The following is a 95,264-nucleotide window of genomic DNA, read 5'->3' as shown; positions in this document are numbered from 1 at the left end:
AAGATGTGGCGTGAGCTCCGCGCTGGCCATGACACCGAGCAGCAGGCCGCCGAGGAGGCGCTGGAAGGCCGCGATCTCAACGCCGACGGCACCATCGCGTCGGGCGTGCCGCGCAAGACCTTTGCCCAGGCCGCCACCCAGATCATCATCGCCGACGTATCCATGTCCCTGGACAACGTGCTTGCAGTTGCCGGGGCGGCTCACGGCCATCCGTCGGTGCTCATCATCGGCCTGGTGCTGTCCATCGCGCTCATGGGCCTGGCTTCCACCTTCATCGCCCGGATCATCCATCGCTTCCGCTGGATCGCCTATCTGGGCCTGCTCGTGATCCTCTATGTCTCGCTCGAGATGATCTACGAGGGCTACCACGAGGTCCGCTACGGCCGCGAGGAGGCGCACGCGGAGGAGGTCGAGGATGCCGCGCCAGCGGCCGGTGCCTTGGTCGAGTAGCGGTCAGTCCGCGATCCGGAAGACCCGGACATGATCGAAGCGGGCCAGGAACCCTGGCCCGCCCATCGACACCAAGCCAATCCGTGCGGCCTCGCCCAAAGCGTGGTTCCAGGTCCCGCCCTCGACCCAGCCCTGTCCCTCAGCACGGGTGTAGGCTGTCACCCTTTCCCCACCACCTTGGCGCCGCACCTCCAGCCGTAGGTCGGTCCAGTCGCCGGGCGGCCCGACGACGGTGCTACCGTATCTGGGGTAGCCATCAGGCACCGGGGACACCTCCCGCGCGAACTCGGTCTGACGCGTTTCCCAGGCCGAGAGGACGACCAGCTTGAGGTAGTTGTCGTCGTCGCCGTAAAGCACGAGTCCCGTCTGCACGAAATTCTGGCAGCAGCCTTCGGGTGGAACATCCAACGAAACGCGAGCCTCGACGGTGAAACCGCCGCCCGGCATCGGCTTGGTCAGGACCGACGCCTCGTTGAACTCCTCGTATAGGTCTAAGTCCTGCGTCCGCAGGCCAAGGACGCCGCCTCCGATCTCCACGTTCCCGTCCTCCGGCTGACGGATCCAGGTCCAACCGTCGCCTAGCGCACCCCCGTCGAACTCGTCCGAGAGCTCGGGAACGGCCTCACCATTCTCGAACACGGCGTCCTGTGACCGTGGCGAGGTCGTGGGTGGCCGTTCCCGCATGGCAGGGACCGCGCGCGGCTCATCCGAGGGACCGCCTTCCACACTGGGCCAGCCATCGATCCAGTCGAGCCGATCCAGAAGCGCCGGCCGCCGTGTGAAGCCCACCTCGCCCTCGAAGTAGGGTGAGCCCTCGTCTATGGCGTGATACAGCATCCACCATTGGCCCGAGGCATCGATGATGGTCGTTCCATGACCGGGCCCGACCCAGCGGTTGCCGTTCTGAACCAGAACGGGTGTTCCGCCGATGCGTCCGTCAAGGAACGATGACCCGTTCCTGTCCAGGAACGGTCCTTGGGGATCCTCGGCGCGGCCTACGAACATGGCATATCCAGTCTGCGGCCCGTTGCAGCAGTTCGAGGCCGAGACGAACAGCCACCAAGCCCCGTCGTGCCATGCGACCTCCGCTCCCTCGTAACGGTTTGGCAGAGCGATGGGCACGGCGGTGGCCGCGTAAGTGGACAAGGAGCCGTCTGACGCCACATGAAGCTCCCGAACCTCGATGCCGCCGACGTAACTGCCGTAGTAGATGAAGCGACGCCCGTCTGGCGTCAGGATCACCTCCGGGTCGTAGGTCCATAGAAAGTCGCACCCTTCCCCATTGCGGCGGGGACCGACAAGAGGACTCTCGGCAGCTTGCCATGGTCCGAGCGGGCTGTTGGATGTCGCGTATCCGATGGCTCCGTCGGTTGAGCAGCCGGGCTCTCCTCCTGCCTCATCGGCCAGGTCCGTAACACCGAAAAACAGGTAATGCTTGCCGCTGATCATTTCGGCCTCGGGGGCCCAGAACAACGCTTCCGGCGCAGCCCAGGAAGGCGGAGCCGCGCTGGCGGTCGCGGCATCACGGTCGAAGGCTGGACCTTCGTAGGTCCAATGAACCAAGTCGTCCGAACTGAACATGGGCAATGACCGGAACACCAGAGCGCCCGAGGAGTCCCTGTCTGCACTCGACAGGGGATCGGTCGTGCAGAACATCGTCCAACCCTGCTGAACGCCGGCTGTCTGGATCACGCTCGGGTCAGCGCAGCTTTCGACGAGCTGGCCACTGGCCGTGACCGGCAGGGGGTTGGAGTAGGTGTCTTCGCCAGACTGGGCATGACTGATACTTGGCACGCTGGCGAGACCGTTCAGGAGTGCGATCCGGATCCACGCAGGCATCGTCCGACCCTCCGATTCCGGGTGTCCGACAACATCCCGTCGCACGGAAGCCTAGCGTTCCCCCGCTCGTCGGCAATCGCGGCGGAGCACTCCGCCGGAACCGAAATGGGGCGATAGGATTGGACAGATCATGACCCAGGACAGACGATCCTCAAGATTATCGCTGAACGAAAGAGCAGCCGCGCTCGTCGATAGAATGATCGCGGATGCTGCACTCCTTCGCGTCGGCGTCAGAATCGGGACTGAGGGGGAGACGCTGGTCGACTGCGGGCACAGGTCGCGTGGCAGCACGGAGGCAGGCCTCCGCCTAGCCCGGATCGCAACAGGCGGGCTTGCCGAGGTCTCCATGGCTGCCTCTCCGGAAGGCTCGATGGGATGGGACGTGCTGGTCCGAACCAGCCAGCCCCTGCTCGCCTGTTTAGGGTGTCAGTATGCGGGATGGCACCTGAAGTCGCCGACAGGAGCGGTGCTGATGGGGTCAGGCCCAGCCCGGCTGCTGGCTAGGCACGAAGCGATCTTGGATGGGATCGCTCACCACGAGGTTGCCGACCGGGCCGTCTTGTTGGTGGAAGGTGATGCCCCTCCCGACTGCGCGATCGCGCAGTCCGTGGCAGAGGCATGCGGTATCGCCCGGGACCGGCTCGTCCTACTCCACAGCCCGACCGGATCGCTGACGGGAATGACACAGGTCGCGGCACGCGTCGTGGAATGCGCGATGCAAAAGCTCCGACTGGCGGAGTTTCCGCCTGACGCCATTATAGAGGCGACCGGCAGCGCTCCGATCCGTCCGCCGCATCCGGACACCCGCATCGCCATGGGGCGCGCGAACGATGCCATCATCTACGGCGGCCAAGTCCACCTCGTCGTAGAGGGCTCGGACGACGAGGCACAACGGCTTGCCACAGCCCTGCCCAGTTCGACCTCATCCGATTGGGGCCGGAGCTTTGCCCAGGTTTATGAAGCAGCCGGAGGCGACTTCAGCGGGATCGACAGCGGTTTGTTCAGTCCAGCCTTGGTGACCGTCACTGCTGTCGAAAGCGGCGAAACATTCAGCGCCGGGCGTAAGCAGCCCGAATGGTTGACCGATCACTGAGAGTCAGGATCTGATCTCACATCCTGCGGCTCCACTCTAAGCTGGCAGACTGCTCGAGCCGCTCAGAACCTGAAGATGATCAAACTGCAGGAAAGTCTGCTGGAAGCTGGCGGCCGGTAAGGAGAAAAGCCGCCGCGTCCCTCCGAAAGGTTACAGTGCCGCTTAGGTATGCGACAGCTCGGTCGCGGTAACTGGCTTCAACATGTGAACGGTGAACACCTCGGAGTTCGAGCCACTGCAACACTGTCCACCAAGGTCCGAAGATGGACTTCGCGCGGCGCCCGATGATCATTAATCGTGTTAGATCGAAGAGGCAGAGGCCCGTCGTGGCGGGTCGGGAAAAATTCCAAAGCCTGAGCAAGGCCCCATGAGAGCCCGTGATCATCCGCTCAGCCGTTTCCGACAAAGCCACCGGCAGCACCCGGCCCGAGGTTTGTTTATGCTTTGCGGGTTATGCGCTCCAGAACCGCCACAACACGATCTGGCGGGGCGACTGGGTGGGCAGTTTCCCCTGGCTCCGGCGCGACGGCGTGTTCGGTCACCTCCCCGGCGGCCCGCTCCTCGACCTGGGCTTCGCCCGCGTCATCCCCCATCAGGTCCTCACCCACCAGCTGTCCTGGGAGTTCCGGGGCCGGGCCCATGCCGGGACGGCCCCGCCGATCGCACCTACGTCACAGACTGGGAGTGCCGTCCTTCCAATCCCATTCCGTCATATGCGGGAGGTATTTGCGCACGCGCCGTCCTTCGAGGACCGGCTCCTCGAAATGATAGGCCGGGAGATCCTCCGACCCGATCTCGCCACGTGCGAGCCGGGCATAAAGATCGGACAACTCTGAGTGCTGCCGATTGAAGTCGCTGGACAGATAGTAGACCCCCTGCGGATCGATCCGCCGATTAGGCTGCCGGCAGAGAGAGCACCAGTCGGTCGAATCCAGATAGGGATACCAGCAGAAGCCATCGAAGGTCCGCCCCCGAGCGGCAAGGTCCGGAACCAAGGCCTCACACTCGGCTACCATGTATTTGAGCCAACTGATGCGGTCCTCGATCCGGCCACGGACGTTGGTCTCGGTCAGCATGAGGGAGAACTGCGGGTAGCGGTCAGCATACTCCAGGGCGACCTTCCTGAAGCCCCAGGGAAGGAAGTCGTCGCTCTGGCCTTCCACGGTCCAGCCCAATTCGCTGTGGGCGTAGTAGTCCAGACCCAGCACGTCCACCCGAGCTGGGAACTCACGGAACCATGCAGCGTCGGCTTCTGTGAGCCCATGCTCCCTGAGGGTGGCCCACAGAGGGTGTCCTTCATCGACGCGCCCCAGAATGAGATCCAGCACCACGAACCTCAGGTCGTTGCCGAAATCCGTATGGTACTGAGACTGCGGATCAAGCGCCACGTGACGCTCGCAGGTGTCCACATGCACGACCCGCAAATCCGGGATCATTCGCTCCAGCATGGGTGTGACCAAGCTGATCGCCTTGGCCTTGCCAAGTATGATCGGAACGATGCCGGCGCGGTCCCGCCAGTGCGGATACCATTCGCCCATGAAACCACTCAGAATCGCGGTCGCCAGTGGCTCGTTTATGATCGTGTAATCGGTGACCCAGGGATAGCGACGCGCGAATGCTCGAATAAAATCCTGATATGCAATCGGGAACTCGGGGTTGGCGAAACCGTGCTCTAACCATTGGGGGAAGCTTGTGTGGTGCAACGGGTCGGCGATGGGCTTCAGGCCGAGCCTGCGGACATGACCAAGGTACCGATCCGTCCACGCCCAGTCATAGACGCCGCGCACCCGTTCGATCTTGTGCCAAGGGATGCAGCAGCGGAACGTGGTGATGCCATCGTTGGCGAGCAGCCTGAGGTCGTCCTTGTACCTCACGCTATGCTCTGTGGTGTCGAGCACATCGGTCCCATGACCGAACATCTGCGTGCCCTCGAAACCGGTCAGGTAGTGGAGCCGCGGGAGTGCCGGCGACACTCCGGCCGAGGCTCCGGCCTGATCCGCCGAGGCCCACGAGCCTGCGGTGTCACTGTGTCGTCGGCTTACCGCAAGAGTTCCGGACAGGGTTCTTTTCATGTTCTTCCCAACGATGGTGGCCGATGATGATGCCGGGTGGCGTTCTCCGCTCGTGAAAGGCTGCGAAGCAGGCTGGCGGACATGAGGGACTGCCGGTCGCGCGGGCTGTACGCCCGTGGCTCCGATGTGCCGCCTCGAACTCCTTCTTTCGCCGCCATCTCCCGGATGAACGTAGGTCACCCACGCGCCAGTTCCCCCGTCCGCTTCATGATTTTCTGGGGATAACCTTATTCGTCCCTTGGGCCACCGCGACGAACTGCGGAAAAACGGCACGTCCGTCGCTGATTTCACCGGACCCGACTGGCTCTTTCGGCGGACGGTCATACTTTGCTCCCTCGGCCAGAGTAGCTGCAGGAGGGACGACCATCGCCAAGGATCTTCCAACCGTCGAGCCGTCCCCGCCCCGGACCGGGGCAAACGTGGCCAAGGGACTGCCATGGGTCCGGGTCGCGCCCGATTCGCCTTACTTCGTGACGGACGATGGAAGGCCCTGGCACCCGATCGGTCAGAACGATGCCATCACCTGGCCCGAGCTCCAGGGCCTCTTTCGGCGCAAGGACCTGGCGGCTGTTGACCGCCATCTCGACTGGCTGGCAAGCCACGGCGTGACATGCCTGCGAGTCATGATGGAGTATGCGCAAGGCGAGAACCGCTACCTCGAGCGCCCGGTCGGGCATTTTCAACCGAACATGGTCCGACTGTGGGACGACTTCATTGCGCTATGCGAGCGGCACGGTCTTCGGCTGCTGCTGACCCCCTTCGACACGTTCTGGATGTGGATCCGCTGGGCCAAGCACCCCTATAACAGGGCGAACGGCGGACCATGCTCAGCCCGGAACCGACTGCTGCTGTGCCGGGGCACACTGGATGCCATCAAAAACCGCCTGACCTTCGCCGTCGAGCGTTGGGGCGGGAGCGGCGCCATCTTCGCCTGGGACCTGTGGAATGAGATGCATCCGGCCCAGATGGGCGACGCGTCCACGTCGTTCGGTCCGGTCGCCAGCGAACTGAGCGACCACGTGCGTTTGCTGGAGATGCGCCTGTATGGCCGCGCTCACCCACAGACCGTCTCGCTGTTCGGTCCTGTCCTGCAATCTCATCCCGATGTGGCCGATACCATCTTCAGGCATCCGACACTCGATTTCGCCAGCACACACCTTTATGCGGACGGTACGATCGACCACCCGCGGAACAGCGTCGACCCGGCTTTGGCAGTAGGCGAACTGGTGAGGGAGGCCCTCGGCCATGCGCCCGCCGACCGCCCTTACTTCGACAGCGAGCATGGCCCGATCCACACATTCAAGGATCGCAAGCGTACCCTTCCCGAAGTGTTCGATGACGAATACTTCCGTCACATTCAGTGGGCGCATCTTGCGTCCGGGGGCGCAGGCGGCGGGATGAGGTGGCCCAACCGGAGTCCTCATATTCTCACACCTGGAATGCGTCGCTCGCAGCAAAGCCTTGCAGCGTTCATGCCGCTCGTCGACTGGGCCGATTTTCGGCGAACAAACCGCAATCACGAGCTTCGGGTTCTCTCGCCTTCGTTTCGAGGTTTTGCCTGTGCCGACGGTCGGCAAGCCGTCCTTTGGTTTCTCCGTGTGGATCGGTTGGTTAACCGAAGCCGGATGGTCGATCCCGATGCCCCTGCCCTTTCCGTGGTCGCTGAGTTGCCGGGAATGGACGAGGGCCGATACTCCGTGACGGCTTGGTCCACTAGGGACGCCCGCATCGAGGCCGAGTGGGAGGCCACGAGCCGCGACGGCCTGCTCAAGCTTGAAACTCCACCCACCGTGACGGATGTCGCCCTCGCCGTGCGGCCAGCGACATAGCGGAAGCGCTCCGAGGCATCAGCAATCCTCGGGACCCTCTATCCTGCGTGGGTCAGGGTCGAAGTCCACCTTGGCTCTGCTGCTATGCGTCCGCGCATCGAAAAGACCTTGCCGTCTGAACGGCCGGTCGGGCGGCCAGCATCGCTCCACTACAAGATGGGTGAACGAAGCCGACCCACTGATGGTGCTCAGTTCATTCAGGGCCTCGACGCCTGTAAGAGCTGCTCGTGCGAGATCGGAACATGGTCCCCCGAACCCCGGCGACGGTTAGGTCACCTCCGAGAAGTACACACAATCGGCAGGCCTTGCACCGGGATGCCGGCAACGCTGGGGATATGCCAACGGACGGCAGGAAGCGAGTAAGTCCCGGCGTGGATCCAGACGGCAACCATGTGTGCGGCGAAACAGGCAGGCACTCGCGAGATGATGCGCGCGGTCCTATCGACAGTTGGGGAAGTGAGTCGATGCAAGGCGAAGGGCCTCGTAGAAGTTCAGGATCGTCGTAACGACAAGGATCATTGAAGTTGCCGTCGAGGAGATTTTCGGCCCACGATACGTGCGATCAGGCGGATCATCACACGCTACCCCCGCTGAACTCCACGTCCTGTTTACGTTTTCCCATGCAGGATGAGTTTAGGGGTCGAGATTCGCCCGGCATGCTTCCACCGATGCTCGGCGTGGTCCGACTGCCGAACTGTCAGCTTCCTCAGTATGGGCGGGCCGCAGTTCCGAACCGTCTGGCTCCAGAAGACGAGCTTGGAAACAGCAAGGTTCCAAAAAGGCGACGGAGACGCGGTTGTCAGAATGCCGGCCAAAAGAAATGTAGGATCTGAACGAAGACCGCGCAGAAGCGGCGGGGATCCTGCAAGCTATCGTGTGGCTAGGAGTCAGTAAAACGTGCCTATTCCAACTCGGGCCAATTATGGCAACCATCTGCTGGCGGCCATGCCCGATCACGATCTCGCCCTAATCGGGCCCGCACTCGTTCCCGTGGATCTGCCCGAAGGCTACGTCATGGAACGGCCTCATCAGGCGATCAGGCATATATACTTCCCTGACACCGGACTTGCCTCTGTCGTGCCTTCCACACACACGGGTCTTCGGATCGAGGTCGGAGTGTTCGGTCGGGACGGAATGTCCGGCACGATGGTGCTGCTGGGAGACTACCAGTCTCCGCACGAGACGTTGATGCAGATCGAGGGGCGTGGGCATCGCATCTCGGTCGATGATCTTCGAAGAGCAGCCTCGGAACATCCAGGCTTGCGTGACCATCTCCTGCGTTACGTGCGCTACTTTGCCATTCAGGTAGCCCACACATCGCTAGCCAATGGACGCGTGAAGTTGGCGGCCCGTCTCGCCCGATGGTTGCTGATGTGTCATGATCGTCTGAACGCCGATGAAATTCACTTGACCCATGAGTTCCTCTCGAACCTGCTGGGTGTCCGGCGGGCTGGCGTCACCGTGGCAACACACGTCCTTGAAGAGAAGAAGCTGATCCGGGCCCGGCGCGGACTGATCCGCATCCTTGACCGCGATGGGCTCGTCCAAGCCAGCCAAGGCACTTACGGGGTTCCCGAAGCCGAGTATCGCCGGCTTCTGGGCCAACTAAGCGGCCCATCCGTTCCAGAAGCCACGCAAACCCACTAAGGCCGATCAGGGCTTAACACGGACGACGGCAGCGTCAGATGGGCAACGAACGTCCGCACAGCCAGCCGGTGCCGATCTCGATCTCCATATGATCATCGGCCGTACCATGGCGGCCGCCAAACAGCGCCCTTCCTCGGTAACCGAGGCGTTCCACGCTGTCCGTGGTCAAGGCCTGTTGTAGCCCGAGCGACGACTCGGACCGGGCCGCCATCCCGTCCGCCGTTCCGGCGTTCGTCCTCCGGCTCGACCGGAGCGTTGCAGTTCTGGAACCGCATCCCTGGACGACGGGAGCCGCGTGATCTTCCGCGGACCCGTGGTCATTCGGGCGGTCTTCGGCCAGACCAGTCGGGTCAACCGCGCGTCCTCCCACCCATTCGAGCCGGAGGACATCATCCGATCTGGCCCAGTCTGCCGGAGCCGACTCAGAATTGGCCGCTCGCGCCCGATCCAGAATACCAACGACTGCGCACAGAGCCTGAAGAGCAGCAACAGAGAGGTGCGACCGCAGGTCGGCCTCGACGGAAGAAACAGCGTCGGAGGCCGCGATAGGCGACATTGGCTGCATAGACTCAGCCATGGTGTCAAAATGCTTGACGCCGTCCTGAGCTTCGCGGACCGGATCCACATGCGGGTCGTCCTGCAGCATCAGATGGCGGCGGCTCGGGGCGTTGCTGGCACACTGCCGTGATGGCCCCCTGAGCCCTACGTCATCCGCGGCTCTCTTTCGGGCCGCAACCTCTTGGGGTTTCCGAGAACCAGAGGGGTCAGCAGGACTGCCTGCCAAAGTCAAACGCCCTGCGGCCTCTCCAACCGAAGGCTCCTTGCAGGGCTTTGAGAGACGAGTCGCAGGGACTCTGCTGGACATGGCACTATCCCCCTGGTGGGCGCTTTTCGCGCTCCTGACCTTCAACGCTCCGCCTTGCGGCGTGCCTGATGCACGGACAGCAGTGTCGGCACAGGCAGGACTGTTACAACACCATCACACTGTCCTGCCAAGTGAAGATGTGGGGAACCTTTTCACAGTTGCGGAATCCTGCGCGTGCCTGAGCAGAATTTAGTTCAATATGGTCGGGAGGTCCGCTCCTTCACCAAAACAGGTCTTGGGCACCGCCCAGCTTGGAGTTGGCAAGCGGCCGAAATTCTTCGACCATCCCGGCCAGCGCTGGGCTATCGAACTTGGACAGGTACGCCTCGGCCCAAGCAAGCTCCCAGCCTTCCAGTTCGTCCTCTCCGTCGAAATAGGTCTGGGTCTCGCCGGCCTTTTCGGCGACCAGATCAGGATCTTCAAAGGCTTGGGGGACAAAGTTCACAATGCGGTGGATCGCGCCGTCGCAGGCGGCGAACAGGTCCGCGCCTGCCTCGGACAGCAGTGCGGCTCCGACGACCAAGGGTGCCGTGGCGTGCAGTTGGTACTGCAGCGCCCTCGGTCCGCGGGCCATCTCCAAAGGCAGGGCGCCGTCTGAGTCGGCTTGGCAGGCGACCAGTTCTACAGTGTCCGCTGCCCAGCCGGTGATGTCGCCATTACTAGTGGCCGTTCCAACCGCTGCGGCAGCGAGCCCGGCCCAGGCCCGAAGGTTGTTCTGACTGGCACGTTCCGGGGCTTCGTTGTCGAAGTATGCCATCGTGGAAAGCATCCGCTCTTGGAGCCAATCCTCGATGACCGTTTGCTGGGCATCATCTGATTGTGCCGCATGAGGTCTGGCCTGCAGGTAGGCCAAGGCGATGCCGCCCAGACGCGACGGGGTGGATATCTCAGCATTCATACTGCCGAGATCGCTCAGGGCATTGGCCTCGGCCCACACTGCGACAGCGTCGACGACGCAATCTGCTGCCAGAACGGCATCTTCGCCGCCCTCTTCGGCCCGGTTGGCGGCATTCGCCAGATCGATGATGAAGTCATCCACCGGTCCCAAGGCCCGGTCCACTTCGGCGTTCGTCTCCGCATCAAGATCCGAGCGGTCCTCGCTCTCGGCCGTGTAGCGGCTGCCGTATTCCAGGGTGACGACAGGATCGGGAACGGCCGGGCATGTAAAGCCTTCGGCCTTTCCCGCGTCCTGAGCAACCGCCGGCAGACCGACAAGAAGCGACAGACCGGTCACAAGGCTCAAGGTGGTGACGGAATTCGGCGTCATTGCGAGATCCCCTGGGTTTCGAGCAGCCTTACGGTGTCGAGAGCCTCCTTGTTCCCGGCCTCTGCGGCCCGGAACAGCCAGTCGCGCGACGTATCGAGCGACGGCTCCACGCCCAGGCCGAACGAGTATGCCGTCGACAGCAAGTACATCGCCTCAGGCTCGCCCTGCTCCGCCGAGGCGGTCAAGAGACGAGCATACTCGGCAAGATCGCTCTGCCCCTGGGCTTCAGCCTGAACGATCTTCGCAAGTTCCAGTTGGCCGACCGGATCACCAGCCTCTGCCGCCTGCACATAAAGGGCCCGGACATCCACCTGTGACTCGACCATGGACCGGACTTCCGGATCGGCGCGGCGGACGCGGCGAAGCACGTTCGGCACATCCGACACGTCGGAAACCCCGATCAGGTCCACGAACAGCGAGGCCAGTTCCTCCTTGGGAGGAGTGAACCTCGGCTGGTCACCGTCTGCCAGTGCCACCAACCGGAGCAGGGCGATCCGGTTACCCTTCTCGCTTTCCTCTTTCAGCAGGCTCACAGACGCGTCCAGCGCCTCGGGACCATCGCTGACCTCGCGCATGGCATCGGCCACTGCCACGATCTGGGACCCGTTCGCGCCAGCCGCGACTCCGGCGATATCGAGCCAGCGATCCGCCTCGTCCTGCCGCCCCAGGGCGTCCATGGCTTTGGCGACGTTCAATGCCGATCCGGTGTTGCATGGCATGGAGGCGCGAATGCGGCCCAGGTAGTCGTTGCGGGCTGCATCGTCGGCCAGGAAGGGCAGCGCAAAGACGAGCGCATCGAAATCGCCGTCCGCCTCGATCACGTCACGATGTTCGGTAAAGATCCGTTCGTTCGCAGCCGCGTCGTCGCCATCGAGCATGGCCAAGGCGCGCATGCCAAGTCCCCTGCCCTCCGCGGCCATTGGCTCTGCCATGGCAGAGACCTCCACAGCTTCATCTTCGGAGATGCCATCGCCGATGAGCGCGTTCAGCAGTTCGGTGGACGCCCGCGCTTCCCCGGCATCGATGGCTTCGCGCAGCTTGTCGAGAGCGGCGGCCCGCGCCTGAGGCGAGGAGGCGTTCCGGAGCTCAAGCCGGGCCATCTCCGTCAGCGGTCCCGTTTCGGAACTACGGGCCATGTCCTCCAGAAGCGCCGGGTCGAGATCGAGCCCGTACGCTTCCTGGAGTTCGAGAAGAGCAGCCAAAGAACTGGACCGTCCCGCAAGGGCCTGGGATTGCAGGCGAGCAAGAGTCATCGCGTCGATGGCGCCACCCTCGGCAGAGGCCGTCGTGGCGTCCGGCTGGGCCAATACGCTGTCGGTATCCTCCCTGACCTGGCGCCAGTAGGCCGATCGTTCCCGGTCGGGGGCTGCGGGGCTGCGGCATGTGAAGGCCGAGACGAGTTGGTCCATCCCGTTCGCACTTCCCGAAGCCAGCACGGCTTCCTGTAGCTCGGCCGTGAGGTCGAGAAACTCCTGCTCGGTCTTGGCGTGACGAAAACCGATCTGCGCCACACGCGACGTCGCCGTGGGGTCGGCAGGATCGGCCTCGTGCGCGCGCCGGAAGTAATCGGCGGCCTCGGACTCGCCGGCCCAACGGCCCTTGGCCTCGATGGCCAGGTCGCCCATCTCGATCAGGGCAAAGGCCGGGGGCGTCGGCTGGGCCGCCAAATCCCTGAGAGCCTGCTGGCGCTCCTCAAGGTCTTCGGGCGTCGGGTTCTCAAGGGCCTTGATGAAGGAGGCCAGGCGGACCAGTCCTTCGTAGTTCCCGATGGAGGCCGCCTGCCGGTAAAGCGAGCGGGCGCGCTCCACATCCTTTTCGGCCAAAGCGCCTACTTCGTAGATGCGACCGAGTTCGACCTGGGCGAAGGGAAGCCCGCCCTCCGCGGCCTGCTCAAGGTGCGCCAAAAGCTCCTCGTTGTTCTTCTCGATGCCTTCCGCCCGAAGGTTGATCTGCGCGACCTGCCAAGCCGAGTTGAAGTCGCCGAGCTCTGCCGCAAGCCGGTACCAGTCGAGCGCGAGGGGGGTGTCCTGCGCCACGACCTCGCCCAAGCGGTAGGACGAGGCGATGCGGTTGATCCTGTCGCAGATCATCTCGTCGACATTCCCGATCAGGCCTCCGAAGGCCAGGGTCACGGCAAGCTCGGGCTCGATGTCCCAACCATCGACCTTGGTCCCGTCCGACGTCAGGCCCGCCATTTCAAGGAGGGCGTCGCTGTGCCCCCCATAGGCCGCCGAGACCAGAAGCTGCTCGGCCCGCGCCTCGTCGCGCGCTACACCGGTCCCGTCGCGCAAGAGCCGAGCCGCGAAATACTGGGCCCCGGGCGACGTATCGATCCCGAGAGCAAAGAGCCTGTCGACCAGCCCCTCCTGCTCCAGAAGCTCGGGTCGGCCGGCCGCGATGGCCAGGTCGATGCGGTCGATGACCTGATCGCGCTCGGTATAATCCGGGTCAGCTTGCCGCAGGAGGTTCTGGGCCGTTTCGATCGTGTCGAACCAACCGGCAGCGTCATTCTCTCGCAGAAGCCGCAGGTCGCGGCGCACCTGCTCCGTGCTCTGGTCGCCCAAGCTCTGGCGGTCCCATTCGGACCAGCGCTGGATCACCTCGTGAATGGGAGGCCGCGGCACGCAGATCCGGCCCAGGTCGACGTCGGGCGGCAGGAACGGCACGGCAAGGGGTTCGGCGGCAAAGGCTGAGCCGGACGACAGGAGACCACAGCTCACCGTCGCAGCCACGCGCAGCCAGGATGTCAGGAACGGGCGGAACGGTGTCATCTGAGCCTCCTTCGGGGTCAGTTGGCGTAGGTGTTGGACTCGACGCGCGCCTCGTAGGCGTCTGGACCGCCTGTAAGGAGAATCGTCGTGCCCGTGGCACGCAGCATCTCGACCTCGGCCAAGGTGGCCTTGGTCTCGTCGCCGACGCGGAACTCGAAGTCGAGCGTCAGCGGTGCCCGCAGCGCGACACCGGCTCCTTGGCCCGGAGCGACTCCGGCCAAGGCAACCGCGTCGGCGCTGGGAACGTAGACATCGACGGCTGGCAAATCACTCAGGTTGTAGAACACCAGATCCGCCTGAGCCGGAGAGTCGGTGATCGCATCCGTCAGCAGATGCCCCTCGGCCGTGTCGGCGACCCACGAATAGTGCTGGTTCGGCCCAGCTTCGATGGTCGAATCCTGTCCGTCCACGGTCACGACGACGTCACCCGGCGCGATCTCCACATAAGGCGTCAGGCCGTTCTCACCCGGCTGCAACGTGGTGCCATCGACGGCCACGGACTGGTCGGCCGGCACATACACGCGCAGGAAAGACGCATCGGGCGCGCTGGCATCGGGGTAAAGTGCGTCGTCCTGCGCGGACGAGGCGCTGGCCAGGGCCGCGATGCCCACGGCGAGGACCAAAGATGTGCGGCGGGTTGCGAAGCGTGCAATCATGAAGCGGTTTCCTTGTTGGTGCACAAAGCAAGGGTCGCATCGTCCTGGACCGGACGATCGAACCTGACCTGGATCCTTGAGATGCCGGGCTCCCAGAACGGCTCGACATACTGATAGAAGCGGCGGCTAGGTCCGATCCGTTGCGTGCGCTCGATGGTTCCGTTCAGCTCCCGCCCGTCCTTCGTGATGAAGCCGATGTGGATGGCCCGGCCGTTGGCCGCTCCTGCATCGGCCCGCACATAGGAATCGGACGAGAGTCCGTCGAGAGGCAGGTCGGCCACCAGTGTGTGATCGTCGGCCCGCACGGTTTCCACCGGAACGCACTGGTCGGCCGCTGCCGCGATCAACTCGCGCAGCGGCAGTTCGCCGAACTCGGCGAGGTTGTTGTAGATCGGGTTTTCCCAGACCAGAAAGGTCGGAGGAGCGTCCTGGAATTCCTGGGACGTCATGTAGGCGATCATCGCCCCGTACTGGTTTCCGCCGGTGACCGCGTAGTTCAGCACGTCGAGATCGGCCGCGTCCGCCAGAAACCCGTCGAAGTTGAAGGACTCGGTCCGGGACATCGAGGTCCCGACAAGGACAACGGGGGGTCCTGCAGCCTCGGCCGCGAAGATGCCTCCGCCACCGCCGAGCGGAGCCTGCGTCACCTCGGTTTCCCAAGCCTCCGTGGCGGAGCGGGGCACCGTGTCGCGGCACATCGCCTGAATCTCCCGACGATAGGGAGAAGGCAGATCCTGGAGGCCAAGCGAGTAGGTCTTGTGCTCGGCGCTTTCCAGTCCCGCATAGGCGGGCAGTTCGTGCATGACCCGCGCAACCTCCTCCGCGACCGCGCGCGCCCCGTTGGACGTCCAATGGTGGTCGGTCGGGATGAAGGCCATGGTCCCATCGGGCAGATCCTGCAACGGCCCGAGCGCATCGACGGCGACGACACCGGCCGCTCGCAGACGAGCCAACACGTCCTCGTATGCGGCCGTTGCGATCGCAGGGTCGAATCCGTAGTCCCCCGCCGACTCCGGCAGGTATCGGGGCATCGCCAGTCCCTTGCCGGGCAGAGGCACGAAAACGAGCGTTGTGCCACGCAGGCCGAGCGCTTCCGACAGCTCGGCCAAAAGGGCGATGCTGCCATCCGACATCGGATGCCGCATCCGGAGGTCGAGGGCCAGCCGGAAGAACACGCCGTGCCGCCCCTCAATATATGGCGTGGGCGCGGCTTCCTCGAGATGGCTGCAGCCGTAGCTGGATGGAGGCTCGGCCCAGGCCGGCGTCGTGGACAGCAGTGCGGTTCCAAGTAGGACGGCCAAGCGGATCATTGCGGGACGGCCTCCTCTGCCGGCCGGGCAAGGGGACGCACGCCCGGCGGCTCGGGTTCCACCGGCGCGGCGCTGGCGGTTTCGAGGCCTCGCATGCGGCGGAGGTTCAACGCGGTCGTCCTCAGTCCCAGGTCATCCGACGCTTCCACGATCCCGAGCAGGCGCTGCACCTGCTCATCGTCCAAGGGAACCTGCGCCCGGCCCGACAGGGCTTCGAGGACAAGGGCCATGGCAGCGTCGGCGTTTCCGGACTGGGCGAGGTCCAGCCGGAACTCGAGGGCCTTTTCGGGCTGACGTCCAAAGGGGTGGCCGGACATGTAGAAGTCGGTGAGCGCCTTGGCCGCTTTCTCGTCGCCGTTCAGGGCCAGCGCGCGGAGGGCATTCTCCAAGTGCTCCAGGCGCCGCGGGGAGATCTCCACGTCCCTGCGCTGCAGAATGCGGACGAGCGGCCCCACCGCATAGTCGCGGTTCGTGTATGCCGAATTGGCGTAGTAAAACGCGGCATCGCCCAGAAGGGTCGGATCGTTCAGCGCAACGATGCGTTCCGCCAGCCGGAACGCGGCCAGCCCGTCGCCCAGGTCCGCCAAGGCGCGCATCTGATCCCAGGAAATCTGTTCACCAGCTATCATCCTGCGTCGGGCCTGCTGGAGTTCGGCGGTGGGCAGGTCGCGCGTCTCGGTGATCCGATTGTCGAAGACGAGAGTCACAGCCGATGCCAGGGCCCGCGGTTCGGTCCAAGCCGGGGTCACGACCGGGGCCGCCATGGCGCCGGACGCAATCAGTCCCAGTGCCAGAGCAACGACCGGCCGTGACCGGACAGTATGGGAACTGGACATCACAGGCTTCCTTGCAGGGCTGCGTCTGCGTCGGCGCGCAGGTCGTCGGGCCAGATGGACGGATCGCCGAGGTAACGGATGGGGAACTCCCACAGCACGAGTTCCGGCGGGTTCTGGGTCAGGCTGGGATCGTCGAGCATGACGCGCATCGGGCGCACGGGACCCCGGCCCTGCTCCGCGAAGTTCAGGACGTCGCGTTCCAGCGCCAACATGAGAGCTGGCGCAAAGCTCCACGACTCGTTCGCGCTGTAGCTTGTCCCCACGAGGTAGGTCCCGACCAGGGGGGCATCCGTGGCGAAGATGCCGCCAGCGGCATCCTCGGACGCCTCGGCCACGAAGGGCAGGATCTTCTCGGGACCGAGGCCGATCCGCGGAGCCATGGCTTCGTCCGTCACAAAGGAGACGAGGTCGCCTGTGATCTCCTGCGGCTCGCCATCGCGCTCGACAAAGCTGGTCTCGCCCGACGGCACGAGTCCTGATTCAGCAACGGCGGCGGCGACCGCCATGGCGCCGTCCGGGGTCCAATGGGTATCGCGCTGCAGGAAGACGGGCGTGCGTGCGGCAGCCTCAATGAGCGCGGTCCGCGTGTCCACGGCATCGATGCTCACCGCAGCCAGCCGTTCGAGGAAGCGGTCATACTGCGCCTCCATGGCTCGGGCCAGTTCCTGGTCGGGAGCGTGGTCGCGGTACACGTCGATCTTGGCCGGCAGCGGCATCAGCACGAGCCGCGATCCCATGGCCTGAAGCCGAGCCTGTGCCGCGACGATCTCGGACACCACCCGGTCCATGTCGGCCTCGGTGGCCAGCACGAGTTCCTCGTCCGTGAAGAGCCAGCCGTCCTGCCCGACCATGACACCGTCGCGGCCTTCGCCGGCGAGAAGGTAACGCGCCGCCCCTAGCCAGGCGACGGCTGGTTCGCGATGAGGCATGGCCCGGGCGTACTGGCTGCCCAGACTTGCCGAGACTTCGCCCTTGATCAGGGAGCCTTCGGCCCGGTCCATGGCCACTCGGTCGCCCGTCAGGATCTCGTAGTTCACGAAGCCGCCGTACCCGAAAAAGGCGATGGGAAGGATTAGCCGGGATAAGGAGAGGAGCCGCTGTGTGTTCATGGTCAGGGTCCTCAGAATTGAAAGTACAGAAAGGGCGAGAAGCTCTGCTCGGCAAGCTTCATGATTGCCAGGGCAGCAAGTCCGGTGACGAGGAGCGTCGGCACCAGTGTGTTGGTGGCTACCAGCGTGCTACCCGGTTGCGGAATCAGCTGTTCACGGGCGATCTGCCCGAGATAAGGCTCGAGCGCTGCTACCCCGACACAGAGCGCCAAGGCAGCGAGGCTTTCTCCCGTCATCGAAAGAGCCGTGACTGCCGGAACTCCGAAACCGTTCAGGCCGAACATGCCGGCGTAGATGTGAAGTGCTTCCTCGACGTTAGCGGCGCGGAACAGAACCCAACCGATGAGCACGAGGAACAGGGTTCGAAGAACGGCCCCGGCCCCATTAGCCTTGGCAAGGCCAGTTGCCCGCTCGAGCACCAGCCACCCGCCGTGCCAGAAGCCCCAAAGCACGAAGGTCCAAGCCGCGCCGTGCCAGAGCCCACCCAGGGCCATAACCATGAACAGGTTCACGTATGTGCGGCCCCGACCAACCCGGTTGCCCCCGAGGGGGATGTAGAGATAGTCGCGTAGCCAGGTGGACAGGCTGATGTGCCACCGATTCCAGAACTCGGTGATCGAGTGGGAATGATAAGGCGTCGCAAAGTTGCGGATCAGTCTGAAGCCGATCATCATGCCCAAGCCGACCGCCATGTCGGAGTAGCCCGAAAAATCGAAGTAGAGTTGCATCATATAGGCAACCGCACCACCCCAGGCGAGCGCGAAGGACGGATCCGGAGTCTGGAACGCAAGGTCCGCCAGAGGAGCCACGGCGTCGGCCAGCAACACCTTTTTGGCAAGACCCACGAAGAACAGCATCAGCCCGCCCAGGAACAGGTCAAGCGAATGAGTTCGATGCTTGAACTGATGGGCCAAGTCCTTGAAACGCAGGATCGGCCCGGCCACGAGTTGCGGGAACAGGACGATGAAGGCCGCGAAGTTGACGAGTCCGACATCCTCTTCGACATCGCCGCGATACATGTCGACCAGGTAGCTGATGCAGTGAAAGACGTAGAACGAGACCCCGATGGGCAGCAGCAAACGCCAGTGAACGCCCAGTTCCTCGGGGGTGGTGCTAAAGAGCGCGGCAAAGCTGTCGATGAAGAAGTTAAGGTACTTGAATACCCCCAGCACAGACAGGCAGCCGACCACGCCGATGGTGATCCACAGCTTCCTCCGTGCCGGGTCCCCCATCATCAGCCGGCCGAAGGCATAGGTCCACAGCGTGGTCAGAATCAGCAGGCCGAGGAAATCGAGCCGCCACCAACCATAAAAACCGTACGAGCCGATCAGGATGACGATGTTCCGCCACCGCATGGGTGTCAGATAGTAGATCGCCAGAAACGCTGGCAGGAACCCGAACAGGAAAACTTCGGACGAGAACACCATCAGGAGCCGGCCTCCGCCCGGCATTCAGTGAACGCCGCCGCGACGGCGTCCGGAGTGAGGGGATCGGCCACGCCCGCCTTGACGTGGTCGAACAACAGGGCGGCGCGATGGCCGCCACGGATCTCGTGCAGGAACAACGGTGTGTGCTGCGACAGGTCGCCAGCCAGATGGCGCGGCAACTGGCGCGCCAGATCATTGTCAGTCAATGTCAGTGAGCCGATCGAAGCCGTCCGCACGCCGCTCCGGTTCCGCTCGAACAGGTTCCCGGCCACGATGAGTTCGGCCTCGGGCCGGCTGCGCGACAAGGAGATGCCAGCGCCGCCGTTGTCCTGAATGATGTTGGCGGTCACGATGACGTCGCCGATGTCGCCGGCGCCCAGGCCGTCGCCTCCGTTTCCACGGATCAGGTTTCCGGCCAGCCGGAGGCAGCGCGTCCCTTCGTCGGCGATGATGGCGCTACCAGCGAAATCGGCGATGACGTTTCCGTAAAGGTCCACGGCCGAAGCGCCCGCCGCGACACGAAGGGCGTCGTGATGACCCCCGACCATGATGTTGTTTGTCGCCTCGACATCTGTCGCAGGACCGTCCACGCGAATGGCAAACCGGCCTTCAGGCTCGACGATGACGTTGTCCCGGATCTCGACCCGGTCGCTGTCGTCCACGGAGATCGCTATGCCTTCGGCGCCGTCGAACCGGTTGCCGACGACCCGGGCTCCGTCGCTGCCAATGATCGACAGGCCATGCGTGTCGATGAAGCGGCTGTCGCGGACCCCCGAACTGCGTGTTGCCGCAAAAAGACTGCCCGACCCCAGCGAGAGTCCGCTCGCAAACGGGGCAACGTCCGAGCCCAGGCCGGCGAACACGCTCCATGACGCGTCCAGCGTGCCCGTCCCCAGGATCGCCACGAAGGGTCGGAAGCTTTCCTCGGTCCAGTAGGGCGCCGGATCGGCCCGCACGGTGGCTCCGGCCATCTCGACATGGCCGAAGGATAGCAGGAACGCCCCGTCGTTCGCTTCCAGTGTCAGCACATCGCCGGGTTCAAGCTGTAGGGTTGCCCCTTGGACCACGACTATGGGCCGGGAAGCCACGAATCGCTGCCCGTCTCGCGTCAGCACCGACTCCAGATCGGTGCCGCGGGTGGCCTCGAAAAGCTCGGTCAGAGTGGCCGCGCCGGCGCGAAGATAGATGGCGCCCGGACCACGGGTCGGTTGGGCGGCGGCGATCTCCGCCTGTCCGGCTGACCCGGCAGCCAGGGCCATCTGCGTCAGGGCAAGGCGCACGTCCGAAGCCGCGACCTGCGGCGCCGAGTCTGCGACCAGTGCCAAGCCCCGGTCGTCCCCGGTCTCTTCCGCCGTCGGTGGTGGCAGGACTGCGCCGAACTGACTGAGGGCACGATTCCGCTCGGCCAGCCAACCTGCCGCATCGTCAGGTGAAGGCTGCGCCATGGCGGCCGTGCCGGCCCAAAGGCAGGCAGGGAGCGCCATCGCGAGCAGAGGCAAGGAGTTACGCAACGAAGCGCCTCCGACCGACTTGCAACGCATCGACAAGCTCGCCCGTGGGCAGCCCGTCCAGAGCGGGCTGCTGCTTTGCCGCCGAGGGCTCGATATCCACTGAAACAAGTATCAGGGACTCGGTCCCGCCGTTCGCGATCGTGGCGGTCTCGCCCGGCCGGACGAAGAAGATCTCCCCCGCCTTGGCACCCACGGGCTCGCCCGCGATCTTGAGCACGGCTGTTCCGGTGGCCACGGTTACAACGGACCCGGCCTGCCCCGTTCCGGTAACAGTGCCAAGGTTGCCTGACTCGATGACGATGCGTGCCACGCCAGTCGTAGCGGGCTGCAGGTCGGTTTGGCTCAGCCCCGTGCGAAGATGCGTCTCGACTTCCCTACGGCCCGTCTTGAGCAACTGGTTGACCGCGTTCTTCACCAACTGGGCGTTGGAGTGATTGGTCACGAGCAGCGCATCCGGCGTGTCGACCACGATGACGTCATCCATGCCCACCACCGCGATCAGCTTGCCGCAGCCGCGCACCAGGGAGTTCCGCGTGTTGATGGCCAGCACCTCGGAGCTGAGCACGTTGCCCGCAGCGTTCTTTTCGCCGATGCTGTGCACCGCCGTCCAGGCGCCGACATCGGACCATGCAACGCTGGCCGGGGCCAAAGACACATGCGGCGAACGCTCGAAAATCGCGCGCTCGGTCGGCTCGTCGAGCGCCGTGGAGAAGGGAAGCTCCGCAAGGAGGATCGCACCCCCGACCTCGCGCCCTTGGTCCAGCGACTGACGCACGGCGGCTAATGTCGCGGGTTCCAGACGCCCGAACTCACTCACGATCAGGTCGGCGCGGACTACGGAGATCCCCGCAGCCCAGTACGAACCACCCTCGGAAAGAAGCCGGGTCGCAACCTCGAGCTCCGGCTTCTCGACAAACGCTTTGACGCGGTGAAGACCGGGCCGCCCTTCGAGTTCCCCTCCATCGGTGATGTAGCCGAACCCTGTCTCGGGATAGCGCGGCACGATCCCGATCAGAACGATGTGACCATCCCGCGCAGCCGCCCCAGCCCGCCCGATGACACCGTTCAGATCGCCGTTCACGACATGGTCCGAAGGCAGGATCAGCATGATCGCCTCGGGGTCGGTCTCCAGCAGACGCAAGGCCGCCGCCAGGACCGCCGGCCCCGTGTTCCGACCGACCGGCTCACCGATGATGCGGGCATGGCACCCGATCTCGAGCATCTGCTCCGAGATGAGCTCCACTTGCGCAGCGTTGGCGACGATGGTCGGCTCGTGGAACATGTCGCCGCGATGGCGCAGCGCCGTAGCCTGAAGAAAGCTCGGACCGTTCGCGCCGTCGATCGGCTGGAACTGCTTCGGCTGCTTCACGCGCGAGAGCGGCCAGAGGCGGGAACCCATGCCTCCGGACAGGATCACGGGATGGATGGACTTCATGTCGCCTGTCTCCTTGCGGGCTTCCAGGGGCGGTCGGGCGGTCAAGGCTGGCGAGCGCCAGCCCAGAGGGAGGTCAGGAAGGCACGGGCATCAGCCCACCCTTCGGCAACCGGGGCGAGAAGGTTGCCCGCGTCGCGACGGATGCGAAGGGCCACGGCCTGGCCTGCCAGATCGGTCGACAGAGGTGCCTCCGGCATGAGACGGACAGGAACCAGATCCTCACCGGGAGCGAGATCGACGGCCGACGTCCGGCTGTCGAGCTGGCCGAATACGGTCCGTCCGTCACTGAGACGGATCTCCGCCCCGCCGGCCTGCTGCAGCGCGAAGAGATCCTGACGCGGCACGTTCGCTTCCACGATGGTGACCGGCTCTCCCTGCGTCAGGCGCAGGACAGGCTCCCCGGCCAGGACCGTGCTTCCTTCGGCGATGCCGACCGTCACGGACCGACAGTCGCAGGGCATCGCGATCGACAGGGTTTCGCCGCTGGTGGAAGCGACGGCATAGGCGACCTCGCCCTGAGGCGCCTCCGGATCGAGATAGGTGATCTGGCCGTCCGCCACTGCTCGCAGGGTTTCGCCAGCGATCGCGATCTGCGCGGGCGCAGGCAGGTCGGTCAGGAGGACTCGGCGGCCGACCAGGGTCGCCGCGACTGTCAGCAGCACGAGCATCAGCACGAGCGCGAGAATGGTCCCGAGAACGGTCTTGAGACCCGCCCAGGGGCTCCGTCGAACCGTCGGCCGCCCCGCCGCCTTGGGCGAAGTGAGCGTCCCCGCTCGGATCACCGTACCCAGCGAGGTGATGTCGCCCGAGATGTAGTCGTTCAGTATATGGCGGAGCTGCGGAAGATGCTCGCCGGTCGGGTCGATGAACCGGAGCACGAGGCTTTGCGGAGAGTCGCGGACGATCCAGACCTCGGGGTGCAGCGATACGGCAAAACCGCCGAAGTCGAACGCGATCCTGACTAGCCGCTTCTGGTTCTCGAGAGCCGGATCGGCCAGCCCCACGACATGCGCCTCGACCAGCGAGATGCCCGCACCGGTGTACTGGCGGCCGTCAACATAGACCGTGAACGGGATGTCGATAAGCGGATGTTCATTGCCGCCGAGGCCGGCGGGAAGAGAGGAGGTCCCGAGGGTGTCTTGGCGAAGGGGTGGATCGGGTCGCATCGTCATGTCTTGGCACCCATGGTCTCAGAGGATTCCGGAAAGGAGGAGGACGCCCAGGCCGAACCAGCCATAGGCAAGCAGTTGCACGTAGTTGGAGGACGCAGCGCGGACCCGCTGACCCAAGGTTCTGGGCGCACGTCCACTGCCCGATCCCTGCCGGGTCCACTTCTGCTGGTCGAGCCGGAACATCACCGAGCTCTTCACCAGTGCTCCTGCCACCTGGCTGAAGTACAGCAGCGGGACATAGATGATGGGGAAGCCGGGACGCCGAAACAGCGACAAGGCCGCACAGAACACGTAACGCGTGAACATGACCCAGGCGATGTAGGCCGGCAGTGCCACAGGATCGACAAGGATGGTGGTCAGGAGCACAGCACACGGGCCGGTCAGCGTCGTCCAGACCGACACGCGCTGGTCAAGCACCGACCACCAGGTGAAAAGCCCGATCCGCTGCGGTCCGAGCGCCACCGCACGGCCATTGGTCCGCATCATGTTCCCGAACCAGCGCTTCATGAGCGCGAATGCACTCTCGAAGAAGCCCGGCAGAGGCTGGGTTTCCATGGAAACCGACTTCACGTCCGGAAGGTAGGTCATGTGGAAGCCGCGGCTGAGAAGCCAGAACCAGGTCGACTTGTCGTCGCCGGTCAGGAAGTTGACGCGGCCGAGCCGCCAGTGATCGATGAAGTCGTGCTGGACGTGGCTGATGAAGCTCGGCTGGGTTGCAAGATCGGCGCGCACGACCGACATGCGCCCAGTCAGCGTGAGCACGCGGCCGCTCAGTGCCATGGAGCACATCATGACCTGCCGCTGCATGAAGCGAAGGTCGAACCAATCCCGAAACAGAGGGGCGTCGAGGATCTCGACCGTCTCGTCTGTCGTGAGGGCGCCCACGCGAGGATCGGTGAAGAAGGGCGCAGACCGGTCCACGATGTCCAAAGGGACGCAGCTGTCGCCGTCCACAAAGATGAGGACGTCCCGAGGGGACGGTGCCTCGCGCGCGATGATCCGCAGGGAACGGGCGATCGCGTCGCGCTTGCCCGTCCCGGGGATCTGGTCGATCACCAGCTTCACATGGGACGCACTGCCCTGCATCCGAGCGAACAGCTCGCGAATGATGCGCAGGTCGGCACCATCCACTACCGACGCGACGATGGTAGCCCCCCCTTTCGAGACTGCGGCTGCCTCGAAGATCGAGCGGTAGACACGCGTCGTGATGCCGGGCTCGATCTTGTAGGTCGTCACCAGGAAGAAGGCATGCGCCGGGATTGGCCGTGCACGGTAGGCGCGCTCGGCCTCGGCCCGCTGTCGCGGGTAGGCCCAGCGCAGATAGATCGCCGCTCGTGCGAAGTTGATCGCGGCCCAGCTGTACCGCCACAGGCCAAGCACCCCCACCACGATGAGGAGGGTGCCCAGTTCGTCCGCAGTCCGCCGCCCGACGGCAGCGGCCAGCGCGATCATGGACAGGAGGTAGGCGGCGTGCCCCAGCATGCGGTTACCAGCAGATCCCTTGGTAGGAGCCGTTCGACCGGACGGTCCGGTCGAGCCGGGTCAGGTCCACGATCGGCCGCGTGCCCACGGCGCTCAAAAGCGGCTCTCGGGCTTCCTCGTAGGAGTTGCCGACGATGAGGATCTCCGTGGACGCGATCAGGTCGTCGATGCTGTCCGCCATCCGCATGTCGAGATCAGGAACCACATCGTTGCCGCGGTTCGCAGCGGCCGGGTTCTGGAACGCCACCGACACGTAAGGGTCATAGACCCTGACATCCTTGCCGTTGTCGATCAGGCGGGCGGCCAGGTCGGCAAGTGGGCTCTCCCGCAGGTCGTCCGTGCCCGGCTTGAAGCTGATGCCGACAAGGCCAACGCTCTTCATGCCCGAAGCTTCAATCATCTGCTCGGCGCGAGAGATCTGCATCTCGTTCGCTTCCAGCACGGCGCCCAGAAGCGGTGCGGGAGTGTCCTTGTCAGCGGCCAAGGCGCGCAAGGCGCGGACGTCCTTAGGAAGACAGGAGCCGCCGAACGCGAACCCGGGGCGAAGGAAAGCGGGCGACATCGCAACCTTGTGGTCGCTGCAGAGCATCCGCATCACGAGTTGCCCATCGAGCCCGCAGGCCTTGGCGATGTTGCCGATCTCGTTCGCGAAGGTGATCTTCACGGCGCGCCAGGAGTTCGACGTGTATTTGACCATCTCGGCTGTCGAGAGGTCCACGAGGTGCGACTCGCAGGGCAGATGATCGTTCAGCGACCTGAGAACCTCGGCGGTACGATCATCCAGGGCGCCGTACACGATCAGGCCCGGATCGTAGTAATCCTCGATCGCAGTGCTCTCGCGGAGGAACTCGGGGAAGTAGCCGACGCCGAAGCCTTCGCCTGCCTTGAGGCCGGATGCTGCTTCGAGGACCGGAATGCAGGTGTTCACCATCGTCCCCGGCACGATCGTCGAGCGGATGATCACCGAATGGTAGCTGCCCTTGGCGGCCACAGCCTTGCCGATGGACTCGCAGACGCCCTTCACGAAGACGAGGCCGACCGAGCCGTCGGGTGCGCTTGGGGTGCCGACGCATACAAAGGACGCGTCCGTCGCAGCGATGGCTTCGGCCGCATCCGTGGTCGCACGCAGCCGCCCCTCGGACACGACGCCCGCGAGCAGTTCGTCCAGTCCTTTCTCCACGATGGGCGAACGCCCCTCGTTGATCGCCCGGACCTTCTCGCGGTCGAGATCGACAGCGACCACCTCGTGACCATCGCGAGCCAGGCATGCGGCCGAGACCACGCCGACATACCCGATCCCGAACACACTAATTCTCGCCATGAAGTTCCCTTTCGCGAAAACACAAGGAGGCCGCAGAATGGCCCCGGAGTTGTCACAGGTTCTAGGCCGACGTTGGCACCTCCATCAGTCGGGGAAGGCGATCAGCCAGAAAGGATCATCCCTACTGCGCTGTCCTCCGACTCCCGCGCTGTGAAGGATTTTGCCCTACATGCCCTGTCAGGTGTCGCAGCCCGTGAGTGCGGCCGATCTACCGAGCGGTCCACATTGGAATGACAAAGGAGGCGCAGCCTCTCGGCCACGCCCCCTTCAGCATCGGTCATCGTGAGTGATGGAGCGAACTACTCGAGCCAGCCCTGCTTCAGCGCATAGCGAACCAGTTCGCCCCTGTCGGCAAGGCCAAGCTTGCGCATGCCCCGTGCACGATAGGTATCCACCGTCTTATGGCTCAGACCCAGTTCGGTCGCGATTTGCTTGTGGCTGAGACCGAGCGAGATGCGCCGGAGGATCGCTTCCTCCCGTTGACTCAGCTGGGTCATCGTCGGCGGCTCGGCCGGAGCCGAGGACGGCAGCAGGCACTCGACGAACTGCCGGTCCACATACATTCCCCCATTGGCCACGACTGTCAGCGCACCGGTCAACTGGGTACTTTCAGCGCTTTTCGGAACGAACGCGCGGAATCCGAGGTTCACGCAGGTCCGGGCCAGATCCACGGACGGCGCCGAGGAATACGCCACCAGTTGGAGGCCGGGCACGCTCGACCTCAGTTCGGAGACCAGATCTTCAAGGCCACTTGGCGACTGGGACGGATCCAAGACAAGGATGGATGGACGAATATGCGCCAGATCGCGCGCCCTGTCCCAAGTCAGGCTGACGACATCATCGCGTCCGAAGTACTTGCTCGAACTGAAATGCTGAACCATCGCCTCGCCCAGGATGGGATTGGCGTCCAGGACCGCTACGGCAACATGCCTCAACTCTTGTTTCTTCATCGCGGTCGTCATCAATCCGCTCCTCCGCCGCCCGTCCCCGTCGCGGCGCCGACCTCCCCGAAAACACCGGGGCGCCCCAAGACTGGGCTATGTTCCGGCCAGCATGAACTCCAGTCGGGGAAATCCGCAGGCTCTGTAGGGCTGGTTCTCACAAACTGTCCGGTGGCTCAGCCAAGCCAGTTATTGCGCAGGGCATACTGGACGATATCGGTCTTGCGCCGCAGCCCCAATTTACCGGCTGCACGTGACCGGTAAGTCTCGATCGTCTTGGGGCTGAGCCCCAGCTTGCCGGCGATCTCCTTATTGCTGAACCCTCGCGCTACATGTTCCATCACGTAGCGTTCACGCTCGCTCAGCCGGCCGGAACCGTCAGGATCACCTTTGACCAGCTCCAGAGCGCGACGTTCAGCAAACCGGGCAAAGCACTGGTCCACGTAGATGCCCCCCAGTTTGGCCGCCTCGAGCGCTTCGATCAGTGCCTCGAGGCCGCGTCCCTGGGAGACGGCGCCGACGAAGCCACCTGCCAGACAGCGCTCGGCCTCGGTTCGATCGCCATCGGCCACATAGCCCAGGATCTCGCAGTTCGGCAGGTCGCGCGTCACCTGGCTCGTCAGTTGCTCAGGGCTCAGGGGAACTCGGGCCGGATCGAGAACGATGATGTTGGGGCGGAAGGTCGAGCACACCCCCGTCAGGTTGGAAACGTCGCCACTGCAGGACTTGGCCGTGAACGGGCCGCAAAGCTCCAGCCCGTTGCAGATCGAGTTCGCGAGGAAGGGGTTCGGGTCATAGACCAGAACCCGCGTCAGAATAGGGCTGAAGGACAAGGCACCACCTCGATCAAATCGCCACGTCAAACGGACGGCACACCACGTCCAACCAAGGTCACGGTGCCTGCCATCCACTTACCCGCCCTGCACGACTGCGCAGCAGCAGGCCTCTCATTCGCCCCATCACGAAACGGCTTGACCGCAAGTCCGTTCCCGGGTTTCCCCATTTTGGCTGCTTTGTACTTTTTAGTACCGAAGTATTAACCCGGAAGGAGATCCTTGACAAAGTGACCGAATTCTTTCTGCACCTGCGAGATGGCCGTCGACGCACCCACGACAGCGGGTTGAATGGCCCAAATGATCGCGAGCCCAGGCAGGTATGGTCACCATCAACCGTTGCGTCTCCCGAGTGGCTGCTTCCGGAAAACTCCTGTCCTGCAAACGGCTTTATCGACGCCCTACATCTTGGCTACGAACTTCCGGGGATCGTGCTGGATGCATGTCGCAGGGCCGTCAACGGACGCCTTCTACGTGTCTTGTTCGATCAGGTCAGACGTTCCGCTCCGACCCTTCACGTCCGTATCGGCCAGGAAAGCGCGCAACTCTGAACGTCTCTGTATTGATTCAAGTTTTTCAACTCAGGTTAAGGTTGAGTTAGGCTAAGTGACCCAGCAGCCAGCAGAACGCAGGACCCGGGGGCCTGAAGAGCTCAAGGACGGGAGTGACCTCGTCCAAGGCTAACCGGGCACCTTTCGGTGACTCAACATGATGCGAGGCGATGGTATCGAGACCAAGGGCGCGAACGAACGTGTCTCAGCCGGGGTGGTCGACGACCTGCACCCGCTTTCCCCGCCCGCTTGCGACAAAGGCAGAAGGATCGCAGGGCCTGCCCAGGGACAAGCTGCCTCCAAGCCATTTCGGGCAGTCAGTTCATTCAGCTTTTGATTGACTGTGTTTCGCCAATATCTCTCCTTAATTGCATCCATGTCCTATGACGTGATGTGCTTACTTCCCCTGAAGTGAGAGCACCCTCCGATGATACCCAGGACCATCAGCCTGCCTGCCCTTCCTGCACTCGTCGCTGGACGCGCGCTCCGGCATGACGCGGCCGCTGCGGCAAGGCGGTCGCTTGAGGAGGCCCAGCGCCTTCTTGTTTCGTATGATGTCACGCTGAGCATGATCGACGGGCTTCCCAACCACGCTCAGGGACTGGTTGCCCAGGCTCTTCAACGGCGGCTCACGGCCGCGAACCGCCTCGCCCAAGCCTGCCAGAACAGGTTGGACGACGCGGCGTGGTTCTGCCGCTCGCTGGACCGGGTCTCGTCGCCCGTGGCGATGGTCGAGGTGTCCAGCGCCTTCTTCGAGATGCTGTCCCCGTATCTCGACGACGCCATGGAGCCCGTGCTGAAGACGATTTCGCGCCGCGTCGGGCCTGGGTGCAGCGCCGATCAGGTCGAGGCCCTCTTTCCCCGGCCCAAGCCGTCCTTGGCAGCTTGAACCTCCCATGCGGTCGGTTCCTCGCAGCGTTCGGCGGCCTGTACCGAGTCATGGCACGCGTGACGGGTAATGGAGTCCGGCTGCAAGGGACCAGCTAGCCAGCTAGCCATTGGTGAACCAAACGGCCTCCTTGATCGTTCCTGACGAAATTCCGAACAGGAAAGGATCTTCGATGCTTACACGCCGTCATCTCCTGACAACCGGCCTCGCGGGCCTGGGCGTCGTGGCCTCAGGGGCGTTGGCCCAGACGGTGTCCGAAGCTGCGCAAGTCCTCCCTCCCGACTTCCAACCACGGGTGGTGCCTATCCAGGCAGGCATTCCGGCTGGACAGATCCACGTCGATCCGAACCGCTTCGCGCTCTACTGGACGCTGCCGGACCAGATGGCCATTCGCTATGCCTGCGGGATTGGCCGTCCTGGTCTCTATGAAGCGGGCGTGTACTTCGTCGGCGCCAAGAAGGAGTGGCCGGATTGGAAGCCCACGCCCGACATGGTCGAGCGGGAGCCGGAACTGTACGAACGTTATGCCGAGGAGGGGATGCCCGGCGGACCGGACAACCCGCTCGGGGCGCGCGCACTCTACCTGTTCACGCCCGATCGGGGGGACACGTTCCTTCGGATCCACGGCACCAATGCTCCACAGACGATCGGGGCGGCCGTCTCGAACGGCTGCGCGCGTCTTATCAATGCCGACATCGTGGATCTTTACGAACGAGTGCCCACCGACACCCAAGTCGTACTTTATCCGAAGGGAGCGACCTCGATCTGAGGCGAGCACGGCGACTAGTCCCCCCAGCAACCTGCCAACCGTGGCTCCCCACAGGAAAGCTCGCCTGCTCGGGGGCAACTTCATGCCAGCTTCGCGCCGTCCAAAGCTGAACGTCGGCCTCTGAGCAGGCAGACCCCCTTGCACCTTGTTGAAGGCCAGAGTCAATCCTGACGGAAATAATCAGGTTGACAGGTCCGTCGATCTGTCCCAGGGACGGGTTCGGTTACCCCGATGACGGGGAGGGATGAGGGACCTCATGAATCGCTTGACCTTAGCTGCTTCGGCTCTTGCTTTGGGCGCGCTGCCCGCCACCGCTCAGGAGGCCCGGGATGTCCTCGACACCTATGCCAACATAGCCGAGGCTGCATATGGGGACAGCCATCACACGGCGCTGGCCCTTAAGGCAGCGATACACGAGCTGGTAACGGATCCCTCTCAGGACAAGCTGGAGGCTGCACGGGCCGCTTGGATCAGCGCGCGGGTGCCTTACCAGCAGACCGAGGTATTCCGCTTTGGGAACCCCATCGTGGATGACTGGGAAGGTCGGGTGAACTCCTGGCCTCTGGACGAAGGACTGATCGACTATGTCGATGCTTCCTATGGCGGTCCGACCGACGAGAATGAGGCGGCGGTCGTCAACGTGATCGGTCATCCGTCCTTCTCCCTGTCGGGGCAAACGGTGGACGCCTCGGAGATCAGCACCGACCTTCTGGCCGATGTCCTGCACGAAGCCGCAGGGGTCGAGGCCAATGTGGCGACGGGTTATCACGCCATCGAGTTTCTGCTCTGGGGTCAGGATCTGAATGGTCACGGCCCTGGCGCTGGCAACCGTCCCTGGACCGACTTTGCCGTGGGTGACTCGTGCACGGGCGGCAACTGCGACCGCCGTGCCGCCTACCTGCTGGCGGCAACCGGGCTGCTGGTGGACGACCTGGAATGGATGGCGGCTCAGTGGGCCGAAGGTGGCGCGGCGCGCGAGGCAGTGTTGGCCGACGAAACAGCCGGCCTGACGGCGATCCTGACCGGCATGGGCAGCCTGTCTTACGGAGAGCAGGCCGGAGAGCGCATGCGCCTTGGCTTGATGCTGAACGATCCCGAGGAGGAGCATGATTGCTTTTCGGACAACACGCATAACAGCCACTACTATGACGGCATGGGCGTGAGGAACGTCTATCTGGGAGAGTACGTCCGGACGGACGGCACGCTGGTGTCCGGGCCTTCGCTGTCCGACCTCGTGTCGGCCAAGGATCCGGCCCTCGATGCCGAGATGCAGGCCAAGCTTGACACGACCATGGCGGCGCTGGGCGCAATTCGGACGGCGGCGGAGCAAGGCTTCGCGTATGACATGATGCTCGAGCGCGGCAACGCCCAAGGCGAGGATCTGGTCATGGCCGGGGTCGATGGCCTGATCGATCAGACCCGCAGCATCGAACGCGTGGTGGCGGCTTTGGGCCTGAATGGCGTCAGCATAGAAGGCTCCGACAGCCTTGACGCGCCGGATGCTGTGTTCCAGTGATGCCTGCCAGTGCCAGAAGTGGAGCGCGTCCGCTTTTCGTCATGCTCGCTCTGGCCGGCACGGCAGGCCTGGCGGCACCTCTTGCCCAGTCGGTCGGGGACCCGCACCTCCGTACCATTCCGCGCACATTGGAAGAGGTCGGGCGCGTGGCTGCGGTGACGGTGCCGCCAAGCGATTTTTCCACGTCGGACCGCTATGAAGGAATGCCTGCAGGAGCGGCCACCGTGCGAGCCAGAGGGACGGCCGACGCATTCTCCCAGCCCTCGGGAAACATGAGCTTCGAAGGTGAGTTGGATTTCAAGGTCGGGAATGGTTTGTTCCGGAAGACCTGGGTGTCGTCCCCATCTTCGACGCAGGCTTCGGATGGGCTCGGCCCTTTGTTCAACGCCCGGTCCTGCCAAGGCTGCCATGTCAAAGACGGGCGGGGTCACCCCCCGGACGGGTTGGGCGACGACTCCGGGGCGCTGATCCTGCGTGTTTCGATCCCGAGCACCGACGAGGAGGGCGCGGGAGCGATCCGGGAGTACCTCGCCTCCTGGCCCGAGCCGACCTATGGCAGTCAGATCCAGACAAGAGGTGTCGCAGGACAGGTCCCAGAAGCGAAGCTGGCGATCACCTACGAGGACGTCGAGGTTCGGCTCTCGGACGGGCAGTCCGCCTTTCTTCGGCGGCCGACCTATGAATTGCAGGACCTGGCTTATGGTCCGCTTCATCCGGATGCCATGCTGAGCCCGCGCATCGCGCCGCAGATGATCGGCCTCGGGCTTCTGGAGGCGATCCCCGCTTCGGACATCCTGGCCCATGCCGACGAGGATGATGCGGACAAGGATGGCATCTCGGGCCGGCCCAACATGATCCTGTCGCCAGAGTTCGGCGAGATCACGTTGGGACGGTTCGGGCACAAGGCGGGAACTGCCACCATCCGTGAACAGTCTGCGGCCGCCTTTGCCGGCGACATGGGGCTCTCCACCTCCTTGAACGCGGCCGCTTTCGGTGAATGTACCGAGGTACAACTCGCTTGCCGCTCTGCCCCCGATGGCGGGGACGCGTCCCGTGGCGGGTTGGAGGTGGATGACGAGTCCCTTGATCTCGTGGCTTTCTACGCCCGAAACCTGGGCGTCCCGGCACGACGCGACGAAAGCGACCCTGAGGTGTTGCGCGGCAAGCAGGTCTTCCACGAGACCGGCTGTCCCGCTTGCCATCAGCCCTCGTTCGTTACCCACCGCCTGGAGAATCGGCCCGAGCAAAGCTTTCAGCTGATCTGGCCGTATACCGACATGCTTCTCCACGACATGGGCGACGGTCTGGCGGATCATCGCCCCGAAGGGCAAGCCAGCGGCACCGAGTGGCGCACCGCTCCGCTTTGGGGAGTTGGCCTGACCGAGCAGGTCAGTGGGCGGGCGACCTTTCTGCACGACGGTCGGGCTCGCAGCCTCTTGGAGGCCATCCTGTGGCATGGCGGTGAGGCGCAGGCACCGCGTGACAGGGTCGTGACGATGCCGCGCGCCGACCGCGAGGCCCTGATCCGCTTTCTGGAGAGCTTGTAATGCGCCCTGCCCTTGTTGCGCTTTGCGTAACCCTCTCCACCCCTGTCTTGGCCCAGGATCAGGCGGAGGTGATCACTGACGTGGTGCAGAACCATGTCATGCCACGTTACGCCGCCCTCGACGAGGCTGCGGCGAAGCTCGATGCGGCCGCCCAGAGCGACTGCCACCCCGAGTCAGATGATCTACGTGCAGCCTTCAACGAAGCGTTCGATACATGGATCGGTGTCAGTCACCTGCGCTTCGGCCCGTCCGAGACCGACGATCGCGCCTATGCCTTGGCCTTCTGGCCCGACCCGCGCGGTGACACCCCCTCTGCCCTTCGCAGCCTGATCGCCGCCGAGGACCCTGTCGTCGTCTCGCAAAAGGGCTATGCCGAGGTCTCGATCGCGGCCCGCGGCTTCTACCCGCTCGAGTTCCTGCTTTATGACGAGGAGTTCGCGACGCTTGCACCCGAGTCTTACCGCTGCGCCTTGGTCCAAGCGATCGCCCGTGACATAGCCGCCAATGCTGCCGCCATATATGCCGACTGGACAGGCGATTACGCGACCCTGCTCCAGTCGCCTGGCGAGAATGCGGCCTATCGCTCGGCAGCGGACGTGATTCAGGAATTCTACGATGCGCTTGGCGCAGGACTAGAGTTCACCTCGGACTCGCGACTCGCTCGGCCCATGGGCAGCTTCGACGACCCGAAGCCCGCCCGAGCCGAGGCTCGACGCTCGGGCCGGTCCTTGCGCCACGTTCAGTTGTCCCTGGCCGCCTTGTCCGATCTTTCAGCCCGGCTGGCCCCGTCCGGCAGCGTCGCCCAGGACCTTGAAGCCGCCTTCGAGCAGGCGGAGCGGTTGGCAGCGGGGCTGGGCGATCCGATCTTCGCAGGCGTGGCAACCCCCGAAGGCCGCTTCCGGGTCGAGGCGCTGAAGACCTCCGTGGATCGGATCAGCGCGCTCGTCAACGAAGAGCTTGGGCCCGCGCTCGGGGTGGCGGCCGGCTTCAATGCGGCCGACGGAGACTGAGATGGCGACTCGACGCGGCTTTCTGGCAGGATTGGCGATGGCGGCCATCGTCCCGCGCCCGACCTGGGCGGATGTCGGGAGTCCGGCCTATCTGGCGGCTGCCAAGCTTCCGACTGGTGCTTACGTGCTGGCAGGCTTGAGCAGCGACGGAACTGAGACCTTCCGGGTTCCCCTGCCGGATCGTGGCCATGCAGCGGCAGCGCACCCTACGCGCGCCGAAGCGGTGGCGTTCGCACGCCGTCCGGGCACCTTCGCGGTGGTCCTGGACTGCCTGACCGGAGAGCCCAAAGCAACGCTGCAGTCCGCCGAGGGACGCCATTTCTACGGCCATGGAACCTTCTCGCGCGATGGGTCCCTGCTGTTCACGAGCGAGAACGACTTTGACGGCAACCGTGGCATGATCGCGGTCCGGGACGCAGTCATGAACTATCTGCAGATCGATGAATTTCCTTCAGGAGGCGTTGGACCCCATGATATTGGTCGCCTTCCGGGAACAGATACGCTGGTCGTCGCCAACGGCGGCATAGGCTCCCACCCGGACGCCGGCGAGGTGGACCTGGGGATCCCCGAGATGCGCCCGAACCTGTCTTACTTCGATGCGAATGGCAGGCTGATGGATATCGTGGAACTCGCGCCTGACCTGTGGCGCAACTCGATACGGCATCTCGCCCTGCGTGGGGACGGATTGGTCGCCTTTGCCATGCAGTGGCACGGGGACGAAGCCGAGGCCCCCCCGCTGATCGGATTGCACCGCCAGGGGGAGGCGCCGCGCCTTCTTTCCGCTCCGGGCCCGCTGCAGTCGGAGATGCGGGGATACGCCGGGTCCGTGGCGCTGTCTCAAGACGGCGAACGCGTGGCCATATCGTCTCCGCCCGGAGGACAGGTGCATATCTGGGACACTGAATCCGGCGGCTGGGTCGATCGGCTCATGATGACCGACACCTGTGGTTTGAGTTCAGGACCGGAGGGGTTTGTCGCGACGACAGGCCTTGGGGCCGTTATCGGGTTCAGGGGCAGCACATCGGGCTGGCAGCGACAGCATGACGGTGCATGGGACAACCATCTGGTTCGGATCGCCGGCGACTTCGTCTAGACACAGACCCGAGCGCTGTATCGGACCGGAGCCAAGCCCCAGTCACCAGCTGTTGTAGGTCAGGTAGTCGAAGTCGATCTCGGGGAAGAGTTCCTGCTCTTTCGTGATCTGCTCAAGGGTCAGGATGTCGACCCGGACGATATTGACCTTGTTGAGCAGGATGGTGCCTTTGGTCGTCCGCACGGGCAGGAACGCGTCCCGTTCGCAAAGGAGGTCGCGGATGCGCTGGCTCCATTGCACATACACCAGACCCATGATCTCATCCTGGTTGGTCAGCGCAATTCGGAGCGGGATGCCGTACTTCGGATGTTTGAGGTGGCTTTCCATCGTCGTCCCCATCGAACCTTACCCAACCGCGACCCCTTGGTTCCGTACACCGAACCCTGCTTCCCAACGCTCTCGCGAGGTCTTCCGAGTATGGCAGGTCACCGGTCCAGAGTACCGCTGAGACGTTAAATCAAGGTCAACGAAGGCAGTTGCCGTGGCTCCTGGGTCGTAGAAGCCGCATCGTGCAGGGCTTGGCTGGTTGGTCGCGGCTCACGCAGCGCCAAGGGGAGCCGAACCCAGTTGCCCAGCTGCAAGCTCGGCCGCTGGGCCCGAGGGCGGAAGGGACCATGTGGTCGAAGGATGGGCGTCCTCCCGCACCTCCCACGAAGTACAAAGACGACGACGCCGCATCAACCAGGCCACGCCCAGCAGATCCACCACCCCCACCAGGGCCCGACCTATGTTGCCATACTTGGACTGCCCGGTCCGACGGGGCTCGTGAGCCACTTCGATCGGCAGGACGACCAGACCCTCCCGAAGGACCATGGCTGCCATGAAGCGATGGATATGGTCGAAGTAGGCCAGTCGCCGAAACACATCCCTGGGAAAGGCCTTCATTCCACAGGCACTGTCCCGTAGCCCATCCCCCAGCAGGGCAGCCCGTACGCCGTTCGCTGCCTTAGAAGCGATCTTGCGGGACAATGTGTCCCGGCGTCCCAAGCGCTGCCCCTGAACCAGCCCAAGGCTGAGATCCACGTCGGGACCCAGGAACGGCTCGAGGAGGCGGGGCAACTCCGAGGGCGGGTTCTGGCCATCCGCGTCCAACGTGGCGATGATCGTACCCTTGGCCGCCATGACGCCCGAGCGGATCGCGGCGGACTGTCCGCAGGCGCGATCATGGCGCACGAGGCGCAGGTTTGGCCTGTCTGCCATCATCGCACGAACCAACGAGGCGGTAGCATCGCCCGAGCCGTCATCCACCACGATGATCTCGTGCGGGATGCCGTCGAGCGCCTGGCCGATCGCCGTCACGACCCCGACGATGCAGCCTTCCTCGTCCTTCGCGGGCAGAACTACCGAAACATGGGGCGGCGTCATGAGGCCTCCTTGGCGACCTGATAGATCGTATAGACGCCACCCCGGAACGGTTGCCGAGCGATGACGGAATAGCCTTGAGCGTCCAAAGGATGTTCGCTGACGATGATGCCGCCCGGATGGGCCGCCGCCCAGGCAGCCACGTCTTCGGGGCGCGGGACGACATTCAGCGGCACGGACAAGCGGCCCGCAAAGCCGAACTGACCGTGGTAGCCGGCCTCCTGAATGGCGAGCCCCGCGTCTTGGTGGGCCGCCAGGATGCGCCCGATCCGGCTGGGATCATGGGTCAGCGCGAGGATCGTCGCTGCCAGCGCGTGGAAAGCCAGGAGCGTCAGGGGTGCTACAAAGGCGGTCGCCGCGACCTGTCCCGGCACACGCCAGAGCGCCCCAGCGAGCAGCGCGACAAGGGCCATGGCTGCCAGCACCGGCACCAGGGGCATCGAAAGATCTGGCAAATCGGCCGTGCCTATGACCCCCAAGGCGAGCGCGGGCCCAAGGACGAACAGCAATAGAGCAGGCAGGAAAGCGAACACCCGCCACCCGCGAGAGCCCTCCCGGGTCGACGCTGCCAGAAGGAGAGCGACGCTTGGGAGTTCGGGCAGCAGGTAATGAGTTTGCTTCCCGCTGATGAACGAGAACGCCACCAAGGCAGACAGCGCCCACACGACCAGGAACCTGCTGCCCTCCTCGCGAGCCAAGGCTCGGGGCGACAGGGCGGCCAGGGCCGCAGGGCTCCACGCCCAAGGCCAGAGATAGATAGGAAGGACGGCCAGGAACCACCACCAAGGCCTCTGGTGCGCGAAGGCCTGAACCACGCGCCCGGCGCTCTGCCTCCACAGGACTTCCTCGCGGTACTCCGCTCCTCCGAGGAGGAGCGCCGGTACGAGCCAGAGAGCGACTAGACCAAGGGCGACCAGAAGCGCCTGTCCGAGCCGCAGAAGGTAGCGCGCCAAGGGCAGTGATGTCGTCCGGTCGCGCCAGACCGGAGCAAGCAACGCTGTCGGCACGACATGGACCAGCACGACGGGACCCTTGGCATAAACTCCAAGTGCGACGGCTGCCCCCAGCAGCACGGCCCAACGTGCGCGCCCGTCGTGAACGAGGTGCCAAAGAGCGATCATCGCCAGGAGGACGGACGCCGTGAGCATCGCATCGAACATCGTGGCCGACCCGAACAGCAGGAACACTCCGGTGGTGGCGAGGATCAGGGCCGCCCTGCCGCCACGATCCGTCTGCTCGGGCCAGAGTTGGCGCGCCAGCAGCGCCGTCAACGCCACGGAGAATACACCGAAGGACGGAGCCACGAGACGCGCAGCCAATTCGCTGACCCCTCCGATCGCCCAAACGATGTTGACGAGCCAGAAGAGGAAGGGCGGCTTGTGCCCATACAGGTCGCCGTTCAGATGCGGCACCAGCTTCGAGCCGCCGATCCACATCTCCCATGCGACCGTCAGGTAGCGCGTCTCGTCGAGGGGCAGGAGCGGCCGAAGCAGGACGAATGCGACGCACAACGCCGCGAAGATGACGCAGGCAAGGAGGGCAACAGGAAGTCGGTACGTCATGGTGCAGGCACAGGTCCGGCAAGAAAGCGCGGCAGCGCTGTTGGATCGGGAGGCCCTCGGGGCCATCAGGGCGGAGTTCCAAGTCGCCCCTTGGCGACCTTTTCTGCAAGAGGCACCTTAGACCAGCACAGGCGAGGAGACAAGCGCCCGCCCCTGGCCGTTCCGGGTCTGCGGGGTATCTGTGTCCCGAGGAACAGCCTTGGCGGCGCGACGTTCTGCGTGCGCAGGCTCCCGTTGACCTGACATCTTTTGCAAGGAGACCGCCCATGTCCAAGCTGCCCGGGCTTATCACCATCGCTGCGATCGCCGCCATGGGTGCACAGGCACAGGAGGTCGAGCCCATCGACGTCGGCATGTCGGGAGGCTACTTCCCTTTCACTTTTGTTGAGCAGGACGTGCTTCAGGGCTTCGAAGTCGACTTCATGAATGCGGTCGGCGAAGAGATCGGGCGTCCGGTCAACTTTGTGACCATGTCGTTCTCGGGCCTGATCGGAGCCTTGGACTCGGGCCGGATCGATACGGTGGCGAATCAGATCACCATCACGCCGGAGCGCGAGGAGGCGTTCATCTTCACACAGCCCTATGTCATCGACGGCGCCCAAGTGGTTGTCCGCGAGGGCAACGCCGAGATCAACGGGGTGGATGACCTTCGGGGCCGCTCGGTCGCGGTCAACCTGGGATCGAATTTCGAGCAGCTTCTTCGCGAACTGCCTTTTGCCAGCGAGATCGACATCCGTACCTACGAGAGCAACCTCGAACAGGATGTGGCGCTTGGCCGGGTGGATGCCTTTGTCATGGACCGCGTGTCTTCGGCCGTGACGATCCAGGAAAGCGAACTGCCGCTCCAACTCTCCGGCGACCCGTTCAGCGAAATCCAGAACGCCCTGCCGTTCCGAGACGATGACGAAGGCCGCGCCCTGCGGGACGAGGTTGATGCGGCGATCACCACGTTGAAAGAGAATGGCACCCTTCGGGACATCTCCGAAAAGTGGCTCGGGATCGACGTGACCACCTCGGGCACCGAAAGCGCCGAGTCGAGTGGGGCCGAGGCTGTGGCGACTGAGTGACGTGATGGAGGCGCTAGACCTCGACTACATGATGGGCCTCGTGCCCATCCTGCTGCGGTACCTTCCCCTGACCCTCGGAATGGCTTTGGCTGCCATGGTGCTGGCGCTGGTTCTGGCCTTGATCCTAGCGATGATCCGCGTCGCTCGGGTCCGGATCTTGAACCAGATCGTACAGTTTTTCATCAGCTTCTTCCGGGGCACGCCGCTTCTGGTCCAGCTCTTCCTTTTTTACTACGGCCTGCCGCAACTGATGCCGGCCTTCAGTGCCATCAATGGCGTCCAGGCAGCTATTGCGGGCCTGACGCTGCACTTCTCGGCCTACATGGCCGAAAGCATCCGGGCAGCAATCCTGGGCGTGGACCGGAGTCAGTGGGAGGCGACCCAGGCCGTCGGCATGACCCAGGTCCAGGCGATGCGCCGGATCATCCTGCCCCAGGCGGCCCGCATCGCTGCGCCGACACTGCTCAACTACTTCATCGACATGATCAAGGGCACGTCCCTAGCCTTCACGCTGGGGGTAACCGAGATGATGGGCGCCGCACAGAAGGAGGCCGCCAGCAGCTTCCGCTACTTCGAGGCCTTCCTGCTGGTCGCCATCTTCTATTGGGTCGTCGTGGAGGCGCTGTCTGTCGTGCAGCGCTGGCTCGAGGTCCGCATGAACCGGGCTCTCGCGCGATGATCGCGGTCACCGGGCTGGTCAAGGCGTTCAACGGAACGCCGGTTCTTCGAGGGATCGACCTGACGATCCAGCCGGGAGAGCGGATCGTGGTTATCGGTCCCTCTGGTACCGGCAAGTCCACACTTCTCCGCTGCATCAATTTCCTGGACCACGCGGACGAGGGCACGATCCGGATCGGGGACCTGTCCGTCGATGTCGCCAAAGCCACCAAGGCGCAGATCCTGGCCGTGCGGCGCCGCACGGCGTTCGTATTCCAGAATTATGCGCTGTTCGCCAACCGCACGGCTCGGGGCAACATCACGGAAGCATTGGTCACCGTGCAAGGCATCCCCAAGGCCGAGGCGACGTCGCGCGCCGATGAGATCCTTCGGGACATCGGCCTAAGCGACAAGGCCGACGCCTACCCGGCGTCCCTGTCCGGGGGGCAGCAGCAGCGTGTCGGCATCGGTCGCGCGCTGGCTCTCAATGCGCCGCTGATCCTCTTCGACGAACCGACCTCGGCGCTGGACCCGGAATGGGTCGGCGAGGTGCTGGATCTGATGCGCCGGATCGCCGAGCAGCGCCAAACCATGCTGATCGTGACTCACGAGATGCAGTTCGCACGCGAGATCGCGGATCGCGTGATCTTCATGGAAGGCGGGCGTATCGTGGAGGAAGGTCCGCCGTCGCAAATCTTCGATGCCCCGCGCGATCCTCGGACCCAGGAATTTCTTCGCCGGGTCCGCTAGGCCGCCAAGTGTTCGGGCCCAACCTTGCGGCTGGGCCCGAACCTTTCAAAGATAGCGGTTCACCAGGTTCTCAAGCCGCTCCTGACGGCCCGAGCGCGGTTCGGGGTTCACGCTGTCCCGCAAAGCCCGTTCGTGAAGCGTGGCAAGATCGGAGCCCAGCAGATCCTGCACTTGGTCCCAGCCGGCATAACGCTCGTTCCGCGCCTGCTCCAGCTTGCCGTCCTCGAGCATTTTGGCCGCCGCCTTGAGGCCGGCGGCGCAGCAATCCATCGCCCCCACATGGGCAAGGATCAGATCCTCGGGGTCGAGCGACTGGCGACGGACCTTGGCGTCGAAGTTGGTACCGCCGGTGGTAAAGCCGCCGGCCTTCAGCACCTCGTAATAGGCCAGCATCATTTCCGGCACGTTGGTCGGAAACTGATCAGTGTCCCAGCCGGACTGGTAGTCGTTCTTGTTCATGTCGATGGAGCCCAGAACGCCCAGCGATGCGGCCAGGGCCAACTCATGCTCGAAGGAATGCCCGGCAAGGATGGCGTGACCCTGCTCGACGTTGAGTTTCACCTCGTTCTCGAGGCCGAAGTCCTTGAGGAAACCGTACACCGTCGCGACGTCGTAGTCGTACTGGTGCTTGGTGGGCTCCTGGGGCTTGGGCTCGATGAGGATGGTGCCTTCGAAGCCGATCTTGTGCTTGTAGTCCACGACCATGCTCAGGAAGCGGCCAGCCTGCTGGCGCTCGCGCTTCAAGTCGGTGTTGAGCAGCGTCTCGTAACCCTCGCGCCCGCCCCACAAAACGTAGTTCGCACCCTTCAGCTTGTGGGTGGCATCAAGGCAGGCCTTCACGGTCGCCGCCGAGAACAGGAACACCTCGGGGTCGGGGTTCGTCGCGGCGCCGGCCATGAAACGGCGATGTGAGAACAGATTGGCCGTTCCCCAAAGGCACTGAATGTCCGTGCCCTCCATCCGCTGTCCGATATGGTCGATGATCTCATCGAGCCGGGACAGGTTCTCGGCCAGGGTCTCGCCTTCCGGGCGGATGTCGGCGTCGTGCCAGCAGAAGAACGGCGCCTGGAGGATGCGGAACATGTCGAAGGCCTCGTCGGCCTTGAGCTTCGCAAGCTCCATGGTGTCACCGAACCACGGCCGCTCGAAGGTTTGCCCGCCGAACGGGTCGCCGCCGGGCCAAGCGAAGCTGTGCCACCATGCGACCGAGAAGCGGAGATGATCGCGCAGGGTCTTGCCCATCACGACCTCGTCCGGATTGTAGTGCCGGAAGGCGTACTCGTTATCGGTCTCCGGACCTTCGTAGCGGATCGCGGGAATGCCGTCGAAATAACCAGCCATGATAACCTCTCTGGTCAGGCGCGGCCCTTGAGGGCCAGGTAAGCGTCGCGGTAGCGGGCATGAGCCTCGGCGAAGGCCGGGGTCAGCGTCGGATCGGGATCGACCGTGCGGGCCATCTGGGGGGCCGTCGCGATCTCGGCCCCCGCGCCGGTGGCAGCCATCATGCCGAGCCGGGCTGCCCCAAAAGCGCCGCCGAAGTCGCCCGCGACGGGGATCTCGATGGGCAGGCCCAGCGAAGTCGCAATGGCCTTGACCCAGTACTCGGACCGCGATCCGCCACCGACGGCGATCAGCCGGTCGATTCGTGTCCCGGTGCTGACAAGCGCGTCGAAGCTGTCGCGGAAGGCGTGCGTAATCCCTTCCAGCACGGCGCGTGTCAGCGCGGTGCGATCGGTGGCGTGATCGAGGTGAAGGAAGGAGCCGCGTACGGCGGCGTCGTTATGCGGTGTCCGTTCCCCGCCCAGATAAGGTAGGAACAGCGTCCGCCCCGGCTCACGCAAGTCCCCCAGTTCTCCCGTCAGATCGGATGCCTTGCGATCCACGAGTCCGGCATACCAGTTCAGCGCGTCGGCAGCCGCCAGGATGACCCCCATCTGATGCCAGGTTCCGGGCAAGGCATGGCAGAAGGTGTGAACGGCGCTGGCAGCGTCTGGCTGATAAGCATCCGAAGCCGCGAACAGCACACCCGAAGTTCCCAAGGACACGAAGGCGTCCCCTGCCCGCACGACGCCGACGCCGACGGCCGAGGCGGCGTTGTCGCCCCCGCCCCCGGCCACGACCACGCCTTGCTGTAGCCCCCATTGCGAAGCAAGCTCAGGACGAAGCGTACCGGACACCTCGCACCCTTCCACCAGCCTCGGCATGTTGGAGCGGGTCAGATGGGTCGCTTCAAGCAATCCGTCGTCCCAGTCGCGCCGTCCGGTATCCAGCCAAGACGTCCCGGCCGCGTCCGACATCTCGGCCACGGCTTCTCCGGTCAGCCAAAGCCTCAGGTAATCCTTGGGCAGCAGCACCAGCGCGACCTTGGCAAAGAGGTCGAGCTCATTGTTGCAAACCCAGGCCAGCTTGGGAGCGGTGAAGCCGGGAAACACGATATTTCCGGTAACAGCCCGGAACCGCGGGTCGGCGTCCAGCGCCGCGGCCTCCTTGTGACTGCGGGTGTCGTTCCACAGGATGCAGGGCCGCAGGACCTGATGTCCGGCATCAAGGAGCGTTGCGCCATGCATGTGGCCGGACAGGCCAATCCCTCGCACGCCCGACAGGTCGGCCTTAGCCCGCAGATCCTGCATGACTCGATCAGCGGCGGCGAGCCAGGCGGCAGGATCCTGCTCGGACCAGCCGTCATGGGGACGCGAGACATCGAGCGGTGCCGTGGCCTCTGCCCGGATCGCCTGCGTTTCGTCGATCAGCACACCCTTGAGCCCGGAGGTGCCCAGGTCCAGGCCGATATACATCGTGTTGTTCCTTCTCTTGGACCGTGCCGTCCTACGCGGCCTCTCGGCGCGGGTTCTTGCCCAGGATGATCATGGAAAGAATGTCGTCTTCGGTGACATCCTCGACCCTCTCGCTTCCCACGAGCTTGCCGTTCTTCATAACCGTCACGCGGTCGCACAGCCCCATGACGTCGTGGATGTCGTGGCTGATCAGGAAGATCCCTAAGCCCTGCGCCTTCAACTCGCGGATCAGCTCGGCCACCATCGCTGTCTCGTGGACGCCCAGCGCAGCAGTGGGTTCGTCCATGATCAGGATGCGCGCGTTGAAATAGACGGCTCGAGCGATTGCCACCGACTGCCGCTGCCCGCCCGAGAGCGCCTTGACCGGCTCCGCGAACTTACGGAAGTTGGGGTTGAGCCGTCCCATGATCCGCCGTGTTTCGGCCTCCATCCGGGCGTCGTCCACCAGTCCGAAAGGTGTAGTCAGCTCGCGCCCGAGAAACAGGTTCGAGGCCGCGTCCAAATTGTCGGCCAGCGCCAGCGTCTGATAGATCGTCTCGATGTTATGGGACCGGGCGTCGCGGGGATTGTTGATCTCGACCTTGCGCCCTTCGACGAAGATGTCCCCGCTGTCGGCCTTGTAGGCCCCCGACAGGATCTTGATCAGCGTCGACTTGCCTGCGCCGTTATGGCCCAGGAGACCCACGACCTCGCCCGGGTAAAGGTCCACGGTGACATGATCCACGGCGCGGACGCCGCCGAAGGCTATGGAGATGTCGCGCATCTCCAGAAGCGGGGTGCCGGAACGGTTCACGGTCATTTCATGGCTCCCGAACGCTTGCGGTAGATGATGTCGATCCAGACGGCGATGACCAAGACGGCGCCGACCACGATGTTCTGGAACGGCGTGTCCACGCCCACCATGCCCATGCCGGACTGGAGCGACTGCATGATGAGGGCGCCGAGGATTGCGCCATAGATCGTACCGATTCCGCCGGCCAGCGCCGTGCCGCCGATCACGGCGGCAGCGATCACCCGCAGTTCGTCCAGGGTACCGATGTCGTTGGCGTGGCTTTGCAGGCGGGCCTGCGCCACAAGGGCCGAGAGCCCGCACAGGAAGCCCATGAGGGCAAAGACCTTGACCGTCAGCCAGCGGGTGTTGATGCCGGACAGCTCGGCCGCGTCGGGGTTGCCGCCCGTGGCGAAGATGTAGCGTCCGAGCCGCGTCTTGCGGGCGATCACCGTCATCGCGACCGCGACCACGATCAGGATCAGGACCGAGATCGGAAGGCCATGCCCTAGGGTGAACCCTTCGGGCATCGTTTCCCCCCGCGCCTCGAACATGCGTTCGAGCTTGGCGCTGGGGATCAGGTAGGAGTTGAGGATGGCCGTGAAGCCCAGCACTGCGGCAAGGAGGATGGCGGTCATGGCTGCCTCGGCCCAGACGGGCTTCACGGGAAAGCCGTGTCGCGCCTTGCCGGCCCGTGCAGACCAGATGGCCGCGACAGCTACGACGCAGGCCAGGATGGCGATGACCCAGGACCAGGTCGGGCCAAGCGTGCCCTCGGACCCGCCGAACATCAGGAGCGTGCGGTCGAGCGGGGCCACAGTCTGGCCCCCGGTCGTGTACCAGGACACGTTCCGCCAGATAAGGAGTCCGCCCAGCGTGACGATGAAGCTCGGGATGCCCTGATAGCCGGCCAGATAGCCATGGAAGGCGCCGATCGCGGTGCCCACGGCAAGGCCCGCCAGGATCGCGGCCGGGGCGATCAGCCAGTGCCCGAGCGGCAGGCCGAGTCCCTGAGGCAGCCACTGCGTCTGGACCACGGCCATGACGGCCGAGCACATGGCCAGCACCGAACCCACAGACAGGTCGATGTGCCGGGTCACGATCACGAAGACCATGCCGGTGGCCATGAGGGCGACCGAGACAGTCTGGATGGTGATGTTGAAGATGTTGCGGGCGCTGAGGAAGGTCCCACCGGTCACGACGGTGAATACGAGGCAGAGCAGCGCGAAGGCCCCGAGCATGCCCAGAAGCCGCGTGTCGATCTCGAGTTGCGCCATCAGGCTGCGTTTGGGCGTCGTGCCCGCCCCGGTTCCTGCCACGTCGCTCATGCTGTCGTCCTCCACGGCCATACGCCAGGGCTGGCCGGGCTTTGCTGGCCTATGCCTTTCTTAACCCCTTGGCGTGGCGCGCCCGTTCGGGCGCGCCACGATGTCGGGACAGTGCTCAGTTGCAGGGCGCGGGACCGCCCGTCACGCCTTGGCAGAGGGCTTCCTGCGTGATCCAGCCTGCATCCACGACGGCCTGCAGGTTCTCCTGCGTGATCGGGAGCGGGTCGAGGAAAATCGCGTTCACGTTGTTGCCGCCAGGGGTCGTGAACGGCTCAACGCCTTCGATCTGGTCGGGTGCGGTGTCCTGGGCCAGCTGAACGGCGACCTCGCCCGCGACGCGGCCAAGCTCGCGTGCGTCCTTCCAGACGGACACGGTTTGCGTCCCGGCTGCCACGCGGTTCAGCGCGGCATGGTCCGCATCCTGACCGGACACCGGAATGCCCTGAAGCCCCTGGGCCGTCAGCGCCGCCACGACGCCGCCCGCAGTGCCGTCGTTCGACGCCACGACTGCTGTGACCTCGTTGTTCTGCTCGGTCAGGATCTGCTCCATGTTCCGCTGCGCGTTGGCGGGGAGCCACTGGTCCGTGTAGGCCTCGCCGACGATAGTGATCGCGCCGGAGTCGATCGCCTCCTGCAGAACCTCCTGCTGTCCGGCACGCAGGAAGTCCGCGTTCGGATCGGTGGGCGAGCCCTTGATCATGACATAGTTGCCTTCGGGCGCGGCCTCGAGGATGGCACGGGCCTGCATCCGGCCCACCTCGACGTTGTCGAAGGTGATGTAGAAGGCGCGCGGGTCTTCGATTAGGCGGTCATAGGCGATGACGGGGATGCCTTCATCGGCGGCGGCCTGGACGGCGGGGACCACGGCGGCGGTGTCCTGCGCCAGAACGATCAGGGCATCGACGCCCTGCGCGATCAGCGACTCGATGTCCGCGAGCTGCTTGGAGGACGAGGATTGGGCGTCCGCCGAAACATACTGGGCACCGACAGCTTCAAGAGCCGCCTTGATGGCCGCTTCGTCCGTCTTCCAGCGCTCTTCCTGGAAGTTGGACCAGCTCACGCCGACGGTCGGGGCGTCCTGGGCGAATGCCATGGACCCGGCCAAGGCGACCATGGCGGTCGTCAGCAGAACGGATTTCCTCATCGATCTCTCCCTTGTGTTGGTCGTTCAGTTCACCCGGTCGAGCGTCGTCCGCCCGAAGGGGTTGTTCAGGTGCCGATCCCACCTCGACGGACACGTCCAATGGACATCGCCTTAGATGGGACTCGTTCTTTTTCGCGGAGAATGCCCAATCTTAACTTCGCTTGTCAAAGGAAATATCAGCCATCTTCGCCTATACAGCAGCTTTTTTCCTGTCATTCTGGTGATCTTTATGGCAGCTTTCGGCTGCTTGGGCCGGATGGTAGGGAAATGTTTCGGACACTGAAGGATGTTTGAGCCTGCTGACCCGGTTGTCCTGCGCGACGGCCCCCAAGGGGTTGGTCCCGTGATGCCGGCCCTCTCCCGCATCCAGACCCCGTTACGCCGACAGGTCTTCGATCACGTCCGGGCTCAGGGCCGGGCAGCGCGGGCCGACGTGGCGCGCGCCCTTGGGATCAGCGCCGCATCGGTCACGGCCACCACAGCCGAACTGATTGCCCTGGGCCTCCTGCGCGAAGTGGACGGCGCCTCCCTGGATGGCCGCGAGGCGACGCGTGGCCGCCCGCCGGTCGCTCTCGAGATCGTGCCCGAGGGGCGCTGCGTCATCGGCGTGAAGCTCGGGGACGAACGGCATACGGCGGTCCTGGCCGATTTCGGGGGTCGCATCTTGGCCGATGCCGCCCGCGCCGCCTCGCCCGGCCGGCGCCCTCTAGACGAGCTTCTGGACGAGGTGGAGGCCTTGGTCGCGGACCTGCGAAGCCGTGCTCCCGGCCGAACGGCAGCGGCGCTGGGGATCGGGCTGCCGGGCCTCGTCGAGCATCACGCGGGACAGGTCGCTTGGTCACCTTTGCTGGAAGGGACCGGCATCGCCCTTCGGGAAGCCTGCGTCGCACGGTTCGGGGTGCCGGTGCAGATTGACAATGACTCCAACTTGCTCACTCTGGCGGAGCTGTGGTTCGGCGCGGGACGAGCCCTTTCCGATTTCGCGGTCGTGACCATCGAGCACGGCGTCGGCATGGGTCTGGTCCAGGGTGGGCGCCTGTTTCGCGGCGCGGGCGGCATGGGGTTGGAGATCGGCCATACCAAGGTCAGGCTTGATGGCGCGCTCTGCCGCTGCGGCCAGCGGGGCTGCCTTGAAGCCTACCTGGCCGATTATGCCCTGGCACGAGAGGCTGCGACAGCCCTGGGCCGCGATCCCCGTCAGTCACAAAGCCCTCGGTCCATGCTCGAGACGCTGTTCAGCGAAGCCAAGTCCGGCCACGAGGCCGCGCGCGAGATCTTTGCCCGTGCCGGTCGCTATCTTGCGTTGGGGCTGGCCAACCTCGTGCAGATGTTCGACCCCGGACTCGTGATCCTGTCGGGGGAGCGGATGCGCTACGATTTCCTCTACGCCGACGAGGTACTGGCCGAGATGCAGCGCCTCGTCTTGCCGGCCGGGCGTCTGCCGGTCCGGGTGGAGGTCCATGCCTGGGGTGACCTCGTCTGGGCGCAAGGAGCGGCGGCGCTGGCCCTCATCGCCGCGACCGACGAGGCTTTGGGCGCCTGAGCTTTCAACAACCTGCTGCTTCTGAACCGCTTCTTCGGAATAATAAGCGCGCAGCGTTTGACGACGGAAACGACTCGGCCTAGAACAAACCAAGAACACACGCCCGAGAGGTTTCCGTGAAGTGCGTCAATCCACTCGCTGCTCCCGATTCGATGGCCGACCGATTCCCCACCTTGTGCGAGGTGTTCTCTCCGACAGCGACCGATGGAGCAGCCACAGGCTTCGTGCTTGCGCAGATAACGCCCAAAGCGCGCGGCCCGATCTTTTGGGTGCAAGACCGGCTGTCGCGGCACGAGGGTGGCCGACCTCATGCAACGGGGCTGGCCTTTTTGCTCGGACGCCCGGTGGACCTGCTGTATCTGGAGGTAAGGCGTGCGGCCGACGTCCTTTGGGCCATGGAGGAGGCGCTGGGCTGCCCGGCCCTGGCCCATGTAATCGGAGAGGTCTGGGGCGACCCGCCCGCATTGGACTTCACGGCGACCAAGCGGCTGGCGCTTCGCTCGGAACGATCCGGGATGCAGGCTTGGCTGTTCCGCCGGGCTGCACGTACGGATCTCAGCGCCGCGCGAGAGCGGTGGCATGTGAGCGCACTGCCCTCTCCTCCCATGCCGGACGACTTGCGCGCGCCCGGGGCTCCGATCTGGCAGGCCGAGTTGTTCCGTGCCAGAGGTCGGATGCCCGGACGCTGGGTGGCGCGCCATGACACGGCGAACGGACGGCTCGTCATGGGGCATCACATCCCCGCACCCGACCCGGCACCGCCCCTGCGCGCCCTGGGATAGGAGGGCAATGAACGCCGGATGGGTGCGGCCATGATGAGCGGGACCGGCCAGCCTCGTCCTCCGTCTGGGCACCGGGTGTCTCCGGACAGGATCGCCGGCCCGGAGAGGGCCCATGACCGCCCCGGTTCTTTCGCCCTGGGAAACCCCACGAGTCCGCCCGAACCCGAACATCCTGAGCCCAGGGGTCCGGCCGATGCCACCGGACGGCGTCTCCTCTCCTTGCATCTGCCTCGTTTCGCGGTGGAAAGGCGAATGGCCCTCAAGACGCGTCGCGGAGCCGCTGTGCCGGCGGACGCTCCCTTCGCCCTCATGGTGGAGGGTCCTCACGGTCCGGTCGTCCATGCCGCCAACCCCGCCGCAGAGGCGGCGGGCGTTCACCCTGGCCTGCGCATGGTCGATGCCCGGGCGGTCTGTTCCGACCTTCGCGCCGAGGAGGCCGACCCCCGCGGCGACAGAGCCGCCCTTCTCGACCTTGCGCTCTGGTCGCGCCGCTGGTGCCCATGGACTACGCCCGAGAGAACCGGGATCGCCATGGACGTGACAGGCTCCACCCATCTCTGGGATGGGGAACCAGCGCTCCTGCGGGAGATCGAGGCCCGGCTAGGGCGAATGGGCCTTTCCGTCCACCTTGCCATTGCGCCGACCCGGGGGGCGGCTTGGGCGCTCGCACGCTTTGGTTCGGGCCGGGAGGTCTGTGGGGCGTCCGACCTTGCCGCCCGCGTGGCACTGCTCCCTGTCCGGGCGCTCCGCATCCGAGAGGAGACAGCGCTCCTCCTCCGTCGCCTGGGCCTCAGGACCGTGGGCGACCTCGCGGTCGTGCCGCGCCTGCCGCTCGCGCGACGCTTTGCGCGAGCGGAGCCGAAGGACAACCCGCTCCTTCGGCTCGACCAGATGATGGGGCGTGTTCCCGAGCCGCTGCCCTGCCCCGACGAGCCGCCCCGGTTCCTGGCCCGTGCGGCCCTTTCGGAGCCCGTGCTGGACCCGACGCCGCTCCTGCCCTCACTGGCGGGGGAACTCTGCTCCATGCTGGCCGCCAAGGGGTTCGGCGCGCGCCGCCTTGCCCTTACCGTGTTCCGCAGCGATGGCGCCGTGTCGGGCGTCGAGGCAGCGACGGCCCGCGCGACCCGCGACCCCAGGCACCTGGTCCGGCTTTTCGAAGGACGGCTTGAGACGCTGGATCCCGGCTTCGGCTTCGACCTCGTGACGCTGGGGGCGACGCTGGCGGAGCCCCTGAGCGCGCGGCAGCCCAGCCTGGATGGGCAGCGCGACGAAGGCGAGGACCTCGCGCGCCTCGTGGACCGCCTGGGCGTGCGGTTCGGCCCCCGCGCACTCTCCCGTCCGGCCTTCCGCGAGAGTCACGTTCCCGAGCGACGCGAGGCCTGGGTGCCCGCCCTTGATCCGAGCCCTCCCGCCCCGCCAGTACCTCAGGCGCCGCGTCCCCTGCGCCTTTTCGACCCGCCCGAGGAGGTACGCGTCCTTTATGCCGTTCCCGAGGGCCCGCCCGCGCAGTTCATCTGGCGGCGCGTGACCCATCGTGTCACGCGTTTTGCAGGGCCGGAAAGGATCGCTCCGGAATGGTGGCGCGACCGTCCCGGCACGCGCCTGCGCGATTACTACCGCGTCGAGGATCACGAAGGACGTCGCTTCTGGCTTTTCCGCGAGGGGCTCCTGGGCGATGGGCGCGGGGCCGAGCCGCGCTGGTACGTGCAGGGGGCCTTCGGATGAGAGGCCCTGACGCCTGACCGCCCGATGCCCGAGAACGACCACCAGCACCCCAAGCGGACCCTGTCGGAGGAGAACAATTTCGCTCCGAACTCCCGCGCGCCCTTCGTGGAACTGGGGCTCGCCACCTGCTTTTCCTTCCTGCGCGGAGCTTCGGATGCCGTGGACCTTGTCACCACGGCGTGGTCCCTGGGCTACGATGCCTTGGGGGTGGCCGATCGCAATACCCTGGCCGGCGTGGTCCGAATTCATGCAGAGGCACGGTCGGCCAACCTTCGTCCCGTGATCGGCTGCCGCCTCGTCCTCGTGACCGGGGAGGAGTTCCTGGCCTACCCCCGCGACCGGGAAGCGTACGGACAACTGTCGCGCCTCCTTTCCAAGGGCAAGATGCGCGATCTCCATGGCGAATGGCAGGCCAAGGGGATCTGCGATCTCGCCTTGGACGATCTCGCGGCCCATGCGGACGGCCTCCAGCTCATCCTGTTTCCACCGGACGCCTTGGAAGGATTTCCGCAGAAGCTCCGCAGCTTGGCACGCAAGCTTTCCACGCTCAGACACGTCGCGGTGAGCTACCTGTACCGGGGCGACGACCGCGCGCGGATCAATGCGCTGGACCGGATCGCGGCGCGGCTAGGATTGTCCATCCTCGCCACCAACGACGTGCTTTATCACGAGGCCGCCCGCCGTCCCTTGCAGGATGTCATGACCTGCATCCGCGAGAAGGTCAGGCTGGCCGAGGCCGGGTTCCTGCTGGAGCCCAATGCCGAGCGGCACCTGAAATCGCCCGCCGAGATGGTCCGCCTCTTTGCCGAGTGGCCGAACGCGATCCGATCCACGCGCGAGGTGGCCGATGCGTGCAATTTCTCGCTGTCCGAACTGGCCTATGAATACCCGCGCGAGGTGATCCCCGAGGGCTGCACCCCGCAGGAGCATCTGGAGCGCCTCACTTGGGACAGCGCGGGCCGCCGCTACTCGGGGGGCGTGCCCGTCGCCGTGAAGGCCACGCTCCGCAAGGAACTGGCGATGATCGCGAAGCTCGACATCGCGCGGTACTTCCTGACGATCCACGACATCATTCGCTTCGCGCGCGAGGGCGACGGCTCCGGGGACCCCTGGACGCCTATCCTATGCCAGGGCCGGGGCTCGGCGGCGAACTCGGCCGTCTGCTATGTCCTCGGCATCACCGCCGTGGACCCGGCCGCGCACCAGCTTCTTTTCGAGCGCTTCATTTCCGAGGAACGGAAGGAGCCACCCGACATCGACGTCGACTTCGAGCACGAGCGGCGCGAAGAGGTGATCCAGCACATCTACGGCAAGTACGGTCGCGACCGCGCGGGCCTTTGCGCGACCGTGATCCACTACCGTCCGCGGTCGGCGATCCGCGAGGTCGGCAAGGTCATGGGGCTGTCCGAGGACGTGACCGGAGCCCTCGCCAAGACGGTCTGGGGGTCCTGGGGCAGCGAGGTCGCCGAGCGGAACGTGAAGGAGGTCGGGCTCGACCTGTCGGACCCTGTCCTGCGCCGTGCGGTGAAGCTGGCGTCCGAACTGATCGGCATGCCCCGCCACCTCAGCCAGCATGTGGGCGGGTTCATCCTGACCGAACGCCCGCTGATCGAAACCGTGCCCATCGGCAACGGCGCCATGCCCGACCGCAGCTTCATCGAATGGGACAAGGACGACATCGACACGCTGGGCATCCTCAAGGTCGATATCCTGGCGCTGGGGATGCTCACCTGCATCCGAAAGGCGCTCGACCTCGTGGCGGCGCATCACGGCGTGCGGCACGACCTGGCTTCTATCCCGCAGGAGGATCCGCGCGTCTATGCCATGCTGTCCAAGGGCGACTCCATCGGCGTGTTCCAGGTGGAAAGCCGCGCGCAGATGAACATGCTGCCGCGCCTGCGCCCGCGCACATTCTACGACCTCGTCATCGAGGTCGCAATCGTCCGCCCCGGGCCCATCCAGGGCGATATGGTACACCCGTATCTGCGTCGCCGCGACGGACGCGAGCCGGTCGAGTATCCGTCACCCGCTCCGCCCCATGATCCGGCAGAACTGAAGCAGATCCTGGGTCGCACGCTGGGCGTGCCGATCTTCCAGGAACAGGCTATGAAGATCGCCATCGAAGCCGCCCGCTTCACGCCTACCGAGGCCAATGAGTTGCGCAAGGCCATGGCGACCTTTCGGTCGCGCGGGCAGATCGACCGGCTGCAGGACAAGATGGTCGGCCGCATGGTGGAGCGCGGCTACGACCCGGACTTTGCGAAACGCTGCTTCGATCAGATCAAGGGCTTTGGCGAGTACGGCTTTCCCGAAAGCCACGCAGCGAGCTTCGCACTCCTTGTTTATGTGTCGTCCTGGCTCAAGTGCCATGTCCCGGCAGCCTTCGGGGCGGCGCTCCTCAACTCGCAGCCTATGGGATTCTACGCTCCGGCCCAGATTGTCCGCGACATGCGGGATCATGGAGTCGAGGTGCGCCCCCCGGACGTGAACCTGTCCGAGTGGGACACGACGCTCGTGCCAGACGGGCGCGACAGCATGGCGGTGCGGCTGGGGCTTCGCACCATATCAGGCCTGCCCCAAGCCGCCGCGACGCGTCTCCTTTCAGCCCGTGACGAGCCCTTCCGCGACATCCCCGATCTTCAGCGTCGCGCCGGACTTTCGGCCGCTTGGGTCAGGCGGCTGGCCGAGGCCGATGCCATGCGTTCGCTGTTCATCGACCGGCGCCAAGCACTGTGGGAAGCGGGCGCCCTCCGCGACGCCCCCGACCTGCCGTTGTTCGAAGGCAAGCCCGACGAGGGGACCGAGCCCACGGTCCCGCTCCCGGCCATGCCCCTGCCCGAGCAGGTCGTGGCCGACTACCAGACCCTGCGCCTGTCGCTCAAGGCGCATCCCATGACCTTCTTGCGTCGTTCCCTCAGGGCACAAGGCTACATCACGGCAGCCGACCTGGCCGGGACGCGTCCGTTCCAGCGGGTCAGGCTTGCCGGGCTGGTCCTTGTGCGCCAAAGGCCTGGATCGGCCAAGGGCGTGTGCTTCATCACCCTTGAGGACGAGACCGGCACGGCCAACCTCGTGGTCTGGCCCAAGGTGATGGAGACCTACCGCAAAGTGGTCATGCAGGCCCGCCTGCTCGTGGTCGAAGGTCATGTCCAGCGCGAGGTGGAGATCGTGCATGTCGTAGCCGAGCGTCTCATCGACCGCACGGATGCCCTTTTGCGCTTGGCGCCCGAAGGATTTTCACCCGCCCTCAGCCGTGCGGACGAGGTCGTGCGCCCGGTGCAGGGCAGCGTCCGGAGCCCGACTCACGCTCATCCGCGCGATGCCAGGATCATTCCCAAGAGCCGGGATTTCCACTGATCCCAGCCGCGAGCCAAGGCCACTGTCAGACCAAGCTCGCCAGCCTCGCGCCGCATCGACGATCGGGCGGCCAAGACACCCTGAACGGAGATTGTGATGCAATCGCCGCGTGTGCCTTGCAACGGGTCTCGACTATGGGGAAGGCACTCCTGTATCACGCGCCGGACCGGAGCGGGCGGCGAACGGCCGACGGTGACTTTCGACATGGGGCGCTGCAACGCGTCCCGAGGAGGCGTCATGACCTACTGCGTGGGGCTCAGACTTGGCCGCGGGCTCGTGTTCATGTCGGACACGCGCACGAACGCGGGGCTCGACAACATCTCGACCTATCGCAAGATGTTCACGTGGGTGGACGAAGGCGAAACGGTCATCACGATCATGACCGCAGGCAACCTCGCCACCACGCAGGCTGTCGTGTCGCTCATCGACGAACGGAACCGCGCACCTTCCGAGCGGCACCCCGCCATCCTTCAGCTCCCTTCGATGTTCCAGGTCGCTAAATACGTGGGCAACATCCTCAAGGAGGTGATCGCGCAGAACGGCGAGAACGGCGAAAGGGCAGAAAGCCATTTCAACGCCACCATCATCGTCGGCGGACAGGTCAAGGGAGCCGAGCCGCGACTGTTTCTCATCTATCCCGAGGGTAACTTCATCGAAGCGGGCGAGGATACCCCTTTTCTCCAGATCGGGGAATTCAAGTACGGTCGCCCCATCCTCGTGCGGGCCTTCGACCCCGACATGAGCTTTGAGGCGGCCGTGAAACTGCTTCTGGTCAGCTTTGATTCCACCATCAAAGCCAACCTGTCCGTGGGCCTGCCGCTGGACTTGCAGGTCTATGAACGGGACACGCTGCGCAAAGGCATCAGCCGACGCATCCGGGGTAACGACGCCTATTTCCAGACCATCAGCCACGGCTGGGGCGACGCGCTCAAGCAGGCGTTCGATTCCCTTCCAGATCTCGTGTTCTGACTTGCGGACCTATGTCCTTGGCGACATCCACGGCCAGATCGACCAGCTCCGGCGCGCCCACGCCCTGATTGCCGACGACCAGGCGCAGGCGGAAGAGGATGCGCCCATCGTCCACCTGGGCGACCTGACGGACAGGGGACCGGCCAGCGCGGAGGTCGTCGAGTATCTTCGGCGCGGTCCGGTGTCGGGCGGTCGCTGGATAACGATCCGGGGCAATCACGATTTCATGTTCCGGCTGTTCCTTGATGATCCTCTGGCCCGCGACCCTGGCCTGAACCCGGCCTACACCTGGCTGCACGACCGCCTGGGCGGGCGCGAGACGCTGGAAAGCTATGGCGTGGAAGTTCCGGACGATCGCGCACTTGCGGATATCTGGGCCGAGGCACGGGCCAGGGTACCGGTCGCGCATCGCGTGTTCCTCGACAACCTTCCCCTTCTCCACCGGACGGATCAGGCCGTGTTCGTCCACGCAGGCATTCGGCCGGGCGTGCCGCTCGTGGCGCAGGCGCCGACAGATCTCATGTGGATCCGAAAAGGCTGGCTGGACGACGACAGCGATCATGGTCTGCTTGTCGTCCATGGTCACACCGCACTCGAGGAACCGGCCCATTACGGCAACCGGGTGAACCTCGACGCAGGCGCAGGTTACGGACGTCCCCTCGTCCCAGCGCTCATCGACGGACGTGACGTCTGGTTGCTGACCGAAGCCGGGCGCGTCCCGCTCAGGCCGGGGGACGCGCTTGGCTGAACCGGGCTACTTGAGCCGGATCGCAAAGTGCTTTCGCACCGGTTCCTCGACCCGCCAGACCCCCTTGAACCCGGCCTCGACCGCCAGCGCGTCACCGGGACCGAAAGTCACCGGCTCGCCACCGTCCTCGGTGATGGTCACGCGGCCCTCCATGATGTGCGCGAACTCATAGTACACGAAGGTGGCGTGCCAAGAGCCCGGTGTCGCCTCCCAGGTGCCCGAGATCATTGTGCCGTCGGCGGCAGCGTGCTGGACCCAGGTCTTCATCGTGGGATGCCCCTCGACCTTGACCCAGCCTTCGAGGTCGGCGGCGTTCGGCTCGGCTCCGGGCGTGCCCAGGCGGGTGACGGTCGGCATGATGGGATCTCCGTATTGGCTGCACCGTCGCAGGGCATTCCCGAAAGACGGCGTACGGTCAACGGGGTAGGCTTTACAGCACGGCGCGGCTCGGCTTTTGTCCCGCGCAACGACGGAGGACAGCATGGAACAGACCTGGCGCTGGTTCGGGCCCAAGGACCCGATCCCGCTCTCGCATGTGCGGCAGGCCGGGGCGACGGGGATCGTCTCGGCGCTGCACGACCACTATCGCGGCGAGGTCTGGACCGAGAATGGCATCGCCGAACGCCGGGCGATGATCGAGGCCGCCGGCCTCCGCTGGTCCGTGGTGGAAAGCATCCCCGTCCCCAACGCCATCAAGCTGGGGGGGGAGCCGGCCCGGGACGCGACGGCGGCCTTCGCGGAAACCATGCGCCGCCTCGCCCGAGCCGGGCTGGAAATCATCTGCTACAACTTCATGCCGGTGGTGGACTGGACACGGACCGAGCTGCGCCATCCCATGCCGTCGGGCGGCCTTGCGCTCCGCTTCGACATGACCGATTTCGTGGCCTACGACGCGTTCGTCCTGGACCGGCCCGACGCCGACCGGGACTATACGCTTGACCTTCTCGCCACAGCCGAGGCTCGGCTTCGGACCATGACGTCCGACGAGGTGCAGCGGCTCGAACGGACCATCATCGCGGGCCTGCCGGGTGCCGAAGACAGCCATAGCCGCCAAGGCATCGCCAACATCATCGCGCAGTACCGTGACATCGGGCCGGATGACCTTCGCGCCAACCTGCGAGCCTTCCACGAGACGGTGGTCCCAGTCGCGCGGGAGGTCGGGGTGCGGCTTTGCATCCACCCTGACGACCCGCCGTTCCCGCTGTTCGGCCTTCCCCGCATCGTCTCGACCGCGCAGGACCTCGATGCGATCTTCGCCGCAGTGCCAGAGCGTGAGAACGGCCTGACATTCTGCACAGGAAGTTTGGGCGCGCGGGTGGACAACGACCTCCCGATGCTGCTGGAATCGTATCTCGACCGCGTTCACTTCGTGCACCTTCGGAACGTCTCGACCGACCCCGACGGCTCCTTCGTCGAGGACGACCACCTCGTCGGGAATGCCGACATGGTCCGGCTTCTGGCCCTGCTGCTGACAGAGGAAGAGCGTCGTCGCGAAGAGGGTCGCCCGGATCACTTGATCCCGTTCCGTCCAGATCACGGGCACCTCCTTCTAGACGATCAGGACAAGAAGACCCTTCCCGGCTATTCGGCCATCGGTCGGCTTAAGGGACTGGCGGAGCTTCGGGGCGTTCTCACCGCACTGACGCATCCAACCTACGGAGTCCTCCAATGAGAGGCCGGTTCCAGGGGCAGACAGCGCTCATTACTGGGTCCAGCGGCATGGGCCTCGCCTCGGCGCTTCGCATGGCACGGGAAGGAGCCCGGGTTCATCTGTGCGGGATCGACGAGCAGTTGAACGAAGCTGCGCGGCAAGCGGCCGGAGACCTCGCCATCACCGTGGACCGTGTGGACCTGACGCAGGACGAGGGCGTCGCGGCCTGGGTTCGTGCGGCGGGAGACCTTCATGGCATCGACCACCTCGTCAATGCCGCGGGAATCCAGACCTACGGCGATCTCGAGACGACCTCGCCCGCCGACTGGGACCGCGTTATGGCGGTGAACCTCCGCGCCTTCTACACCACGAGCCACTACGCTTGGCCCTACCTCAAGGCAAAGGGCAAGGGCGCGATCATCCACGTCTCCTCGGTCCAGGGGTTTGCCAACCAGAAGAACGTGCTGGGCTATGCCACGACCAAGGGGGCGGTTCATGCCATGACACGCGCCATGGCGGTGGACTGCGCCCCCCATGGCGTGCGGGTGGTCTCGATCAGCCCCGGGTCCATCCGGACGCCACTTCTCGAGTACGGGGCTACGCAACTGGCTGGTCCGGGCGGCGACCCGGAGGATGTCATCGCTATGTTCGGGCGCGCCCATCCTGTAGGCCGGATCGGTACGTCCGAGGAGGTCGCCGGTCTGGTGGCCTGGCTCTGCTCGGACGAGGGGGCCTTCGTGACCGGGACGGATCTTCGGATCGACGGTGGCCTGACTGCCCGGCTTGGGGTCTAGGGGCGCACGATCCGGCCGAACCAACCCTTGGCTTGTTGCGGGCGGCTCTCGATGGCGGCGGCGAACCGTTCCACGAAGCCATCCGCGACCTTGCGCGCAGCCATCACGACCACGAAGTCGGGCAACTTGGCAAGCTTGCCACCCAGTTCGGCGTCGATATCCCAGGTCAGTCGCGTTCCCTCCCCCTCTGGGAGGAGCCGGATGCGCGCCGTTCCCTTGGCCAACCCAGCCGCCGCCGCCCGCCCTTCCCCGGCCAAGAGGCAGCCCCGGCCCGGTTCCAAGTCGGTCAAATCGAAACGGCCTGACAGGCGCGCCGACATCCCGCCAACGCTGCGCTGGACGGTGATGTCATAGCCGGTCTCCGGGCTTCCGGTCATCGACTCGCATCCCGGGATCAGCGTCCCCAAGAAATCAGGGTCGATCAGAGCGGCCCAAACTCGGTCAGCCGGAACGGCCAAAAACTTCTCACCTGTCAGTTTCATGCGGACCTCCTCGTCGGGCAGAAGTTAAGCCACCCTTCTCGCGAGGGCTAGGGGCCGAGCGCCGGCGATTGGCAGTCTTCGCGGCTGCGGCTCGGGCAGGTCCAAGGGCGCACACCTGCTAAGGCCTCGGTCGCGACAAGTCGCAAGCCGGCCCCTTCGACCCACCCCGCTACTGAGCCTGATCGGGCCAGCGTGGCCGTGTCCAGAACGAGGCAGGGTCGTGCTCCATCCCAGACCTGATCGGTGACAAGGATATCCGCCCCATCGCACCCGACCAATGCGCTCAGCGCAATCTTGCCCCGGACCAGCAGGACCTCCGTCTCGCCCAGCCGCGCGGAAGCGGTGCGCTCCTCCCGCAGGATGCCAGGCCGCTGGGCGGCGTCTTCCTGGGAAACGATGTCTCCGTCATTCTCGAGCCATGCCTTTACCGAGAACCCTTCACCCTTTGGGCGCGAGACCGCACGACCCTCATCGCCGGATACGGCCATGACGCCTCCGGACTCTGCAATCAGCAGGTCCGGCCGCGTCCCAGCCGGCCAGAAAGCAAGCGCCATCACAAGGACCGCAAGGCCCAGCCAACGGGCGTGTCCCTGCCAGAGCAGAAGGAAGAGCCCACCTAAAGTAAACATCGGAAGCACGAAGGGCGGCGGTGTCGCGACTCCACCGGCGGCTCCGTCAAGACCGGCCACGACGTCCGCGACGAGCAGGGTCCAGCGACAGCCCAGTTCCAGCATCAGGAGCGCCGGCTGCATGAGGCCGACTGCGCTGCCGATCGCGGCAAGAACGGCCCCAGGCATGATCAGGAGCCCCATCGCCGGAGCGGCGAGCAAGTTCGCTAAAAGGCCGTACGCAGCGAAGCGGTTGAAGTGAGCTCCAGCATATGGGCCGGTCGCCAGTCCGGCCACCAGCGACGACCCCAGCAGAAGCGCGGCCGGCGCGATCCATCGCCTGCGTGCGCCGCTCCGCCACGCGTCCGGAAATTGGCCGACTGTCGCGCTCAGTGCGGCCACGGCTGCAAAGGACATCTGGAAACCCGGGTTGGTCAGGCTTTCCGGCCGGAGCGCCAAGACGATGAGGGCAGCGATCCCCACCGAGCGAAGAGTGATGGCCTGCCGGTCGGCCAGCACGGCCCCCAGTATCACCACGACCATGATGAAGGCGCGCTCGGTCGCCACATCCCGACCGGCCAGGGCGAGGTAGAAAGCCGCACTGGGCAAGGCCACAAACGCTGCCACCTTCTTGCCGTTCAGCCGCAAGGCCACTGGCGGCACGGCAGCGATGCCCGTGCGGACCAGCCCGAAGACGAAGGCTACGAGAAGACCCATGTGCGTGCCCGAGATGGACACGAGGTGATAAAGCCCAGAATCGCGCATCGCTTGGTTCGCCTCGGCCGAAAGTCCCGAGCGGTCGCCGGTCGCGACCGCAGCGGCAAGGCCACCGGCATCCCCGTCGATCCGACTGCGCAGTCCTTCGGAGAGAACGGTGCGCAGTCGCGGCAGCCACAGCCCGCCGTCGGGTGGTGCGCGTGTGAGAACCGGCGTCTGCGTGTAGCCGACAGCCCCCAGCTTTTCGAACCAAGCCATGCGACGGAAATCGAAGTCGCCGGGTTCCGCCGGTCCAGAAGGAGGGGCGAGATGCCCGGTCAGCATGACGCGGCGACCCGGTTCCGCCACCAGCCAGCGCTGATCACCCCGAAGCGAGACCCGGACGCGCTCTGGCGTTCGTTCGGGGGTCACAGCTTCGAGCACGACGTGATCCAGCGTAAGCCGGAGCGCATCGGAGGCCGAACGGTCGATCTCCACGATCCGGCCCTCGATGGGGCCATAGTATCGGAAGGAAAGGACCGGCGCGGCGACCGTCCAAGTCCGCACGCCGGCCAGCGCTCCGCCCACGACCATTAGTGTCAGACCCAACACCAAAGGGGCGAAAGCCTGGCGGACGAACCAGGCGGCCAACGCTGACGCGAGCCCGACGGCCACGACGATGGTCCAGACCGCCGCAGACGGCTCTGTGGACATGGCGAAGTAGATACCGATGCCCGCTCCCATCGCCACAGGTGCCCAAGGGAGCAGATGCCCACGCTGCCGTAGCAGGGATGCTTCGATTCGGGTGGCCGAGAATTTGGAACGAATGCCCCGGACGAATGCCCCGGTGGTGGTAACGACCGCCGGATCGACCTGCACTTGTCCTGCCCTCAACCGCTCAGTAATGCCCTGCGGACAGGCTAGTCCCTGGATGATAACGCGAGGTTAACCACGATGTCCGAAGCTCCCGTCGTCACCCGGTTCGCGCCTTCGCCAACGGGTGCTCTCCATATCGGGGGTGCGCGCACGGCCCTGTTCAACTGGCTGTTCGCCCGGGGCCGTGGTGGCAAGTTCCTGCTCCGGATCGAGGACACGGACCGCGCACGATCGACGCCCGAGAACACCCGAAAGATCCTCGACGGACTGAACTGGCTGGGTCTCGATTGGGATGGTGATCCGATTAGCCAGTTCGAGCGCGCCGGCCGCCATGCGGAGGTCGCACGGGCAATGCTGGCGTCCGGTCAGGCCTACAAGTGTTTCGCCACTCCTGAGGAGATCGAGGCCTTTCGCGAGAATGCGCGGGCTGAGGGACGCTCGACGCTTTATCGGTCACCCTGGCGTGACACACCCGACTCCGAGCATCCCGACGCGCCCTATGTGATCCGCATCCGGGCACCAAGGGACGGGGCCACGACGATCCACGATGCCGTGCAGGGCGAGGTCACGATCCAGAACGACCAACTCGACGATATGGTCATGCTGCGAGCGGACGGCACCCCGCTCTACATGCTGGCTGTCGTGGTCGACGACCACGACATGGGCGTCACTCATGTGATCCGGGGCGACGACCACCTGACGAACGCCTTCCGGCAAAAGATGATCTACGAGGCTATGGGCTGGCCTGTCCCGGTGATGGCGCATGTGCCTCTTATCTTCGGACCCGATGGCAAGAAGCTGTCCAAGCGCCATGGCGCGACGGCCACGGCGGATTATCAGGCCTTGGGATATCTAGCATCGGCGATGCGGAACTATCTGGCACGGCTGGGATGGAGCCACGGGGACATGGAAGTCTTCAGCGACCAGGAGGCCATGGCCGTCTTCGACCTGTCCGGAATCGGCAAGTCGCCGGCCCGCTTCGATTTCAAGAAGCTCGAGAATGTCTCGGGACAGCACATGGCGCGCACGCCGGACGATGTGCTGGCGATCGAGGTCGATGCGTTCCTTGCAGCAACGGACCAACCCCCGATGCCGGACCACCTCAGGGATCGGTTCCTTGCTGCCCTGCCCTTTGCCAAGATGAAGTCGAAGACCATCCCGCAACTGCTGGAGCAGGCCCATTTCGCGTTGGCCGAGCGGCCTCTTGCGATTGACGCTGCAGCCGCGAAGTCGCTGGATGCGGTATCCCACGGTATACTGGCGGATTTGACGCCGCACCTGCACAATGCTACTTGGGAGCGCGAGGCCCTTGAGGGGGTCGTGGCGGCTGGGGCACAGGCGCACGGAACGACGCTCGGCAAGCTGGCGGGGCCGCTCAGGGCGGCACTGGCCGGACGGTCCGTCGCGCCGAGCGTGTTCGACATGATGCTTGTTCTTGGCCGGGACGAGACCATCGCGCGACTTCACGACACCTTAGCACGCCAGGGGTAGAGAGACCGTGGAACAACAAAGGGGCACCTTCATGGCCGAGAACCGGACCGCCACGCTCACGATCGACGGGAAGGAAGTTCAGCTTCCGATCCTGTCCCCCACCGAGGGACCGGACTGCATCGATATCCGCAAGCTTTACGGCCAAGCGGACGTTTTCACCTATGATCCCGGCTTCACCTCGACAGCCGCCTGCGACTCGACCATCACCTTCATTGACGGCGATGCAGGGATCCTGACGCATCGCGGCTACCCGATCGAGCAGCTTGCCGAGAAGTCGCATTACCTCGAGGTCTGCTACGTCCTCCTCTACGGAGAACTCCCGACCGCAGCCCAGCTCGAGAAGTTCGAGGGGACGGTCACGCGGCACACCATGCTGCACGAGCAGATCCACAACTTCTTCCGTGGCTTCCGCCGGGACGCGCACCCGATGGCGACCATGGTGGGCGTCGTCGGGGCCATGTCGGCCTTCTATCATGACAGCCTCGATATCAACGATCCCCAGCACCGCGAAGTGGCGGCGTTCCGGTTGATCGCGAAGATGCCCACGATCGCGGCAATGGCCTACAAATACTCGATCGGACAGCCGTTCGTGTATCCGCGCAATGATCTCGATTACGCAGCAAACTTCCTTCACATGTGCTTTGCCGTTCCGGCCGAGCCTTATGATGTGAACCCGGTCTTGGCTCGTGCCATGGACAGGATCTTCACGCTCCATGCCGACCACGAGCAGAATGCCTCGACGTCCACGGTTCGTCTGGCCTCCTCGTCGGGCGCGAATCCCTTCGCCTGCATCGCGGCTGGCATCGCCTGTCTCTGGGGCCCGGCCCATGGCGGCGCCAACCAGGCCACGCTCGAGATGCTCCGCGAGATCGGGACAGTGGATCGCATCCCCGAGTTCATCGCCAAGGTGAAGGACAAGTCCTCCAACGTGCGGCTGATGGGCTTCGGCCACCGGGTCTACAAGAACTTCGACCCGCGCGCGAAAGTCATGAAGCAGACGGCCGACGAGGTTCTGGAACTGCTGGGCGTCCATGACAATCCCTTGCTCCAAGTCGCGCAGGAGCTGGAGCGGATCGCGCTGGAAGACGACTACTTCGTGCAGCGCAAGCTCTACCCGAATGTCGACTTTTATTCGGGCATCATCCTTGAGGCGATGGGCTTCCCCACCTCAATGTTCACGCCGATTTTCGCACTGGCGCGTACGGTCGGATGGATCTCTCAGTGGAAGGAGCAGATCAGCGACCCGCAGCTCAAGATCGGTCGGCCGCGGCAGCTCTATCTGGGTGCGTCCAAGCGCGACTATATCGAGATCGAGAACCGCTGAAACGAAAAGGCCGCCTCAAGGGGCGGCCTTTTGCATGTCCGACCAGGGCTGATGACTTAGCCGCCCAGCAGATCATCAAGACGGGACTTTTCCTCAGGGCTGAGCGAAAGCTCCTCCTGTGCGGCACTGCGCCTGCGCAGCACGGCCAGCCCCAAGCCCAAGCCACCCAGCAGCATGGCAGGGCCTGCAAGCCACAAAACGAGGTTCGCTCCGTCCGCCGTTGGGCGAAGCAGAACATATTCGCCATATCGCGCGACGACGGCAGCCCGGATAGCATCGTCGCTGTCGCCAGCAACCAAGCGTTCCCGGACCATCAGGCGGATGTCACGCGCCACTTCGGCGTGTGATTCGTCGATGGATTCATTTCGACAGACAGGGCAGCGCAGGCCGTCGCTGATGTCGCGTGCACGCGCCTCAAGCGCTGGGTCCGCGAGGATCTCCTGCGGCTCGACGGCAGGAAGAACGGTGGGCCAGAGGAGAAGGGCCAGAACGAGCCCCCTCATTCGGCAGCCACTGCCGAGCGCGATGTCTTGGCTGCACCTGCTGCCACCCGAAGGCGGCGGTCGCCCAGCGACAACAGACCTCCGAGAGCCATGAGGATCGCTCCTCCCCAGATCCAGTTCGCGAAGGGCTTGACATAGGTCCGCACTGCGTAGCTTCCGTCGTCCTGCGGGTCGCCAATCACGACGTAGATGTCACGGAACAGACCATTGTCGATCGCAGCCTCGGTGGTGGGCATGGCAGCAACCGGATAGAACCGCTTTTCAGGGAAGAGGCGAGCGACCTCGCTTGCCCCCTGGGTAACAGTCACATCGGCCATGAGCGTCCGGTAGTTGGGGCCATCCAACTCGTCCACCCCGTTCAGGGTGAAGCCATAACTGCCGACCTCGTAAGTGCTACCCAGGGCCACTGTACGGATATCCTCCTGCTGCCATGCCATGAGGAGCGACACACCGAGAATGGTGACGCCCAAGCCGCTATGGGCCACAGCCTTGCCCCAGTCAGCGCCAGGAAGCCTCAGCAGGCGAGCGGCCCCAGATCGACCCGTCCGTTGCCACAAATCGGTCGCCGCGCCAGCCACGATCCATGTCCCGAGGGCGGTGCCAACCAGCGCGAGCATGGAACGGCCCGTGCCAAGGGTCCAAGCCAAGGCCGCAAGAAGCAGCGCCAGGACCAGAGCGGGCCAAAGGACGCGAAGGCTACGGGCAATGTCCCCACGCTTCCAGGCCAGCATGCTACCGATCGGAAGAACGGCGGCCAGAGCGACCATGAACGGAGTGAAAGCCGCATCGAAGAAAGGAGCGCCGACCGAAAGGACGCGCCCCAGAAGCATCTGCGCGACGAGCGGCCACACGGTGCCGACGAACACCACGAGCGCTGCGACAGCCAAGAGAATGTTGTTGAGCACCAACCCGGCCTCGCGGCTCACCATGCCGAACACGCCCTTGGACTCCATCGCCGATGCACGGGCGGCATAGAGCGTAAGGGCGCCGCCGACGAAGAAGGCGAGTATCGCGAGGATGAAGACCCCTCGCTCAGGGTCCATGGCAAACGCATGGACCGAGGTGATGACGCCCGATCGGACGATGAAAGTGCCCAGCAGCGAGAAGCCGAAGGCGAGGATAGCGAGGAGAATCGTCCAGGATTTGAGAGCCTCACGCTTTTCGACGACCACTGCAGAATGCAGCAGAGCAGCCGCAAGCAGCCACGGCATGAAGGAAGCGTTCTCGACGGGATCCCAGAACCAGAAGCCCCCCCAGCCCAACTCGTAGTAGGCCCACCAGGACCCCAGAGCGATCCCTACGGTGAGGAACATCCAAGCGGCCAAGGTCCAAGGACGCACCCAGCGGGCCCAGGCGGCATCGACCTTGCCTTCGATCAGCGCAGCCACGGCGAACGAGAACGCCATCGAGAGGCCGACATAGCCGAGGTAAAGGAACGGCGGGTGGAAGGCGAGCCCGGGGTCCTGCAGAAGCGGATTAAGGTCGCGTCCGTCCATCGGCGCCACGTCGAACCGCAGGAATGGGTTCGAGGTCAGCAATATGAAGGCCAGAAAGGCCACGCCGATCGAAGATTGAACAGCCAAGACCCGTGCCTTCAACGGCAGTGGCAGGTTGTTCCCGAATAGAGCGGCTGCGGCGCCGAAAGCCGTGAGGATCAGAACCCAGAGAAGCATCGAGCCCTCGTGGTTCCCCCAGACACCAGTCAACTTATAAAGCCAGGGCTTGGCGGAATGAGAGTTCTCGAAAACTAGCCGAACCGAAAAGTCCGATGACAGGAAGGCCCAGGTCAGCGCGGCGAATGCAAATCCGATAAGCATCAACTGCGTCGCAGCCGCGGGAGCCGCGAGTTCCATCCAGTTCCGCCAGCCTTTGTGAGCCCCGACAAGCGGGACCACCATCTGGAGAAACGCGACCCCAAGGGCCAGGATGAGGGCGAAATGTCCGAGCTCTACGATCATGGAACCGGTATATTGCACTGACCCCGGCACGCCAAGCACGGCGAACCGGGGCAGATCGTCACGCATGCGTGCCGCGCCAGTCCTCTAAGGCGGAGTTCGGGCCGACGGCGAGCGTTGATGCGATCAACTCGGCGTCCTGACCGGGTGAGGCAATGGGTCCCATGATTGCTGGCGATGCCTCGGCCGCCGTTGTCGCTATCGTGGCCACCATCTCGCGCTGGAAATCTTGGGCATGAGCTTGGAACCGCGATCCGAAATGCAAGGACAGAACGGCTCCGAGCAGCCACCACAGGCCCTCGGGCATGCGGGCCAGGGCCTCCATGCGCTGTTCGAACCAGTCGGGCGCAACCAGTGCTGCACCGATCAGGGCTATTGATCCCAAGACCATCATAGGCCGAGGCAGCCGGTTGAGAGCGTCGATCAGCCTGTCATAGGCCGCTCGGGACCGAGGCTTGAGGGCATCGACTCCGGGAGGCGGCCCTGCCTCTTGAGCCCGCCGCTGCATGGCATCCGCCAAGTCGAGAACCTGGCTCATGGTCACTCGTGCCAGAACGCTGGTCAGCGCCATTTCCTCGTCCTTTCGCGATGTTGGGTTTCGGTCAGGTGGAACCGAGGGGAGATGAACTCCTCCGCGCGGGTGATCCAGCCACCTTTTCCGCCGTCCTTGCGCCGGACATACTTGCGCGAAGCCGGACGCCGATCCGCCAAGGCATAGTAATAATTGCGCCGAGCGATGCCATACGCATCGACCAGATGGCGCCCGGCCAGGCGCGCGGCGGCCGTGGCAGCCTCGATGGTCTTGGGCCCGATCACGCCATCGACGGCGCAGGGGAAGCCCATGTCGTTCAGCAGTTGCTGTAGCAGCCTCGTGGCTTGCAGTCCCGCGTTCACCTGCATATCGAAGACCGAAGCCCGCAAAGGCTCGGGCAGCCGGTTAATTTGCGGCGCGAGAAAGTACTGCTCGATGAAAATTCGAGCGGCCTGGTCCGGCGTAAGTCGCCGGAGGTCGTTTTCCGACACCCCGCCGTCGCCGTCGAGATCCCAGCTGAGACCCCTCAGTGTAGCGAGGGTCACGCCATGGTTCGTGGCCCCCCCAGGGTCGTCGGGATCCTTCACCCACCCCCCTTCGCGGACAACGATCTGCTTTGCGATCTGCTCGACGGTCGGCATTCTTGGCCCCCATTTTACATGTTGGGGACAGCATGCCGAACGAGAGTTAATTCGTGACTGGAGCGTCGTGCGTTGCGTCAGACGCGTCCGGGTCCACGTAGACCCCTTGCTCCTTGAGTGAGTCGATGACCTCCTTGGGCATGTAGGTTTCGTCGTGCTTGGCTAGGATTTCGGATGCCTCGAAAACGCCGTCAACGTAGCGTCCCTGCCCCACCATGCCCTGCCCTTCGTCGAAGAGATCCGGGAGGATGCCCGTGAAGGTCACTGGGATCGAGGCCCCGCCATCCGTCACGCGGAACGTCACCATCTCTCCTTGCCCGCGCACGACCGAGTCTTCCTCAACGAGGCCGCCGATCCGGAAAACCTCGTTCGGCCCCGGCGGTTCGGCCACGATCTGGGCAGGCGAGCGGAAGAAGTTGATCCCGTCACGCATCGCATAGCCGATCAGACCGGTGGACAGGGCGAGCGACGCTGCCGCGAGCACGATGACCTGGATGCGGCGCTTCTTCTTGAGGGGCATCATGGCCGGAACCTCAGGGGAAGATGGGGGCGAGCAGCAGGCCCGCGGTTTCATCAAGGCCCAGCATCAGGTTGGCGTTCTGCAACGCCTGGCCAGAGGAGCCCTTGTTCAGGTTGTCCAGAGTTGAAACGACCAGCGTGCGTCCCGCCACCCGGTCGCCAGCGACGCCCAGATGGACGAAGTTGGACCCCTGGACATGTGACATGGCTGGAAGCTCGCCCATCGGCAGGACCACGCAGAAGGGCTCGTCCGCATATCGATCGCTCAATGCAGCATGGATCGCCGCCGGGTCTCCCTTGACATAGCACGAGGCCAGGATACCCCTGTTCACCGGCACCAGATGCGGCGTGAACAGGATCCGGACGTCACGGCCGGCCAACTTGGTGAACTCCTGATCGAACTCGCCCAGATGGCGATGCTTGCCGCCCTGCGAATAGCCCGCGACGTCCTCAGACCGCTCGGCAAAGAGCATGTTCTCCTTCAGCGAGCGTCCGGCCCCAGAGACCCCGTTCTTCAAGTCGCAGACGATGTCGTCCAAATCGATGAGGGCCGCCTCGATCAGCGGGCGCAGGGCGAACTGCACCGTCGCGGCGTTGCACCCCGTCCCAGCGACGAGCCGGGCGCCACGGATGCGGTCACGATAGAACTCGGTCAACCCGTACACCGCCTCGGCCTGAAGCTCGGGCGCGACATGCTCGTTGCCGTACCAACTCTGGTAGCCCTCTGGCGTCAGCCGAAAGTCGGCGCCGAGGTCGACGATCTTCAAGTCCGAAGGCAGGCTCTTCACGAGCGACTGGCTTAGCCCATGAGGCAGGGCCACGAAGGCCACGTCGATGGCCGCGAAATCCACCTGATCTATCGTGGTGAGCTGCGGGAGCGCCAGGTGCCGTAAATGGGGAAACACTTGCGCCATCGACTGACCGGCCTTGCGGTCCGCCGTCAGGGCGGCGACGCGCATCGCCGGGTGCGTCGCGATGAGCCGGACGAGCTCTGCCCCCGTGTAGCCCGAAGCACCAAGGACAGCTACGTTGGCAGTCATGCGGATCCCCCTGCAAGTCACGGGCCGTGTACGACTTGCTCACCCCGCGCGCAACGGCGCAGGGTGTCGCGGGCCTGCAAGGCTTGGGGTGGCTTGAGGCTCAGTCGAGGGCAGTGCCGTCCTCTTCTTCCTCGAACATCTCGGCCGCCACGGCGGCGTTCGCCGACAGCCTGACGACGTCGCCCGCCTCAACCTCAGCAACAAGGCTCATGGGAATGAAGTGGTGGTGGTCCGAATGAGCCTGGCCGCTGTCCTTCTTGGTCAGCTTGATCCTGTCACCCTCGACCTTGTCGACGGTCCCGATATGGACGCCGTCGGCCCCGATGACCTCTGCATGTTCCTTGATCTGGCTCGCATCCGCCATGTACGAATCTCCATGTTTACGGCCGCCCCTGTGACGGCCTGCGCCAACGCGAACCGACGGCGTTTGGTGCCCGACTTCACGTCAGGCGGCCTGGAACTCGATTCGCCGGCGAAGGAACTGGGTGGCCCGATCAGAGACTTGACGGGGTTTTCCGGTGGTCAGGAACATGGACTCTTGGCCTGGGCCGATCATGGCCGGATGGCGCCGGAGGTAGTCGGCAAGGCTTTCCGCCACGAGGTTTGCCTGGCTGAACACCTTGACCTCGGGGCCCAGCGCATCCTGGAATACCTTATCCATCAAAGGATAATGAGTGCAGCCGAGGACCGCGGCGTCGGGGCTGGGCATCTTGCGCCGCAGCGCGTCCACATGGGATCGCACCAACGCCTCGGCCAGGATCATGTCGCCCTCTTCTATGGCATCCACGACGCCGCCGCACGCTTGAGCTTCGACGTCCACTCCGATTGCACGGAACGCGAGTTCGCGTTGGAACGCCCTCGAGGCGACCGTAGCTGGCGTGGCGAACAGCGCAACATGCTTCACCGAGACCTCGCGGGGCGGAGAGTTGTCGCCCCACTGCCGTTCGGTCAAAGCTTCGATAAGGGGGACGAACACGCCAAGGACGCGCTTGTCAGAGGGCACCCAACTCTCCTGCATCCGCCGCAGCGCGGCTGCCGAAGCGGTGTTGCAGGCCAGGATAACGAGATCGCAGCCGGCCCGGAACAGACGCTCCGTCGCAGCGGTCGTGAGCTGGAAGATGTCATCGGCGTCCCGGACGCCGTAGGGCGCGTGGGCGTTGTCTCCGAAGTAGGCCAGCGGCACGTCGGGCAATCGCTTCGCCACCGCGTCGAGGACCGTCAGCCCCCCCAGGCCACTGTCGAAGATACCCACTGCCATCGCGCCTGCCCCTTTGGATCAAGACCTCGACCCGCGTCCGCTTCTGCGACCGGCCATGGAGATGGGTCATAGGGGTCTTCGGGGCGGGAATCCATATCGGCGCTCGCTCATCCGGTCCATGCACACGGCCCCGATCGGGCTGGAGGCCACTGATTCGGAGATGACGCGTCAAGGAGCTTCGTGCTCGGAACCACCCTGTGAAGCGCAAAAAGCGCATGGCACCTTTGCATCCTTAGCGCAAACTTCATAGCTGCGTGCTAATGTCGCCGCGCTCGCGATGACGGGGAGGATTATGCATGGATTGGGACAAGCTACGGATATTCCATGCCGTCGCCTCGGCCGGGAGCCTGACACACGCCGGCGACAGCCTCCACCTGAGCCAGTCCGCCGTGAGCCGGCAGATCCGCGCGCTTGAGGAAAGCCTGAACACGACCCTGTTCCACCGGCATGCGCGCGGCCTCATCCTCACCGAACAGGGTGAACTCCTGTTCGAGGCCACCCGCTCCATGAACAAGCGCCTGGAGACGGCAGCCGCGCGGATTCGTGACAGCGAGGAGGAGGTGTTCGGAGAACTGCGGGTCACGACCACGCTCGCTTTCGGGACCTTGTGGCTCGCGCCACGCCTGCCCAAGCTGTACGAGCGCTATCCCGACCTCAAGATCCACCTGATGCTCGAGGAACGGGTTCTCGATCTCCCAATGCGCGAGGCCGATGTGGCAATCCGCATGAAGGAGCCATCGCAAGCCGATCTGATCCGCAAACGCCTGATGGCGATCCGGATCGGCCTCTACGCCTCCAGGACCTATCTCGAAAGGTCGTCCAAACTAGAAAAGCTGGAAGACATCGCCCAGCACCGCGTCATCACGCAGGGACCCACATCAGCCCAGGTGACCGCCGGGGCCAGTCTCGCGGAACAGTTGCTCAGCTTCGAGCCACAGAGCCTCCTGACGATCAACAACTACTTCGGCGTCCTTCAGGCCACGCTCAACGACCTTGGAGTCGGCGTGATCCCGGACTACATCACCGAAGACTTCCCGACGCTGGTCCGCGTCCTGCCCGATGTCGAATCCGGCGAGGTTCCGGTGTTCCTCGCCTACCCCGAGGAACTTCGACAGTCCAAGCGGGTCGCTGCGTTCCGCGACTTCGTCCAGGACGAAGTCATAGCCCATCGTCGCCGGATCCGCGACGCCGCCTAACAACCAGAGAGCGAGTCATGCAATCCTTGCATGTCAGGTTTGCGTCTGGGTATGGCATATACGACTTGTGAGAGAGCAGCACGCCTCCTAATTGGGCAACTGAAGATGATGGCGTCTTGCGTTCATCATTTTCACCTCCCTGTTGGACTTCGCCGGGCCTCTGAGCCCGGCTTTTTTTTGGGACGCCCGACAGCAAATCCGCACGCCTCCCTTTCGCTGGACGCCCCAAGATCCTAAACGGCCGTCAGCATCAAAAGCGGAGGCCCTCATGCGCTCGGAACCCGGGATCACGCCTGAACTCATCGCGGCTCACGGCATCAAGCCCGAGGAATACGAGCGGCTGATCGGCATTATCGGGCGCCTGCCCACGTTCACCGAACTTGGCATCTTCTCGGCCATGTGGAATGAACATTGCTCGTACAAGTCGTCCAAGCGCTGGTTGCGGACGCTGCATACCAACGGGCCCCAAGTCATCTGCGGCCCAGGCGAGAACGCCGGCGTCGTGGACCTGGGCGACGGCGATGCCTTGGTCTTCAAGATGGAAAGCCACAACCACCCCTCCTACATCGAGCCCTACCAGGGCGCGGCGACCGGCGTGGGCGGCATCCTGCGGGACGTCTTCACCATGGGCGCCCGGCCCATCGCTGCCATGAACGCACTGAGCTTCGGGGAGCCGTCGCACCCCAAGACCAAGCGGCTGCTGTCCGGCGTCGTGGAAGGCGTGGGGGGCTACGGTAACGCCTTTGGCGTGCCCACCGTGGGCGGCGAGGTGCGATTCCATCGAGCCTACAACGGCAATTGCCTCGTGAACGCTTTCGCGGCGGGGCTCGCCCGGACGGATGCGATCTTCTACTCGGCAGCCTCGGGCGTAGGGATGCCGGTGGTCTATCTCGGGGCCAAGACGGGGCGCGACGGGGTGGGCGGCGCGACGATGGCCTCGGCCGAGTTCGACGACACCATCGAGGAGAAGCGCCCGACCGTGCAGGTGGGCGACCCCTTCACCGAGAAGCGCCTCATGGAAGCCTGCATGGAGCTGATGGCCTCCGGAGCCGTCATCTCGATCCAGGACATGGGCGCGGCGGGACTAACCTGCTCAGCCGTGGAGATGGGGGACAAGGGGGGCTTGGGCATCCGGCTCGACCTGGATCGCGTACCTGTGCGCGAGAAGGATATGACCGCCTACGAGATGATGCTCTCCGAGTCCCAAGAGCGAATGCTCATGGTGCTCAATCCCGAGAAGGAGGACGAAGCGAGAGCGATCTTCGAGAAGTGGGACCTCGACTTCGCCATTGTGGGCGAGACTATTCCCGAGGACCGTTTTCTCATCATGCTCGGCAACGAGGTCAAGGCGGATCTGCCGTTGTCGCAGCTTTCATCCAGTGCACCGGAGTACGACCGGCCCTGGGTGTCTACGCCCATCTCGGCCGAAGCACCGGAGCCGCCTCCGATCAGTGCAATCGAGGCGCTGAGGACGTTGCTCGCCGACCCTAGCTACGCCTGGAAAGGTTGGGTGTGGGAACAGTACGACAGCCAGGTCGGGGCCGATACGGTGCGGCGGCCCGGGATGGGCGCGGGCGTCGTTCGGGTCCATGGGACAGCCAAGGCCGTGGCCTTCACCTCGGACGTGACGCCGCGCTACGTGAAGGCCAATCCGTTTGAGGGCGGCAAGCAGGCTGTCGCGGAAGCTTGGCGCAACCTCGTGGCCGTTGGCGCGCGACCGCTTGCTGCCACGGACAACCTCAATTTCGGCAACCCCGAAAAGCCTGAGATCATGGGCCAACTCGTCGGTGCGATCCAAGGCATCGGTGAAGCCTGCCGCGCCCTCGACTTCCCCATCGTGTCTGGCAACGTGTCTCTCTACAACGAGACAGATGGCAGCGCGATCCTGCCTACGCCGACCATCGGAGGCGTGGGCCTTCTGCAGTCCTTGGACGAGGTCATCGGCGGGCCGGCCAAGGACGGCGACGTGCTCGTGCTGGTGGGAGAAACGCGAGGACATCTGGGCCAGTCCGCGCTGCTTGCCGCACTGGGCATCGAGGCAGGCGACGCGCCGCCGGTCGATCTCGCCAGGGAGCGGCAGCATGGGGAGTTCGTGTTGTCCAACCGCACTCTGATCCGAGCCGCCACGGACCTGGCGGACGGCGGTCTTGCGCTTGCAGCCTTTGAGATGGGCGAAAGCGCCGGGATCGGGGTTGAGTTGCAGGCGGCCGACCTCCCCACCCTCTTCGGAGAAGATCAGGCCCGCTACCTTCTGGCGTGCCGGCCCGACGATGCAGACCGGGTGCTCGCCAAGGCACAAGAGGCCGGCGTGCCGGCTGTCCTGGTCGGCCGCATCCATGGCGAGTCTTTCCGCCTGGGAGAGGAGCATGCTTCCATGCTGGATCTGGTGGCCTTGTGGCGCACTGCCTTTGAGGCCGCGGTAGTCTAGCTGACTTGCGGGTCCACTGGCGCTTTCTTACATTATAACGAACGCACGAGGATCCCTCCGATGGCCATGCAAGCCCACGACATCGAGACGCTCATCCGCGCCGCCTTTCCCAAGGCGCGGATCAGCATCACCGACCTCGCAGGGGACGGAAACCATTATGCGGCCGAAGTCGTGGACGAGAGCTTCCGCGGCATGAACCGCGTCCAGCAGCAACGGGCCGTCTATGCCGCGCTCAAGGGTCGCATGGACGGGCCGAGCGGAGAACTGCATGCGCTTGCGCTAACGACCAAGGCGCCGGATTGATCAGGAGCCTGCCACCCTGCTGATGACATGCGCCGAACTTGGCTTGGCTCTCTCCACAGCCTGCATCAGCTTGCAAACCGTGCCTGGGATCTCGATAAACAAACGATAGCGAGAGGATCGCTGAGATGACTACGACGACCGCACTGGACCAGATCCGTGAAACCGTTCAGTCGAACGATGTCGTGCTCTTCATGAAGGGCACCAAGAGCATGCCGCAATGCGGCTTCTCGTCCCGCGTGGCGGGCGTCCTCAACTACATGGGCGTCGAGTTTCAGGACGTGAATGTCTTGGCTGACCCGGAGCTTCGTCAGGGCATCAAGGACTTTTCGGACTGGCCGACGATCCCGCAGCTTTACGTCAAGGGAGAGTTCGTCGGCGGTTGCGACATCATCACCGAAATGACGCTTTCTGGCGAACTGGACACTCTTCTCGATCAGAAGGGCGTTGCATATGACAAGGCCAAGGCCGAAGAGATCCGTCAAGCCAACGGTTGAAAGCCTGCGGGCCTGCAAAGGCCCTCTTCTCCTGGCCCGAAGCACCCGCTTCGCCTGTACAGAACTGCAAGACTTGGCCCATGGGCCAGAGGGTTCTCACTTCATCCCAAGATGGTGTCCCGTGCTCACGGGGCACCATCAGGGCGCCTGGATAGAAAGCGCTCCTGCTTTGCGGTTCAGCTGAGGCCCCTGCCGACACAGCGGGATCGCCTGTCAGACTGGCGGCTCAGGCCGTGATCTTCTTTGCCTGACCGGGAACAAGCTGTCGCACCGCATTCGACAGGGCCTCGGCCTCGTCCGCCACGTCGATGAACAACTGTCGAACCTCGGCCGGGATGACAGGGACTTCGATGCGAACCTCAACCGGAACCTCGACCGGCACTTCGACGGTCTTGGGCGTCGCCGCAAGCTGGGCCTCGAGTTGCGCGACCTTTGCTTCGGCCTCCCGCAGGCGGTCCTCAAGCCCGGCCGTCTTGTCTGCCAGCAGCAAGCCCGCCATCAACAGCATCCGAGCTTCCGGCATGCGACCGATCTGCTCGCTGAGTGTGGACGCCTCGACATCCAGCAACTCCGCGGCAGACTTGAGGAATGGCTCTTCGCCGGGCTGGCAAGCCACTTCGAAGCTGCGGCCTCCGACGATGATTTCGACTTGTGGCATCAGCGCGCCTCCTCGACGATTGGGATGAGTTCGGAAAGAACGGCATCGATCTCGCCGCGCTCGGCATCTCGGGCAGCCTTGAGGGCTTCGACCTCGGCTCTGAGACGGATCACCTCTGCCTCGAGGGCTGCACGATCGCTCTCGCGCTCGCGCAGGGCACGGACGCGCTCCTCAAGTTGGGCATTGACGACGCGCTCGTCATCCAATTCGACCCGAAGGCGTTCGATCTCGGCCGCCGAAGCCGCTTTGGCGGCCAAGGACTCTGCCCCGCCGGCGATGCCCTCGAACGCCGCGACGATACGGCGACGTGCCTCAAGTAGATCGCCCAAATCGCCTGCACCGCCTGACTCGTCCATACGTCCCCCGCCTCATTCTTGTCGAAGGCGGGAGGCCGCCCCGCTCCGCAAGCGCTTCCCGCGCCCGTTCGGCCCAAAGTCTATGGGAAACCTGCGCCGCTCGCAATTGCGCGACTCCCCTTTTTCGAGAACGACTTGGAAGCCACGCTTGATCTTGCCTGTTACGCTGGTAAGTCAGGCCCGGAACCGGGAGGAGTGATTTATGGACATCGCGAGCCTGCGCAACGCGCATTTCGAGCATTGGCGGCTTGCTGCCGCGATCCGCACGCTGACGCTCGATGCCGTGGCGGCGGCCAACTCTGGTCATTCCGGAATGCCGATGGGCATGGCGGACGTGGCAACCGTGCTGTTCGACAAGCACCTGAGATTCGACCCCAAGGCTCCGTTCTGGCCAGACCGGGACCGGGTCATCCTGTCGGCTGGACACGGCTCCATGCTGCTTTACGCGCTCCTCCACCTGACCGGCTACGACGATATGACTCTCGAGCAGATCCGGAACTTCCGGCAGTGGGGATCGCGCACGCCGGGGCATCCCGAGGTGCATCACACAGCCGGGGTGGAGACAACGACCGGCCCGCTCGGCCAAGGCCTCGCTAATTCCGTGGGGTTCGCGATCGCCGAAGAGGCCCTGCGCGCCCGGTTCGGGGCCAAGGTCATCGACCACCACACCTATGTCATTGCCGGCGACGGTTGCCTCATGGAGGGGGTAAGCCAAGAAGCCATCGCCCTAGCGGGCAAACAGAAGCTGTCCCGTCTGATCGTTCTGTTCGATGACAACGGCATCACCATCGACGGCAAGGTCTCGATTGCAGATGAAACGGACCAAGGCGCGCGCTTCGCGGCTTCGGGCTGGCATGTGCAGGCGATCGACGGCCATGATCCGACGGCCATCGACGCGGCAATCATTGCCGCCAAGGCCGACCCCCGGCCCTCGATGATCGCCTGTCGCACGCACATCGCCCTGGGCTCCTCGGCGCAGGACACGTCCAAGGGTCATGGTGCTCTCACCGACGCCAAGCTGATCGCCGACACGCGTGCGGTATACGGCTGGGAGCATGGCGCCTTCGAGATCCCGGCGGACATCAAGGCTCGCTGGGAGCAGATGGGGAGTCGGGGCGCACAACTTCGCGCCGAATGGGAGGAGCGGATCACCGCCCTTCCCGCCGCACGGCAGACCGAGTTCCGACGGATCGCGGCCGGCGAGCCGCCCCGCCGCCTTGCCGCAGCGATCCGGGACGTCAAGAAGGCAGCCTCGGCCGAGACCAAAGGCGTCGCCACCCGCAAATCCTCCGAGATCGTGCTGGAGGCCATCAACGGCATCATGCCCGAAACGCTCGGCGGCTCGGCCGACCTCACAGGGTCCAACAACACCAAGACCAAGGATCTCGGCATCTTTGATCCCGGAAACCGTAAGGGCCGCTACATCCATTACGGAATCCGCGAGCATGGAATGGCATCCGCGATGAACGGGATCGCGCTGCATGGGGGCGTAGTGCCCTATGGCGGAACGTTCCTGTGCTTCGCCGACTATGCACGGCCAGCAGTGCGGCTCTCGGCCCTGATGGGCGCACGCGTGGTCTATGTGTTCACCCACGACTCGATCGGGCTGGGCGAGGATGGCCCGACCCACCAGCCGGTGGAGCACCTGGCCATGTTGCGCGCGACGCCCGGCCTGCGCGTCTTCCGCCCCGCCGACACGGTCGAGACCGCGGAAGCCTGGGAACTGGCCTTGACGCACCCCGGTCCCTCCGTGCTGGCACTGTCACGCCAGAACCTGCAGCCCGTCCGGACCGAACATACCAACAAGAACCTGTCGGCTCAGGGCGCCTATATTCTGGCCGAGGCTACGGGCAAGCGTCAGGTGATCCTGTTGGCGACCGGCTCCGAGGTCGAGATCGCCATGGCCGCGCGCGGGAAACTGGAGGAGCAGGGCATCGGGACCCGGGTCGTTTCGGTGCCCTCCATGGAACTGTTCGCCGCGCAGGATGAACGGGTGCGGCGTCGCGTCCTGCCGCCGGGTGCCGTGCGGATCGCCATCGAAGCGGGCGTGCGCCAGTCCTGGGATCGCTGGTTGCTGGGCGATGGCGGTCGTGAGGCCAAAGCCGCCTTCGTGGGGATGACGAGCTTTGGCGCCTCGGCGCCGGCCGAAGTCCTGTACGAGCAGTTCGGGATCACGTCCGACAACGTGTGCCGGATCGCTCAGTCGCTACTTTGACGGTTGGTCAGGCCGGAGCGCCCAGCGCCCCGGCCCGGCCGCCGCTAAGGCAAGACATCCCCCCGCGATGGCCCAGTTCTTGACAAAGATCGACATCTGCCAGCCATCGCCGGGGATGAAGTGGAACAGGCTCGTGACCACGCAGTATGCGGCCAGCAGGCCTGCAACTGGTCGAGTCCAGATCCCCAGCACCAGAATGATCCCGGCGATGAGATTGAAAACGAGCGCGGGCCAGACGAGCCACTCGGGCCAGGCCTTGCCCGCGAGCAGCTGCTCCACGGTATGTGGGTCCAGCCACTTCTGGACCGACCCGAGCAGGAAGAGCTGCGCAAAAAGAAGTCTGGCGACCAGCAAGGCGAGCGGACGTGCGATCATGGCCTGGACCCTCCGACTGGTGAGGTAAGGCACGAGGGGAGACCTGCGACAGGCTTGGTTGACCTTCGCGCCGGAATCGCCATGTTGCCGCGCAATGGCGCAACGGACGCGCCGGTACAAGGAGTACGGCTATGGTGGTCAAGGTGGGGATCAACGGCTTCGGCCGCATCGGGCGCAACGTGCTGCGCGCCATCATCGAATCGGGCCGGACCGACATCGAGGTTGTTGCCATCAACGACTTGGGCCCGGTCGAAACCAACGCCCACCTGCTCCGCTACGACTCGGTCCATGGACGTTTTCCCGGCACCGTCACCACCACCGAGAACACGATCGACGCGGGCCGCGGGCCCATGCAAGTGACCGCCGAACGCGACCCCACCAAGCTGCCTTGGCAGAATGTCGATATCGCGATGGAATGCACCGGGATCTTCACCGATGGGCCCAAGGCGGCGCTGCACCTCCAGAACGGCTCCAAGCGCGTGCTCGTCTCGGCCCCGGTGTCCGGCGAGGAGTGGACGACCGATAAGGCGGTCAAGACGATCGTCTACGGAGTGAACGACGGGTCGTTGGACGCCAACGATCATGTGGTGTCGAATGCGTCCTGCACCACCAACTGCCTCGCGCCGGTCGCCTATGTCCTTCAGGAGGCTATCGGCATCCACCATGGCTTCATGACCACGATCCACAGCTACACCGGCGACCAGCCCACGCTGGATACGATGCACAAGGACCTGTACCGCGCCCGCGCAGCGGCCCTGTCGATGATTCCGACCTCGACAGGCGCAGCCAAGGCGGTGGGCAAGGTTCTGCCCGACCTGAACGGTAAGCTTGATGGCGTGTCGATCCGTGTGCCTACCCCCAACGTCTCGGTTGTGGACTTCAAGTTCGTCGCCAGGCGCGCGACGTCGGTCCAGGAGATCAACGAGGCGATCCGCAGTGCCGCCCAGGGCCGCCTGAAGGGTATCCTTGGCTTCACCGAGGAGAAGCTGGTTTCGTCGGACTTCAACCACGATCCCCATTCCTCGGTGTTCCACATGGACCAGACCAAGGTCATGGACGGCACGCTTTGCCGGATCCTATCCTGGTACGACAATGAGTGGGGCTTCTCGAACCGCATGGCAGACACGGCCGTCGCCATGGGCAAGCTCATCTAAGGCAGGATCATGGCTGAATAGCCTTGGCAGTCCCCTGTGGGGACTGCCTTCATTGACAGATCCGAAACCCGTTCTCGCGCCATTTCACGTCCAAGTGGAGGTGGTCGCGATGGTCTGGATCGCTTCCCGGCCCCAGAACGGTGGTGAAGTCCAGACAGGCGGCAGACCGCACAGCACGCTGGAATGACTCTTCAATCGTTCCATCGCCGCCCCGGGGTTGAACGGGAATCGGATCACCGCGCTCGAACCGGAATGCCATGATATCGAGGGCGTTGCCGAAAGCGTGCTCGGATGTTTCGCCATCGGCGCGCGGCCGACAAAGATAGGCGGTTCCGTTATCCAGACCCACGAGGCGGCCCCGGTCCCCGAGCTTCTGGCTGAACGGACCGACCGCGTCCGCGACCCACCGCGCAGCCGCCAAGGCCGTACTGCAACGCAAGGTCGCGTCGGGTTCAAGGTCGACCCCTGTCGCGATCTCCGTGATGGTCACTGGATTGACCATCCCGCAATCACGGTCCTCCGCCTCCGTGATCGGGTCGCCCGTGACAAAGGTCACCCCGAGGTCGGTCAGGGCCGCCAAGCAGGCTCTCAGCTCCTCCTCTGGTTCAGCCAAGGTCTCGCGGATCGGGGATGCCAGAGGCTTCGACTCCGGCGCGTGCGGAACATCGTTCCTTTTCCCGGACTCATCGATGGCCTTGGACTCTGCTTCCACAGGCCTAGCGTCAGCCGGAGTATCATCAGCAGGACGAACCACCGGCGTAGGAGCATCGTCCGGGGCAAGCTGGGTGGCGCCCTGGTCCTGGGCTTGGGCTCCTGTCGTCATGAAACAAAGTGTCAGGAGCGATCCGAGAACCCTCATTCGACAAACTCCACCACCGTGCCTTCCCGCACCAAACTGGCGAGTTCCTCGGCGTCCCAGTTGGTGAGCCGGACACAACCATGACTGGCCCTTTGAAACAGGACCGAAGGCTCTGGGGTGCCATGGAGGCCATAGGTGGGTTTGGACAGGTCGATCCAGACCGATCCCACAGGACCGTTCGGCCCTGGCGGAAGAACCAGGGGATCAGTGTTCTCCCCTTGGACGAAGTTCTCAGGATCGTAGTGGTAGGTCGGCAGATGCGCGATCGCCGTTACCTCAACGAGTCCCTCAGGCGAGGGCGTGAAGGATGATCCGATGGTGACAGGGTAGTTCGCCAGCATCTGCCCAAAGTCGTCAAACGCGGCCAGCCGACTTTCGCCCTTCCGAACCTCCACCCTTGCTACGCTGCCTCCGGTGAAAGCGCCCGGATCAGCGGCCACGATGGTCTCACCCGCAACAAAGCGAGCCGACGGGTTCATGGACAAGAGAAAGTCCTCATCCATGTGAAAGCGCTCGGCCAGCATCTCGCTGGTCCGCCGGTAGCCCAGCCAGTCCATGGCGGCCAACTGCGCGTAATCCTCTGGCAACGACGAGACAATGTTGGCCATATCCTCCGGAGTGATCGTGTGGAGTTGCAGGACCGAGGGTGAGTAAGGACCCCCAAGCGCATCCCACACGACCGCGTCAATCACCCCGTCCACTGGAAGCCCTTGCCGGGCTTCAAAGGCCCGAATCGCGCTTTCGGACATCCCACCTTTTCGACCGTCGATGACTCCGGGTGAGATGCCGGCCCGATCAAGAAGGATCTGCAGCTTGGCCGTGAGAGGCGACGGATCGTCGGGCAGATCGCCTGCAATGTAATTCGCCGCCTCGATCGCCTCGGGCGTCACGACCAGTTGAGCCCCAGCAGGGCCGGCAGAGACGACCAGAATGACAGGAAGTGCTGATCGAAAGCGGCTCATTCAGTTCTCCGACGCATGCATGACGTCCTCCAACGCGCCGAACGCCTGCTTTGTTCGTCGTCTGTGACCTTGCGATGACAGCAGCGCACAAATGTTATGCATTCACTGCATGCCGGATAGCCTGATCCGTCGCTGGTGCCGCAGCGCAGCGTCGCCCATATCTCAGTCAGCGGGCCGATGGGCGGCCTGCCGCACCCGAGGATAACCATGTCTTTGATTACGCATCTCCGCTCCGCGATGGAGAAGCGCGCCGCTTATCGCCGTACGCTGAACGAACTTCGCGGAATTCCGGCCCACCTGGCTGACGACCTCAACATCCATCCCGGCGACGCCGAGCGCTTGGCGCATTTAGCCGTTTACGGCTGACCGGACCGGGATACTGCCTACCAAGGCCGCCTTTGGGCGGCCTTTTCGTTTGGAGGTGTCTGCGGGTCATGTGAGACAGATTGAGGGTTCTGAGTTTTGCAACCTTAGCAAACCTTCCGAAGTGACGATTTCTTGGTCGGGCATGGTTCACTGCCAAGCTGACAACTTGCGAAGCTATGTTGTGGTAGAGACGGCTCGGTAACCGACGCTCCGCTCCTCTCCGGACAACCTATGAAACGCATGGCACTCCTCTCCGTCGTTGCAACCCTGCTTGCCGTGGGAGTGGCCCTCGCCTGGCCGCCCAGCGAAGATTGGGTCGCAGAGCATCTGCATCATATGCTTGCGAGGACCGCACGGGCCATGCCAGCCGATGCTGTCAACTGCCGGCAGGCCGGCATTTCCTGGACTCAACTTCGATCGGCCTTCCGCTGCTCAGTTAGGACAACCTGCGGCCACCCGATGGATGTTGTAGTTTTTGCTGATGTTCGAAGGGGTATCTACCGCGCTGGCGATCCTCTAGCGTTCGTGCTGTTTCGCCATTGCCCCTCCATGCTCCCGAACGACGTCCAAGAGGTCCAAGAGGCAAAGACGGATCAAGGCGGATAGGGCCTCAACGCTCCGCTGTGAGCAAGACCAACGAGGCAGGCCAAGCAGACCAACACGGCTTGCGGACATGTCCTTTCATTTTCCGGGAAACCGTTGCCGCAGGGCGGTATTCACGGCCGGAGTCACGAAGCGCGAGGTGTCTCCGCCCAGACGAGCGATCTCCTTGACGAGCTTGGAAGCAATGGCTTGGTGCCGCGCCTCCGCCATCAGGAAGACCGTTTCTATCGAGTCGTCGAGAGTCCGATTCATCCCGACCATCTGAAACTCGTACTCAAAATCGGCGACGGCTCGGAGCCCTCGAATGATTACCGAGGCGCCCACGTCACGGGCGCAGTCGATCAGGAGGTTTTCGAACGGATGCACGACGATGTGCGTCCCGCTCGACTGTTCGATGGCTGTGATCTCTCCCCCGATCAGGGCCACCCTTTCCTCCAGCGAGAAAAGAGGCCCTTTGTCGCGGTTGATGGCCACGCCGATGACTAGGCGATCGACAAGGGTGCAGGCCCGGCGAATGATGTCGAGATGGCCGAGTGTGACCGGATCGAACGTCCCCGGATATAAGCCGATCCGCATCAACGCCCCGTGATCATCCCTTCAAGAGCATCCTTTTCCATGGACAGCTCCGAAAGGCGAGCCTTGACAACATCCCCGATGGAAATCAGGCCGATCATGGTGCCGCCGTCCATGACAGGCAGGTGGCGGAAGCGGCCTTCCGTCATGCGGATCAGGACATCGTCGGCCTGATCGTCGCAGTTGCACGTGACGACATCCTCGGTCATCAGCTGCGAAACCGTCTCCTCAAAGCACTCTACCCCCCGAACGCCCATCTCCCGGACGATGTCACGCTCGGAGATGACGCCCGAAGGCCGGGTCCCATCTTCGCTGACCACGAGACAGCCGATCCGCCGCTCGGAGAGGATGCGGGCGGCGTCGGCCACCGTGGCATCGGAGCGGATCGTAAGAACGCTGTCGTTCCCCTTAGACTTGAGGATCTGTCTCACGAGCATGGCGGTCTCCCTGACTGCGCTATGACCCAAGGGTTGTGCCACCCTGCTCCTCTGTCAAGCGCGCAAGACCCTCAAGGCGAGCAACTTCGTCACGGACGCCCTGGACGATCGCGTCGGCCAGACGAGTCATGCGCTCGGACCGGCGGTCGGCGTCGTGACGAACCAGATAGAAAGCGCGAACGAAGCTGACCTGACCGGTGAGGATTCGGGCCAGCTCGGGCGCGAACGGCAACGCGAAATCGTGGACTATCCCTACACCGCCTTGACGGAGCAACTGGAGTTGAACAGGGACCGAGTTCGACGCGAGTTGCACCATCCCAAGATCCAGGTCACCCAAGTAGTCGAGCGCACGATCGAAGATCATGTCGGGAATGTAGCCCACCACGGGACGTCCCCTCAGCTCGGACAGCGTGGCGATCGCAGGAGCGTCTCGACGCTGCGCCAGATGCAGCCGATAGTCCGTGATCTTCTGAATCATCAGGCGGCCCGCATCAGGTGGGCTGACCGTAATGGCCATATCCGCTTCACGCCGGGACAGGTTCACGACCCGGGGCAGCGCAAGGATTTGGATTTCGAGCCCTGGGTTGTCGGCCTGTATGCGGGCGGCGACCTGCGGCAGAAGATAATTGGCACAACCATCAGGCGCCCCAATCCGAACCTGTCCCACCAAGCCCTGTGACGCCCCACGCACCTCCTCCAGGGCAAGGCGCACGGCTTCCTCGGTTTCCTCAGCCCGTCCAAGGAGCCGAGCGCCCAAGTCCGTCAGTGCGTATCCCTGCGGGCTCTTCAGGAACAGCGCCGCTCCAAGTCTTTCCTCAAGGCGGGCTATGCGACGGCCCACGGTGGCCGGGTCCATCCGAAGGCCGGACGCCGCGCCGGACAGGCTTCGGGCCCGAGCCACGCCAAGAAAGACGCGCATGTCGTCCCAATCGAGCATCCTGCATTCCTGCATGACGGTTTTGAGATTAACGGTCTTTCCGACAGAAATCTGCAAGCCTAGAAGCGTGTCAACACCTCCGGGAGGACACGATGCAAGAACTGACCCACTACATCGACGGCGAACGCGTGAAGGGAACCTCTGGCCGCTTCGCCGAGGTCTTCAATCCCGCCACTGGCGAAGTTCAGGCCCGCGTGCCGCTCGCCTCCGTCGAGGAGATGGACCGGGCCGTTCAGGTCGCCGCTGCAGCCCAGCCGAGTTGGGCAGCGGTCAATCCGCAGCGCCGGGCGCGTGTGTTCATGAAGATGGTCGCCCTCCTGAACAGGGACATGGACAAGCTGTCGGAGGCTTTGTCCCGTGAGCATGGGAAGACCCTCCCCGACGCGGCCGGCGACATTCAACGGGGCCTCGAGGTCGTCGAGTTCTGCATCGGCGCGCCGCATCTTCTCAAGGGCGAGTTCACCGACGGCGCGGGTCCCGGCATCGATATGTACTCCATGCGGCAAGCGCTGGGCGTGACGGCAGGAATCACCCCGTTCAACTTTCCGGCCATGATCCCGATGTGGATGTTCGCGCCCGCCATCGTCTGCGGCAACGCCTTCATCTTGAAGCCGTCCGAGAGAGCGCCCTCAGTGCCCATGATGCTGGCGGAGCTGATGGAGGAAGCCGGTCTGCCCAAGGGCATTCTCCAGGTGGTGAACGGAGACAAGGCCGCAGTGGACGCCATCCTTGACCACCCGACTATCCAGGCGGTGGGCTTCGTCGGCTCAACTCCGATCGCCCAGTATATCTACGGACGCGGGGCGTCGAACGGCAAGCGGGTTCAGGCGTTCGGCGGCGCCAAGAACCACATGATCATCATGCCTGACGCCGACCTGGACCAGGCGGCCGATGCCTTGGTCGGCGCCGGATACGGCGCGGCGGGCGAACGCTGCATGGCCATCTCGGTCGCCGTTCCGGTGGGCGAGGAAACGGCCGACCGCCTGATCGAAAAGCTCGTGCCGCGTATCGAGAAGCTGAAGGTCGGTCCCTACACCTCCGGCAAGGACGTCGACTATGGCCCGGTGGTGACCGCCGCCGCCAAGGCTAACATCCTCAAGCTCGTGGAGTCCGGGGTGGAGCAAGGCGCAGAGTTGGTCGTCGACGGCCGCAACTTCTCGCTCCAGGGCTACGAAAACGGGTTCTTCGTGGGCCCTCACCTGTTCGACCGCGTCACGCCCGAGATGGATATCTACCGGAAAGAGATCTTCGGACCGGTGCTGTCCACGGTGCGCGCGGCCTCTTACGAGGAGGCGCTAGGACTGGCCATGTCGCACGAGTACGGCAATGGGACCGCGATCTATACCCGTGACGGAGATGCAGCGCGCGACTTTGCCGCCCGAGTCAATGTCGGCATGATCGGCATCAACGTCCCGATCCCGGTGCCCCTCGCCTACCACACCTTCGGTGGCTGGAAGAAATCGGCCTTTGGGGATCTGAACCAGCATGGCCCGGACTCGATCAGGTTCTACACGCGTACCAAGACGGTCACGTCGCGCTGGCCATCGGGCATCAAGGAAGGGTCGGCCTTCAACTTTAAGATGATGGAATAGTCCGAAGGCCAGCATTGCCAGAACGAAGAGGGCGCGGTTGCAAGACCGGCCCTCGACCGGGATCCGATTAGCGGAGGGCGACGAGTTACGCAGTCCGTAATCCAGACAGGCGCTGGCCCTTGCCGCTGCCCTACTCCGCCGCGACCCGGCGTGCTTCCAGCAGCGGCTTGAGGTAATGGCCAGTGTGGCTCTCCGGATCCACGGCAATCTGTTCAGGTGTCCCTGTCGCCACGATCCGCCCGCCGCCATCGCCGCCCTCTGGGCCGATATCGATCACCCAGTCGGCGGTCTTCACCACATCAAGGTTGTGCTCGATCACCACCACCGTGTTGCCTTGGTCAACCAGTTCGTGCAGCACCTCGAGGAGCTTGCGAACGTCCTCGAAATGCAGCCCGGTCGTCGGCTCGTCCAGGATATAGAGCGTGCGCCCCGTGCTCCGCCGCGACAGCTCCTTGGACAGCTTCACCCTCTGGGCCTCTCCTCCGGAGAGGGTCGTCGCCTGCTGGCCGACCTTGACATAGCCCAGGCCCACGCGGACCAAGGCGTCCATCTTCTCGCGGATGGACGGGACAGCCCTGAAAAAGTCCTGAGCGTCCTCGACGGTCATATCCAGAACGTCGGCGATGCTCTTGCCCTTGTGCAGCACTTCCAGTGTTTCGCGGTTGTAGCGCTTCCCCTTGCAGGTCTCGCAGGTGACGTACACGTCGGGCAGGAAGTGCATCTCGATCTTGATGACGCCGTCACCCTGGCAGGCTTCGCAGCGCCCGCCCTTGACGTTGAAGCTGAACCGACCCGACTTGTACCCGCGGGCGAGCGACTCCGGCAGGCCCGCGAACCAGTCGCGAATGGGCGTGAAGGCCCCCACATAGGTCGCCGGGTTCGACCTTGGCGTGCGCCCGATGGGGCGCTGGTCGATGTCGATGACCTTGTCGAGATGCTCGAACCCCGTGATCGTGTCGCAGGGGCTCGGCGTCTCGCGCGCGCCGTTCAGCTTCATGGCGGCGTTCTTGTACAGCGTCTCGATCGTCAGGGTGGACTTGCCCCCGCCCGACACACCGGTCACGCAGACGAACTTCCCCAAGGGGAACTCGGCCGTCACGTTCTTGAGGTTGTTGCCCGTTGCGTTGACAACCGTCAGCGTCTTGCCGTTGCCTGGCCGCCGCTGGTCCGAGCGCAGAGGGATAGAACGGCGGCCCGACAGATACTGACCGGTAATAGAGCCGGGATTGGCCTCGATCTCCTGCGGGGTGCCATGGGCAACGACCTGCCCGCCATGAACCCCTGCGCCGGGACCGATATCGAAAACGTAATCCGCCGTGCGGATCGCATCTTCATCATGCTCCACGACGATAACGGTGTTGCCCTGGTCCCGCAGCGACCGAAGCGTGGCCAGTAGACGGTCGTTGTCGCGCTGGTGCAGGCCGATCGAAGGCTCATCGAGAACGTAAAGCACGCCCGTCAGCCCGGAGCCGATCTGGCTGGCAAGCCTGATGCGTTGGGACTCGCCGCCCGACAGCGTGCCGGCGTTGCGCGACAGCGTAAGGTACTCAAGCCCGACATTGTTCAGGAACCCCAGCCGCTCGCGGATCTCTTTCAGGATGGCGCGAGCAATCTCGTTCTTCTGGTTCGACAGGCTGCCCGGCACCGTCTGCACCCAGTCGAACGCCTGCCGGATCGACATGCGGACAACCTGGCCCACATGCAGCCCGCCGATCTTGACCGCAAGCGCCTCGGGCTTGAGCCGGTACCCTCCGCAGGCGTGACAGGGACGGTCGTTCTGGTACTGCTCGAACTCCTCGCGCACCCAGGCCGAGTCGGTTTCCTTGTAGCGCCGCTCCATGTTGGGGATCACGCCTTCAAAGGGCCGACGGACCTGGTAGACCCGGCCACCCTCGTCATAGCGAAAGACGATCTCTTCGGAGTCGGATCCACGCAGGATCACGTGCTGGGCCCGTTCCGGAAGATCCTTCCAACGAGTGTTCTTGTCGAACTCGTAGTGCTTGGACAACGCTTCGATGGTCTGGGTCGAATAGGGCGACTTCGACTTGGCCCAGGGCGCGATGGCCCCCTGGCTGAGCTTGCGCGTGACGTCCGGGACGACCAGCCGCTCATCGAAGAAAAGCTCCGACCCGAGGCCGTCGCAGACAGGGCAGGCGCCATAGGGCGCATTGAACGAGAACAGCCGCGGCTCGATCTCCGGAATGGTGAAGCCGGACACCGGGCAGGCGAACTTTTCGGAGAAGGTGATCCGTTCGGGCTCGCCGTCCTCCTGGCGGGGAGCGGTCTCCAAAATCGCGATGCCGTCGGCCAGATCGAGCGCGGTACGGAAGGAGTCGGCGAGACGCGTCTCAAGCCCCTCGCGCACGACGATTCGATCCACGACCACGTCGATGTCGTGGCGTAGCTTCTTATCGAGCACGGGCACGTCGTCGATCTCGTAGAAGGTGCCGTCCACCTTGACCCGCTGGAAGCCCTGCTTCCGGAGATCGAGCATCTCCTTGCGATACTCTCCCTTCCGGTCGCGCACGAACGGCGCAAGCAGAAAGCCCCTCGTCCCTTCGGGCATGGCCATGACACGGTCCACCATGTCCTGGACCTGCTGCGCTTCGATGGGCAGGCCCGTGGCCGGGCTGTAGGGGGTGCCTGCGCGGGCGAACAGCAGCCGCATGTAGTCGTAGATCTCGGTCACCGTGCCGACGGTGGAACGAGGGTTCTTCGACGTGGTCTTCTGCTCGATCGAGATGGCCGGAGAGAGGCCGGAGATGTGATCCACATCCGGCTTTTCCATCATGTCGAGGAACTGGCGCGCGTAGGCCGACAGCGACTCGACGTAGCGGCGCTGCCCCTCGGCATAGATCGTGTCGAAGGCGAGCGATGACTTGCCCGACCCCGAAAGCCCGGTGATCACCACCAGTTCGTCACGAGGGATACTGACGTCGATGTTCTTGAGATTGTGCTCGCGGGCGCCCCGCACCTCGATGAACTTCTGCTCGGCCATGCCTGCGCCTCCTGGGGGACGAGGTTACATAGCGGAAACGCTGGTCAGGGCCAACCGTAAAACGTGAACATTCGATGAACAGATAGCGGCACTCTGCCACGTGCAGGGCCGACCGCTTTTGTCAGGGGACGGTGTTGATCAGGAAGGTGCCCACACCCACGATACTGCTGATGAGAGCCACGAAAGCCCCCAGCACGACGATCAGACCCGGGTAGCCGGGAAGGCGAGTGATCTCGCCTTCCATCCGGGACAGTCGTTCCGACATCGAGTCCACCTTAGCGGTGATCCTCTCCATCGACTTTTCGAGCGCCGTCAGGCGAGCCTCCACGTCGGACCCTCCGCCACCGGACGCCGAAGACACGACGTCCCTCCTCGGAAGATTGACCGGTGTCCCGCTCATTTCAAGCCCGACTCGCCCCCTGCCCCTCATGTTCTACCACGAGGAGATTAATGTTCTCGTTACGTTCTGCAAGTCTAGAAGTGTAGCGCCCGGCCATATGCGTCAAGAACCGCTTCGTGCATCATTTCGGACAAAGTCGGATGGGGGAACACCGTCTCCATCAGCTCTGCCTCTGTGGTCTCGAGCGAGCGTCCGACGATGTAGCCCTGGATGAGCTCGGTCACCTCGGCCCCTACCATATGCGCACCCAGAAGCTCGCCGGTCTTGGCATCGAAGACGGTCTTGATAAAGCCTTCGGGCTCGCCCAGCGCGATGGCCTTGCCGTTGCCGATGAACGGGAAGCGACCGACACGGACTTCATGCCCCACCTCCTTGGCCCTCGCCTCAGTGTAGCCGACGCTGGCGACCTGGGGATGGCAGTAGGTGCAGCCGGCGATCGCGCCCGGCTTGATGGGATGGACGTGCTGACCGGCGATCATTTCGGCCACCATCACCCCCTCATGCGAAGCCTTGTGCGCGAGCCATGGGGCTCCGGCGACGTCGCCGATCGCAAACAGCCCCTCGACCCCGGTCCGGCAGAACTCGTCGGTGACGACATGGGTCCGCTCCACCTTCACGCCGATTTCCTCGAGCCCGAGGTTCTCCACGTTGCCGACGATCCCTACGGCGGAGATCACGGTGTCGAACACCTTTTCCTCGGTCTTCCCGCCGGCCTCGATCCGGGCCGTCACCGTGCCCTGACCTTTTTGGAGAGTGACCTTGGCCCCTTCGACGATAATCATGCCCTGCTTCTGGAACTGCTTCTTGGCAAAGGCGGACACTTCGGCGTCCTCGATAGGCAGGATGCGCTCGGCCACTTCGACGACGGTGGTCTTGGCCCCGAGCGTATTGAAGAAGCTTGCAAACTCGATGCCGATTGCGCCGGATCCGATGACCAGCAGGTCTCTGGGCATCCGCGGTGGTTGCAGTGCGTGCTTGTAGTTCCAGATCAGGTCGCCGTCGGGCTCCATCCCTGGCAGCGACCGAGCTCGAGCGCCGGTGGCCAGGATGATGGCCGGGGCCTGCAGATCGTCGGTCCCCTTGTCGGTCGTGACCGTCACCCGGCCCTGCCCGGCCAGCTTGGCGGAGCCCATGACCACCTCGACCTTGTTCTTCTTCATCAGGTGGCCGATGCCGCCCGACAGCTGCTTGGCGACTCCACGCGATCGCTTCACGACGGCCTCAAAATCGAAGCCGGCCTTTTCCACCGTCAGACCGAACTCCTTGGCCCGGTGCATGAGATGGAACACCTCGGCCGAGCGCAGCAGCGCCTTCGTGGGAATGCAGCCCCAGTTCAGGCAGATGCCACCCAGATGCTCGCGCTCGACGATCACGACCTTCTTGCCGAGTTGGGCGGCCCGGATCGCGGCCACATAGCCGCCGGGGCCTGCCCCGATCACGATCACGTCGAAGGTCCGGGTCGCCATGATGTCACTCTCCCTTGGCCGAAGTCAGGGGATGTTAGTGCAAGGCTCGCCCGGCTGCCAGTCAGAGCCGGCTCACGCTGTCACCGCCCTCATGCGATTTACCAAGGCTGGATAGCCACCTTCCGCCAGGAACGCCTGCTCGTCGGGCGTGCTGGCGCGCCGAAGCACGCCGTTGCGGGTCGGGAAGCGGCCGAAGCGGCGAATCTGCTCGCGATGGGCACGGGCATGGAGAAGCGCTTCCCCGTCGTCGGGCATGCGCGCCTTGAACAGGCGCACGGCACGGTCCTGATCGACCAGATTCTCGGAATGCTCCAGCGGCAGATAGAAGAACTGCCGTTCGGGTGTCGGCACCTTCAGATCCCACTCCCGAGCGATGGCAGTCTTGGTCGCTGCGCGCGCGAGCGGGTCCGAGGCGAAGGCGCGTGCATCGCCCCGGAACATGTTTCGCGGGAACTGATCGACGATAATGACATAGGCCAGCGCCTCCTGCGGATTCACGAGCCAGAGCCCGAGTCGCCCTTCCATGGCCGCCTCCCATAGCGGTAGGAATCGGTCGCGCACCGACTGGTCCAGTTCATCGCTGGCCACGTACCAGTTCTTCTCTCCGACCTGACCGACCCAGAAGTCGAGGACGTCCTTGGCGCCGGGGAGGCTCATGCGACTTTCCTTTCAGTTGGCATCTCGCTGGCGGCGACAGAACTGGCCGCGGCAGGAATGGGAGCATAGGTCGTCCGCTCGCCGATGATGGGCTTCTGCGGCGCGGCCCGCATCCGCCACCACGCATAAACCGCCAAGGCAATCATCACTCCCGCGATGATGGCCCAGAAGCCCTGGGCGCCCATCGCATCCATCATCCAACCCACGACCAGCGGCCCCGCAATGGCGCCGAGGCCGTTGATGAACAAAAGGCCGGCAGAGGCGGCAGCCATGTCCTCGCGCTCCAGGAAGTCATTGGCGTAGGCGATGAGAAGCGCATAAAGCGGGTTTGAGGTTCCTCCCACGACCGCTGCGGCCACCAGTGTGAGCCACAGCGGTCCGGGCAGGACAAAGGCAAGCAGCGCGACGCCTCCTCCCAGGGCCGACAAGACCATGATCAGCACCCTGCGGTCCATGTGGTCCGACAGCCAGCCGATCGGGTACTGAGACAGGAGAGCTGCGAGGTAGGTCAGCGACACCATCCATGTGATCTCTGATTCACTGAGGCCCGCCCGCGTGCCGAAGACGGCCGACATCCCGAACTGGGCCGCGAAGACGCTTCCCAGGAGGAACATCCCCGCGCAGGCCAGCGGCGAAACCTCGATCAGCCGTCGGATCGGCAGCGGCTTGATCGCGCCGAACTCGGGCGTGGTCTGGGTAGCCGACAAGAGCGCTGGCGCAAAGCTCAGGGACACCAGGATCGACGGGATGATGAAGATCGCGTAGCCCGCCACATCATTGAGCGAGATCAGCCACTGCGCGGTGACGATCCCGCCCATCTGCACGACCATGTAGAGCGACAGCGCCTTTCCGCGGTTCGCGTTGCTAGCCGCGTCGTTCAGCCAGGATTCGGCGGTGATGTAGACCCCGCAATAGCAGAAGCCTATGGCCACCCGCGCGAGCGCCCATACCCAGGGTTCGGGCAGGACTGGATATAGGATCAGGATGGCCGAGATGAGTGATCCCAGCGCCGAGAAGACCCGCACATGACCCACGCGGCGGATCAGGATCGGGGCCATCCTAGATGCGAATAGAAAGCCCACGAAGTAGGCCGACATGACGACGGAGATCTCAAGGGTCGTGAACGACTCGAGTTCGCCCCTCAGGCCGAGAAGCGTGCCCTGAAGACCGTTGCCGATCATCAGAAGATACATTCCGAGCAGGAGCGCCCAGGCACTGGCGAGGACTTGCAGCATGGCGGCTCCTTTTTAAGAGCTTGCCGCTTAGCACGGCTCAGAAGCAACTCTCGCCTGAAGGCGACCAGCGCGGGCGATCAACGCCCCTTCGGGAGAAGGAGCGACGCATCCCCGTAGGAGAAGAACCGATACTGCCGTTCGATGGCGTGGGCATAGACGCTGCGGATGCGCTCGATCCCAAGAAGTGCCGAGACCAGCATCATCAAGGTGGACTTGGGCAAGTGAAAGTTCGTCATGAGGCCGTCCGCCACCTGAAACTTGAACCCCGGCGTGATGAAGATGTCGGTTTCACCCTGCCATGGTCCGATCGTCCCGGCTTGCACAGCCGACTCTAGAAGACGCAGGGCGGTGGTTCCGACCGGGATTACCCGTCCGCCCTCGTCCTTGGTCGAGGCGATCTCCTGGGCGGCGGCCTCGGTGACCTCGCCCCATTCGGCATGCATCCGATGGTCGCGTATGTCGTCCACCTTCACCGGCAGGAATGTTCCCGCGCCCACATGGAGGGTCACATGCGTGAACGCCACGCCACATGCACGCAGATCCTTCAGCAGGGGCTCGTCGAAGTGCAGTGACGCCGTCGGTGCGGCGACGGCCCCCGATCGGGCGGCCCATACGGTCTGGTAATCGTCCCGGTCGTGATGGTCGGCGGCACGCAACGCTTCGATGTAAGGCGGCAGCGGCATGCGGCCGGCCCGCGCCAGCGCTTCGGCAAATGCGTCCGGAGACAGGGCGAACCGCAGCAGGCCCTGCCCCGCCTCCACGCTCTCGAGCGTCGCGGAGAGACCTTCTCCGAAGTCGATGCTCTCGCCCTCCCGAACCTTTCGCAGCGGCTTCAGGAGAGCCGACCAAAGACCCTCGCCACGGTCTGACAGAAGCGTGGCCTCGATCCGAGCCTCTGCACTTCCACGGCGGCGCGTCCCTGTCAGTCGGGCCGGGATGACCTTGGTGTCGTTGAGAACCAGCCGGTCCCCAGGCCGCAGCACCCGGGGCAGGTCGCTGACATGCATGTCGTCGATGCGCTCGGGCCCTGCCACCAGCAGCCGCGCGGAGGATCGCGGCCGCGCCGGCCGGGTGGCGATAAGTTCCTCGGGAAGGTCGAAATCGAAATCGCTGAGCTTCATGGCGGCTTCGCTACCCCGATGAAGCGCGTGCTTCAACGGCCCCTCACTGCTCTGGCAGGGACGGCCGCCGACGAAAGAGTTCGCGCAAGCGGCCAGGCGCGAGGACAGACAAGGGATTCACCCCCACGGTCGGATCGTCGGGATCACCCCGGAGCGTGAAGTTGAAGCCGAGCAGACCCTCACCGGGGCGGGACAGGATCGAGCCGATGCCGTTCACGAGGTAAAAGGGCGACACCACCCCACGGAAGTCCATGAAGTAGTTCTCGGTGTCGAAGACTCCGTCCATGGACAAGCCCAGTCCCGCTCCCCTGGCGCTCGATTGCTCCAGGATGACGAGCGTCGGATCGACGCGGAACTTGGCGCCGACCTCATCAAAGACGATTCCCTGACCCGCCAACTGCTGGAGCAGGCCAATGCCCGAAGCGGCATTGAGCAAGGATGCCAGCACTGGGGCATCACGCACCTTGAGACCTTCGATCCAGAGCTCGCCCATGTAGCTTGCCGGGCCCTCGGGCAGCAGCAGCAGGTCGAGATCGCCCCCTTCCGCCTTCGTGAAAAGGTTGGCCGCGGTCATGACGGCCCCGGCGTCGGACCCCTGAATGCGCGCAGCAACCCGGCCGCCTTGCGGGGCCACCCGCCCAGTGACGGTCGGGCCGCCGTTGACCTGCCCGGAGAAAACACCTTCCAGCCCAGATACAGTGCTGAACTCTCCGGCGAAGCCCGTCAACGCAATGCTGTCGGTTACCTGTAACCGGTCCAGCGTCACCGAGATCGGGCCGCCGTCTCCCTGGCCCCCGCTGCCGAACGCGGCCCTCCCAAGATCGATCTGCCCGCCCCGCACCTCGACCGCCGGCGTGTCGCTGCCGAATTGTGCAATCAGCGTCACTGGCGCTTCGAACCAGTCGGCGACAGTCAGCCTCGACAGCGACAGCCGATCGAAGCTCCCGGCCTCCGTGAGCCTCAGGTCGCCCTCGGCGGACAGTCCAGGCGCGGACAAGCTCAGCCGATCGATCCTTGCAGGGGTGCCGAGCCGCCCTTCAACCACGAGGTTACCTGTTCGCGCGGCGGGCTTGGACCAACTCATCTGGGGCAGCGCCAGCGCAAGCCCCTCGAGGTCGGATCGAAGTGCAAAGGCCGGAGGCTGGCCTTCCCTAAGGTCCACCGTCAGGTCGCCAGCGCCATCACCGGACACGCTGCCGTCGGGCAGGACGATCCCCAGTTCATCGAGCACGCGCGGGCTGATCTCCACACGGGCCTCAACTCGTGACTGACCCTTCTCGTCGGGGCCAAAGCCTTGTGTCCATCGGCCCTGAACCTGAGCCGTTCCGACCTGCATATCTCCAGCAATCTCCAGACCTGCTGGCGTCACAGTCGCCTCAAGGCTCTCGGCGGTCAACATTCGTCCCGGGATCAGGAGATCGGACCGGACATCGCTGAGGGTCGCGGCGATGTCGTAGCGAAGCTCGTCCGGACGCATGGGACCCAAGAACAGGTCCACGGTTCCTCGGGTCCGTGCCGTGCCGTCCGCCAGGTCCACAGGCAGATCGGCGGAACTGAGGAAGCGGTAGGGGGGCTGGTCGAGCAGCGACAGCGTGGCCGTGATGGGGCCGGCGGCATCGACATGCACGCGAGCGGGCGAGCGGGCGCCATCACCGGGCGCGATCACGAAGGCGGTGCCAGCCATATCCACGCTCCCCCCTTCGGGCGCGT

82 protein-coding genes (1 of these 82 only partly in view) are annotated in these 95,264 nt (G+C 64.4%); 31 read left to right on the top strand and 51 right to left on the bottom strand.

The genetic code is table 11. The features are described from left to right. The coding region (locus tag FHG66_RS07790) for a TerC family protein (protein ID WP_425471716.1) at positions 1–450 on the top strand (450 nt) is incomplete at its 5' end. Positions 451–453: 3 nt separating this feature from the next. Here the strand turns inward: FHG66_RS07790 and FHG66_RS07785 are convergent. Next, positions 454–2,289 (bottom strand): family 43 glycosylhydrolase, encoded by a 1,836-nt coding sequence (locus tag FHG66_RS07785; RefSeq protein WP_139076181.1) that lies wholly within the window; start codon positions 2,287–2,289, stop codon positions 454–456. 130 nt (positions 2,290–2,419) lie between these two features. On the opposite strand from FHG66_RS07785, the gene mch reads away from it, so the two are divergent. Then, on the top strand, positions 2,420–3,382 hold the full coding sequence (gene mch, locus FHG66_RS07780) for a methenyltetrahydromethanopterin cyclohydrolase (RefSeq protein ID WP_139076180.1): 963 nt from the start codon (positions 2,420–2,422) through the stop codon (positions 3,380–3,382). Between the two features lie 671 nt (positions 3,383–4,053). Here the strand turns inward: mch and FHG66_RS07775 are convergent. Beyond that, positions 4,054–5,355, bottom strand: coding sequence for a glycoside hydrolase family 1 protein (locus FHG66_RS07775; RefSeq protein WP_176556162.1), 1,302 nt, complete (start codon positions 5,353–5,355; stop codon positions 4,054–4,056). A gap of 518 nt (positions 5,356–5,873) precedes the next feature. Between FHG66_RS07775 and FHG66_RS07770 the strand changes: the two genes are divergently transcribed. Further along, positions 5,874–7,283 carry a glycoside hydrolase 5 family protein gene (locus FHG66_RS07770; RefSeq protein WP_139076178.1) on the top strand — a complete coding sequence of 470 codons (1,410 nt, stop codon included), beginning with the start codon at positions 5,874–5,876 and terminating at the stop codon, positions 7,281–7,283. Between the two features lie 897 nt (positions 7,284–8,180). Beyond that, positions 8,181–8,930 carry a Crp/Fnr family transcriptional regulator gene (locus tag FHG66_RS07765; RefSeq protein WP_246082504.1) on the top strand — a complete coding sequence of 250 codons (750 nt, stop codon included), beginning with the start codon at positions 8,181–8,183 and terminating at the stop codon, positions 8,928–8,930. A gap of 34 nt (positions 8,931–8,964) precedes the next feature. Here the strand turns inward: FHG66_RS07765 and FHG66_RS21510 are convergent, their stop codons facing one another. From FHG66_RS21510 to FHG66_RS21875, 15 genes are all read right to left on the bottom strand, one after another. Next, a complete protein-coding gene (locus FHG66_RS21510) occupies positions 8,965–9,576 on the bottom strand; it encodes a hypothetical protein (RefSeq protein WP_176556161.1) in 612 nt (203 codons plus the stop codon). A 439-nt stretch (positions 9,577–10,015) separates the two neighbouring features. Beyond that, a complete protein-coding gene (locus FHG66_RS07760) occupies positions 10,016–11,062 on the bottom strand; it encodes an alginate lyase family protein (RefSeq protein ID WP_139076177.1) in 1,047 nt (348 codons plus the stop codon). After that, on the bottom strand, positions 11,059–13,833 hold the full coding sequence (locus tag FHG66_RS07755; RefSeq protein WP_139076176.1) for an SEL1-like repeat protein: 2,775 nt from the start codon (positions 13,831–13,833) through the stop codon (positions 11,059–11,061). The genes FHG66_RS07760 and FHG66_RS07755 overlap by 4 nt, the downstream gene beginning before the upstream one ends. A 17-nt stretch (positions 13,834–13,850) precedes the next feature. Further along, positions 13,851–14,489 (bottom strand): alginate O-acetyltransferase AlgF, encoded by a 639-nt coding sequence (locus tag FHG66_RS07750; protein ID WP_139076175.1) that lies wholly within the window; start codon positions 14,487–14,489, stop codon positions 13,851–13,853. Further along, complete coding sequence (locus FHG66_RS07745) at positions 14,486–15,799, bottom strand: alginate O-acetyltransferase AlgX-related protein (protein WP_139076174.1); 1,314 nt, start codon at positions 15,797–15,799, stop codon at positions 14,486–14,488. Before FHG66_RS07745 ends, FHG66_RS07750 begins: the two co-directional genes overlap by 4 nt. Next, a complete protein-coding gene (locus tag FHG66_RS07740) occupies positions 15,796–16,635 on the bottom strand; it encodes a hypothetical protein (protein ID WP_139076173.1) in 840 nt (279 codons plus the stop codon). The genes FHG66_RS07745 and FHG66_RS07740 overlap by 4 nt, the downstream gene beginning before the upstream one ends. Continuing rightward, entirely contained in the window at positions 16,635–17,744 is a 1,110-nt protein-coding gene (locus FHG66_RS07735) for an alginate O-acetyltransferase AlgX-related protein (protein ID WP_139076172.1), read from the bottom strand. The genes FHG66_RS07740 and FHG66_RS07735 overlap by 1 nt, the downstream gene beginning before the upstream one ends. An 11-nt stretch (positions 17,745–17,755) precedes the next feature. Then, a complete protein-coding gene (locus FHG66_RS07730) occupies positions 17,756–19,171 on the bottom strand; it encodes an MBOAT family O-acyltransferase (RefSeq protein ID WP_139076191.1) in 1,416 nt (471 codons plus the stop codon). After that, on the bottom strand, positions 19,171–20,682 hold the full coding sequence (locus tag FHG66_RS07725) for a right-handed parallel beta-helix repeat-containing protein (protein ID WP_176556160.1): 1,512 nt from the start codon (positions 20,680–20,682) through the stop codon (positions 19,171–19,173). The genes FHG66_RS07730 and FHG66_RS07725 overlap by 1 nt, the downstream gene beginning before the upstream one ends. After that, a complete protein-coding gene (locus FHG66_RS07720; RefSeq protein ID WP_139076170.1) occupies positions 20,675–22,117 on the bottom strand; it encodes a mannose-1-phosphate guanylyltransferase in 1,443 nt (480 codons plus the stop codon). The genes FHG66_RS07725 and FHG66_RS07720 overlap by 8 nt, the downstream gene beginning before the upstream one ends. Positions 22,118–22,158: 41 nt before the next feature. Continuing rightward, on the bottom strand, positions 22,159–23,289 hold the full coding sequence (locus tag FHG66_RS07715) for an efflux RND transporter periplasmic adaptor subunit (protein WP_139076169.1): 1,131 nt from the start codon (positions 23,287–23,289) through the stop codon (positions 22,159–22,161). An 18-nt stretch (positions 23,290–23,307) separates the two neighbouring features. After that, entirely contained in the window at positions 23,308–24,771 is a 1,464-nt protein-coding gene (locus FHG66_RS07710) for a glycosyltransferase (protein ID WP_139076168.1), read from the bottom strand. A gap of 4 nt (positions 24,772–24,775) precedes the next feature. Then, complete coding sequence (locus FHG66_RS07705) at positions 24,776–26,092, bottom strand: nucleotide sugar dehydrogenase (RefSeq protein ID WP_139076167.1); 1,317 nt, start codon at positions 26,090–26,092, stop codon at positions 24,776–24,778. A gap of 299 nt (positions 26,093–26,391) precedes the next feature. Further along, a complete protein-coding gene (locus FHG66_RS07700) occupies positions 26,392–27,054 on the bottom strand; it encodes a response regulator transcription factor (RefSeq protein ID WP_139076166.1) in 663 nt (220 codons plus the stop codon). Between the two features lie 155 nt (positions 27,055–27,209). Continuing rightward, positions 27,210–27,944, bottom strand: a complete 735-nt coding sequence (locus FHG66_RS21875) for a response regulator transcription factor (RefSeq protein WP_218013804.1) — start codon at positions 27,942–27,944, stop codon at positions 27,210–27,212. A gap of 900 nt (positions 27,945–28,844) precedes the next feature. Here FHG66_RS21875 and FHG66_RS07690 point away from each other — a divergent pair. The 6 genes from FHG66_RS07690 to FHG66_RS07665 all read left to right on the top strand — a co-directional run bounded on the left by FHG66_RS07690 (position 28,845) and on the right by FHG66_RS07665 (position 35,241). Then, positions 28,845–29,306 (top strand): hypothetical protein, encoded by a 462-nt coding sequence (locus FHG66_RS07690; protein ID WP_139076165.1) that lies wholly within the window; start codon positions 28,845–28,847, stop codon positions 29,304–29,306. Positions 29,307–29,478: 172 nt separating this feature from the next. Continuing rightward, positions 29,479–30,075, top strand: a complete 597-nt coding sequence (locus FHG66_RS07685; RefSeq protein ID WP_139076164.1) for a L,D-transpeptidase — start codon at positions 29,479–29,481, stop codon at positions 30,073–30,075. A 256-nt stretch (positions 30,076–30,331) separates the two neighbouring features. Beyond that, positions 30,332–31,591 carry an imelysin family protein gene (locus FHG66_RS07680; RefSeq protein ID WP_176556159.1) on the top strand — a complete coding sequence of 420 codons (1,260 nt, stop codon included), beginning with the start codon at positions 30,332–30,334 and terminating at the stop codon, positions 31,589–31,591. Between the two features lie 41 nt (positions 31,592–31,632). Further along, a complete protein-coding gene (locus FHG66_RS07675; protein WP_139076162.1) occupies positions 31,633–33,138 on the top strand; it encodes a di-heme oxidoreductase family protein in 1,506 nt (501 codons plus the stop codon). After that, entirely contained in the window at positions 33,138–34,148 is a 1,011-nt protein-coding gene (locus FHG66_RS07670; protein WP_139076161.1) for an imelysin family protein, read from the top strand. Before FHG66_RS07675 ends, FHG66_RS07670 begins: the two co-directional genes overlap by 1 nt. Position 34,149: 1 nt before the next feature. Then, on the top strand, positions 34,150–35,241 hold the full coding sequence (locus FHG66_RS07665) for a DUF1513 domain-containing protein (RefSeq protein WP_139076160.1): 1,092 nt from the start codon (positions 34,150–34,152) through the stop codon (positions 35,239–35,241). 42 nt (positions 35,242–35,283) lie between these two features. Here the strand turns inward: FHG66_RS07665 and FHG66_RS07660 are convergent, their stop codons facing one another. From FHG66_RS07660 to FHG66_RS07650, 3 genes are all read right to left on the bottom strand, one after another. Beyond that, positions 35,284–35,568 (bottom strand): DUF6812 domain-containing protein, encoded by a 285-nt coding sequence (locus tag FHG66_RS07660; protein ID WP_139076159.1) that lies wholly within the window; start codon positions 35,566–35,568, stop codon positions 35,284–35,286. Positions 35,569–35,778: 210 nt separating this feature from the next. Further along, on the bottom strand, positions 35,779–36,606 hold the full coding sequence (locus FHG66_RS07655) for a glycosyltransferase family 2 protein (RefSeq protein WP_139076158.1): 828 nt from the start codon (positions 36,604–36,606) through the stop codon (positions 35,779–35,781). Further along, positions 36,603–38,165 (bottom strand): ArnT family glycosyltransferase, encoded by a 1,563-nt coding sequence (locus tag FHG66_RS07650; RefSeq protein WP_176556158.1) that lies wholly within the window; start codon positions 38,163–38,165, stop codon positions 36,603–36,605. The genes FHG66_RS07655 and FHG66_RS07650 overlap by 4 nt, the downstream gene beginning before the upstream one ends. Before the next feature lie 311 nt (positions 38,166–38,476). Here FHG66_RS07650 and FHG66_RS07645 point away from each other — a divergent pair, with 311 nt between their 5' ends. Genes FHG66_RS07645 through FHG66_RS07635 form a run of 3 tightly spaced genes read left to right on the top strand, consistent with a single transcriptional unit; the run spans position 38,477 to position 40,639 of the window. After that, entirely contained in the window at positions 38,477–39,232 is a 756-nt protein-coding gene (locus tag FHG66_RS07645) for an amino acid ABC transporter substrate-binding protein (protein ID WP_246082507.1), read from the top strand. A 4-nt stretch (positions 39,233–39,236) separates the two neighbouring features. Continuing rightward, positions 39,237–39,911 carry an amino acid ABC transporter permease gene (locus FHG66_RS07640; protein ID WP_139076155.1) on the top strand — a complete coding sequence of 225 codons (675 nt, stop codon included), beginning with the start codon at positions 39,237–39,239 and terminating at the stop codon, positions 39,909–39,911. After that, positions 39,908–40,639, top strand: a complete 732-nt coding sequence (locus FHG66_RS07635) for an amino acid ABC transporter ATP-binding protein (protein ID WP_139076154.1) — start codon at positions 39,908–39,910, stop codon at positions 40,637–40,639. Before FHG66_RS07640 ends, FHG66_RS07635 begins: the two co-directional genes overlap by 4 nt. A 45-nt stretch (positions 40,640–40,684) precedes the next feature. Here the strand turns inward: FHG66_RS07635 and xylA are convergent, their stop codons facing one another. From xylA to xylF, 5 genes are all read right to left on the bottom strand, one after another. Continuing rightward, positions 40,685–41,980, bottom strand: a complete 1,296-nt coding sequence (gene xylA / locus FHG66_RS07630) for a xylose isomerase (protein ID WP_139076153.1) — start codon at positions 41,978–41,980, stop codon at positions 40,685–40,687. A 14-nt stretch (positions 41,981–41,994) separates the two neighbouring features. Next, positions 41,995–43,434, bottom strand: coding sequence for a xylulokinase (gene xylB / locus FHG66_RS07625; RefSeq protein ID WP_139076152.1), 1,440 nt, complete (start codon positions 43,432–43,434; stop codon positions 41,995–41,997). Between the two features lie 31 nt (positions 43,435–43,465). Then, positions 43,466–44,233: an ATP-binding cassette domain-containing protein gene (locus tag FHG66_RS07620; protein ID WP_139076151.1), complete on the bottom strand. Its 768-nt coding sequence runs from the start codon at positions 44,231–44,233 to the stop codon at positions 43,466–43,468. Further along, positions 44,230–45,531, bottom strand: coding sequence for a sugar ABC transporter permease (locus FHG66_RS07615; RefSeq protein ID WP_139076150.1), 1,302 nt, complete (start codon positions 45,529–45,531; stop codon positions 44,230–44,232). The genes FHG66_RS07620 and FHG66_RS07615 overlap by 4 nt, the downstream gene beginning before the upstream one ends. Before the next feature lie 115 nt (positions 45,532–45,646). After that, positions 45,647–46,675, bottom strand: a complete 1,029-nt coding sequence (gene xylF / locus FHG66_RS07610) for a D-xylose ABC transporter substrate-binding protein (RefSeq protein WP_139076149.1) — start codon at positions 46,673–46,675, stop codon at positions 45,647–45,649. 286 nt (positions 46,676–46,961) lie between these two features. Here xylF and FHG66_RS07605 point away from each other — a divergent pair, with 286 nt between their 5' ends. The 6 genes from FHG66_RS07605 to FHG66_RS07580 all read left to right on the top strand — a co-directional run bounded on the left by FHG66_RS07605 (position 46,962) and on the right by FHG66_RS07580 (position 55,799). Further along, on the top strand, positions 46,962–48,218 hold the full coding sequence (locus FHG66_RS07605) for an ROK family protein (RefSeq protein WP_139076148.1): 1,257 nt from the start codon (positions 46,962–46,964) through the stop codon (positions 48,216–48,218). A gap of 344 nt (positions 48,219–48,562) precedes the next feature. Beyond that, complete coding sequence (locus FHG66_RS07600) at positions 48,563–49,000, top strand: hypothetical protein (RefSeq protein WP_246082503.1); 438 nt, start codon at positions 48,563–48,565, stop codon at positions 48,998–49,000. 252 nt (positions 49,001–49,252) lie between these two features. Then, positions 49,253–50,725 carry a Y-family DNA polymerase gene (locus tag FHG66_RS07595; protein ID WP_139076146.1) on the top strand — a complete coding sequence of 491 codons (1,473 nt, stop codon included), beginning with the start codon at positions 49,253–49,255 and terminating at the stop codon, positions 50,723–50,725. Positions 50,726–50,749: 24 nt separating this feature from the next. Further along, on the top strand, positions 50,750–54,082 hold the full coding sequence (locus tag FHG66_RS07590; RefSeq protein WP_139076145.1) for an error-prone DNA polymerase: 3,333 nt from the start codon (positions 50,750–50,752) through the stop codon (positions 54,080–54,082). A gap of 237 nt (positions 54,083–54,319) precedes the next feature. Next, the gene (locus FHG66_RS07585; protein WP_139076144.1) at positions 54,320–55,051 is read left to right on the top strand and encodes a proteasome-type protease; all 732 of its coding nucleotides are present in this window, start codon (positions 54,320–54,322) and stop codon (positions 55,049–55,051) included. Position 55,052: 1 nt separating this feature from the next. After that, positions 55,053–55,799 (top strand): metallophosphoesterase, encoded by a 747-nt coding sequence (locus FHG66_RS07580; protein WP_139076143.1) that lies wholly within the window; start codon positions 55,053–55,055, stop codon positions 55,797–55,799. Between the two features lie 6 nt (positions 55,800–55,805). Here FHG66_RS07580 and FHG66_RS07575 read toward each other — a convergent pair whose 3' ends face one another. Then, on the bottom strand, positions 55,806–56,156 hold the full coding sequence (locus FHG66_RS07575; protein ID WP_139076142.1) for a cupin domain-containing protein: 351 nt from the start codon (positions 56,154–56,156) through the stop codon (positions 55,806–55,808). Between the two features lie 124 nt (positions 56,157–56,280). Here FHG66_RS07575 and uxuA point away from each other — a divergent pair, with 124 nt between their 5' ends. Beyond that, positions 56,281–57,471, top strand: a complete 1,191-nt coding sequence (uxuA, locus tag FHG66_RS07570) for a mannonate dehydratase (protein ID WP_139076141.1) — start codon at positions 56,281–56,283, stop codon at positions 57,469–57,471. Continuing rightward, positions 57,468–58,244 (top strand): SDR family NAD(P)-dependent oxidoreductase, encoded by a 777-nt coding sequence (locus tag FHG66_RS07565; RefSeq protein ID WP_139076140.1) that lies wholly within the window; start codon positions 57,468–57,470, stop codon positions 58,242–58,244. The genes uxuA and FHG66_RS07565 overlap by 4 nt, the downstream gene beginning before the upstream one ends. On the opposite strand, the gene FHG66_RS07560 is transcribed toward FHG66_RS07565, so the two are convergent. Together FHG66_RS07560 and FHG66_RS07555 are read right to left on the bottom strand one after the other, a co-directional pair. Continuing rightward, positions 58,241–58,726, bottom strand: a complete 486-nt coding sequence (locus FHG66_RS07560) for an SRPBCC family protein (RefSeq protein ID WP_139076139.1) — start codon at positions 58,724–58,726, stop codon at positions 58,241–58,243. The two genes, FHG66_RS07565 and FHG66_RS07560, sit on opposite strands and share 4 nt — an antisense overlap. A 47-nt stretch (positions 58,727–58,773) precedes the next feature. Continuing rightward, positions 58,774–60,774, bottom strand: coding sequence for a ComEC/Rec2 family competence protein (locus tag FHG66_RS07555; protein ID WP_139076138.1), 2,001 nt, complete (start codon positions 60,772–60,774; stop codon positions 58,774–58,776). A 210-nt stretch (positions 60,775–60,984) separates the two neighbouring features. On the opposite strand from FHG66_RS07555, the gene gltX reads away from it, so the two are divergent. Both gltX and FHG66_RS07545 read left to right on the top strand, forming a co-directional pair. Next, positions 60,985–62,397, top strand: a complete 1,413-nt coding sequence (gene gltX / locus FHG66_RS07550) for a glutamate--tRNA ligase (protein ID WP_139076137.1) — start codon at positions 60,985–60,987, stop codon at positions 62,395–62,397. 31 nt (positions 62,398–62,428) lie between these two features. Beyond that, on the top strand, positions 62,429–63,721 hold the full coding sequence (locus FHG66_RS07545; protein ID WP_139076136.1) for a citrate synthase: 1,293 nt from the start codon (positions 62,429–62,431) through the stop codon (positions 63,719–63,721). A 56-nt stretch (positions 63,722–63,777) separates the two neighbouring features. On the opposite strand, the gene FHG66_RS07540 is transcribed toward FHG66_RS07545, so the two are convergent. From FHG66_RS07540 to FHG66_RS07505, 8 genes are all read right to left on the bottom strand, one after another. Further along, positions 63,778–64,224: a cytochrome c-type biogenesis protein gene (locus tag FHG66_RS07540; RefSeq protein WP_139076135.1), complete on the bottom strand. Its 447-nt coding sequence runs from the start codon at positions 64,222–64,224 to the stop codon at positions 63,778–63,780. Further along, positions 64,221–66,182: a heme lyase CcmF/NrfE family subunit gene (locus FHG66_RS07535; RefSeq protein WP_139076189.1), complete on the bottom strand. Its 1,962-nt coding sequence runs from the start codon at positions 66,180–66,182 to the stop codon at positions 64,221–64,223. The genes FHG66_RS07540 and FHG66_RS07535 overlap by 4 nt, the downstream gene beginning before the upstream one ends. 58 nt (positions 66,183–66,240) lie before the next feature. After that, complete coding sequence (locus FHG66_RS07530; RefSeq protein WP_139076134.1) at positions 66,241–66,750, bottom strand: 3TM-type holin; 510 nt, start codon at positions 66,748–66,750, stop codon at positions 66,241–66,243. Beyond that, positions 66,741–67,352: a holin-associated N-acetylmuramidase gene (locus tag FHG66_RS07525; protein ID WP_139076133.1), complete on the bottom strand. Its 612-nt coding sequence runs from the start codon at positions 67,350–67,352 to the stop codon at positions 66,741–66,743. The genes FHG66_RS07530 and FHG66_RS07525 overlap by 10 nt, the downstream gene beginning before the upstream one ends. A 46-nt stretch (positions 67,353–67,398) precedes the next feature. Beyond that, positions 67,399–67,875 carry a cytochrome c maturation protein CcmE gene (ccmE, locus tag FHG66_RS07520; RefSeq protein WP_139076132.1) on the bottom strand — a complete coding sequence of 159 codons (477 nt, stop codon included), beginning with the start codon at positions 67,873–67,875 and terminating at the stop codon, positions 67,399–67,401. Positions 67,876–67,885: 10 nt separating this feature from the next. Then, the gene (gene argC / locus FHG66_RS07515; RefSeq protein ID WP_139076131.1) at positions 67,886–68,911 is read right to left on the bottom strand and encodes an N-acetyl-gamma-glutamyl-phosphate reductase; all 1,026 of its coding nucleotides are present in this window, start codon (positions 68,909–68,911) and stop codon (positions 67,886–67,888) included. A gap of 100 nt (positions 68,912–69,011) precedes the next feature. Then, complete coding sequence (locus FHG66_RS07510; RefSeq protein WP_139076130.1) at positions 69,012–69,275, bottom strand: DUF2171 domain-containing protein; 264 nt, start codon at positions 69,273–69,275, stop codon at positions 69,012–69,014. A gap of 81 nt (positions 69,276–69,356) precedes the next feature. Then, positions 69,357–70,169, bottom strand: coding sequence for a glutamate racemase (locus FHG66_RS07505; protein ID WP_139076129.1), 813 nt, complete (start codon positions 70,167–70,169; stop codon positions 69,357–69,359). Positions 70,170–70,465: 296 nt separating this feature from the next. Between FHG66_RS07505 and FHG66_RS07500 the strand changes: the two genes are divergently transcribed. The 4 genes from FHG66_RS07500 (at position 70,466) to grxD (ending at position 74,590) form a co-directional block, all read left to right on the top strand. Further along, a complete protein-coding gene (locus tag FHG66_RS07500; RefSeq protein ID WP_139076128.1) occupies positions 70,466–71,365 on the top strand; it encodes a LysR family transcriptional regulator in 900 nt (299 codons plus the stop codon). A 268-nt stretch (positions 71,366–71,633) separates the two neighbouring features. Next, on the top strand, positions 71,634–73,793 hold the full coding sequence (purL, locus tag FHG66_RS07495) for a phosphoribosylformylglycinamidine synthase subunit PurL (RefSeq protein ID WP_139076127.1): 2,160 nt from the start codon (positions 71,634–71,636) through the stop codon (positions 73,791–73,793). A 60-nt stretch (positions 73,794–73,853) separates the two neighbouring features. Then, complete coding sequence (locus FHG66_RS07490) at positions 73,854–74,096, top strand: BolA/IbaG family iron-sulfur metabolism protein (protein WP_139076126.1); 243 nt, start codon at positions 73,854–73,856, stop codon at positions 74,094–74,096. 125 nt (positions 74,097–74,221) lie between these two features. After that, positions 74,222–74,590, top strand: a complete 369-nt coding sequence (gene grxD / locus FHG66_RS07485) for a Grx4 family monothiol glutaredoxin (protein ID WP_139076125.1) — start codon at positions 74,222–74,224, stop codon at positions 74,588–74,590. A 226-nt stretch (positions 74,591–74,816) separates the two neighbouring features. Here grxD and FHG66_RS07480 read toward each other — a convergent pair whose 3' ends face one another. Together FHG66_RS07480 and FHG66_RS07475 are read right to left on the bottom strand one after the other, a co-directional pair. Beyond that, the gene (locus FHG66_RS07480; RefSeq protein ID WP_139076124.1) at positions 74,817–75,248 is read right to left on the bottom strand and encodes a cell division protein ZapA; all 432 of its coding nucleotides are present in this window, start codon (positions 75,246–75,248) and stop codon (positions 74,817–74,819) included. After that, positions 75,248–75,604 (bottom strand): hypothetical protein, encoded by a 357-nt coding sequence (locus tag FHG66_RS07475; protein ID WP_246082502.1) that lies wholly within the window; start codon positions 75,602–75,604, stop codon positions 75,248–75,250. Before FHG66_RS07475 ends, FHG66_RS07480 begins: the two co-directional genes overlap by 1 nt. 202 nt (positions 75,605–75,806) lie before the next feature. Here FHG66_RS07475 and tkt point away from each other — a divergent pair, with 202 nt between their 5' ends. After that, a complete protein-coding gene (tkt, locus tag FHG66_RS07470) occupies positions 75,807–77,819 on the top strand; it encodes a transketolase (protein ID WP_139076123.1) in 2,013 nt (670 codons plus the stop codon). Here tkt and FHG66_RS07465 read toward each other — a convergent pair. Beyond that, on the bottom strand, positions 77,811–78,194 hold the full coding sequence (locus FHG66_RS07465) for a DoxX family protein (RefSeq protein WP_139076122.1): 384 nt from the start codon (positions 78,192–78,194) through the stop codon (positions 77,811–77,813). The two genes, tkt and FHG66_RS07465, sit on opposite strands and share 9 nt — an antisense overlap. A gap of 131 nt (positions 78,195–78,325) precedes the next feature. Between FHG66_RS07465 and gap the strand changes: the two genes are divergently transcribed. Then, entirely contained in the window at positions 78,326–79,348 is a 1,023-nt protein-coding gene (gene gap, locus FHG66_RS07460) for a type I glyceraldehyde-3-phosphate dehydrogenase (RefSeq protein ID WP_139076121.1), read from the top strand. A 49-nt stretch (positions 79,349–79,397) separates the two neighbouring features. Here gap and FHG66_RS07455 read toward each other — a convergent pair whose 3' ends face one another. Further along, positions 79,398–79,928 (bottom strand): extensin-like domain-containing protein, encoded by a 531-nt coding sequence (locus FHG66_RS07455; protein WP_176556157.1) that lies wholly within the window; start codon positions 79,926–79,928, stop codon positions 79,398–79,400. Positions 79,929–80,203: 275 nt separating this feature from the next. Beyond that, positions 80,204–81,169 carry a L,D-transpeptidase family protein gene (locus FHG66_RS07450; protein ID WP_139076119.1) on the bottom strand — a complete coding sequence of 322 codons (966 nt, stop codon included), beginning with the start codon at positions 81,167–81,169 and terminating at the stop codon, positions 80,204–80,206. 207 nt (positions 81,170–81,376) lie between these two features. On the opposite strand from FHG66_RS07450, the gene FHG66_RS07445 reads away from it, so the two are divergent. After that, positions 81,377–81,535, top strand: a complete 159-nt coding sequence (locus FHG66_RS07445; protein WP_139076118.1) for a YjiS-like domain-containing protein — start codon at positions 81,377–81,379, stop codon at positions 81,533–81,535. A 681-nt stretch (positions 81,536–82,216) separates the two neighbouring features. Here FHG66_RS07445 and coaD read toward each other — a convergent pair. The 3 genes from coaD to FHG66_RS07430 are packed head-to-tail and all read right to left on the bottom strand — an operon-like array spanning position 82,217 to position 84,085. Continuing rightward, positions 82,217–82,714 (bottom strand): pantetheine-phosphate adenylyltransferase, encoded by a 498-nt coding sequence (gene coaD / locus FHG66_RS07440; protein ID WP_139076187.1) that lies wholly within the window; start codon positions 82,712–82,714, stop codon positions 82,217–82,219. Continuing rightward, positions 82,714–83,148, bottom strand: a complete 435-nt coding sequence (locus FHG66_RS07435) for a CBS domain-containing protein (RefSeq protein ID WP_139076117.1) — start codon at positions 83,146–83,148, stop codon at positions 82,714–82,716. Before FHG66_RS07435 ends, coaD begins: the two co-directional genes overlap by 1 nt. A 19-nt stretch (positions 83,149–83,167) precedes the next feature. Continuing rightward, positions 83,168–84,085 (bottom strand): LysR family transcriptional regulator, encoded by a 918-nt coding sequence (locus FHG66_RS07430; protein ID WP_139076116.1) that lies wholly within the window; start codon positions 84,083–84,085, stop codon positions 83,168–83,170. A gap of 92 nt (positions 84,086–84,177) precedes the next feature. Here FHG66_RS07430 and FHG66_RS07425 point away from each other — a divergent pair, with 92 nt between their 5' ends. Further along, positions 84,178–85,677 (top strand): CoA-acylating methylmalonate-semialdehyde dehydrogenase, encoded by a 1,500-nt coding sequence (locus FHG66_RS07425; RefSeq protein ID WP_139076115.1) that lies wholly within the window; start codon positions 84,178–84,180, stop codon positions 85,675–85,677. 130 nt (positions 85,678–85,807) lie between these two features. On the opposite strand, the gene uvrA is transcribed toward FHG66_RS07425, so the two are convergent. The 7 genes from uvrA to FHG66_RS07390 all read right to left on the bottom strand — a co-directional run. Continuing rightward, positions 85,808–88,675 carry an excinuclease ABC subunit UvrA gene (gene uvrA, locus FHG66_RS07420; RefSeq protein ID WP_139076114.1) on the bottom strand — a complete coding sequence of 956 codons (2,868 nt, stop codon included), beginning with the start codon at positions 88,673–88,675 and terminating at the stop codon, positions 85,808–85,810. A 121-nt stretch (positions 88,676–88,796) separates the two neighbouring features. Then, the gene (locus FHG66_RS07415) at positions 88,797–89,036 is read right to left on the bottom strand and encodes a hypothetical protein (RefSeq protein ID WP_139076113.1); all 240 of its coding nucleotides are present in this window, start codon (positions 89,034–89,036) and stop codon (positions 88,797–88,799) included. Between the two features lie 113 nt (positions 89,037–89,149). Beyond that, positions 89,150–90,541, bottom strand: coding sequence for a dihydrolipoyl dehydrogenase (gene lpdA, locus FHG66_RS07410; protein ID WP_139076112.1), 1,392 nt, complete (start codon positions 90,539–90,541; stop codon positions 89,150–89,152). A 72-nt stretch (positions 90,542–90,613) separates the two neighbouring features. Next, positions 90,614–91,198 carry a DUF924 family protein gene (locus FHG66_RS07405; protein WP_139076111.1) on the bottom strand — a complete coding sequence of 195 codons (585 nt, stop codon included), beginning with the start codon at positions 91,196–91,198 and terminating at the stop codon, positions 90,614–90,616. After that, positions 91,195–92,433 (bottom strand): MFS transporter, encoded by a 1,239-nt coding sequence (locus tag FHG66_RS07400; protein WP_139076110.1) that lies wholly within the window; start codon positions 92,431–92,433, stop codon positions 91,195–91,197. The genes FHG66_RS07405 and FHG66_RS07400 overlap by 4 nt, the downstream gene beginning before the upstream one ends. A gap of 77 nt (positions 92,434–92,510) precedes the next feature. Continuing rightward, positions 92,511–93,554 carry a tRNA preQ1(34) S-adenosylmethionine ribosyltransferase-isomerase QueA gene (queA, locus tag FHG66_RS07395; protein WP_139076109.1) on the bottom strand — a complete coding sequence of 348 codons (1,044 nt, stop codon included), beginning with the start codon at positions 93,552–93,554 and terminating at the stop codon, positions 92,511–92,513. Between the two features lie 43 nt (positions 93,555–93,597). Further along, on the bottom strand, positions 93,598–95,264 hold the final stretch of the coding sequence (locus FHG66_RS07390) for a DUF3971 domain-containing protein (RefSeq protein ID WP_139076108.1). 1,702 nt of this gene lie beyond the right edge of the window; 1,667 of the gene's 3,369 nt are visible here — the last part of the coding sequence; its start codon lies beyond the right edge, outside the window — the gene reads right to left on this strand; its stop codon occupies positions 93,598–93,600.

Origin of the sequence: Rubellimicrobium rubrum (assembly GCF_006152115.1) — a bacterium.
Taxonomy (GTDB): domain Bacteria; phylum Pseudomonadota; class Alphaproteobacteria; order Rhodobacterales; family Rhodobacteraceae; genus Rubellimicrobium; species Rubellimicrobium rubrum.
The sequence above is the reverse complement of the archived record's forward strand: the minus strand, read 5'-3'. Positions and strand labels throughout refer to the sequence as shown.

Coding starts and splice junctions, on each gene's coding strand:
- FHG66_RS07785 (WP_139076181.1), bottom strand. CDS start 2,289: ATGCCTGCGTGGATCCGGATCGCACTCCTGAACGGTCTCGCCAGCGTG.
- mch (WP_139076180.1), top strand. CDS start 2,420: ATGACCCAGGACAGACGATCCTCAAGATTATCGCTGAACGAAAGAGCA.
- FHG66_RS21510 (WP_176556161.1), bottom strand. CDS start 9,576: ATGCTGCAGGACGACCCGCATGTGGATCCGGTCCGCGAAGCTCAGGAC.
- FHG66_RS07760 (WP_139076177.1), bottom strand. CDS start 11,062: ATGACGCCGAATTCCGTCACCACCTTGAGCCTTGTGACCGGTCTGTCG.
- FHG66_RS07755 (WP_139076176.1), bottom strand. CDS start 13,833: ATGACACCGTTCCGCCCGTTCCTGACATCCTGGCTGCGCGTGGCTGCG.
- FHG66_RS07750 (WP_139076175.1), bottom strand. CDS start 14,489: ATGATTGCACGCTTCGCAACCCGCCGCACATCTTTGGTCCTCGCCGTG.
- FHG66_RS07745 (WP_139076174.1), bottom strand. CDS start 15,799: ATGATCCGCTTGGCCGTCCTACTTGGAACCGCACTGCTGTCCACGACG.
- FHG66_RS07740 (WP_139076173.1), bottom strand. CDS start 16,635: ATGTCCAGTTCCCATACTGTCCGGTCACGGCCGGTCGTTGCTCTGGCA.
- FHG66_RS07735 (WP_139076172.1), bottom strand. CDS start 17,744: ATGAACACACAGCGGCTCCTCTCCTTATCCCGGCTAATCCTTCCCATC.
- FHG66_RS07730 (WP_139076191.1), bottom strand. CDS start 19,171: ATGGTGTTCTCGTCCGAAGTTTTCCTGTTCGGGTTCCTGCCAGCGTTT.
- FHG66_RS07720 (WP_139076170.1), bottom strand. CDS start 22,117: ATGAAGTCCATCCATCCCGTGATCCTGTCCGGAGGCATGGGTTCCCGC.
- FHG66_RS07715 (WP_139076169.1), bottom strand. CDS start 23,289: ATGACGATGCGACCCGATCCACCCCTTCGCCAAGACACCCTCGGGACC.
- FHG66_RS07710 (WP_139076168.1), bottom strand. CDS start 24,771: ATGCTGGGGCACGCCGCCTACCTCCTGTCCATGATCGCGCTGGCCGCT.
- FHG66_RS07705 (WP_139076167.1), bottom strand. CDS start 26,092: ATGGCGAGAATTAGTGTGTTCGGGATCGGGTATGTCGGCGTGGTCTCG.
- FHG66_RS07700 (WP_139076166.1), bottom strand. CDS start 27,054: ATGACGACCGCGATGAAGAAACAAGAGTTGAGGCATGTTGCCGTAGCG.
- FHG66_RS07690 (WP_139076165.1), top strand. CDS start 28,845: ATGATACCCAGGACCATCAGCCTGCCTGCCCTTCCTGCACTCGTCGCT.
- FHG66_RS07685 (WP_139076164.1), top strand. CDS start 29,479: ATGCTTACACGCCGTCATCTCCTGACAACCGGCCTCGCGGGCCTGGGC.
- FHG66_RS07680 (WP_176556159.1), top strand. CDS start 30,332: ATGAATCGCTTGACCTTAGCTGCTTCGGCTCTTGCTTTGGGCGCGCTG.
- FHG66_RS07675 (WP_139076162.1), top strand. CDS start 31,633: ATGCTCGCTCTGGCCGGCACGGCAGGCCTGGCGGCACCTCTTGCCCAG.
- FHG66_RS07670 (WP_139076161.1), top strand. CDS start 33,138: ATGCGCCCTGCCCTTGTTGCGCTTTGCGTAACCCTCTCCACCCCTGTC.
- FHG66_RS07665 (WP_139076160.1), top strand. CDS start 34,150: ATGGCGACTCGACGCGGCTTTCTGGCAGGATTGGCGATGGCGGCCATC.
- FHG66_RS07660 (WP_139076159.1), bottom strand. CDS start 35,568: ATGGAAAGCCACCTCAAACATCCGAAGTACGGCATCCCGCTCCGAATT.
- FHG66_RS07655 (WP_139076158.1), bottom strand. CDS start 36,606: ATGACGCCGCCCCATGTTTCGGTAGTTCTGCCCGCGAAGGACGAGGAA.
- FHG66_RS07650 (WP_176556158.1), bottom strand. CDS start 38,165: ATGACGTACCGACTTCCTGTTGCCCTCCTTGCCTGCGTCATCTTCGCG.
- FHG66_RS07645 (WP_246082507.1), top strand. CDS start 38,477: ATGGGTGCACAGGCACAGGAGGTCGAGCCCATCGACGTCGGCATGTCG.
- FHG66_RS07640 (WP_139076155.1), top strand. CDS start 39,237: ATGGAGGCGCTAGACCTCGACTACATGATGGGCCTCGTGCCCATCCTG.
- FHG66_RS07635 (WP_139076154.1), top strand. CDS start 39,908: ATGATCGCGGTCACCGGGCTGGTCAAGGCGTTCAACGGAACGCCGGTT.
- xylA (WP_139076153.1), bottom strand. CDS start 41,980: ATGGCTGGTTATTTCGACGGCATTCCCGCGATCCGCTACGAAGGTCCG.
- xylB (WP_139076152.1), bottom strand. CDS start 43,434: ATGTATATCGGCCTGGACCTGGGCACCTCCGGGCTCAAGGGTGTGCTG.
- FHG66_RS07620 (WP_139076151.1), bottom strand. CDS start 44,233: ATGACCGTGAACCGTTCCGGCACCCCGCTTCTGGAGATGCGCGACATC.
- FHG66_RS07615 (WP_139076150.1), bottom strand. CDS start 45,531: ATGAGCGACGTGGCAGGAACCGGGGCGGGCACGACGCCCAAACGCAGC.
- xylF (WP_139076149.1), bottom strand. CDS start 46,675: ATGAGGAAATCCGTTCTGCTGACGACCGCCATGGTCGCCTTGGCCGGG.
- FHG66_RS07605 (WP_139076148.1), top strand. CDS start 46,962: ATGTTTGAGCCTGCTGACCCGGTTGTCCTGCGCGACGGCCCCCAAGGG.
- FHG66_RS07595 (WP_139076146.1), top strand. CDS start 49,253: ATGGCCCTCAAGACGCGTCGCGGAGCCGCTGTGCCGGCGGACGCTCCC.
- FHG66_RS07590 (WP_139076145.1), top strand. CDS start 50,750: ATGCCCGAGAACGACCACCAGCACCCCAAGCGGACCCTGTCGGAGGAG.
- FHG66_RS07585 (WP_139076144.1), top strand. CDS start 54,320: ATGACCTACTGCGTGGGGCTCAGACTTGGCCGCGGGCTCGTGTTCATG.
- FHG66_RS07575 (WP_139076142.1), bottom strand. CDS start 56,156: ATGCCGACCGTCACCCGCCTGGGCACGCCCGGAGCCGAGCCGAACGCC.
- uxuA (WP_139076141.1), top strand. CDS start 56,281: ATGGAACAGACCTGGCGCTGGTTCGGGCCCAAGGACCCGATCCCGCTC.
- FHG66_RS07565 (WP_139076140.1), top strand. CDS start 57,468: ATGAGAGGCCGGTTCCAGGGGCAGACAGCGCTCATTACTGGGTCCAGC.
- FHG66_RS07560 (WP_139076139.1), bottom strand. CDS start 58,726: ATGAAACTGACAGGTGAGAAGTTTTTGGCCGTTCCGGCTGACCGAGTT.
- FHG66_RS07555 (WP_139076138.1), bottom strand. CDS start 60,774: ATGGGAGCGGGCATCGGTATCTACTTCGCCATGTCCACAGAGCCGTCT.
- gltX (WP_139076137.1), top strand. CDS start 60,985: ATGTCCGAAGCTCCCGTCGTCACCCGGTTCGCGCCTTCGCCAACGGGT.
- FHG66_RS07545 (WP_139076136.1), top strand. CDS start 62,429: ATGGCCGAGAACCGGACCGCCACGCTCACGATCGACGGGAAGGAAGTT.
- FHG66_RS07540 (WP_139076135.1), bottom strand. CDS start 64,224: ATGAGGGGGCTCGTTCTGGCCCTTCTCCTCTGGCCCACCGTTCTTCCT.
- FHG66_RS07535 (WP_139076189.1), bottom strand. CDS start 66,182: ATGATCGTAGAGCTCGGACATTTCGCCCTCATCCTGGCCCTTGGGGTC.
- FHG66_RS07530 (WP_139076134.1), bottom strand. CDS start 66,750: ATGGCGCTGACCAGCGTTCTGGCACGAGTGACCATGAGCCAGGTTCTC.
- FHG66_RS07525 (WP_139076133.1), bottom strand. CDS start 67,352: ATGCCGACCGTCGAGCAGATCGCAAAGCAGATCGTTGTCCGCGAAGGG.
- ccmE (WP_139076132.1), bottom strand. CDS start 67,875: ATGATGCCCCTCAAGAAGAAGCGCCGCATCCAGGTCATCGTGCTCGCG.
- argC (WP_139076131.1), bottom strand. CDS start 68,911: ATGACTGCCAACGTAGCTGTCCTTGGTGCTTCGGGCTACACGGGGGCA.
- FHG66_RS07510 (WP_139076130.1), bottom strand. CDS start 69,275: ATGGCGGATGCGAGCCAGATCAAGGAACATGCAGAGGTCATCGGGGCC.
- FHG66_RS07505 (WP_139076129.1), bottom strand. CDS start 70,169: ATGGCAGTGGGTATCTTCGACAGTGGCCTGGGGGGGCTGACGGTCCTC.
- FHG66_RS07500 (WP_139076128.1), top strand. CDS start 70,466: ATGGATTGGGACAAGCTACGGATATTCCATGCCGTCGCCTCGGCCGGG.
- purL (WP_139076127.1), top strand. CDS start 71,634: ATGCGCTCGGAACCCGGGATCACGCCTGAACTCATCGCGGCTCACGGC.
- FHG66_RS07490 (WP_139076126.1), top strand. CDS start 73,854: ATGGCCATGCAAGCCCACGACATCGAGACGCTCATCCGCGCCGCCTTT.
- grxD (WP_139076125.1), top strand. CDS start 74,222: ATGACTACGACGACCGCACTGGACCAGATCCGTGAAACCGTTCAGTCG.
- FHG66_RS07480 (WP_139076124.1), bottom strand. CDS start 75,248: ATGCCACAAGTCGAAATCATCGTCGGAGGCCGCAGCTTCGAAGTGGCT.
- FHG66_RS07475 (WP_246082502.1), bottom strand. CDS start 75,604: ATGGACGAGTCAGGCGGTGCAGGCGATTTGGGCGATCTACTTGAGGCA.
- tkt (WP_139076123.1), top strand. CDS start 75,807: ATGGACATCGCGAGCCTGCGCAACGCGCATTTCGAGCATTGGCGGCTT.
- FHG66_RS07465 (WP_139076122.1), bottom strand. CDS start 78,194: ATGATCGCACGTCCGCTCGCCTTGCTGGTCGCCAGACTTCTTTTTGCG.
- gap (WP_139076121.1), top strand. CDS start 78,326: ATGGTGGTCAAGGTGGGGATCAACGGCTTCGGCCGCATCGGGCGCAAC.
- FHG66_RS07450 (WP_139076119.1), bottom strand. CDS start 81,169: ATGAGCCGCTTTCGATCAGCACTTCCTGTCATTCTGGTCGTCTCTGCC.
- FHG66_RS07445 (WP_139076118.1), top strand. CDS start 81,377: ATGTCTTTGATTACGCATCTCCGCTCCGCGATGGAGAAGCGCGCCGCT.
- coaD (WP_139076187.1), bottom strand. CDS start 82,714: ATGCGGATCGGCTTATATCCGGGGACGTTCGATCCGGTCACACTCGGC.
- FHG66_RS07435 (WP_139076117.1), bottom strand. CDS start 83,148: ATGCTCGTGAGACAGATCCTCAAGTCTAAGGGGAACGACAGCGTTCTT.
- FHG66_RS07430 (WP_139076116.1), bottom strand. CDS start 84,085: ATGCTCGATTGGGACGACATGCGCGTCTTTCTTGGCGTGGCTCGGGCC.
- FHG66_RS07425 (WP_139076115.1), top strand. CDS start 84,178: ATGCAAGAACTGACCCACTACATCGACGGCGAACGCGTGAAGGGAACC.
- uvrA (WP_139076114.1), bottom strand. CDS start 88,675: ATGGCCGAGCAGAAGTTCATCGAGGTGCGGGGCGCCCGCGAGCACAAT.
- lpdA (WP_139076112.1), bottom strand. CDS start 90,541: ATGGCGACCCGGACCTTCGACGTGATCGTGATCGGGGCAGGCCCCGGC.
- FHG66_RS07405 (WP_139076111.1), bottom strand. CDS start 91,198: ATGAGCCTCCCCGGCGCCAAGGACGTCCTCGACTTCTGGGTCGGTCAG.
- FHG66_RS07400 (WP_139076110.1), bottom strand. CDS start 92,433: ATGCTGCAAGTCCTCGCCAGTGCCTGGGCGCTCCTGCTCGGAATGTAT.
- queA (WP_139076109.1), bottom strand. CDS start 93,554: ATGAAGCTCAGCGATTTCGATTTCGACCTTCCCGAGGAACTTATCGCC.